Origin of the sequence: Methylobacterium sp. 092160098-2 (assembly GCF_028920805.1) — a bacterium.
GTDB lineage: Bacteria > Pseudomonadota > Alphaproteobacteria > Rhizobiales > Beijerinckiaceae > Methylobacterium > Methylobacterium fujisawaense.
This window is the reverse complement of sequence record NZ_JAQPZJ010000002.1, coordinates 776,253-880,941: the sequence shown is the minus strand read 5'-3', so window position 1 is coordinate 880,941 and position 104,689 is coordinate 776,253. Positions and strand designations below refer to the sequence as shown.

Genomic DNA, 104,689 nt, shown 5'->3' with positions numbered 1-104,689 from the left:
GATCGTTCTGCCCGACGGCAAACCCTGCGCGTGACCGTGCGGGCGGCGTAGGTGGCATCGACATCGCCCGTGATGTCGGATCGAATGGGATGCCTCGAGGCGTACCACCGCCAGGCGCAGGGAGGAACGGCATGGGACATCGATCGAGGACCGGCGCGGTCTGCACGGCGCTGGCCTGCCTTTGCCTTTCCGCTCCGACCGAAGCCTCGGCGCAGGCCGTGGGGACCTACACCTACAAGTCCGGCAAGACGACCGGGACGATGGTCGTGACCGACGTCTCCGCCTGCGAGACGAGCAAGGCCTTGGGCTGCATGTCGGCGGCACGGCCCCTGAAGGTGTCGATACGGACAATCAATGGCGCGAACGACCACGACTGCGATCTCGACGCCGTCGAGGAGACGGCCGGACGCGTGTCGGGCGCGGCAGGCCTCCAGGCGATGCTGGTGATCCAGGACGATCGGAGCGGTGGCAAGCCGAATTTGTCCATCACGTTCGCCAAGGGTGGCGCGCTGGTGAAGCCGGATGACGCCTTCATCGGATGCGGGGCGGGCGTCGGTTACGACGGACGCTGGCAGCGAAAGGGCAAGTGATGCGGGCCGCGGGAGCGAAGGCGGCCTCTACCTTGGCTCCTTCGAGCGCCCGGTGACGGACACGTCGACGACATCGCCGTCCTCGGTCATGACGTTGCAGCGCAGGCTTCCTTCGACGTCCCTCAGGATCCGATAGGTGCAGGCGCCGATCGACTTGGTCCTGACCGGTTTGCGGCTGTCGACGGTGGTCTCGACTTCGTCGATCGACATCTGCGAGACGAAGCCGTCGTCGCCCCTCAGGCCGTATTTCCGGGGAGAGATCAGCCGGAACAGGTAGGTCGACTTGGGAGTGCTGCCGCTCAGCACGATGGTCGATGGACCGTCGTAGAGTTCCGAGGAGATCCTGAAGCCCTTGTTGCAGCGGATCTTCGCGTCCTGGACCTTCATGACGCCGCCGCAGGCGCCGCCGTCATACGACACGGGGGGCTCGGACTGGGTCTGGGCCTTCGACGGCGAGATCCAGGATGCGGCGAGCACGAGCGCCAGTGCGGGAGCAGCGCCCCGACGGATGTAATGCATTCGCATGGTCTCGCCCGCAATCGAGGGACCGTCGTAGACCGGCTCCGGGCTTAGGCCAAGCCGGTCGACCGGAGCGGATGGACCCGAGGCGATCGGTTTCGGGACCACGCCGGCGTTCGCGATGCGCGCCGTCGACGATGGCCACATCGAGGTGTTCGGCGATGGGTCGGATACAGGCGACGGCGCCGGCTTCACCACTTCGAAAGTCGCCGTTGGCGACAATGCAAGGGTTCGGGCATGTCCCGCTCCAGGATCGATCCGATGAAGCTCGTCTCCATGGCCGTCGTCGTGGCGGTTTGCGCCGGCACGACCGGTCCGGTCCTGGCGCAGACCTCGGAACCGTCCGGTCCGATCTGCCCGACGATCGGCCTGGGCATCGATGGCACGGTGGAGGCCGTCGGGCGCGCTCCGAGCTGTGGCCGCGCCTACGAGATCATGAATTTGTGCTCAGGGGGCGGCTTGTCCGACGGGCCGGTCGGTGCAGCGGTACGCGAGAAGTGCGAACGGCATTTCCTCCCGAGGTACGGCGCGTCCCAGCGGAAGGTCTACCAGCGAGAGCTGAAGCATTGTCTCGACATGTATGCCGGGCAAAGGGGTTCGTTGTACGGCTCTCTGATCGCATTCTGCCAAGTGAAGAATGCGGTCCGGCGAGCATCGCAACACGGAACGAAGCGCAAGGGTTGATCGCCGCGGTCATGGTGCGGTCGAGCTCTACTCTGCGGCCGATATCGACTGCATGCTGCGGACGGTCGGTCTTTCGCTGATTTCGAAGCGGTCTCCGTGGTCGAAACGGAACGTCGCGGCCGCCAACGGCAGGTCCGGGATCGTCCTGCCGACGGGAAGCCCAGCTAGGATTGCCGGGACCGAACTTCTGCAAGGCCATGGCCGGCCTGCATCAGGACATCTTCCAAATCGAGCATCTCGGTGTCGGCATAGGCCGCGATCCCTCTGCGGAGCTCGAGGGCGGATTGCGGAATGGCGACCTCGTCCATGCTGAGGACAGACATGGGATCGCCTCCCTCGGCCTCTTCGAGGACGGCCACCGCCACCAGAAGAGCCGAGATCTGGGCGAAGGGCGTGCCGGTCCGAAGAACCTGCCTCGCGGCCTCTCGGACAGCCATCTCCCGGCAACCGTAGGAGCGTCTGATCCGGACGAAGGCGGCCATTGCCGCTCTGCCCACTTCGGCCTCCGGGGGCATGACGGGAACTCGATCGACCTCGACGGATGAGAAGCCCAGAAGCCCTCTCAGGCGGCGAAGAAAGCCGCCTCGTCGTCCATCGGCTGCGACCTCCGCGACGGCCGCGGCCGGCGGATCGGCCGTGTCGAAGCGGCTTTGCCATCTCCGCACGCAATCCGGATCCCAGCCGGGCAGGGCGGCCAGAAGGCCCGGGTCGGCCACGGCCGGTGCCGACTCGGCTCGTAGAGCATGGAGGTCGGCGCGTAGATCATCCGGCAGCCGGCGGACGACGGCTTCGACGAGTGCCGCATCGATGCCGTGGAGAGGCTCGGCTATGGCTCCGGCGATGGCTGCCTCCGTATCCGCGTCGCCGCCGAGCGAGACCGCATTCCGGATCGCGTCCTCGAAGGATGTCGATCCGAGAGCGCACACGATCGCCCGTGGAACCGAGATCCAGGTCTTGCACTCGAACTCCGCCGATGGCCTCAGGTCGTCGACGGATCCGGACAGATCGTATCCCGACATGCGGGTTACGATCTCCCGGATGCGCGAGGCCGGCCACCCGGCGCGGGCGAGATGGATGGCCAGCGCGACCGCCTCCGCACCCCGGATCGCCTCCGGGTGGTCATGGGTCGGCAGCGCGGACCGGCGCGCCAGACGGAGGACCTCCCGCGTATCCGACGCCAGCCATGCGGCGGACGAGACGCGCATCGAGGCGCCGTTCGACCAGGACGAGTACGGACCCATCGACGGATCCCGGACCCAGGCCCAGTAGGCCATGCCGTAGCTGACGACGTGACGCCTGGAATAGTCCCGCAGCGTGGCCGCGAGATCCAGGCCGCCGGTGATCGCCATGCCGACCGCGATGGTGAGCACCGTGTCGTCGGTGAAGTGGCTGTCGTCGACGAGGAGTTCGAACGCCTTCGTCTTAATCGGGTGGAATTCGCGCGTCGAGCCGACGACGTCGCCGACGATGGCCCCCAGCATGGCCCGCCCTACCTGCAGGCCGGGCCGGCGGTTGTCGGCTCGGCGACGGCCGCCCGCTCCATGATGGCCTCGACTTGATCGACGACGAGCTCCGGCCTGAAGTGGCGGACCATGTCGCCGAGGTCCGGGGCATTCGCGTGCCCGTGGACGAGGCAGTCGAAGACCGTCCTGGCCCGGGCGAACGTCTGCAGGAAGCTCTCCCCCTCGCGCGTGCAGGCGATCCTGTCGTCCCAGCTGCTTCCGCGCTCGGACGGATGCGTGTTCCCGTAGCGGATGTCGAAGGCGAAGCCTTCCGGAGCGACGCGGATCCGGACGCCGTGAAGCGTCTGACAATCCTCGTAGACGCCGTTGAGGTTGACCGCCATCGGCGTGCCGGCCGACTCCACGGTCAGACGCTTGATGTCCCCCATGATCTCGGCCTCCGACGACCACCCGAGGTGCGGCAGGCCGGCGAACGGCTTGTAGGTGGGATACGGCACCGTGACGGTGCCCTCGGGCCGGATGCCGAACTCGCTCCGCCACAACTCCTGTCCTCTGCTGGCCGCCCTCGACAGGATGGCGAAGTGAAAGCGCCTGCGGAGATCCTCGATCGAGGAGATGGGTTCGACGTAGCCATGGCCGAGGCCGCTGCCGCCTGTCAGCAGGTCGTTGATGCCCGCGCGACCCCACTGCAGCTGCGAGGTGAATTCCGGCTTGCTCGATCCCGTCGTCGCCATCCAGCGGAGGGTCTCGAACGCCTGTTCGATCGACAGCGGCTGCGGCCAGTAGCCGTCCGGGCGCAGCAGCTCGATCAGAGGCACCTTGAAAGTCTTGCGGAGCAGAATCCCCTTGGCCCGCAGGTCGGGCAGCGGGTTCTCGTGCAGCATGTACTGGAGGGCGTGGGACAAGGGGCGCTCCCGGGCGGAGGTGTCGGGTAGGCGAGGTCAGGAGGTCGGCCGCGGCGCGCCGGCGGGCGCGATGCCGAGCGCCCCGATCTCGCCGGCGAGGTGCGCGAGCGACGCGGGGTCGAGGTCGCCGAGATCGCAACTGTCGCCCATGCCGTGCACGACGGCATCGAAGACGTCCCTGGCGCGGGCCAGGGTCCGGACGAACGTCTCCCCGGGCCGGCTCGCGGCGACGACCAAGTGGGCGTAGTCCTCGGGACCTCGCGACTGCTCGGGCACGGTGGTCGTGCGCAGGGCCATGCGGAAGCCCGCCGACGGATCGACGTCGATGCGCAGGCCCAGAACCCGGTCGTAGCGCCGGGCCGGATCGTACGCGGGATGGTCCTCCGGAACCGGCTTCGGCTCGAAGGCCGTCTGTACGCCCTCCGTCCCGACGCCCATGCGGTCGAGATCGGCCCCGATCTCATACTCGTCGCCCCAGCCCAGATCGCGATGGTCGGCGAAGGGGCCGGATGCCGGCCGGCCCACGAGGAGCGAGCGGTCGACGAGGAGGTCGATGCGACGGCGCCACTCGACGTCCCGCCTTCCGCGCGGGGGGAGCAGGACCACGGATTGTAGGCGCTCCTTGAGATCCGCCATCGACCGGATCGGCCGGACGCCCCAGACGCCGTCCCGGACCGTCTCGTTCCTGTTGAAGAGGTACCCCCAGGCCCGCATCTTGGAGGCCATGTCCCCGTGCTCCTCGTGCGTCTCCACCATCCAGCGGTAGGCTTCGAAGGCTTGGTCCACCGAGAGCGGCCAAGGCCATGACGGCAGCGGGTTGATCAGATCCACGACTGCGGCGCGGAACGGCTTCGGGCGCATGTCCGGATCGAGATTGCGGACGAGCCCGCCGCCCGCCCTGAGACACCGGCCGAGCAGAAGCCGCAGATCCCGGTCCGCCCGCATGCCGGCCAGATCCGAATAGTACACCGCGCCGGCGCAGATCTCCTCTGGCGTGTAGTCGCCCGCCTCGGCCTCGTGTGCCATCCACGCTTCGGGGTTATCGTCGAGCCTCGCCGCCCGTGTCGCGATCATGAAGGAGTGGAAGTCGGGCTGCGCGTGCATCTGAAAGTCCGGCGGGACCGTCCAGGGACGGCGGCGGCGACGATTATTCATTCCTTCACGCAGACGTAAAGCCCATCGCCCTCGATCGGCCGAGGATGAACCCGCGGGGTTGCGGTCTGCGGAGGATCGGTCAATCCTCGAAGGAACGAATGCCGGACCGTCCATGCCGACGGAGAGCCGGCCGGAGATGCCGATCCATGCACGCCATCGTCGTCGTCGAAGCCAAGGACGGGGTCGACCTCCGTTGCCGCATCGTGGACGGAGCGATCCCGGGCGCACTCTCTCCGCCGATCGCGCTCCGCTTCGAGGACGCCGCGCTCGAGGAGGATTCGGCGTTCCTTCTCGGCTGCGCACCGAGGACGCTACCCGGGGTCGGCAGCTACGTCGCCTTCGGCGGCGTGTCCGTCGCGGTCTCGCCGGAGGGGGTGCCGTCGCTCGTGGCCCGCTCGCTCGCGGATCTGGTCGAGGTGACGTCGCCGGGCTTCGCGCAGCTCGCCTGGAGCCACGTCGAGGAGGCGGTCGAGACCGAAGTCGTGCGCAGCCGGCCCGACCACGGCATCCTCTACGTCGACGGAGAGGGCGCGGCCTTCGTGGTCGACTCGATCGGCCCCTACCTGCATTCGCCCGGGCGCGAGGACCTCCGGACCGCCCGGCAGTGCGGTCTCGACGGCGCCGCGCATCCGACCGCGGTCGGCTTCTACCACTTCGCCGGCGAGCCCTGGAGCGTCGTGGAACCCAGCGGGGAGGACGTCGAGAGCGCCTGGGGATTGACCGTCGCCGCCTACGTGCCGCTGACCGACGCCCATCTGGCCGCGTTCGGACGGACATCCCTCGAGGAGCTGTCCGCGACGGTGGCGCGACTGCTGCCGCGGGCGCCGGCGCCGTCGATCTGATCGGACACGTCACCATCCGGGCGGCGGCCGCGTCGCCCATCGCCATCAGGCTGGAGTTTCCATGAAATCGGTGAACCACCGCATCGCCGGCGAGCTCGGCGTGAGGGAGGCCCAGGTTGCGGCCGCCGTCGATCTGCTCGACGGGGGAGCGACCGTCCCCTTCATCGCCCGCTACCGCAAGGAGGCGACCGGGCAGCTCGACGATGCGCAGCTCCGGCTCCTGGAGGAGCGTCTCGGCTACCTGCGCGAACTCGATGACCGCCGGTCGGTCGTCGTCGAGAGCATCCGCAGCCAGGGCCGCATGACCCCGGAACTGACCGTGGCGATCGCCGCCGCCGACACGAAGGCGCGCCTGGAGGACATATACCTTCCCTACAAGCCGAAGCGCCGGACCAAGGCGCAGATCGCCATCGAGGCGGGGCTCGCACCCCTGGCCGACGCCCTGCTCGTCCGTCCCGTGGACGATCCGCGCAAGGCCGCGGAGGCCTTCGTCTCGGAGGCGAAGGGCGTGCCCGGCGTCGACGAGGCGCTGGACGGAGCCAAGGCCATCCTGACCGAGCGCTTCGCCGAGGATGCGGATCTCGTGGGCCGCCTGCGCGAGGACTTCTGGCGCACGGGCACGGCCGCATCCAGGGTCCGCCAGGGCAAGGAGGCGGCGGGCGCCAAGTTCTCCGACTACTTCGACTGGAGCGAGCCGCTGTCCAGTATGCCTTCGCATCGCATCCTGGCCCTTTTCCGGGGCGAGAAGGAGGAGATCCTCGACATCGAGCTCGGCGCGGAAGGCGAGGAGTCCGTCGCCGGCTCCCCGGGACCGTTCGAATTCGCCATCTGCAGCCGGCACGGCATCGCGGCCAAGGGGCGCCCGGGCGACCGCTGGCTGCTGGACGCGGTGCGCTGGGCGTGGCGCACGAAGATCCGCTCCGGCATCAAGCTCGACCTCCGTACCCGGCTGTTCGAGAAGGCCGAGGACGACGCCGTGAAGGTGTTCGCCTCGAACCTCAAGGACCTGCTGCTGGCGGCGCCCGCCGGCGGCCGCGCCACCCTGGGGCTCGATCCCGGCTACCGGAACGGCGTGAAGATCGCCGTCGTCGACCGGACCGGCAAGGTCGTCGCCGTCGACACCACCTACCCGCACGAGCCGCAGCGCCGCTGGCAGGAGACCGTGGCGACGCTCGGCCGCCTGTGCCGTCTCCACAGGGTCGAGCTGATCGCCGTCGGCAACGGCACCGCGTCGCGCGAGACCGACAAGCTGGCGGCCGAGATCGTCGCCGCGAACCCCGAACTCAGGATGGTGAAGGTCTCGGTCTCCGAGGCCGGCGCCTCGGTCTATTCGGCCTCCGAGATCGCCAGCCGCGAACTGCCCGGGCTCGACGTCTCGCACCGGGGTGCCGTCTCGATCGCCCGCAGGCTGCAGGATCCCCTGGCCGAGCTCGTGAAGATCGACCCGAAGTCGATCGGCGTCGGCCAGTACCAGCACGACGTCAGCGAGTACAAGCTCTCCCGCTCCCTTGCGGCCGTGGTCGAGGACGCCGTGAACGCCGTGGGCGTCGACGTGAACACGGCGTCCGCGCCGCTGCTCGCCCGGGTCTCCGGGCTCGGCGAGGCGGTGGCCGCCAGCATCGTGTCCCATCGCGACGTCAACGGGCCGTTCCTCACCCGCGCAGGGCTCCGGGACGTGCCGGGCCTCGGGCCGAAGACGTTCGAGCTGTCCGCGGGCTTCCTGCGGATCCAGGGCGGCGACGACCCCCTGGACCGCTCCGGCGTGCACCCGGAGGCCTATCCGGTCGTGCGCCGCATTCTGGAGGCGACGAAGAGCGACATCCAGGTCCTGATCGGGAACGGCGCGGCACTGAAGAGGCTCTCGCCGCCGGCGTTCGCCGACGAGCGGTTCGGCATTCCCACCGTGCGCGACATCATCGCAGAGCTCGAGAAGCCCGGCCGCGATCCCCGGCCGGCCTTCAAGACCGCGACCTTCCAGGAGGGCGTCGAGAAGATCACGGACCTGAAGCTCGGCATGCAGCTCGAGGGCGTGGTCACGAACGTGGCCGCCTTCGGCGCCTTCGTGGACGTCGGCGTCCATCAGGACGGCCTCGTGCACATCTCGGCGATGTCGAGGAAGCGCGTCTCCTCGCCGGCCGAGGTGGTGAAGGCCGGCGACGTGGTCCGGGTGCTCGTGGTGGCGCTGGACGTCCCCCGCCAGCGGATCGGCCTCTCGATGCGCCTCGACGATCCGATCGATCGTTCGCAGCCGACCGGAGGGCCGCGTCCGGGAGGCGGGCGCGTCGACCCGAGGCGCATGCAGTCGAAGCCGATCGTGGCTCCGGGTGCCGACAGCGGGGGCATGTTGGCGGACGCCTTCCGCCGGGCCGCCGATCGGACGGGGCGTCGCGCGTGAGGAGGACGATGGGTACGACGAGAAGGCTCGCGTTCGGGATCGGCATCGCCCTGGCTGGACTGTCGATTGCTCCCTCCGTCCTGGCGGGCGAGCGGGCCGTCGGGCGGCTGTTGGGCGACACGTGGATCAAGGGCGGCGATCCCGACCCCGCCTGCATCCGCATCCTCGACGCACTCGATCGGGCCGAAGGGGCGGGCGATGCGGCCGGACGGGCCGCAGCCTACCGGCAGCTGAGAACCCGCGGGTGTCAGGTCCAGATCCCGGTCGAGCCGCCGCGCTCGGCTGAATACGGCTCGTACGACGGCGCCACCTTCGGCGTCGTGTGCCCCCGGGAGCGCCTGCCCGACGGCCATTGTCCGACCCTCGGACAGTCGATCGACTACGCCAGCTGCACCGGCTTCGCCGCCGAGATGAGGAAGGCCGTCAAGGCGGGGGACGAGGCGGGGGAAGCGAACGCCTACCGGAAGGCCAAGCGGCTCGGCTGCGCGCTCGTCGCGCGGAAGAGGTGAAAGGCATGAGGCGAGCGTCGAACCGCATGTTCGAATGCAACCGACTATAGTCTCACTCCTTTATCCCGCCATCGGATCTCAGATCAGCTAAAATTCGAACTACCCGCGAAATTCAGATGCAGTGAGTTTCAGGCGAAGGTTCTCCTCTCGTGGGAGAACTGAATAATGCGGCAACTGGCTGCGACTATCATAATCGGCTTGTTCTCCGTCTTTGCCTGCTCGGCTCCTTCGAATGCGGGCCTGCTCGGCAGATTCGGCAAAGTCGCCGCCGGTGCCGCCGCCGCCGACTGGGCGGTCGTTGCGGGGTCCGCATTCGTGGAGACCAATCTGGCACTGCGCAGTGCCCAGCTGGGCGAAGTAGCTGTCTCGGGGCTATCCCGCCTGCTGGCCGCGCACCGGATTCTTGGACCACGTGCCGTCTATATCTCCTTGTCGAGGCGCATCATCGAAGACCCGTCCCTCTTTCCGCGGGCGATCCAGGTCGCCAGCATGCTCGGCCTCGAGCAGAGTCGGATCGAGGCCAAGATCCAGGAATTCGTAGCAGCCGGTACTCCGGATCCAGATCCGAACGATGACGACGACTGCAGACCACGTGACGGCCCCTATAAGGCGCGAGAGATCCTCGACGATCTTGGTCTGCGGTTCCAAGGCCCGGCCGGCCTTCCGGACAGCGCCGGCGGCAGCGGTCCCGTGGTCCAATCCGATACGGTACCTCCGCTGGGCAAGCCGAACGTCACCAAGGCTGCGGCTTCGCCCAGCGGGCTGGTAGTGAATAACGTCCCGTTCGACACTCGCGGCTTGCCCATCTTCGACAAGTACGCGTTGATTGATCTGCGTGTCCCGGATCGGTCAGCCTTTTTCGCGCCGGGGGTGACGTCCAACGAGCAGATGCGACTTGCCACATTGGAACTCAAGAAGATCCTGATCGAGGAGCAGAGCTATACCGGCCTACACGCCCAGCAGGTTGCCGCAGGTAATGCTGGGTATACGGCGAAGTTCAACAAGCAGCAGCTTGCAGCAATCATGGAAGGAGAGATAAGGATCCCGGATCTCACGTGGCATCACCATCAAGACCCGGCCCGAATGCAGCTGGTAAAGACGAAGATCCACCAGGGTGCACGACACGTCGGCGGGTGGTGGCTGAACAGATGTCGCATAAAGTAGGGTAATAACCATGAAAAAGATAAAGTGGAAATACGGTGATCAGATCGATTCTTCCGCAATAGACGAATTCGAGCGGATGAAAGGTGTCGAGCTTCCAGCATCGTTCAAGGCTATTGCGTCCGCAAATGACGGGTCGTTGCCCAGCCCATCGGCAGTAGCCTTCCCTGATGCAAGACGCTCGACCGGTTACGACATCATCGGCATTGGTCAGCTATACCGTTTCGTGGGGCAGGAGGAGTCCGGGTGGTCCATAGCAGAGGCAAACGATGCCTATGCAGAGGAATATCCGGGCCTGATATTCTTCTCGGAAGCTGCGAACGGATGGGGCTTCGCCTTCGATTACAGGTCGTGCACCTCTGATCCGGCGATCGTGCTCGTTCGCTTCGGCGATGGCGGTGGTGATGTGGTGCCAATCGCGGGTTCGTTCGATGCCATGATGGATGCTGTCATGGACGACGGAGAGCGGCCGGCCTCCTTTCCAGCCGCGTGATGATTGTGCCGCCAAGCATGGAACAGCCTGAGCGCCTGGAATCCATCAACACATAACGGTGATTGGTACGATGCGTCTGGAGTCCGTTCGAAAAGGGATGAAGGCGGTCGCGGTCTTCGACAACGGCCTGAAGAACGGCGACGTCAGCATCTACGAGATCCTCAAGCTCGGCCGGGTGAAGGTGAAGGTACGGGACGAGCACGGGAACGAGGGGTGGCTGTATCCGGAATCGATAGAGCGCGAGATCACGGAGGAGCGCTACGTGGAGCTCATGGACGAGGCCCGGCCCGGCTGGCGTGGTGTCGACATTGAGGCTGCCCACGCTCCCACCCTGCGCTGACTGGGGTTTGACCTGGATGTCCCGAGTCGGTGACGAATCGGGACATCCGCGAGGTTCCGACACGTCCAAAGGAGCGGAGGAGCTCAGCATCTCATTCGGGGGCAACGCCGCCGCCCTGATGCTCAGGAGCGGAAGGATTGACACCCTGCAGCCGACGTCCATCTTGACAGGATTCCATGCATGTCCGGGAACAGCGACATGATGCGGACGTCACGCAGACAGCACGCCTTCGATTTGACGGGCGGCTTCTGCACCTATTGCCGGATCCCACTGTGCGACGACGAGAACGTCCTCCCGTCGAGTGGGGGAAGCTACGTCCCGCCTCCGGGGCACCGCTTCCTGTGCGTCACGCTCAAGACGCCGAAGGCGGCCGGCGGGCGCGCAACGATCGACAACGAGGTGCCTACCTGCCACCAATGCAGTGCCAGAAAGGGCCGCCTGGGGCACGATGCCTTCCTGATGAAGCAGCAGAGCACGGTGTCGGAGCGTATCCGGAACGTGCCGGACGAGACCTGGCTGCAGTTGGCGGAAGCCCTGCCGGTTTTGATCGTCCGCACGCCTTCGCTTCCACCATCGCGGTCGCGTCGATGGCTTCGCGGGACGACGGTGCGCCGCTCCTTCTGATCCTTTCGAAGCCGACTTCATTCGGCGGCGCGGCGAGCCTTCGACCGGCGACTTTTGCGATTCGACAAGGCCGGGACCGCCGCTCGTGCGAAGATTCCGGCGAGTCCGCCCGCTACGCGCGCGGTCCCCGAACCGTTTCGGCCGCCCGCGGAATCGGCATGCGCGCCACCGTCTCGGCGAACACGGCCCTGTCGGTGTCCGTCTTCAAGTCGTTGACGAGCCCCTCGCCGGCCGGACCGAAGGCGCACCGAGCGATGTCTACGGTCAGATCGAAGTCGACGCTGTCCGAGGACTTCAGCTCCATCCTGGCGGAAACCAGCGCCATCAGGTTGCGCAATCCATCGGCCTGGAGCATCTCGACCGGCCGCGATCCGAGCTGGCCGAGGACGTTGGCCCCAGCATCGAGCGTGCGAACCATCGTGGTCCACTCCTCCTGGGTCGCCGGGAGCGCGTCTGGTCCAAGAACGCGCAGCGCGTCGATCACCGTCGGGAGCGTCCTGTCGATCGAAGCGTAGGTGATCCAGGTGCGGCCTTCCAACCAATCGAGCACGGCCGGATCGACCGGATGCAGCACGGCGTCGCCGTCGTAAGGTTCGCCGGCCCCGCTGGCTCCATCCCGCAGGAGGATTGCGCGCGCCTCTTCCACGGTCGGTTCCGACTCCATGATCTCGGGCGACGCCCAGATCGCGTAGCCGAGCATCGGCCAGCGCTCGACGATCGCCCGGAACCAGGGTGCCCGCCCCAGGTCCTCGATGAACTCACCCAGATAGGTGTCGTCGCCGTTCGAAGTCGCGCAGGCGACGATCTCGGCGAGATTCTCGTTCTCCAAACTATGGTCTCGGAGGCGGTGCTGGATAAATCTATCGTTTGGCATCCGTTGCTTCCTCGTGATCGCCGCGGCCGACTTCCGATGCCTAGCACCGGACGGCGGCCGGCTCTGAAATTTCGGGACGGAAAATCCGGTGGAACCGGAAGCGCCGCGACCCATCGATCGGCGACTTTTGCCCTTTGGCAAGACCGGGATCGTCGTTCGTGCGGCGGTCCCGGTCCGTTCGGCCTCTACGCGCCCGGTGCCTGAAGCCTTGCGACCTGAGCCGGGATCGGCATGCGCTCGACGGCCTCCGCGTAGACCGCACGGTCGCCGTCCGACTTGAGATCGTCGACAAGGTCGTCGCCGGCGGGACCGAAGGCGAAGCGGGCAATCTCGCCCGCGAGGTCGCCGTCGACTTCGCCCGGCGACGACGGGTCCATTCTGGCTTCCGCAACGGCCATCAGATTGCGCAGGCCTCCGGCACCGAGCATCTGAGCCGGCCGCGAGCCGAGTTGATCGAGGACGGTCGAGGCGGCGTCGAGAGCCCGCACCATCCGATCCCAGTCCTCCTCCGTCGCCGGAAGCGCCTCCGGTCCAAGGACGCGCAGCGCATCGATCGCGATCGGCAGCGTCGTCTCGACGGCGGCCGCCGTGGTCCAGCGCCGGCCCTCCAGCCAATCGAGGACGGCGGAGTCCACCGGATGCAGCATGGAGTTGCTGGAATTCGAATTGGAGCGGCTGGCTCCGTCCCGCAGGAGGATCGTACGCGCCTGCTCCAGGTTCGGCTGCGCCTCCATGATCTCCGGGGAGGACCAGATCTCCGAGCCGAGCATCGGCCAGCGCTCGACGATCGCGCGGAACCAGGGCGCCCGGCCCAGGTCCTCGACGAACTCGCCCAGATAGGTGTCGTCGCCGTTCGACGTCGCGCAGGCAACGATCCCGGCGAGGTTCTCGTTCTCCAGGCTGTGATCCCGGAGATGGTGCTGAATGAGTGCTTCGTTTGGCATCCGTTGCTTCCTCGTGAACTCCGCGGCCGACCACCGATGCCTAGCCCGTCTTATTCATCACGACGGTGGATCTGGGGTGGCGAGCGTAGCGTAAGGCATTGATGTAGCTTAGGGATTGGGTGCTGACGCCAAGCCTTCAACGCGCACCGAGCCTGCCACGCCCGCCATGTCCGATCCTACGTGTCTGCCGTTCGCGTTTCCATCCGTGCGAGGCAAGAAGCTCACAGCTGCCTTCGACGGCGGGCGCCTGACCTCGGACGGCGGCGTCCTGTTGCTCGCCCAGGCCGCCCAGCGATTGGGCATTGCCGAGAAGCTCGCGACCGTGATCACGGATCGACGCGATCCGAGCCGGGTCGTGCACCCGCTGCCCGAGATCCTGCTGGCCCGCATCCTGGCGATTGCCTGCGGGTATGAGGATGCCGACGACCTCGACCATCTGCGCGCCGACCCCGCCTTCAAGCTCGCCTGCGGACGCCTGCCCGAGAGCGGCGCGGACCTGATGAGCCAGCCCACCGTCTCGCGGATGGAGAACACCCCCGGCCTGCGCGACCTGATCCGGCTCGGGCGAGTGCTGGTCGACGTGTACTGCGCCAGCTACGTCGTACCGCCCGCCGCGGTCACCCTGGACATCGACGACACCTGCGACGTGGTGCACGGCCAGCAGCAGCTGTCGCTGTTCAACGCCCACCACGACGCGCGCTGCTTTCTGCCGATCCACGTCTACGATACCGCCACCAGCCGTCCCGTCGCGATGATCCTGCGGTCGGGTAAGACACCCTCGGGTCGCGAGGTCCGGGGCCATCTGCGCCGGCTCGTCCGGGCGATCCGCCGTCACTGGCCGACGACCGCGATTACCATCCGCGGCGACGGCCACTACGGGCGGCCCGAAGCGATGGACTGGTGCGAGGACAACAGCGTCAGCTACGTCTTCGGCTTGACCGGCACAAAGGCGCTCGCGGCCAAGGTCGAGCCGACCGCCGACCACATCCGGGTGGTGCGGGCCCTCGGCGACAAGGATGCGGTGCGCGGCTTTGCCGAGACCACCCACGCCGCCAAGTCCTGGCGGCAGCAGCGCCGCGTCGCCGCCCGCATCGAGGCGACCCGCCTCGGCCTCGACATCCGCTTCGTGGTCACGAACATCGCCACCGGTACGCCGGAATGGCTCTACGCCGAACTCTACTGCGCCCGCGGCCAGGCCGAGAACCTGATCAAGCTGCACAAGGGCCAGCTCGCTTCCGACCGCACCTCCTGCCGGCACCCGGCCGCCAACCAGATGCGACTCGTCCTGCACACCGCGGCCTACTGGCTGATGCTCACCGTGCGAGACGCCATCCCGGCGGCCCATCGCCTCGCCAGGGCCGAGTTCGCGACGATCCGCCTCCGGCTGCTCAAGCTCGGCGCTCGGATCCGCGAGACCGCTGCCCGCGTCCGCCTCGCCTTCGCCGCGGCGTGTCCGGAAGCCGACCTGCTACGCCACCTTGCGACCGCGCTCGTCCCAGCCCCCGCTTGAACGGCGGGGCCGAGACGCCCCGACGAACCCGCTCCTATCCCTCAAGCACCGACGCAACGTTCCGAATCCATACGCGTCACAGTGGACGCGCGATCCCGCGCGCCATCAGCCCAAAACACGGCGTCAGCCAAGCCCCGGTGAATAAGACGGGCTAGCACCGGAGAGCGGCCGGGAATTGCATTGCAGGACAAATTCCGGTGGGGCAGGGCGCTCCCGCCGCGTCAGGGACGCGGTCCGGAGGCTCCCGCATCGACGATCTCGCGCATCGCGGCGAGGGCGTACTTGTTGACCGCCTCGACGACGTCCTCGAACGCCGGCTGCGGCCGCCCCCGGTAGTCGTTCCCCGACGTCCGGATCCGCTTTTCGAACAGAGCCCACTCGCCTTCGTTGTGGGCTCGGATGTGCTCCAGAGCGGCGACATGGTACTCGCTGCCTTCGACCGCCGATCTCGCGACGATGTCGAAGGCATGGCCGTCGTCGGCCAGGATGCCGAGCACGTCGATCTTCTCGATGCGCGCCTCACTGGTGCTGTCGTTGACGAGAGCCCAGCCCTCCCGCGTGCACTGATTGGCGTTGGGGGCCATCTCCTCGTCGTCCGTAAGGTCCCAGTTCCAGTCGTACTTCGGCATCGTGCCCTCCTGTCGGAACGAAGGATTGCCGCAGGCGTCGCAAACGACAATCGGCGGAGGCCGCTTCATCCCGGGGTTCGACCCCGGCCCCACGTTAACCAGGAGCATCGAAGGAATGGTGCCGGCGGTCGGCGGCCGTGGACGCTCCCAGCTGCATCGTGTCCTTATACGGACAGGCCCGCCGGCACACCTCCGATGCCGGTGCGATTTGAATTCGTCGTTCCAGAAAGGAGCTGGTCCAGATGGTGGAGTGTCGGCGGTCACCGAGGGTCCGCACGTACATCGGGGGAAAGATCTCGTTCCACGCCAGCTACTGCATCGTCGATTGTCTCGTCCGCGATCTGTCGACGAACGGTGCCAAGCTGGTCTTCAGCGGCTCGGCCATGATCCCCGGCTGCTTCGATCTGCTGCTGCCCGGCAAGGGACTGAAGCTGCGTTCGGAGGTGGTGTGGCGCGGCCATAATCGGGTCGGTGTCGCATTCCTTGCGAAGGAGGATCTGCGCAGCGCCCGGTGATGCCGTCCACAGGCGATCGGGCCCACCGTCCGGCGATAGGCGGCATTTGCGGCGCCGCGTTGCCTCTTCCTTAGCTCCCGCACCTCACGCTTGCCGTCTCGACCGGAGATCCGGGAACGCCGTGCGCACTTTGATCCTCTTCCTCCTTGGCGCCACCCCGGCGGCGGCCAGCCCGACCGGGTTTACGACCGCCGAATACATGTCCTCGTACGCCCAGGCTCGGACCTATGCCCTGGCGCATCCCGTCACGGACCTTCGGGCTCCATCCTGCCGGAAAGCCGTCGGCGCCCGGGCCGCAGGCGCTCTGCTGGAGCGGTGCGGCGTCGCCGCGGGAGGGACGACGCACATGAAGTGCACGACGAAGATGCCATGCGAAGGCATCCTGGATCGCCTCGCCCAGTACTGCATGTTTTGGAAGGGCGACGTTCCGTGCATCTATCCGGAGGATGGCGGCGAGGAGCGTGCCGATCCTGCTCTTCGAGGCGAATGGCGGCCGTCCACCGCGAGGTGACGGTTCGGGGACCCCGCAGGATCAGGGCCTTGGGCCCACCGGCGCGTCCTCGGCCAACGGCGCGTACTGCGCCGCCAGTCTCGCGCACCTGTTCGCAATCCCGTCCACGAGCTCGCCGATGACCGGAGCGTCCAGTCCCTCCGCCCGGCAGCCGGCAGCCACATCCGAAGCCAGATCGGGCAGCTCGCGCACGTACCGCCCCATGGTCGCCAGGAAGGCCTCGGGATCGTAGGAGGCGCGCTGCGCCAGCCGCTGCCAGTGGCGGGGCTGGATCTCGTCGGGCCGGTAGTAGCGGTCGGCCGACATCGCGAGCTTCAGGTCGCCCGCGTCCCGGATGTGCGGGTACGGAAGGACGCTCGCGATGTCGTAGAGCGGGGCGAGACGCATGGCGCCGCCGGCTGCGAGCAGGACCGAGAAGTTCTTCGCGTGCGCGTCCGTACCCAGGATGACGAAGTTGAGGGCGACCGCGTCCATGAATGTGGTCCGGTCGGCGTCGGGACGGCTCGAGAAGGCCAGGATCTCGTTCGCGATCCGCGCGGCGCCCGGTCCTCCGTCCCGTTCGTATTTCGACCACGGAGGGACCGCCAAGGCCTGGCACATGTCCTCCTGGTGGATCCGCTGGATGCGGCCGTCGGGCAGGCTGCGCCGATCGTAGCGCCTGGAGGCGATCACCACCTCGTCCTCGAAGCGCTCGACCGTCGAGATCGCCGACCGCAGGCCGGCCGCCTGCGCCAGCAGCTGGCAGAAATGCTCGTTCTCGACGTGCCCGGCCAAGCCGAGCGAGGAAGGCTTCAGGATGTGGGTCGTCGGCACGCTGCCGCTCGGAATCCCCCACCGTCCGTCCTGCGAGCGGAGGAGTGCCGTCTTCGGCTGCGCCCCGGCGACCGAGAAGCTGCCCGGATCGTTCGCCATGCGTCCGACCGAGCCGGCATCCTTCCTGAGCAGGCGGATCCGTTCCGCCACCGCGCGCTCGTCGAGCCATTCGACGCCTTCAGCACCGTCGGCGAGGGCCTCGACGCGATCCGGCCGGACGAACTGCACGGCGCCCGCGCAGTCCTCCCCGGTCGCGCGGAGCAGCGCGAAGGGGTTCCGGGCCGAGCACTGGTGACGCTTGGCGATGCCGTCCAGGATCTGCTCGTTGTCCGGCAGAAGGCCCCACATGAAGGCCGAGATCGGGCCGTTGCCGTGGGTCGGCGAGACCAGCGGCATGGACAGCGACAGCGGCAGACCCGTATTCGCCTCCAACCAGGCCGGGGCGTAGGCGAACTGCAGCTTGCCGCTGGCGAGCTGACGGACCGATCCGATCAGCGCGCCGGACAGGAGGACCACCAGCTCGTCGGCTTCGCGTGCCGGACGTCCGCTCATGGCCGATACCCCGGTCCGTCGAGGATGTCGTCGAGGTCTGCCGCCGTCGCGAGATCCGGCGCCGCCGCCTGGGTCTTCGGGCGCGGAGCGTCGGCCGGCGCAGCTTCGAGGCGGATGCCGAGCATCGACAGGGCCTGCAGCACCATGCCGATCTCGGCCGTGGCCTTGCCGTTCTCGATCTCGGAGATCCAGCGCTGGGTCGTGCCCAGGCTCCTGGCAAGATCCGCCTGCGTCCAGTCCTTCTCCGTACGCCTCGCGCGGATCAGGAGGCCTATGTCCTTGGTGCTGCCGACGTGCATGGCGATACCCTCGCCGCACAGCATATTACCGTTCGGGAATTTTTCAAGGATATTACCGAACGAACATATCAGCCGCTTATGTCCGATCGGTAATAAGCTCGTCCTATTACCGATCGGACATAGAGCGGCGCGCTCAGGTCCGTCGACATACGTACCACCGCCCTTCGTGGCGAAGGGTGAAGGCGTTGAAGCCGCGAGAGAACGCCCAGACCGTAGAGCCTTCGCCGGTCGTCCGGAACGGCTTGTCGAAGGTGGTGGAGCTGTCGAACGTGGAGCCGTCGACGGTCCCGCCGGCCATGCGGCTTCCGCCGATCGTCAGGACGAGATCGGAGTAGACGGTCCTGCTGCCGTCGGCCTCGACCCGGGGCGTGCTGCCGCCGGTGAAGTGGACGCGGGCGGAGACGGGATGGGCCGCCGGGCGCGATGTGCCGCGGCCGGCGTCCAGGACCTCGCGGCCGCAGGACAGGCCGTAGTCGGCCTCGACCGCCGAAGCCACGCAGGGAGTCAGCGACGCCAGGAGAGCGAGGATCGGGGAGGCGGTGCGAAGCATGGTCGTGTCGTCAGCAGCCGTTGAGGGGTTTGATGCGGGCGATGAAGGTACCGCCGGCGGTCCGGGAGACGGTGGCGACGGCCGCGCCGTCGCAGACCGCGCCCGACCCCTTGCGGTACCGGTACCGGGCTTCGACCTCCGAGCCGTCCAGAGGGCGGATCGAGACCACTCTCAGGGGTTCGGCGAGGCTCGCGTAGAAGCGCGATATCGCCTCCGGCGAGTAGGGGCCGGAGGCGCGGCGCTCAGGAACGACCAAGCCCGAGGCGGATCTTCCGTCCGCCCGCCCGAGCGCCTCGTAGAAGGACCTGACGATCGCGGCAGGCTCGCCTCCCAAAGCGGCGCCGGCGGGCGGAGCGGCGGGTGCGGGCGGCGGGGCCGACGCTGCGGGCACGTTCAGGCGCGCCAGGAACCCGGTCGTGATCGCGGCCGCGAGACGGTCGTCGCCGTCGCCCATGCGGACGGCGAGCTCGACTAGGGACGGCTCGTCCGCGGACCGGCCGTCGAACATCACGACCCCGGAGGTCGTCTCGGGACCGTAGGGCCCCTTGCCGGGCCGCCCGAGGCCCTGCGCGCCTCCCGGCGTCGAGTAGGCTACGACCGAACCGGCGAGGCGCTGCAGGCGGTCCCGCGGCCATGGAGAGAAGACGTAGTCCCCCGCGTCGTCCATCCCCTCGGCGCGGACGCGCTCGGCGAACCGCCGGGCCTGGGGGAAGAGGCGGCCGGCCACGCGGGCCACCTCGAACCTGCCGGAGGTCCCCCCGTCGGCGAACCGGCGGCTGACCATCGGCCCCGCGTAGCCGCCGTTGACGCGGTCCAGGACGGCGTCGGGCGGCACGACATAGAGCACGTCGCCGTCCGATCCCGACTGTCCGTGGCAGGACCACGCCTTGGGCCCGAGGACGCCCAGCCGTGCATCGGGGGAGGTCGTGAAGAAGGCCAGCGCGCCGGCCGACCCCTGCGGGACGAGGACGCGCACGGTGGCCGGGGTCTTCGGAGGTGGCACGTCGTCGGCCATGCTCTCGAGCGGACAACCGACCACCGGAACCTCGGCGTTGAGGAGCGGCGCCCTATCGCCGGCGGCAGAGCGTTCCGCCCAGTATGCCTGGGCGAGTTCGCCGCCGGTCGGGGATTGCGCGGAGGCGGGGATTGAGGCGCATGCGGCGACGAGCATCGCGCCCGCAAGCCGGGTGGCCGCACGGGACATCGTCGGGGCGCGCACTACTCGGCCTCGTCGTCCAGGCTGCGGCCGCGCCGCACGGGCGGAGCCTCCGGGTACACGAACCGGCGCGAGACCCATCCCTCGACCTTGCGGTAGCGGACGAAGATCCAGTTGCCGTTCCGGTCCCCGAGGGGAACGATGCCGCGGCCGTCCGGCGGAATGACGCCGACGATCCTCGCGTCGGAGGTCGGGTATTCGCGGACGTTGAGTACGTCGTTGGGCGCGGTGTCGATCACCCGAAGCGTGCTCTGCGCCCAGGCCGTGCCCGGAGATGCGATGGCGAGAACGAGGGCGAGCGTTCTGAGCGTGTTCGTCACCGCAGACATCCGGGGCGAGATCCATGGAAAGGCGGATAGTGCGCCCGCACCCTCTCCATCGCAACGTGAAGTGGAAGGAGGACTGGCGGATCCACCGCCGCTTCGTCGATCAAGGTTGCCTCGCCGTGAACGACAGGATCTATCCGCGCGACCGGTGGACGAAGGATCCGCCTAAAGGATCCGAAGCATTCGGATCGGATGCCCGGAGCGGTGCGATGCGGAACGCGACGATTGAGGATCTGACCGGCTGGTCCGCCGAGACGCGTGCGCTCGTCGACGAACGGCTCGAGGCGCTCGCGCGTTGGCGGGAGGCCAACGGCAAGCCGGAACGAGCGGCCGAGATCGTGGCGGCCGAGATCGTGGCGGCCGCCGTCGACGGATGGACCTACGGGCGCGCCAGTAGCGATCTCTGGCTGAAATGCACACGAAGCCTGCTGTCCAGCGAGATTGCCGAGCTCCTTCGTTCCCGGCACCCCGAGATCGAGTCCGAACCGGGCTGCGCGGACGTCGTCGAAGGATTGTCTCGCGGCGGCGTCCTCGATCTGGACGGATTCCTGGTCGAGGGGCTCGAGGCCGTCGATTTCACGCGCCCGGTCGAGGACGTGCTGGAGTCCGTCGTCGAAGTCGTACGGCTCGAAGGAGCTGCGATCGAAGCCGAGCATCCGGCGCCGTAGGGCGAACGGCCGCCATGGGCGGGTCGATCCGCCTGCGCCTTGCGAAGGAGCGGAATATCTAGTTTCCTGACCGGATCCGGGAGACCCGCCATGCCGACGTACAGGACTTCGCCGACGGCGGCCGAGCACGCCAGAGCCCAGCGCATGCGCGCCTTCGGGCAGTTCATGCTGTTCGCCTCCCTGGGGCTGCTCGGCCTGGTCGTCGTGGCGACGGGCGGCAGCTGGTTCTGGCTCGCCTCCAAAGGGAAGATGTCCGATCTCGGCGAGATGGCACGCAAGGGAGCCCTGATGACGCCGGCCACCGCCGGCGGAGACGCCTACGAGCAGTTCTTCGATACGCCGGCGAGGCTCGAGGCCGAAGCCAAGGACGCCAAGGCCGAGAAGGAGGCGCGCGACAAGGCCGAGGCCGTCAGGCGGCTGCGCGAGGAGGTGAAGCGCCGGGATCCGCGCATCACGCACATCCTGGCGCTGCGCGAGCGCATCGAGAAGTGGCGGGCGGAGAAGGCCAGTCAGGCGATCATCGACGAGCCGGTCCAGTACCGCCGCATCGAGGCGGAGGCCCGCTGACGCCGAAATCGTCAACCATTCCTTCGATTTTCATTCCTTCGTTGCGCGATGTTCGTCTAGGGTCCCGTCTCCGCTCGGTTCGAGAGCTGCGGAAGGTGGGTTCATGGGCGAAGGCCTTGGCATAGGCGGTCACCAGAAGGTGCGCGGGACGCGGACGGACACGTGGCTGACCCCGCGTGCGATCATCGACGCCCTCGGCCCGTTCGATCTCGACCCGTGCGCCGCGCCGGACCCGAAGCCCTGGCCGACGGCTGACACCCACTACACTTGGCCCGCCCAGGACGGCCTGATCCTGCCGTGGTTCGGCCGCGTCTGGCTCAACCCGCCCTACGGTCGCGCGCTCGGCACGTGGCTGCAGAGGCTCGCGCGCCACGGCCGGGGTACCGCCTTCACATTCGCGAGGACCGAGACCAAGGCCTTCCACGACCACGTCTGGAACGAGGCCGACGCCGTCCTGATGCTGCGGGGGCGCATCTCCTTCTGCTATCCCGACGGCAGGCCGGGCCGCAACGGCGGGGCGCCGAGCGCACTTATCGCCTGGGGAGCTGAGGACGTCGAACGCCTTATGGCCAGCGGCATCCCCGGGAAGCTGCTCGCGTTGAAGCGCCCGGTGATGATTCACCTCGCCCTCAACGTCGACCCGCCGATGCCGGCATGGCGGCAGGTCGTGACGGACGCGATCCGCTCGCTCGGCGGCCGGGCGAGCCTCTCCGCCCTCTACGAGGCGCTGGAGCACCATCCAAAGGCCAAGGCGAACGGGCGGCACTGGCAGGCGAAGGTCAGGCAGACGGCAGCAGTCGTGGCACGCCGCGTGGACACCGCCCAATACGCCCTGGCGGTCTGAAGCCCTATCGGAGAGCAGTCGCGATGGCCGAGCACGATCAGCGCTTCGACAACTTCGCCCAATGGTTCGACGAGGGTCCGTCCTGGCTCGGTCGCCGTGGGCCGGCTGAAACGGCAGTCTGCCTGGACGCCCGCAATCGGCTCTGCGTTGCCAACGCCGACTTCATGCGGGCCCGGGACCAGAAGACGTTCCCGGTCCGCTGGCTCTGGCCCGAGGACGTCGCCGCGCTGGCGGCTGCCCAGGCGTCCGAATGCTGCGTTCCCCGCCGGGACGAGCCCTCGTTCGTCCTGCTGGGTCGCGATCCTCAGGCTCCCGATCTCGTCGACCAGTGGGCTGCAGACCGGGAGGCGGCGAATCCCGGCGAGGCGAAGCCGACCATGGCCCGGGCCATAGCGGAACGCATGCGCGCGTACCGGGCGCAGCTGCCAGGGTCCTCGTCGGCAGCGGACGATGTCCGCAAGCGGAACGACGCTTCGGCCCGTGCCGAGGAGACGCTGCGCGAAGCCTTCCTGACCGGGGATCCGAACATCCCGCGCGAGATCACGCCCCTATCCTGGCTGCGTTCGATGGTCGATGCATGCGACGGCACCGACGCCGCCACGTCCCTGGGTGGGGACGATCCTGCCGCATGGTTCGAGATGTGCCACGAGGTTCGCAGACTGCTCGACAAGGCGACGGCGGTCCTCGCGCCGTCGACGTGCTCGGTGGAAGGAGAAAAGGAATGACCGAGATCTGGAACCACCATCCTGAATTTCGGGAGGCGCGTCGACGCGTCGAGGCGCAGACGATGGAGCAGGATCTGGACACGATCGACTCGCTCCTGGGCCGGGACGAGCTCGCCTTCGGCGCCACGCCGGCGGAGGTGAAGGCGGAGGCTCTGAGGCAGCTCGAGATCGAGTACCGGACCGACCGCAACGAGACGGCCGAGTTCTGGACGAAGGTCGCGCGGGCCAGCCGGCCTGGAGCGTAGCAGGGGGCACGCGGCACGCCCCGTCGAAGGGAGGGCCGCCATCGGCGAGGATGCGATGGGCGACAGGCTGACGGAAGCGCCGATCGGCGCCAGGGCGCCCGCGATCATGGGCGGCCACTGGTACATGACGGAGAGCGGCTGGAAGTGGAATGGGCCCGACGGAAGCGGCAGCACGTTCCCGAACCCGGGCGGCGACTGGACCAGCGTCCTGATCGAGCCCGGCGCAGTCGATCCCTTCGAATGGAACGGGGCGGCTTCGCCTTCGGATGCGCCCACATCGGATCGGTGACGCCGACCGGGCTCGCCGCGAGACACACGGAGAGGATCATGTCCGAGCAGACGATCGAGGACGCGGTGTTCAGCTATCCCGAAGGAACGCTGGTCGACGTCAAGCTGACGGTCCGGCTGCCGGCCGGCGCCACCGAGAAGCAGGTCAACGAGTGGCTGCACCACACCATCTCGCAACAGGGCGCGATATGCGTCGACAATCCCCTCTACAGGCACGCGCCGGAGGCATGGGGGCCGTTCGGACTGGCCTGGACCGACACGGGCGATACCGGTCGCGAGGAGCGGTACGACCATGAGAAGACCGGCCCGAACAGCTCGACCTTCAAGGTCAGGTACCTGCGCGAACGTCGGGGCTGATCGTGCAACTGAAGACCATCGCTTTCGGATGATGACAACATGACGATCAAGCTGGTCAAGACGTGCACCGCCTACCCCGAACAGTACGATGCCTACGAGAACGGCGAACGGGTCGGGTATCTGCGTCTTCGTCACGGACACTTTCGCGTGGACTGCCCGGTTTCGGGCGGGGAGACGGTGTTTCGCGCAGAACCCCGGGGAGACGGGATGTTCGAAGACGACGAGCGCGACTTCCACCTGACCTGTGCGGTCCTGGCGATACGGTATTGGGTCGTCCGCCGTGCCGGGGGAGGGGAGCCTCTCTACGAGATCGACGATCGGGATGCGGTCTGAAGAGAGTAGCGGGGCAGCACATGACGACGACCGACATCACGCCGGCCCCGATCCACGTCCTTCACCTATGGGGCGAACCAAGCAGCGAATGCGGGATCTGCGAACAGTATGGGCCCCACCGCCATGCGGTCGGCTGGTACTGCGGCCCCGTCAAGGAGGACATCGGCCAACCCGTCCCCGAGTGGGGCCCGGACGCCATCGCTGCAGGCCGGACCGTCTGCAGGACGTGCCACGATCGGTTCTACGGCATCGAGCCGAGCGCGGAGAGACAGGAGACGGGGTCGATGAGGCCGTCAAGAAATTCGACATCGAGGAGTGAGCGATGAATGACGCCCTCAGGACGGCGAAAGCACTGACCCGGGTAGGGGACCACCTCCGATCCGCCGGCCAGAAGATCACGAAAAGCGCCGACGAAAGAAGGGAGAGCCACCCTCCGGACGATCCGGGAACGGCTTCCATGCGTGCCGCCGGACTCGTGCTGAGCGTGCTCGCCGACGCTGCGGCGATAGCCGCGGACGAGTTCTCGACGCCGTCGAGCGCGTCATAGCGGCAGACTGACGAGAGGAGGGATCGATGAGACTGGACCGATACATCGGCGAGGAGCCGAAGTTCCGCGTACAACGGAGGCAGCCGGACGGCACGTACGAGGAAGTGCCCGCGTTCGACTACTTCGTGCTCGCCTTGAAGGACACGATCACCCCTGCCGCCCTTTCAGCCTATGCGGACCGGGCGCGGGCGCTCGGCGACCACGAACTGTCGCAGGACATGGATCGCCTGGCGGAGGAGGCCCGCCAGCGCGCAGACGCGAAGATGCCCGACTAGACGACGCGCGGGATCGGTCGACGGTGCGGCCGGTCGGGGTCGTGGGCCACGACCGGGTTCGGCGAGATTATGCGTGGCGGCGGGCCACCATCGGAGGGCACGGCCTTGGCGTTCTGGATCGAGATGCGGTGCGAGGGGCGGATGCGGAACAGCGCCTGCCCATCCAGTCGGGATGCGGGGCCGATCATGGATCTGTTCGATGACAGCCTCCGGAGCGCGCAGGCCGGGCTCCGGGAGCTCGCGGCCGAGGCCAGAGGGCTGGGCTGGCGTCGGACCCGCGAAGGATGGACGTGCCCGGCATGTCGGGCGCTGATGGCGACCGGGACGAAGGACGAAGCCGCTTGACGACCAAGGGTACGGATCCGGCCGCCAAAGCCGCGCTGATCGACGAGATCGCGCAGCTGCTGGAGGACCTGCGCGCCAATAGGCGCGACCACATCGATGCGGGGGACTGGATCGAAGATCACGGCGAGCGCGTGCTCGCGGCGCTGCGCGACGAACCCATGCCCGGAGGACCGAAGTGAAGAACACCTTGAGCGAGGTCGACCGTCAGGCCCTCGCGTTCCTGACCCAAGGGCCCGATGCCCCCGGCGAGGTTGTCGACGAGGCCACGATGTGCGCGCATCTGGTCTACATCGATCTCGTCGACAGAGGGCTCGCGGCGAAGGAGATGGGCGAGGACGGGCCGGTGTACTCGATCACGGACGCCGGCGCCGCCGCCCTGGCTGCGCCCGTTCTGAACTAGGATCGGCTCCGGGCATGGACGACCACATCACGGACGCCGATCTCAAGCGTGGGATCCGGGCCTGGTCCGATCGGCTCCACATCCCGGTGACGCGGATGATGTCGCGGGTGCTCCGCGAGGAGATCGAGACCGCGCGACAGCTCCGCCTCGCCGGAATTGAACCCCCGCCGAGGGACGTGCCGGAGGTGAAGAAGCTGGCGCGTGCGATCTTGCAGGGAGAGACGGCCGCACCCGGTATGGATCCGAGCACGCCTTCGGGGGCGGGAGGAGCCGAATGACGAAGCGCGAACGGTTGGCGAAGGCTCTGATCGCGCTGGCGTCCGAGCACGGTGTTCCGAACAGCGTGACGCCGGGAGAGCTCTCGCTCCATACGGACCTGCGCCCCTCGGACATCGGGCGCCTCGTCGCCGGCGAGCGGATCGCCCTGAACGGGCTGCTTTCCGAAAAGGGCATCCGCATCAAAGGCTACGACCGCGACGCCTCCGGTCGCTCCTGGATACGCCTCGCGGCCGTCGAGTAGACGCCACTCCCTCAAGCCGGCCGCACCGCGCGCCGCCCAGGCGAAGACGCTCCGCCACCAACCGAACCCGACACCAGGACTCCTCTCCATGATCCTCGGCCTCGCAGGCACCCATCGGTCCGGAAAGTCCACCCTCGCGCGGGACGTCGCGGAGAGGGCCGGCATCGGCTACTACGACGGCTCCTTCGGTCGATTGGCGAAGACGCTGGGCTACGAGTCCGTCGCGAAGATGGACATCGCCGAGCGGCTGTCGATGCAGCACCGTGTGCTCGACCTCTACGACCGCGAGATCCGCCAGGACGGAGGAGGGCGGATCACCGACCGCACGCCGTTCGACATGTGCGCCTACCTCATCGCGGAGGTGGGCATGCACGCGGGCCTCGAGGAGGCGGCATCCCGGTCGGTCGTCGCCTACCGCGACCGGTGCATCGCGCTCACACGGGAGCTGTTCGACGCCGTGTTCCTGCTCCAACCGCTGCCGGTCTACGTCGTGGCCGACGGCAAGCCGTCCGGCGACCCGGCCTACCAGCAGCACATCCAGATGCTGATCGAAGGTGGGATCCATGCCGCGCGCGGCTCCGTGCGCGCGATCCCGGTCGACGCGCACGATCACACCACGCGGATCCGCATGGTGCTCGACGCGATGCCGACGGTCGCCGGACATTCGCTCCGGGCGATCCGCAAGGAATGCGGCCGCGGCTAGAGGTGCTGCGCGGGACAGCCTTAACGGCGTGGAAACCCGGTTTCGGGTCGGCGGTCGGAATGCGCTGGATGTGCGGAGCATTCGAAGGCATGATGCTTCGAAATCTGCGGTTTATTCCTTCGTTCGGGGCCCGTCGGCCCTTCGGGATGAGCCGAACGGCCTGAAGGAATCTCGATGCCGACGCCGGAAGAGGTCGGCCGCCTCGCCGAAGCGATGTGGCAGGTGCTCGACGACATGGGTGCCGACGGGCGATCCGTCTGCCTCGCCACGAAGGCGTCGGCCCGCGTGGCGTTCGAGCCGTTCCTGCAAGCGGAATTCGCGGCGGACCCGTCCCTGGCCCCCGACTACGCGCCCGACATGAGCCTCTCCGAGGCTCGGGCAGTCCTGGCGGCATCGAACTAGGCGCACGACGGAAGGCCCGGAGACACGTCATGGTCGGTGGCATCAGGCACCACAGCATCGGACTGTACGGCCTCGTCGGGCTGGCCGCGCTCGCAGCCGAGGCGGCGGCCGTGCGGCCGGAGGCGCGCCCGAGCGTCGAACCGAGACCGGAGCCGGTCCGGGCGCCGGATCCGGTGGAGCCTCCGTCGGCCGCACGGGAACTGACGGCGGCCGACGTGGCCGCTCTCGCCGCGGCCGACGAGAGACGTGCCCGCAGGAAGGCGCGGCGGATCGGCGGGCGGGTCTGAGATGGACCTGCCCTACCTCTATCGCTCGACGATGGCCGAGAGCGGCGACGGTTCGGGCTTCGTCGCGACGGTGCCGGACCTGCCGGGATGCTCCTCCTTCGGCCGCACCGAACAGGAGGCGAAGGAGCATCTGATCCCTGCGATCCGCTCCTGGATCGCCGTGCGCGAGGCCGCAGGCGATCCGGTGCCCGCCCCGGGATCGGCGCGCGCGACGACCGAGGAGGGAGGGTCCGTCCTTCCGTCCGTACTCAACAGACACTGCTACGACCCGGCCACCGAAGCCGTCTTCATCGGTCGCGGCGGCAAGTGGGGGAATCCCTTCCGAATCGGCCGCGACGGCGACCGGCGGACGGTGATCGCGAAGCACGAGGCGTGGCTGCGCGGCCAGCCCCATCTGCTGCGCGACCTCGGCGAGCTCCGCGGCCGACACCTCGTTTGCTTCTGCGCCCCGGCCGCCTGCCACGGTGACACCCTCCTGCGGCTCGCGAACGGCAACCGGGAGGATCTTGTGGCGTGGTGGCGGGATCGGCCCGCCGAGATCCGAAACGAGACCCCAGGGGGGACGGGATGATCTTGAACGAAGACGAGTGTGCGGCGGCCGGGGTCGACCCGAAGAAGGTCGCGTCCATCGCGCGTCGGATCGAGCGCGCCGCCCTCGAAGCACGAGCCCTGGGCGTCCAGATCTTCGGCGGATCCGGGAGCGGCAGCCTGCGCTTCGACGACGGCCAGCGACACATGCTGGTTCTGGCCAACGTAAACGGCAACTGGAGCGGCGGCTGCGGTGCCGAGATGGCGGACGGCGAAGGCCTGATACGAGGCGAATAGGAGGATTCGGCCATGGTTGGAAGGATCACGGTGGCCGAAGCCGCCTTCGCCCGCTGCATGGCCGTTCTGGGCCACCATTTCACGCTCCGCGACGTGGAGCGCAACGGGATGCAGGCGGACTACGAGGCCGCCCGCCGCGCCGGTTTCTATCAGTGTGCCGGGATCGAGAGCACGGTCAAAGGCGAGGACTGGGCGAATTCGGCCCCGGGTCGCGCAGCGATCGCCGCGGCACGCGACGCACGTTGCTAGGGAGGCGGACATGCCGTTGGACACGAACCGTCCGAAGGACTTTCGGCGCACCCTGCTTCCGCCCGGCGAAGCGCAGGACCGCGTCCGCCGGGCGGCCCTGCATCTCGTCGGCAGCCGGCCGGAACGGCTCTCCTTCGCGGAGGCGCACGTCTCTACGGAGAAGCCGGGCACGATCGAGGTCACGTTCTCCCGCGCGCTTACGGACGCGGAGGTGCGGTTCTTTCGGGAGGTCTGCGGCCGCACCGCTCCGCTGATGGACGGCGTGACCGACTGAGGGGCCGATCATGGCGTGCAATTACGAGGTGGAGGACGACCGCTTGGCCCGGCAGATCGTCGACGAGTGGCGCGCCTGGGTGAAGTCGCCGGAGTACGGGCCGACGGAGCCCATGAGCGAACTGAGCCTGCGGGAACTCGCGAGGATCATCGCCGAGCGTCTGGGGCAGCGACGGCAGCCGCTCGCGAATGCGGCAGGGTAGCAGGGCCAGGGCTTCGAGGAGGATGGGATGCGGGACCGCAGGGTAGCCATCATAGCCGGGCTCGGCGCCGGACTGGCCGCCGCCGTCGAGCGGGCTTTGTCGGGCGCGGACGCGAAGGATCGGCACGTCGTGCGGATCGAGGAGCCGACCCCGGTCTGGCCCGAGGAGGACATGCGGGTGCGCGTTGGACCGCCGGCGAAGGACTGGAAGCAACGCGAGAAGCGCCGACCGCGTCGGTAGGGGGAGCGACCATGGGTCAGCCGACGGGGCCGCGGAACCATCACGGAGTCAAGAACTCCGCCGAATGCTGGCGCACGGTCGAGGGCGTGCGCTGGCCGCAATGGCGATGCGAGCCCTCCGCCACGATCATCGCCGCCTATCGCGCAAAGGGCATCCGCTTCCGCAAGGTCAGACACAAGGACGGCGCGACGGACCTGTTCGTCCACCCGGAGGACCACGCCGTCGCGACGATCGTCGACGCCGAGGTGGAGCCCATGCTCGGCTGAGGCGGGAAGTACAGCGATCGGTCGATATGAATCAGCAAGCCGTGGCAATGCCTTGGGCGTCGGGCGGACGCAGTCCCGATAGAAGGGGGATAGAAAGCTCGAGGGCGAGGGAACGCGGATCGGACTGGACCAATGCGGCAACTCGAGCACGGGGCAGGAACCCGGAAACACTCCCTGACCACATCGGCGGTGCGGCTTCGGCTGCCAGCGGCATAGCGGTTCGCGCGACATTGGTCATAGCATAGATGCCGGCAGGTTGGAGGTCCGCCTCCCCGCATTGGTCCAGTCCGATACCCGCCGGAGGAGCCGAGGCTTCCACGGTCTGATCCGTCACAGAGAAGGAACGGCGTTGAACGACGAGCTTCGGATCTTCGGTTGTTTGTCATTCGGAAAGGATGGCGGTTCAAGCGGATTGACGCGTTCGTATTACGTTCCTAGCTTGGCTGTATGATACTAGCCTTTCGGCAAAAACTGCGGCCTACAGCTGCCCAGCATCGGCTCTTAGCCGAGCGTCTGGAGCGGCAGCGCGAACTCTACAACGCCAGCCTGCAGGAGCGACGCGATGCGTGGCGGCTCAGCCGCAAGGCCGTCACACGGCTCGACCAGCAGAAGAGCCTCACCGTAATTCGGGCCGATGATCCGGACGGTCACGGTGCCGATCCGGTCAACATGGGACGCTGGACGCTCAAGCGCGTCGAGGACGCATTCACCGGCTTCTTCTCGCGCGTGCGCCGAGGCCGCAAGGCCGGGTTTCCCCGATTCCGTTCCGCCGCACGCTGGCGCAGCTTCGGCCTGCTAGAGGCGTGCGGCATCCGATTGGAAGGCGGACGTCTGCACCTCAAGGGCATGGACCGCGGCATCCGACTCAACCACGATCGGACGCTCCCGCAGGATGCCCGCCTCCTAAGCGTTGTCTTCACTCGTCGCGAGCGCCACTGGTTCGTCAACTTCCTCGTCGAAACCACCGAGGTCGTTGCGGTGAGCCATGAGTCAGCTGACGATGCTGTCGGCATCGACCTGGGCGTGGAGGCCCTTGCCACCCTCTCGACCGGCGATCGGATCAGGAACGTCCGCCCGGCGAGCCGACGGGCGCGGGAGATCCGCAGATCGCGGCGTGCGCTGGCGCGTTGCAGGAAGGGATCGAACCGACGTCGGAAGGTACGGGCCAAGCTCGGCCGACAGCTGGCCAAAATCGCCAACGCTCGCAATAACCACCTCAATCAGGTCTCCGCGACTCTGACGAAGGCTCACAGCCTCATCGCCATGGAGCGTCTGTCCGTGGCGAACATGACCCGCTCGGCGGCCGGGAGCGTGGAGAAGACTGGCACGAACGTCGCGCAGAAACGGGGATTGAACCGCGCGATCCTGGATGCGGGCTGGAGCGAACTCGCGAGGATGATCCGCTACAAGGCCGAACGCGCCGGTGGCGAGCTCATTCTCGTCGAGGCGAGAGGCACGAGCGTGGCGTGCAGTGAGTGCGGAGCGGCCGTGCCGAAGCTTCTGTCGGAGCGACGGCACCGCTGCGGCTGCGGCCTGGACCTGCACCGTGACGTGAATGCGGCCAGGGTGATCCTGGCCCGAGGTCTTGCGGCGCAAGCCGCGAGCGAGGGGGGTCTGCCCCTTGGGGACGCGAACGTGGGCCGTCGGGCCATGCGTCGTCCCGGGACGCTCCTCGTAGCCTGAGGGCGACGCTGGAGACCGTCGGCTGGGGCCCACCAACCCCAGATGACGAAAGACCGAAAGCAGTCACTGGCGTAAGGCGCCGCCCTGGCTCCGGCTGGAATTGAGCGGAGGCAATACGGCCATACGGTGCGCCGGCAGGTTGGAGGTCCGCCTCCCCGCATTGGTCCAGTCCGATACCGATCGGAGGCGCGATCGCCTCCTCGGCTCCGGCTCTCGCAGGCAAGGAACGACGATGAAGGACAAACTCGGAATCTTCGGCCACCATCCGGACCCGTCGACGGACTTCACCATCGAGGTCGAGGCCCTGGAGGGCCTGATGGTCGAGGTGCGGGCGAGACTGCGCTCGCAGTGGCCGTTCTGGGGCAGGCTGTCCCGGTTGCTGCGGTTCGTGCGTTCGCCCGCATTCGCCGCTCTCGATTCCATCGCCCAGCGCGCCCGGCCGGCGGTGCTGACGATGGAAAGCCGCTTCCAGGCTGCGTGAACACGATGGGGATGGACCCGATGCGGGATCTCGACAAGTTCGTGCTCGAAGAGAGCGGCCTGCGGTGTGGGGCCATCGTCGACGATCCCGACGAGATGATCGCCGAGATCGGCGTCCTGGTCCCTAACGGCGAGGATGGCTCGAGCTACGCACTGACGAACCTATCCGGCCCGGAAACCGAGCAGCTGCGGGATTGGCTGTCCGCCCGCATCGAAGCTGCCGGCGGAGCGCGTCGGTCGGCAGCTTCGCACCCGACGTCCGGAGGTGCGGCGGCCCAGGCGGCCGAAGCTCTCGAGGTGCTGTTGTCGGAGCTCTCGGAGCCTGGGGTGCCGATGCCCGATCGCGAGCGCCTCGCCGGCGTGCTGGCGACCGTCCTGTCCATCTTGAAGCATTCGCCTCCCGTGAAGGATCCCGGCAGGGTTCTGCTCCACGCCCTCGCCACCATGGTCGAGAACCCGAGGATCGTCAGCACGGGCGACCTCGGCCGCGCGCTCGATCCGTCCCTGAAGACCGAGCGGGCCTGTGCGCTGGGCGGCAACCGCATGCGCCAGATGCTGGCGCGCGGCTGGGTTGTGCGGGAGCGGTTCGCACGATGGGCGGTGACGGAGGAGGGGCGGGCCGAGCACGAGCGTAGGCAGGACAATCCTACGATGGGTGCAGCCGGCTAGAGGCGGCTGCATGCCATGTCGAGTGATCACGGACAGCGGCGGTTCGGCAAGTCGCTCATGCGGGGACGGATACGAAGCGTCCGTCCCTGAATTCCTCGACGAAGCGCCCCCAAGCCTTGCCGCAGGCTGCGTGGTACACCTGCACGAGCTTGCCCTCGGCACCCTTGTAGGGACCGGACGAGATCTGCATCTCGATCGTGCTTCCGACCACGTAGGTGTGCTGCCTTTTGGGGTGGTAGACCCGCTTGGCAGAGGCCGACAGCGGCTGCAGGGCCGCCTCCAGGCTCTTCAGCGCCGGATCGGCCGCATCCAGTGAGCCGTTGCCCCTGGCGGCTGCCAGAGCGGTCTCCGCGGCGGCGACCAGCCGCGCGACGCGGTCGTCCAGTTCGGCCGCGGCCTCCAACAGCCGCATGCTGGTTTCCGTCGTCATACCCTGCGTGTTCCCTTCCGACCGCGAAATTCCCAATCCTTGATCCTGGGCTTCTTGCCGAGCTCCCGGTGGATCCTGCCCGGCCAGCGCAGCTCGTCGGTGCCCTTTAGATGCCTTTCGCCGGCGGCGGCGATCGCGGCCGCCGCGGCGGCGAGGCAGCTCGAGGCCGTCGCCAGAACACGGATTCCATCCGTCACGACGTGGTCCCCCGATCGGTGTCGGACGCCGTCGGCGCCCAGCTAGGTTGCGGTGCCGGGCACGCGGCTGCCGCGGCCAGATCGGCGGCCTCGAACAGGTCCCGGGCGCGATGCGCAGGAACGGGCTCATGAGGGGCCAGGGCGTGGGCGCAGACGCGCACGCACCCGCCGTAGAGCGGGCAGTCGCCGCAGTCGAAATACCTGATGTCGTCATTCATGGCCGTGGCCCGGGCGCGGCGATCGCGCGGGCGACGAACGCGTTCTCGATCTCCTCGCGGAGGTCGTGGATGCTGCGACGTCCATAGCCTCCGTCGGCGGAGCGGAAGTCCTCCTCCCAGATCGGCTCCGGCCTTGCGCTCAGGTCGTAGGCCTCGGGATCCTCCGCGGGCGTCGGAACATGGGTGGAGACGGCGATGGTGCCGAGCGACGTATTCACGTCGAGATCGTACAGCGTGGTCGGATCGGTCGACGACGCGTCGTGGAAGGTCGTGACCACGAGACTGCCCTGGACACCGACCTGACCGTGGGTCGGCAGGTCCAGACGGATGGAAGCCTGGACGCCGGCCTCGACGAGGTCGGCGACGAGCTCCGTCAGCGGCGCCACGGCCAACAGGGCGCGGTCGAATCTCGCGACGAGATCGGCCTGGGCGGCTTCGAGACGTTGTTTCAGACGGGCCATGGAATCCTCGCCCGCCGAAGGTGTCGGCACGCGTCGAAAACGGCAAATGCAGCCGCGCTCATCAGGTCGCTCCTTCGCCGGACTCGTCCTGCGCAGGGCCGGTCCGGCCGAACATGCGGTCCAGGAAGCCGACTGGGTAAGCCCAAGCCAGCATGACGAGTGCGGCGATGCCGTTCGAGAACGCCATGATCCGGATCGACGACCCGGTCGGCATGATCGCGGCGGTCGCAGCAGTCGCGACGAGGATCAGCGCCACGCCTAGGGTCGTGCGTCGTCCGTCTCCGCGGAAGCCGAGGCGCAGGCAGAGCACGGTCCAGGAGCCGATGAAGGCGAGGCTGCCGATCGACGTGGCCAGGAAGGCGATCTCCTGCAGGTGCGCGAGGCAGATCCGGACACGCATCATGGGGGCGATGTCGATCGCATGACCGAGCGCGGCCGCCGCGAGCCACGTCGTCGCGAATGGGCCGTCGTCCAGCACACGGACTTCGTCGGATCCAGCGGGCATCGGCGTCACGTTCGGCTGGAACTGGGCCTCCCGGCCTCCGGATGCTGGCAGGGTCAGGTCCGCGGCCTGGAGACTACCCGCACCGGGACCGGTCGGATCCGCGGCTGCGTGTGAAAACAAAGGAACGACAGCGCTGCTGCGGACAGAAAGACGAGGAGATCGGTCGCATGCTCTGCCATTTGGCTCTCCCCTCAGGTGAAGTGCTTGCTAAGGGCCAAGCCCTGTCGCTGGTAGTTGGACGCCACCTCGGTGCCGTAAAGGCGCTCCGGCCGGGCAGCCATCCGTTCGTAGACGAGCCGGCCGACCACCTGTCCGTGGGTTACGGCGAAAGGCACGTCTCGGCAGCGAATTTCGAGGACGCCGCGCGATCCCGATCCGCCGGAGCAATGATGTCCGAACGAGCAGTCGAAAAAACCGGCTTGGTGAATTCGGAGCTCGCCGAGTAATGGATCGAACGGTATCATCTCAGCAGCGTATTCAGGAGGAACGACGATGGCCTCCTTCGACGCGAATATGTAGAAGGCTCCCGGGTCGAGAACGAGAAGACCATCGCTCGGGGCCGGTATGGGCTCCCAGAATACTCCCCTCGGGTGGGCCCGGACCTTGTCGAGGTCCACGATGCCCGCGTAGGGCCGGGCCTTGTAGCCGGCGATCCGCTCCGGGCCGAACCCCTGCAGATCCATCGAGAACGCCACCCCGTTCTGGAAGCAGGGTGCCGGAGCGTCCGTCAGAGGGTCGGCCGCATGGAGGGTGGCGGTCTCGGCGTCGCTCAGGCGCGAACGACCCTGGCGGAAGCGGATCTGGGAGAGACGCGACCCCTTCCGGACCACGACGGGGAATACGCCGGGTGCGATCTCCGCGTAGAGCGGGCCGACGTATCCGGGAGCGACGGTATCGAACGCGGCGGCGTGGTCGGCCAGCACGCGGGTGAAGACGTCCAGGCGTCCGGTCGAGCTCTTCGGGTTGACGGCCCCGTGCATGGAGGAGGCGAGGGCGATGCGCTCCTGGATCTCGGCGACGTAGACGCAGCCCGTCTCCAGCACCGCGCCTTCGGTCAGATCGATCTCGAACAGGCCGAGGCGGTCGATGCGCTGCCGGACCGTAGCCTCGCTCCCGGGAAGGAAGCTCGCCCGGACGCGCCACGCCTTCGCACCCAGGCGCAGGTCGAGGCTTGCCGGTTGGATCTGCCCGTCCACGAACGGGATGTCGGAAGCGATCATGCCTGCATCGGCCATGAGCCGGATCGCGCTGTCGGGCTGGGTGCCGGATTCGAACGCCGGCTGGGCGCGCAGGTCCGCAGGTTTGGGAACGTGGGTCATCCGCCGCTACGATGTGAGTTCGTTCCTTCCTACCCTGTCGTCGGATTGGGCCGATGTCAAAGGAAGCGGTGCTTCGCCGGTACGATACCGTAAACCCTTCGCGAAAGACTGGCTTGCGCACGCGGGCCTGTGCGTTGAAGGATCGACATCCATAAGGCACGGGAGGCAGCGTCGCACCTCGTGCGCGTAGACACGGCGGACCCGCGGATCCGAAGTCCGGTCGCGGGCGAACCCTTCCTCAGGGGCGAAGACCATGGACGGCAAGGATCAGCGCATCGCGGAGCTCGAGGCCGCACTGGCCGACAAGACGCGGCAGTGGGAAGGCACGAAGAAGATCGCGGTCGAACAGGGATACCACAAAGCCGCGCGGGAACGGGCGGAGGCCGAGAACGCCCTTCTGCGCCGTGCACTCGCGGCGCTCGGCGGAGACCACGCCGTCGTTCAGGCCTTGCGCGGCGAGGAGGCCCGCGCGCAGGACGAGGCGATCGAAGGAACCGAGTCGATGGCGGCTGCAGCCGAGGACGGGTACGGCAGCTCCGATCGCTCGCCGGAGCGCGACCCCGCGGCGGACGCCGGCGAGCCGGCGATGCGGTTCGGATAGACCCCGTGCCGAAGATCGCGGACGAGGGGCGTGGGACGCCCCGGACCGTTCGCGAAGGACGAACTTGTCTGGCCGCCTTCGTGTAGCGAAGCATCGGTGCCCAACAGGAGTTTCGGATGCCGTCCTACGGATTCTCGCCCGCCCGGGCCCGGTCGCCCCGAACGTCCTGGGCCGCCGACTGCCTGCGCTGCGATCTCGCCCGACCTGCAGACGAGCTTCTCGTCCTTGCGGCGATCGTCTCGCACGCAGCGATCTTCGAGGCTTGGGTCGACGACGCTGTGCTGATGCTGCGGCCCCACCATTCCGAATGCGACTACCCCGAGGTGATCGAGAGGCTGGCGCGATGGCACGTCGACGCGGCCCGCACGGCTCTGCGAGAGGTGCTCGAAGCACCCGACGTCTTCGTCGCCGATCTGTTGGCCGCGCCGGATCGACCGCTTCCGATCGAGATCCGCGAGGTCGGCTTCTACGATTTCGCGGACGTCTATTCCAAAGGGGCCACGCAGCCCCGCAAGGCGCTTCCTGAGGCCTTCCTGGGCCAGGGCTGCCTCGTGCACCTGCGCAAGGAGGGCGAGCACGACCACCCGGTGACGTTCGCGATCTCCGACTGGTCCACGCCGACGGGGCTGGAGGAGGCCGTGTGCGGCCTGTTCGGCATGGTCTCCGGTGTATCGGCGACGCCGGGCCGCTGGCCGGTCCGGATGCTGGTCGACGGTCGCCGCCTGGACGAAAGGCGGGTCTTCAGCTTCGCGAACGCCGCACTCCGACTGGCACGGAGCGTACTGGCCGTCGGCAAGCGGCGGATCGAGGATCTGCCGGTCAAGGGGCAGCCGTCGATCTTCACGCCCGAGGACGACGACGCCCGCGACGTCCTGCTCGCCCAGGTCGTGGCAGGTGCCACGATCGATGCCATGATCGAATGCGACGGAGACGAATGGGCCTATAGCGTCGGAGGCGAACCGGTCGCACGCCATATCTTCGACCGCGTCGCCAAGGCGAGGTGGCTCGAGTGCACCGACCGCGGCGGGGGCGAGCGGACGAGCTTCAGGCTCTGGAAGTATGCCAAGCCGACACCGAGGAAGCTCGCGCCGCGTGATTATGCCGTCAGCTTCGACGCTTTCCAGTCCTGGTGTCGCTTCCGCCGTCACACCGACGACGGGAGCCGGGAATGCGCCCACCCCGCGAAGAACGACGAGAGCAGGTGCGACTGCCACGGATGCCCGCTGGCCAGCCCGGTCCACAAGGACGAGATCGATTGGTTCGCGGACGATCCCGTGTTCGCATGGTGTGACTCGTCCGAGATCGACGTGCAGGTCACGGCGGACGACGTCCGGACCGAGCGCTCGCAGGCGTGGCAGGCGGCCGGCAAGCGTCGGATCGAGGCCGTGGTGCATCTGGTCGCCGGCGCGTACGTCAACTACTCGGCCCCCTACCTCTGCGACTCCGCGACGACGAAGGCCGCGCGCGAGGCCGTCGGTGCGGGCTATCTCGAAGTGGTCGAGGAGACGCCGCTCGGGCCCGTCGTAGGCCTCGGGGCGATGCTGAAGTCGCGCTACGACGAGGCGTTGGCCGCGCGCGCGGCGAGGGGAGCCTGATCATGGGCGACGAGCATGTGTCCATCGCGGAGGTGCGCTGGGACGACGCCCCCCTTCGCGTGTTCGGGATCGCGATCTGGAGCACCGGCTTCTCCTGGCCGGCCTGCCGGATCGAGAGCCCGCTCCCATTCATCGAGGCCATCGTGCCGCGCTCGCCCGAGAACCGGATGATCCCTGCCGTCGTGTCGGAGGAGCGCATCCGCCGGTGGCGGCCGTTCCGCGACCTCGCGGAACGGGAGCACTGGCAGCGGCGCGTGGGCGACGCGGCCGACCTCATGTCGGAGGGGGCCCTGGCGCCGCCTTGAGCAATGTCCCCGACAGGCTGCGGGATGAGACGGCCGTGATCTCTCACTTGCAGAGCGAGCGGGCGGGATAAGTGCGGACTGTATCCCGAATGAAACGGCTCGGATGCACGGTACGTTCTAAGAACAGCGCCGATCCAAGGCCGCCAGAGCCGATGCCGTGAGCTTCGTACCCAGGTCACTATTCACGACGGATGCTCTGCCCGAGCGAGATCGGTTCGAAGCGTGGCGCGCCCTGTTCTCCGCCCACGACCTCGACGCCGACCCGCAGGACTTTTCGGGGAGCATCGAAACCACCCAGATGGGTCCGATGGCCCTGCGCATCATGAACGCCGCGCCGCAGGGGCCGGGCCGAACGAAGGCGCAGATCCGACGCGACGGCATGGACGGCTTCGTCCTGCACCTGAGCCAGCACGCCTACACCGTCGAGACCGAACGCGGCGTGCTCGACGTGCCGGCGGGTGCGGTCAGCCTCAACGACCTGTCGCAGCCCTATCGGCGCAGCCGCGTGGCGGAGACGGACTCGTTGATCGTCGCGCTTCCTCGTTCGGCCGTGGCCGCCCTGCTGCCGGACGAGGACGCGCTCCACGGATTGATACTGCGAGGCGGGGCGGGTCGGCTGTTCGCCGATCACATCCGGAGCCTTGCCGCGAACAGACATGTGATCCCGACGCTGGACGCGGCCCACCTCGCCCAGGCGACGTTCCATATGTTCGCGGCCTGCGCCCGCCCGAGCATGGAAGGAGCTGCGCGCGCCGGCGTGCCGCTCGACGCTGCGCGCCTCAGGATCGCAAAGCAGTTTCTCCGCTCCCAACTCGCGACGCCGCTTCGCATTGACGCGATGGCGAAGGCGCTCGGCATGTCCCGCACACAACTCTATCGCCTGTTCGAACCGGAGGGCGGGGTGGCGCACTACCTCGCGCGCCAGCGCCTCGCCGCCGCCAGGGCGGCTCTCGACGATCCGCTCGAGCGGCGGTCCATCGGCCAGATCGGAGAGACCTACGGCTTCGGCGACGGCACTCATCTCAGCCGTGCCTTTCGCAAGGCATATGGCTCCAGCCCGCGCGATTACAGGGCGTCCATCCTCAGGATCCGCCGGGGCGTGACGTAGTTCTCGTCGGTGGACGACCGATCCCGCCCTGAGTCCGGGATCCGGTGTGGCATCGTGCGATCTTCGACGGCCAGGTGCAGGGTCGCCACCGCCGGACCGCGTGGTCAGCCCTTCGGCACGGACGGAGCTGCCTCCTCCACGTCCGCCGCCATGCGAGCGATATCCCTGTCCAGGCAGTCGTTCAGCACCTTCACGGTCTGCGGCTCGCCGTTGGTCATCCAGCTGGAGAAGCCCGCCCTGACCCCCTCGCTCTGCGGAAGCCGCCGGAACTCGTCCCAGGCCGTTTCCCGGTAGTGATGCTTCGCCCAGTACGCCCGTTCGGCGTCGGCGTCGGCCATGTCGTGAGCGGGATCGGGCAGGAGGAACACGTCGACCGCCTCACGGAGCACGGGCTTGGTGCCGAAGCAGATGCGCTCGAACTCGACCTTCACGAGGTGGCGGGGCTCCTGGCGCACCCAGCCCGCGACGTCGTCCCAGCGCAGATCGAAACGGCCTGCCAGATCCTTGTCCGCGCCGGCGTTCCAGGCGGCCGGAACGTCGAGGCGGTCGAGGAGATCGTGGACGACCTCCGACGGAACGGTCGCATCCTTGGCCGCGAAGACGAAGGAGACGGCCATGCCGTCGTCGTCGATGACGTTGAGGACGAGCTGCGGCTTCCCGGCTTCGTCCAGGATGCCGAAGAAGGCAGCCATGTCCGGATAGTCCGACGTCGAGAAACCGGCGCCGCCGACCGCATCCAGATCGCGCGTCAGTTCGTCCGAGCCCAGCCGGTAGCGAACGAAGGCGTAGCCGTCGCGGTCGCCGACCTCGCGGGACTGGCGCTCGACGGTGAAGCGCTCGCCTGCCGTCTCCGATCGGGCCATGGCGATGAATTCCGCCATCGAGCGCCGGCGGGGCGCGAAATCGGCATAGTCGCCGACGAGTCCGTTGCGGTTCGTTGCGCGGGCGTGTTGGGTCATCGGAGTGCGGTCCAGTCCATCGACGCCCGACCATAGAACGTGTACGTGAAAAACGCCTTCCATTCCTATGCCGCCGGTCGCGACCGACATGCGGCAAGGTCTTGGAAACCCTCGACGAAGGCATCGCTTGGACGCGTCATGAAGGAATGGCATGCTCCTGCCATGTCTTTCGATCTCGATGCCGTCGCAGCGGCGGACACGACTGCGGACCTGATGCTGACGGGCACGCTGCGCAAGCTGCTGCGGAGAGGCTACGGCATCTCCGGCGTGGAGCAGGGGCGCTCCGCATCCGAACCCTTCGATGCCGGCCACGGCACTACGGGAGAACGGTCCACCCGCCGCTGGGAGATCCGGATCGCGGGAGCGCCCGGCCGGCCGGACTTCGCCGGCGTGCTCGCGGTCCGGGAGACCGGGATCGTCTACGGCGCCGACGATCCGGGTGGTCGTCCGAGCCGTCGATGGTACGAGCTCCTGCCCGATTGCGTCGAGACCGTGAAGGTCCTCAAGGCTCATGACGGATACTAGCAGGCTGCCCGGACGGTCCGACCCCGGCGTCGACGAGGCCGCCTCAAAGGTGCGGTTCGTCGCCCGCGAGACGCTGCCGCGGCACGATCGCGGCATCGACTGGGGCGAACGCCGACGCCTGATCGCCCGGAAGGGGGACGCGGTCCGCCTCTTCGTGGTGGAGGGCCATTGGCATGCGGCCTGCGGCGTACGGGGGTTCGGACGCGTCTACGCGCCGGCCGTCCTCGTCCTCTATCGCGCCCGGCATGAACGGTTCGCCGGCCACGCGAGCGATCAGATCGCCAAGGGCCGCATCTCCCGCGCGACCCTGGCCAGCCTCGCCACCTGCATCGATGCGGCGTTCGGTGTGACCGGTCTCGCGTCCCGACTGGATCCCGCCAGGACGGCGATCGTCGAGGAGCAGGCGCGCGCTTCGACCGGCGAGGCGTGAACGGAGTGCGCCAGCCCAAGGCCCTCAACGCTTCGCAGCTCGCCGCCCTCGAGGTCCTGGTCGAGTACTCGGACGGTTGGCGCCGGCAAGGCAGGACCGAGGAGCAGCGGCAGATCTACGCCGCCCTCTACTGGCATACGCTCCAGCCCTCCTATCACTGGCCCGGATGCGGGTGGCCCTTCAGTCCGGCGACGCTTCGGTCCCTGGTCGGGCGCGGGCTGGCCGAGTTCAAGCCTGGGCTCGAAGGCGCCTATTGGACCAGGGTGACGGACGCCGGGCGCCGCGCGCATGCCGATGCCACGTCGCCGAGCCTCACCACCGGGCCCGAAGCCGAACCTGGGACCGACCTTAACCTGACGCGAACCATGCCCGCAAAGTCGGGTGCAACTTAGGGGAACCGCTGCGCGACTTCGCTAAAATGCCCATCCAAAGCGGTACGAGCCATGCAGATCGATCTTCAAACCCTGTGGTACCTGACGGTCGGAACACTCGTGGTCTCGGCGGCGCTCCTGCTCTGGGAGCGGCAGGCCCATCCGGGCCGCGCCGGCGTCCTGGGGACCCTGATCGGAGGCCTCGTCGCGTTCGTCGCCGGCTGCTTGGTCGCGATGAACCGCAGCCATCTCCCGGTCGCGCTCGGCATGGGGGCGACCAACCTCCTCATGATGACCGGCTACCTGCTGGTCCTGAACGCGGCCGCCGGCCTGGACGGGAAGCGGCATGCGCGATCGTCCGTCTGCGCGCTCGGCGCCCTCGGTGTCGTCTGGGCGGTCGTCGGGAGTTCGTTTCCCGCAGCCCTCTGGAACCACGTCTCGGCCCTGCCGATAGCATTGGCCTGCGCCCTGACGGCTTGGACGCTCCTGCGCAGCCGCACCGTCCAGGGGCTGCGGTCACGGCCTGTCGCGGTGTCGGTGCTAGCCGCACATGCCCTTTTCTACCTTGGCCGCGCGTTCGTCGCGCCCGTCCTCGTCCAGCACTACGGGCCCGATGTGCTGCCCATGGTCGCCAAGGCCACGATGTTCGAGGCCGTCCTGTTCGCGGTGGCGATGCCGATGTCCTTCCTTGCGCTGATCCGGGAGGAGGACAGACGGCATCTCCTGCGCATGTCGCACACCGACCAGCTGACCGGCTTGGCGAACCGGCATGCCTTCTTCGAACAGGGCGCACGCGTCCTCGCTGCGCGACGCGGCGGCGAACCCATCGCGCTCCTCGCCTTCGACCTCGACCACTTCAAGGCGATCAACGACCGCCACGGCCATGCGGTAGGGGACGAGGTGCTGAGGCTCTTCGCAGAAGTGGCACGCGAGACGGCGGGCCCGAGCGCGCTTCTCGTCCGCTTGGGAGGCGAGGAATTCGCGGCGCTTCTGCCGGGCCTGGGACCCCGTCAGGCACGCCGGGTCGGTCTCGCCATCGCACGCAGGTTCACAGCTGCTGCGGCGCGCGAGGACGGTCCTGGGATCCATGCCACCGTCAGCATCGGCCTCGCCTCGCAGGAGGCGGGACCCCGGGGGCTTGCGGAGATGCTCGTCTCCGCCGACCGCGCGCTGTATCAGGCCAAGGCCCTCGGCCGAAACCGCCTCGAGAGCGCAGAACCGCAGGAGCTCCAGGCAGCCTAGGGCGGCAGTTCATGAGTTTAGATGCGGGGAAAGACTAGGCGATCGATCCTGACGCTCGCATTTCATGTGTTGGCATCATGACATTCGTCCTTCGACGGCATCAGGCATAAGACAGATATAAGGCCAATTTTCCGTAAAGCGGTACATTGGAAGACGGGCTATCCATGCCGATCTGAATTTACTTCTGCTCACTATATTCTGTCATGATCCGCCTGCATCTGATTGGCCCACCTGAATCATGATCCGATTTCCCGTCGCGCTGCTTGGAACGGCCATGGCTCTCGCGGCGTCCGGCGTCGAGGCCCAGTCCCCCGCGGACGTCTCGGCGGGGGACTGGGCGCGCGCCCAACTCGGTCAGTACCTGCGGCCGGGCCTGACGTGGTCGCTCTTCCAGCAGGCCATGCGCGACAGATTCCGCGAGATCGACCGCGACGGCGACGGCATCTCGCCGAAAGACTACGAGCGCAACCTGCAGGCTGCCGAGGCGCAACGCCGCGCGCAGATCATCCAGCAGCATCTTGCCAGGGATCTCGACAACGACGGCGCCGTGAGCCGCGACGAGCTCGTGGCATTCTTCCATCGCCAAGCAGATCAGCCGCTGCGCTCGGCGAGCGGATCCATCGAGCCGACGGCCGAGCAGCGCAAGGTTGTGCTCGACAAGCTCGTCGCCGATGCCCTCAAGGACGACCTCGACCACGACGGGACGATCAGCTTCGAGGAGATGCGCCGTGCCGCGGCGGTGCAGGTGGAGGGTCGGCGCGGCCCGGACGACGGGGGCCCTCGCGCACCCGCGAGCCTCGACGCGGACGGCGACGGCGTGATCAGTGCGGCGGAGTGGGACGCGGCGCTTCAATCGGCCTTCCGGAGTGCGGACGGCGATGGCGACGGGCAACTGTCGAAAGACGAGGTCGAGCGGGCCGCTCAGGCCATCGCCACGGCGCGGGACGCGGTTCTGCGGGCTGACAGCGCGCGACGACGCGCGGCCGAGGGACGGAAACGCGCCGCGGCCTGCCGGGTCCCCGTGGCGCCGGCAGGGGCGAGGCTCGTTGTGGTAGGCGCCTACGAAGGCGCGGCGCTCTCGACCGCGAGCATCGGAGGCGACGACCGCGAGGTCACCGTCTCCCGGCTGGTGATCGAGCCCGGTCCCGAACCGCTCCATCTCGTCCTGTCGAGCTACGACGCGAACGTCTGGCTCGTGACTGGAGCAGTGGAACGCGTCGCGCAGGTCTTTGCCTCCTCACAACAGGCAGGTGCGGAGAAACGGCCCCGCGTCGGCGTGGTAGGGGTGCCGCCGGAACGGGTCCGGTTCGCGGCGGAAGCTGCCTGTCTGCCCTACTTCTACCAGCCGCAGTCCCGCGAATGGACGACGGCGCTCACGACTATCGAGGCCCTCTTCGGACGCGCGCCCGACGCGGCCGTCGGCGCCTACAGCATCGCGACGATGGGCGTGCCGTCCGGTAGACCAGACGCGCAGGCCGCGCTGCCGGGCGCCGTCGCGCTGCCGGCCGGCGGGCCGGCCAGGGCGACGTGGGCGGAGATGCTTCGGTTCAACCCGGCGGGCCTCGTGTCGGTCGCCCCGGAGCAGGTCGCCGCGCCGCTGCCGGTGAAGCGCTACGGAGTCCTGCCTCAGGAGGCCGGGCTCGCCCAACTGATCGAGGAGGGCGCGCTCAAAGCCGTCGGCGTCGGCAGGCGATCGATGTTCGAAGCCGACAATCGGCCAGTCGTCGCGGCGACGGCGAGCGGGCTTCTGATTCTGCGCAGGGTCAGGCTGCCGGCCGGCCTGAACGGGGCGCACTCGGTGCGGTTCGTCCTGGGCCGCGGGGTGCCGATGCCGGAGGGCTCGCCTGGCCATTCCTGCATCGTCTCCGAGGAGACCGGGGAGCCGGTCGCGGCAGGCGCACGCTGCTGAGCGCCGGACCGAACTTGGGCCGTGCGCGTACCCGCTTCCCCCGCGCTCCTCGGCCGATTGCGAGACGCTGATAGGCCATGCCAACGCCGAGCAGGACTGGCGATCGACCGCTTGGTCTCTGCATCGGACGGATCGGCGGCCGCGACCTTGGCGGCGGCTGCGATACACAACACCATTCGAAGATGAAGCCGATGCGCCCAGTGTCCGCGACCACCACGACGACCGCCTACGGCGGCTCGTCCCGAGGTCGCGCGATCTGAGGATCCGCACGCTTCCAGGGGCCCCGCCGGACACGGACGGGGCCTTTCTCATTCCGAGCATCGCTTTCCGTCCGCGCCTCCGCCGGCAGCGAGGAGAAACGCGATGGACGACTACGATCACAGGGTTCTGGGACCGAGGCTCGGTCTCTTCCACATGCAGGAGGACGCTCCTGGACAGGTGTTCTGGCACCCGCGGGGGCACGCCCTCTACCGGGCGCTGGAGGACCTCGTGCGGAAGCGGATGCAGGCTCTCGGTTTCGAGGAGATACGCACACCTCAGCTGATGCCGCGCTCCCTATGGCAGCGTAGCGGGCACTGGGAGAAGTTCGGAGGGGCCATGTTCGCGGTCGCCGACGAGGATCGTCCGATGGCCCTGAAGCCGATGAGCTGCCCCTGCCACGTCCAGGTGTTCAATCAGGGCGTCCGGTCCTGGCGTTCGCTGCCGCTACGCTACGCCGAGTTCGGGGCCTGCCACAGGAACGAGGCGTCCGGCGCCATGCATGGCCTGATGCGAGCTCGTGCCTTCACCCAGGACGACGCCCACATCTTCTGCAGGCCGTCGGACGTACCTGCCGAGGTCGTGCGGTTCATTGGGCTGCTGCGCGACGTCTACGCCGAGTTGGGCTTCGACGAGATCGAGGTCGCCCTCTCCACACGCCCGGCGGAGCGGTTCGGCAGCGACGAGGATTGGGAGGCCGCCGAGGCGGCGCTCGACGAGGCGGCGCGGTCGTGCGGTTTCGAGCCGAAGGTGCAACCCGGCGAAGGAGCCTTCTACGGTCCGAAGCTCGAGTTCGCGTTGCGGGACCGGTTGGGCCGCTCGTGGCAGTGCGGAACCGTACAGCTCGACTACGTGCTGCCGGGCAGGCTCGGCGCCACCTACATCGCCGCGGACGGCGGCCGTGCGGTTCCGGTGATGATCCACCACGCCGTCCTCGGCAGCATGGAGCGGATGATCGCGGTCCTCCTCGAGCACCACGCCGGCAGACTGCCGATCCCGTTGGCTCCCGAGCAGGTCGCGATCCTTCCGCTGTCGGACGAGCAGAGCGCCTATGCCCACGACCTCGCTTCCATGCTGCGTTCCGTGGGATGGCGCGCGCGGCTCTTCCCGCCGAACGGGACTCTCGCGCGCCGCATCGTGGAGGCGCGAGAGCTACGCATCCCCGTCCTGGCAGTCGTCGGCAGACGGGAGACGAAGGACGGTAGCGTCGCGCTCCGCATCGGGGATGGGGCTCAGATGGTGATCGCCGCCCACGAACTCGCATCGCGGATCGCGGCCGCAGCGTCGGCCGATGTCGGCGGCATGTCGGTCAGGGAGGTCGCCTAGACCGACCGCGCCTCGCCCGCCGGCGCTGCCGGAACCGCCCCGTGTCGCAACGAGGCGGTTCCGGCTTCAGCCGGCCGTGACCTTGACGTAGCGGGAATGGATCCACCCCGCCTTGCAGGGTCCGGTGTAGGGCATCCGCGTCGGCCAAGGCGTGCCGGTGTTGCAGTCCATCGAGCGCGGGCCGTAGACCACGCCCAGCCATGGGCCCTTCTCGTCACAAATGGCGACCTCGTTGCCATTGAACAGCCGATCGAGCTCGGCATAGGGCTTCCCGCCCGGGCCGCTGCGCACGGACAGGAAGCCGTCGCCCTGCGGGTCCAGGCCGACGACATGGCCAGCACCCAAGCAGGCATCGAACTTCTCGCTGCCGCCGATCACGATGGGGACGTCGATCTTCCTGCTTCCGCCCGCCGTCCAGGCCGTCGGCGGACGCGAAGGAGCGGGAGCCTCGGACCTGGGACGGGTGCCGGGACGCCATGCGCAGACCCGCGCGTCGGCGTTCACCCAACAGCCGCCCTGCCGGACGACGGTGCCGAGCCGGTCGTGCGCGTGGCTCTCGGCATCGACGCCGTTCCAGAATGCCTGGGCGCCGCCGGAGTCGGAATCGATGTCCAGGGTCGCGAAGTAGGGGTGCCGACCACGCCCGGACGCCTGGAAACCGCCGCCCGGATAGAGCGTGATGCTGCAGGGACCGTCCAGATAGGCCCGGCCTCCGACGGAGATCAGACACTCGCCCGACACCCTCTCGTCTGCCCGGGCCAGTGTCGGCCCGAGTAAGACCGCGCCGGCGATCGCCAGCATTGCAAGACCACGCATCCATGCCTCCGAGAACCGAGGTCGCCACGATGCCACCGTCGGGCATCGGACACGAGAGGCTCGCGGATAAAGGAGTGCGATTTGGTTTCCCGTTCCTTGTGCAGTAGGAAGGCGCCGGTCCCGTAGCTCAGCGGGAGAGCAGCGTCATGACATGGCGACGGTCGCAGGTTCAATCCCTGCCGGGACCACCAGAACGAACGACGTTCGAGGTCAAGCCTCGCTCGATGTACGAAGCAATACTCGCGACCGGCGGACCCATGACGCAGAGGCGCGGTCAATCCGGGTTCGAGTTCGGGCTTCAATCGGCTCCGTCCCGCCGCAGGTCTCGGTCCGCGACGGAACGTGACGCGGGATCAACCCTTCAGGCAGGTGCTCATGAATGAGCGGCGGTCCGCGCCCTTGAGCCCTTTCGCCGACGCGTCCTTGTTGCACGAGCCCATCTTCGCCTGCTGAGGCGTCAGAGCCTTCGGTGGCTTGCCCGACAGACAGTCCGACATGAAGTTCTTCCGGGCGCTGCCGCTGAGGTTCTTCGAACCCGCATCGGCGTTGCAGCTGGTCATCCGGTCGCGCTGTGCGGCCTGCGCGGCGCTGGGCTCCTTCGCCGGCGTGGCGGCCGGCGTCTGGGCGAGCGCGGGCGCGGCCAGAGCGACGGCGATCAGTGTTGCTGCGATCCTTTTCATGGAGTTCCTCCTTCGACCTGTTCGGTATGGGCCTCGTCCGACCATGGACAAGGAGGTTCTGGCGACCTTCAACAAACGAAATTGCGACCAACCGACGGGAAGGAAGCCGATCCACTGAATTCAGGGGTCGAGGGGCTGCGCAGGAAAACTTCGGCGCAACCACGGTTTCGATAAATTTGATCGAACGATTTGAACCGGGCCTACATGTGTCCCCGCCAGCATGTCGAAGGGAGACTTCGCATGCGCAAGATGATGATTTCGATGACCGTCGCGGTCGGGATCGTGGCGGCACCCGCCGTCGCCCACGCCACGGACGTGTTCAAGCCGCTGAAGCAGACGGGGGCGGTCCTGGGAGCACTCGCGCTGTCCGGCATCGCGCTGCAGTGCGCCGCGAACAAGGAGTGCAAGGAAGGCGTCCGCCGCTCGATCGTCGGCACCGGCGCCGCCGTGCTCGGGCTCCACAAGCAGATGCAGCACGAGGCGAACGAGAACGAGCGGGACGACCGGCGCCGGCGCGATGCCGAGGCGTTCGGCCACCCGGCCCCGCAGTCTGAGCCGCCGCCGCCGCTCCCCGCCGCACCTCAGGCCGCTCCCGCCCGCTGAGATCCCGGACGCGGCTGCCGATCGCCTACGACCGCCGCAACGCTGCGGCTGTTCCTTCCGTGCCCATGGCGACGCGCAACCCGTTCCGCTACCGTCCGGCACGGACCGGAGATCAGCTTGAACCCTACGCACCGTCCCTTCGTCGCCACCGCCCTGTTCTCCGGGCTGATGTCCATCGCGACCGTCGCGGGCGCGGCCGCGAGGGGCGACGACGCCTTCGCGAGGGTCGGGGGCGTGCTGCTCTGCCAAGCCGCCGTACTGCTCGCCTGCGGCTTCGGCGCGAGGCGTGGAGCCGCCCTCGGCACGCAGTTCCGCATCGCAGCCGCCTGCCTTCCCTCGTACGCGGCCGCCGCGCTCGCCGCCGGATCGGCCCTGGATCGCGGCCTGTCGGCCGGATACGCGACGGATCTGCTCGTGCTCTCCGCCATCCTGGCCTTTCAGGGCCGCGCGTTCACGGCGCACATCTGGTCCTCCACGCAGCCGGCTCTCGCGCCCGCGCTGCGATCCCGGATCGTCGTCCGCCTTCGCGGCGACGCGCTCCCTCCGGCCGAATGAGCCGCACCCGCGGCCGGCAGGACGCCGCTGGTAGCGTTTCGTCAACGATGGTCGAAGGACACGCTCGCCTGCAGCTCGCGACGAAGGCATGATCCGCCTCCGATTCCGGCCAGCAGGACAGACCATGGACGCCGCAGCTCCCGTCCACTCCTTCGCGCAGCGTTGGCGCGACCGTCGCGAGTACCGCCGTCCGGCGGCCGAGCGGATCGATCCTTCCGAGTTCGGGGTCGAGATCCTGCGCGACCGCGACGCGAAGGCCTTCGTGACCGGTCACCACTACTCCGGATCCTACCCCGCCGCGCGGCTGGCCGTCGGCCTGATGCGAAGGAACGGCGTCGGTGCATCCAGGCTCGTGGGGGTCTGCGTCTTCGGCGTGCCGATGAACGAGCGCTCCGTGCCCCGCTACATCGGCGTCGAGCCGAACAACGGAGTCGAGCTCAGCCGGCTGGTCCTGCTCGACGAGGTCCTGGCCGACGGCGAGAGCTGGTTCGTGGCGCGCGCCCTCTCGGCCCTGCGGGCGGAGAAGCCGGAGATCGCCGGCGTCGTGAGCTATGCCGACCCCACCGAGCGGCGGGACGCGCGCGGCAACGTGTTCAAGGCGGGGCACATCGGGACCATCTATCAGGCTCTCAACTTTGGCTACTTCGGCAAGGGCTCGCCGAGGACGCTGCTGCTGTCGAAGGACGGCCGCGTGGTCTCCCAGCGCGCCTTGTCGAAGATCCGCAACGAGGAGCGGGGTGCCGATCACGCCGCCCGGCAGCTCGTCGAGATGGGTGCGCCCGAGCGCGGCCACGGCGAGGATCCCCGGTCCTGGGTCGGGCGCGCGCTCGCCTCGGGGGCGTTCGATCGGCTCAAGCACCCCGGCAACCACGTCTACCTGCTCGGCCTGGATCGCCGCAGTCGGCGGCACGTCGGATCGATCACGCGGACCGGACGCGAGGGCTACCCGAAGGAGTGGAAGCTCGCGGCCTGATGCCGGCCGCAAGGGCGCGCAGCCCGTGGTCCGGGGCCGGTTCGAGGACCGGCGGCGGGATTGCGCGCCTGTCGTATCCCGGTCATTCCTTCGGAAGGAACGCGAGCCGACCGTGCCTGACCGGAGATCCGACATGACCACCTTCGCGGCCAGCTGCATCCAGGCCGGCGTCTTCACCCTCGGCTGCACCGCCATCCATTCCCAGCGCAGGCACGCCGACGCCGTGACCGCCGTTCTGGTCCTGGTCGGGGCGATCCTTCTCGCGCTCGTGATCGCCTTCGCCGCCGCCGCGACGCCCGTCGACGTCTTGGCGGCCCGCCTCGCCTCGGCGACCGATCCCGCATTCCTACTCCTTGAGGAGTAGGGAGGGAGCGTTTTTCGGCTGCCCGCTGCATCATGGAACCGGCCTGCAGGAAGCCGCCTACCATGGGACATGCCCTCGAATGCTTCGTCGTCTGCGACGTCATGAGGACCGACGGTTCGCCGGCGCGTTTGACCCTGGCCGTGCCGTGCGAGCTCGAGGAGGTCGGACCGCTTCCGCCCGCCGGCGAATTCGTCCTCTCCGACGGCCGTAGGGTCCGCTATGCCGGACATGATGCGGGCGCATTCCTCGATCTCGCCGCGGGCGGCGATGGGGCGACATCCGTCCAGTCGCGGCTCAACGAGTTCCTGCGGCGGACCAAGGCGACGCCGGTGCCTCTTCCGGTCGACGGGTCGCTGCATCGCGTGACCCGCAGGCCGGTCACGGACAGGATGTTGGACGGATACGTCCGCTCGACCGATCCGGCGGCGAGGGCCCCGTACATTGAAGATGGCGCGATCGACGCGACGGCCGCCGCCATGCGCGCGGTCGTCGCTCGGCATGCCGTCGTCTCCGAAGGACAGGTGATGGTCCGGACGCCGGCGCCGGTCTGGCAGGCCGTGCCGGGCCGCCCGGGGATCCTCCTGCGGATGCCGCACGACTGCAGGTCGGAGATGAACGGCATGGACGAGTTCGCCGCCGATCGCGTCGGCGCGGCCCAGGCCTACTGCTCGGCGATGGGGGCCGAACCGCAGCATGGGAGATTGCAGCTCGGCGGCGTGGAGCACCTGGACCCGGCTTTCATGGGGGCCGACGATCTGGTGACCGTCGCCTCGCGGGCCGGCCCGTTCGTCGCATCGCGGCTCGCGGACGATCTGCAGAACCTGCCGCCAGGGATGGTGGCCCGCTGGCACGATGCCGCCCAGGCCTCCTCGCTGCAGCCGGGCGAAACCTGGCGCGCCGGCGAGGTCCTGCGTAGCGTGGCAGACCTGATCCGGTACGGCGAGGATCCGGGAAACGACTGCGGCCTGCAACGCGACTTCGACCGCTACGCCGGCCGCCGCCGATGGGAAGCGCATCGAAGGCGCATCTTCGAGATTGAGGGCATCGAGCCTTCCCCGGCGGTCGCCGGACGTCTGCAGGGCCCGGCCAACGCCTGAGGGCGTCCGACGGATGAGGCGGCCTCAGTGACGAGGCGGCCTCCCGATCATCGTGGCGGGGATGAAGATCAGGACGCCGACATCTCCCCGCCCGACCATGGGCGCGGCCATGCTGGCGATCCCGTTCCTGAAGCCGGTGTCGACATGGAACAGCAGAGCCTGAAGGGCATCCGCCACCGCGACGCCGCCCACATCGAGCACGCCCAGAACGATCGCCCTGATGGCGGGTTCCAGGCGCTTCAGGATGCCGGCCTCGAGCAGGTAGTCGGTATCCGGCGGTCCGAGATACCGCCACTCGCGATCGCCCAGGAACGGTTCGAGGGGTTCGACGCCGCCCATCATGCGGATCGCCGTCGTCATCAGCCCGGGATTGCCGACGCCCTGGGGAGTGGCGAGACGACAGAGACTGCCCAGGGCGCTTGAGGCGAGGGTGACCCTGATCTCCAGGGGTTCGTGCCGGAACGGCTCGAGGGCACGCCCGACGACCTCGGCCGCCTTCGTCGCGGCCGGCGACCACTCCGCGCCGAGACGCTGCGCATCCGAAGCCGAACGGGCCACGGGGCCGAAGCCGTCGGCCGGCTTGCGCCTGTCGGGATCCGAAAGGTTCGCCCGGACCCATCGCGCGGCATGCTCGGGGCCATAGTCGCGCTCGATCTGCCGGGCGCGGGCAGCGAGCTTGTTGCGGCAGGGGCAGCCGTTCGCGCTCTCGTGGCAGAAGTCCTCTCCCGTGGCGGCCGCGACCTCCCAGGCGGCGATGCCGTCGAGGGGAGCGACACCGGTCCGGTCGGAGAACCAGACGCCCATGTTCCCGAGGCAGACCTGAGCGTTCGCGTTACCGGGGAAGAGGTGCGTCGCGCGCCGGAAGTGCTCGGTCGCGCGATCGGGATGGCCGGAGTTCGAAAGGTGGGCGCCGATGTTCGTCAGCGCGCGGCTGACGATGTCGCGGACGTCCCGTTCCGCGCGCGGGGCCCGGCCAAAGGGCTCGCGGGGGTCGCGCAGCCGTTCCAATCCCAGGACGATCGTGCGCTCGAAAAGCGCGAGGCGCGTTGAGGTTCGCCTGCGTCGCCTCCCGGGGCCGGGCAGGTCTTCGGCCTCTGAGAAGAGATTGCCAAGGTTGTATGAGGCGTGCGGATCGAGGCGCGACGCGACGCGCAGACGGTGCATCGCGCGGAGCCGCTCCAGGCTCGGCTGCACCTCGATGGCATGCTCCATCGCCATGTGTCCCTCGATGGCCGCCAGAGCCTCCTTCAGGTCGTCGGGAATATGCACACCGGCAACCTCCGTCCCGAGCAGGGATGACGACTTCCTCGGTCGTTTCGACATGGCGATCTCCTGATCTGCTCATGATCGAGCCTAATCTCTTAAGAAGTCAATGAGGGACTACAAATATATTCCGCTTCGCACGCTACTTCGTCTTCAAGATATAAGCAGCGGCAATGTACTTCGTGTTCAAGAAATGAAATCGCTCGATTTTTTCCTGGATATCACTTGCCGCACATACTCGGTTCGGGCTGCCCGAGGATCATGCCCATGGTGCGCTCCGGGATGGCAGCATGCCCGAAACGCCTTGCGCGATCCCGCGCTATGCTGATCCGACACGGACCGATCGGCAGACCGGTACAACCGTCCTCGAAGCTCGGCAGCGACGATGAACCCGCCCACCGCACAGGCAGACCGATCGCCGGCGCAGGCCTCCGACCCGAGCGGCGCGTTCGCCGGAACGGTCTTCGCCGACATCGTGGTCGACGTCTTCGACCGCCGTGGCACGGACCGGCGGATCGTCGTCAGGGTCGGCGCTTCGGCTCCCGCGGTTGCGGACCCTCTCCCGGTCGTGGCGAGGTTCCGTCTGGCCGGTCAGCTGTTGATGGTCGGAGGGGATTTCCCCCGCGCGCCCGGCGAGACCGCGGAATATCTCGGTCTCGAGGGCAGGACCTATCGTGCGCTGCGGCCGCGTTCGCCGTCGCCGTCGGCGACGGCCGGGCGGGACGGGGCGGAGCCGATCGTCCTGTCCGCCGACGAGATCCGGATGCTGGGCGTCCGCGACATCTCGCGCCTGGACCACGCCGCGACCGGCCGGCCGTTCAACCTATGGCGACCGAACGAGGTCGAGCCATGGTGCCGCGAGCTCGCCGACCGCTACGACCTGACCTGGGCCACGCCGGTCGTCGCCGGCTTCGAGGCGGCGGTGGCGGGCAGGCTGCTGGTCGCCGGCGGCGATCTTCTGGAGGTGGCACCCTTCCCGATGTGGTGGTCCAATCAGGACACCAACGAGATCTCTCTGGACGCAGTCCGGTTTGCGGTGAACTACCTGAGGAACGCCGATCGGTTCTCCTGGTCCGGCCTGGACGCGGCGCGCCGGTATCTCGGCGCTCTGAACTTCCGTCGGGGAGAGCCGCAGATCCTGGGCGGAGTGGAATTCATGGACCCGGCATACGGGCACACGGACGATCTGCGCTCCCTGTGCTCGGTGATCGCCCCCTGGATCGCCCACCGGTGGGCGCGCCATCTCGCGGATGTCCCGGCCGACCTCGTGCGCCATTGCCATGACGCTGCGAACTGGACCGGGGAGGCCTATCCCGAAAGGACGGACCTGATGCGCCTCGCGTCTGCGCTCGCGGAACTCCTGGCGAAGTCGGGGCCGCTGCCGGACGTGCGACGCGGAGAATGGCCCCAGCAGGCCGTCGACGCGCTGCTGGTCCGTCTCCACGCCGTGGAGGGCGTCCCGCAGTACGGCGATGCCCCGTCCCTGGAGGCCCCGAACGGCCCGGCCCCCTGACGTCCCGACCTGACCTATCTTCGCCCTGGGACGGCCTTCCGAGACGCTGCAGGTTGGCGAACGCATCGTGGGCGCATACGCAATGCGGGTACGGTACCGCAGGCTCGCCGGATCACGCGTCGGGTGGGAGGGGCCGCGCCGGATCCGATGTCATCCCGGAGCGGAACGAAGGCGACGGCAGGGAGGCCCGCAGAATGAATCGGCTCATCGTCGTGGCGCTTGCGACATTGTCCGTTTGGCCCGCCCAGGCCGCCACGTTCAGCTATACGTGCCGCGTCGACGGCAAGTCGCTTAAGGTCAAGGTCGACGATACGAGGAACACCCTCTCGTGGAGGGGGAATGTCTACAGGATCAAGGTCCAGGAGGATTGCGCGAAGTTCGGCTGGCATGCGGAGCGCAAGGGTGAAGCCTTCGACTTCTGCACCGCCACGCAGGGTTACGCCGACTTCCATGAGGGGGACAGACTCGTCCAGTGCGATCAGGACCGTTGAGCGACCCCGCCCACGCCTTTGCCGGTGCCGGTCGATAGGGCATCGTCCGCGCTCAATCGGCAGGAGCGCATCGATGACAGCATCGAACGATGAGGCAGCCGTTCGGGAAAGTCGGATCCGACTGATCGATCTCAGGCGGAGCCTGGGGCTATCCCGGCGTCGCTTCTCCCGAAGGTTGAATTGCTCAAGGCGCGACATCGAGAGGTGGGAAAGGGCCGACGCACCGGAACGGCGGAAGCTCGATCGGGATCTGAAGACGTTCGTCGGTCCGTCGGTCCTGCCGTCGGGCGTTCGTGCGGCCATCGACGCCTATCTCGACGAGCGGGACCGCCTGACACCGGTAGCGTTCGGGCAGGAGGGCCTGCGCGGCATCGACGAGAAGGCGCCGGTGCCGCTGAACAAGCGCGGCCTGAAAGCCTGCGAGCGCCGTGGGCGCGGATCCGTGCAAGCCGTGCTTGAGGATGTGCTCGCCGGGATCGCCGCAGGTCACACGCCGCCCGCACTGGATGCGATCTACAGGATGCGCCTGGGCCAGACTTTGACGTACGAGCTGCGCGACGACCAGGAGGAACGCATCAAGGCGGCGGCCGCCGCCGGGGTCGATCTCGCCACCTTGGCTTCGTGGGAGGCTGGTCGCACGGTTCCCGATCCGGAGCAGCGCAAGGCCATACGCGAGGTGCTCCCGTTCGAGTTGCTGCCGAAGACGAGCCTGGATCCGCTTGCGATCCTATCGGAGGGGACGACCTGGGAGAGGAGGGACCCGTTCACTGGGCCTGTGGACACTCTGAGCGAGGGGGAGGAGGTGGTCCGGGCGGAGAGATCGGCACGTCTCCGTATCCTCAGATCCCTGCTGCTGATGACGAGTCCCGAAGAGGCGGTCGAACGCCTCGGTTTCGACTACCACCGATATCTCATGCACGAGGAGGGGCGCGCCACGGTCGGGGAGGCCGATGCCGCCATCTACGCCGCGGGCTTCGGGGTCTCAGTCGAGTGGCTGCTGCAAGGTGGGGCATTGGAAACCTGCGCCGGGATGAGCCGGGAAGAGACCTACCAGCGCCTGTTCGACGACGAGGGCGAAGCTTCATCCGATATCGGCCGGCTGATGCGTGCGATCAGACTGCTGAGGACGCAGGAGCGCGTCCACCGGGAGGCGGTCGCGGCAACCCGCATCGCCCTCCTCGCAAACACGGCTGTCACGAAGGATCGGATCGATGACCTGCGCACGTTCCTCGGCGGCATGGCCCTAGAGGACTTGCTGCACGCAGTCTCAAGGGGAGGGTGACGCCGGCAGATCCTCGTCCTCGCCATCGTCGGCCATGAATGCCGCGTAGGACGCGTCCCGGGCGGCCTGGTCGCGCCGCTCGAAGTCGAGATTAGAGCGGATCGCTGCGACGATCTCCGGGCCTCCGGCCGCTCGGGCGCTCTCGTCGGAACGGATCAGCGTCACCGGTCGCTCGCGATTGCGCCAAGCTTCGAGGGCCTCGTGCGGCGACTCGTCGGTGCCGGCGTAGTTGGCCATGATCGCGGCCACGCCGACGTCGTCCACCTCGGGGTCGACGTCGGGCACGACCAGCACCTCGCCGTCGTCCAGCACGTAATAGGAGACGAAGCGGGCCAGCTCCTCCAGACCGTTGATCGTGGTGGGCCCGGACAGATCCGAAACGACGTGGCGCAGCAGGGTGTGGCGGCCTTGGTCGTCCAGACCCATCAGGGCCGCAAGGACGTCCCGGCTCGACCCGTGCGACAAGAGATCGGCCAGCTTGGCGCGCACGGCGTGCAGGCGCTTCTCGAAGTCGGAACGCAGGGCGTGCTCGATGTCGCCGAAGTCGAGCGCATCGGCCGACTGCACCTGCACGTCTTCAGATTCGGCCATCGAACTGTTCCTTAACCGTGATCCCCCACGAGGTAGACGAGGCCTTCGCAAGAGGCCAATCCGCCGCCGCGGTTGCGATTTTCAAAGGTCGTCGCCAGCCTGTCCCGTCCGCTCGCGAGAGCCGAACCCGAAGGTGGCAGATGCTCGCCGGAACCCGCATCCTCGTGGTCGAGGACGAATTTAGCGAATTTGCTCGATAACCCCTATGTGGATAAGCCGGGTGTCGGTCGTAAGTTTGATTTTTCCGTCAATGCGTTACACCTGTGTCTGCTCATGATGGGTCGCCTGATGGCTGTGGAAAGATAGACCACCGAGGCTTTGGAGAGGGCGGTCTTTTGCTTCGCATGCAGATCCCAGCCGTTCTGAGGCGGCACTGGATCGATAGGAGAATAAACCGATAAACCCCGCTCGAGGGAAAGCTCTCTACGGTCAATTCTCAGATCGCCGGGCGTTTTCTGTTCGAGAAAATCGTGTTCTGGTTGTTTTGTGATGCTGCATCGGTTTCTGCGTCTATCAGCTTGGCATCGGCGATCGCCTTGGTGAGACCGCCAGCATACGCGGCTCCGGCGGTATAAGCTTGTCCCGTGGCGCCAGCGGGGAGGGGCGCTTTGGGGGCCTGTCATCGACGAACTGAAGGCTTACCGCGACGCCGATCCGAGAGGCCTCGAGTGCTGGTCGTCTTCCGCCCCACATTACGTGCTGCATTGGCTCGACCGGATCCCGATCGCCTGCGGCGTGGTTTTGCGAATGGTTTGCGCTCTCCCAGGCGGAGAGGTTTTTCTTAGCTGGCATTTGAGGTGCTCAGTTCACGAGTTGGAGCACATTGCGGCTCGCAAACCGCGCATCTTCGATCGCCGCGTCGAGCTGATCGTATCGGACTGACGGAGCGTGATCGTGGTTGATGCGGGGCGCCCCGGGCATGCGAGCCGGGTGCCGGCATCGAACGGGCGACTGCAACCGAGCAGCCGTACCCGGCGGTGGCGGCCGCTACGGGGATCGGCGGATGACGGTATCGGCGGAGGGCGACCATGATGATCGCCGCAGGCACGGAAGAGCTTGTGGTGGCGGTATCGACGGGCGTCGCGGCACGCCCCCCGGCGGCGTTCTCGTCCGACGCGCCGAACTGGTCGAGCATGCGCCCGGCGAACTCCGGCCCATTGTCAACCCGTAGGCTCTTTGGACGACCGCGGAGCTTCACCAGTGCGTCCAGGGCCTCGGTCACCTGGTAGGCGCGGAAGTTGGCTCTCGGTGTGAGCGAGAGCGCCTCTCGCGTATGGCAATCGACGACCGTCAGGATCCGGAACGGACGTCCGTCGAAGATGCGATCAGACATAAAGTCCATGGCCCAGACCTCGTTTGGACCGCCGATCGCGGGCCGCCCGTGTCGGTAGCGCCAGGCCCGTTTGCGCTTGGGCAGCTTGGGCCGAATCGACAGCCCTTCGTCCCGGTAGATCCGGTAGGTGCGCTTGTGGTTCACCTCCCAGCCCTCCCGTCGCAACAGGAAGTGCAGCCGCCGGTAGCCATAGCGCACCCGTGCAGCAGCGAGCTCCTTCAGCCGCATGCGCAGAGCGACCTGCGGATCGGCGCGCTTGCGGTAGCGCTGAGACGAGCGGCCGAAGCCTGTGGCCTGACAGGCCCGACGCTCGCTGATGTCGTAGGCCACCTGCAGGTGACCGGCGACCTCACGGCGAGCGGCGGGCCTCACCACGTTCGCTTGAGCACGTCTCGGCACGCATGGAGCGGACCAGTGTCAGGTCGACGACCAGCCGCTTGAGCTTGCTGTTCTCATCCTCCAGCTGCTTGAGCCGCCGGATCTCCGGCACGCCCATGCCGACGAACTGCTTCTTCCAGCGGTAGAACGTTGGCTCGGATACGCCCATCTTCCGGCAGACCTCGTCCACCGTCGCACCGTTCTCCGCCTGCCGCAGGGCAAAGGCGATCTGCTCGTTCGTGAAGCGTTTGCGAGGCATGGCATCCACCCTCCTTCAGGGTTCAGGATGCCCGAAAAACTTGCGCTCGACGCGGACCAGTTTGCTGGGTCAGGGTCACTATATCGGATTCTGACCCACTACCTGCCGCTGTCCTCGCCCAGTTCGGCGGCGCCGACGCGGGGGTGCTGTTCGTGTCGGATCAAGACGGGTTCCGCTTCGTCGCCTCACCGAACTTCATCGACAGTGTCATCGACTACATCGAAGCCGGCTGGCTAACGCGCACGGATCGAACGACCCGCCTGTTGGCCAAGCGCCACGCGGGCTTCGTCACCGATCTCGACGTGTACACGCCCAAGGAATTCGCGCGCGAGCCCGTGTTCCGCGAGTTCTTCCACCCACGCGGCTTCGGCATGGGCGCAGCGAGCGTGATCAGGGTGCCGACCGGCGACCAGCTTGTGTTCGACGTCGAGCGCTGGATCGAGCGCGGCCCGATCCGTCAGGACGCCGTCGCCCGTCTCGACAGCCTGCGACCGCACCTCGCGGGTGCCGCGACGATGTCGGCGCGCCTGCGCCTCCACACCGTCCGGGCGGCCGCCCAAGCCCTCGAGACGGTCGGGCTGCCCGCGGCCATTCTCGGTCGACGCGGTCGCGTCTTGGCGATGAACTCAGGGTGGGAGCAGCTCCTGAACGACCGGATCCACGACGGCCCCCGCCTCGCCCTCTCCGATCCGGCAGCCGACCGGCTGCTGGCGCGCGCGTTGGCCGAAATCGCCGTGACGGCGAGTGGCACGCCACGATCCATCCCGCTCGCCGCGCGCGACGGTCAACCGCCGACGATCCTGCACCTGCTGCCGATCCGGCGCGCGGCCGCCGAGGCCATCGCCGTGTTCACGTCGCTGACAGCCAAGCACGTCCCGGGCCTGTCCGTCCTCGAGGGATTGTTCGACCTCACCGCCGCCGAGGCCCGTGTCGCCCGTGGGATCGCAGGCGGCAGCACGGTCGCGAACCTGTCGGCCACCTTCGGCACGACGCCCGCCACGGTCCGCTCGCAGCTCAAGGCTGTGATGGCGAAGACCGGCACGGCGCGGCAGGCGGAACTGGTGCAGCTTCTGGCCGGCGGTGCCTTGCCCACCTCGTGACGCAAGGCACGCATCGCGCCGAAGAACAGCAATATATTCCTCTGCTGCTGCACGTTAGCGCTACGACATTATGGTCCTCGATCCGTGGGTGCGACATCGGCGAACGCGAATGTTGTTCTTTGCGTGTCGTCGCTCGTGTACACGGTCGAGACCGATTCCCGCATTACACCCGCGCATCGCTGATCCGCGTACGAATGCCGGATCTTGAATACTCGCCGCGCATCGCAATCTCGGGCGTGGGGGTATAGCTTTGGATCACTTGACATGACCACTTCCACCGCGAGCGGTTCGCTCGATGCGATCGATCTCACCACCGGGATCGTCGCCGCGTACGTCTCGAACAACGCCGTACAGACGGCCGACCTGCCGGACCTGATCAGCAGCGTGCATGCTGCGCTCATCGGTCTCAGCGGCGGCACCGTCGCTGCGGCTTCGCCGGTGGCTGACGCTGAACGCCCAAGTGCGGCGCAGATCCGCAAGTCGATCCGAGACGACGGGATCGTCAGCTTCATCGACGGCAAGGCGTACAAGACGCTCAAGCGCCACCTGACCGGTCACGGTCTTGACCCGAAGAGCTATCGCGAGCGCTACGGCCTGCCGGCCGACTACCCGATGGTTGCCCCGAACTACGCCGCCCAGCGCTCGGCACTCGCCAAGGCGATCGGTCTCGGTCGTCCCGGTGCGCAGGCGGAGCGTCGAGCCGCCTGACAGGCCTCCGAGCTTCGGCGTGGTAAGCCGCGCCGAAGCTCGGGCGTCGCACGTGGTTCAACCAATGGCCAGTTGCGCGTCGGTCACGTTCTTCAAAAAGGATAGGATGAGAGCAGTGGTCGCCCCTGGCTGATCGAGGCTCGGTAGATGGGCAGCACCAGTCATCATGTGTGCCCGCCCGTTCGGAAGCGCTTTTGCGACCAGCCGACACCGTTCCTGGATGTGCGGAAAATCGAGGTCGCCCCACAGCACGAGCGTCGGTACGCCGATCTCGCCGAGGCGGCCAAAGGTCGGTGCGGTATCAAGCGTGGACTTCATCGGCGGAGCGCGCAGCACGGCACCGTTCATGTCGAGGAACAGCTGCCTGGCCGGACCTGCGACGCGTCCGTCTTCGGTCAGGGGGCCGTCGAGCCACAGCCGAGCCTGGATCACGTTCACCCGGTCCAGATCGCCGGCGTCCTCGGCGCTCGTCTGCTCCTCAAGCATCTTTCGAATGTCCGGCGGGTAGACCGGAGAGGGCGCGCCATCGACGTTGGGGGCGATGAGGACCAGCCCGGCGATGCGTGCGGGGTGCCGGAGCGCGGCGTCGATGGCGATTTTCCCCCGAACGAGCAGCCGACCAGGATCGCCATCTGACCCTCCGCGACGCTATCGATCACCGCGATCAGGTCGGCGACAGCCGAGAAATCCTCAAGCTCGGACTGCGTGGTCCTGTAGCCTCGGCGGTCGTAGGAGACCGCCATATGGTCGGCACCGACCGCGTCCATCTGCGCTCGCCACATGCGTTGGTCGCAGACATGGGCGTGGAGGAAAACGACCGGGCGGCGAACACCGACGACCTCAGCGGCCAGCACGGCGCGGCCGGACGTGATGTGCCTCTCGCTACGCATCCTACGATCCCTCGCCGTCCACCGCCAATCGACATCTTGCCGTCTTATAGCGTGCGAGACGTCGCAAGCCGTGGTCACAGTGCCCCCAAGCGGCAATCCTCAGGTCAATTGTGTTCAGCCGCTGACGACTACTTCGTCACCTAAGCTGTTATGGCGCTTTTGCTCAAGGTGCCGCAGCTTCACAGCGAAAACGTGAGACCGGATCAGCCAGCGCCCCTTCTAATGCTTCTCGGAATTCGTCTGCAGCAGTCTGCCAACGCACCGGCTGAACCTCGTACAAGTCCATCACTTCGTGGAAGCGCTTATGTGCCTGCCCGAAAGCGGTGTCGTGCACGCCCTGTCGGTCGAAGAAGACGCCGATGCTGCAGGCATGCGGATCTTTCGCTGCATCCTTCCAAGCCAATGGCAGAGGTTGGCCCATCAGTGTGCGGCAGGCTTCTACGACACGGAGGTGGCCCGCATAGGCGCCGAGCAGCGTGCGAGGTCCCTGTTCTACCCTTTCGGGTAGGCGCGCGCTCAGCCAGCCAGGCACGGCTTCGGCCGGCATAGGCCGGGCGATGCCATAGCCCTGGGCGAGATCGACACCCAACACACGCAGGGCATCGCGGATTTCGGGCGTCTCCACGCCCTCGACCACCAACCGCTTGCCGATGCTGCGAGCCAAACCTTGCAGGCTGAACACGAAGTGCAGGTCTCTTGGACGTCCGACCAAGCCGCGGGCAAAGGATTGGTCGAGTTTCATGATGTCGACCGGGAGATCTCGCAGGTTGATCAGCGAGGAATAGGCGCTACCAATATCGTCGAGGGCGACACGGATGCCGAGCGCGCGGATGGCGTTCAGACGCTCGGACATCTGGGCGAGATTAGGAGCGGCGTGGCCTTCCAACAGCTCGAGCACCACCGCGCCCTCTGGGATGAAGGCGTACTGGTCCAGCACGTCCTGCAGCAGTTCGACGAATCCGTCCGAGAGTACAAGTGGCACCTCAACGTTAACGCTGACGAAGAAGTCTAGGCCGTCACCGACCAAACTCTTCCTCAGCGACATCGCCTGCCCGAGCATCGTCCGGAACAGTTCGGTAAGAGCATCCTGCGACAGGCCGGACAAGAAGTCCGCCGGGCTCAGAAGCTGATCGCCGTGCTTGAGCCGAGCAAGCGCCTCGTAGCCGACGACCTCGCCAGTGCACAGATCCTCGATCGGCTGAAAGACTGCTCGGATGTGCGACGCTATCTGGCGCAATGCGCAAGTTTTGCGAGAACCGACCGTGCGATGTTTGCGAGCCTGGACCCGCTGCATGGTCATCGATGTTCCCAAGAGGATCTAGAGCGGCGTGAGGTTGCGACGTAGAGTTGAAACTGCTCCCGATCACATTGCCCAGAAGTTAATGGCGACGGCGAAAGTGGCGACGCAACGGTTATGCCGTTCGGCACTCAGCTTACGAGGCGCAGGGTGCCTTCGCACTTTCCGGCAGCACGGACTTGGTTCCGGCCAGTTCCCTTGGCCACGTACAAGGCGGCGTCGGCCGCAGCGACGAGCGCTGCAGCGTTGCGGGCCAGGATTTCAGGGGCGCTAGCCACGCCGCAGCTCACCGTGAGCACCGCGCGCGGCCCTGCTGCATGAGGCATGGCCCAGCCCATAACCGCCGCCCGGATACGCTCGGCCACGACTTCAGTGCCCACCAAGTCAATCTCGGGCAGGATGACAGCGAACTCCTCGCCGCCGATGCGACAGGCCGTGTCGCTGGCGCGGTTTGCGGCGGCCCGGATCGAGCCGGCAATCAGGCGGAGTGCCTCGTCGCCGCGCTGATGGCCATAGGTGTCGTTGAAGCCCTTGAAGCAATCTGCGTCGATCAGGATCAGCGACAGCGGCCGGCGGCCTCGCACCGCGCGTTCCCATTCCTGCGCAAGCGTCTCGTCGAAGCACCGCCGGTTGCCGAGACCGGTCAGGGCGTCGGTGGTGGCCTGTGCTGCAAGGCGGGCATTAGCGGCCAGCAGCTTGGTCTCGGCCTGCTCGCGTCGACCTAGCTCCCGGCGCAGCCACCAAGTCAGTCCAGCCGTGACGCCGCAGAGGCTGAGCAGCACCATCCCGAGGCCGATGGCTCGATGCCACCACTCGGCGTAGATCGTAGATGGCGTCAAGGCGATGCTGAGGGTGAGGGGCTCTGTGCCGATCCGCGCGAAGGTGAACCGGCGCTGGCCTTCTCCGACCATTGCGGGTCCGACGAAGCTACCGTCGCGCATCACGATCATGCGGCGGTAGCTCGGGGTGTCGGCCACGCTCACGCCGATCGCGCTCTGATCGAACGGCTCGCGCATCAGGACGATGCCTTTCGGTCCATAGAGCGTCACGGTTCCCGCATGCTCGGCATCGACGGAGGCGAACAGGCTGCGCAGGTAGTCGATCTTAATGCCGCCGACCACGACGCCGGCGAAGGAACCGTCCGGGTTCGTCAAGCGGCGGGAGAGCATGATCATCCGCTGTCCGCTCACCCGCGAGATAGCCGGCGGGCTGATATGCAGGCCGTCATCGTTTGGATGGGCGGCGAAGTGACGGAAGTACTCCGTATCGGACCGGTCGAGCCCCTTCGGCACCAGATGATCCGAGCCGGAGGCAATGACACCGTTTGTGTCGAGGAGCAGCAGGAAGGCGAAGCCTGGCGCGGAGGCAGCACGATCAAACAGGATCATCCGGCGCAGCTCGGGTGACGCCTGCGCGACGTCGGTCCGGCCGAAGCCTTCGACGACCGCCAGCAGGGAAAGGTCATAGAGTTCGACGTTGCGAGCGATATCGCGACCGAGCACCTGCACGAGGCTGTTGGCGGTCAGCTGGCTGCGATGCTCTGCGTCCGTGCGCATTTGCCAGAGCAGGAGCGCGGCCACGCTGATCAGACCGGTGACGGTGAGGAAATTAGCAAGGACCAGCCACCGGCCTAGGGATCGACCGAGCCACGAGCGGTAAAGGCGCCCTGCCGGGCTGGTCTCAACGTGCTCCACCTCAGTCCCGCGCAGCAAAAAGCTCCCCGCCACATAAGGCCATGGGCCGCTTGCCAATTCCTTAGCGCGAAAACACCAGTTTGAACGTCATTTCCTCGGCCGGCCGACTGCGGCAGCGGCAGAGGAACAGCGAGAGAGGCCCCGAACGCTGAGTTAGATAGGTCCAGGAGCCATTGTCGGTTCAACTGCTACGCCTTCTTCACGCCCGGTGGCAGAGTGCGCCGCCATGCCGATCCGGCCCGAGCACCGCTTCTTCTATTCCATCGACTGGCCGCAGCTCTCGGCCGTGATCCGGTTCGAGCGGGCTAAAGGCTGCTGCAAGGGCTGCGGACGGCCGCACGGGCGGATGGTCTACCACCTCGGCAATGGCCGCTGGTGGGACTCAAATGCCGGCCGGCGGCGTGACGGCTGGGGCAGGCGGATCCGGATCGCGACAGAGGCCGACATCCTCAGGCAAGCGGGCTGGACGCGGGTCGTCTTAGCGGCGGCCCACCGGGACCATGACACCTCGAACAACGCGGACGTCAAACTCGCGGCCTTCTGTCAGCGGTGCCACATGATCCACGACCGGCCGGAGCATCAGAGGCGGCGCTAGCGCACGCTTTTCGTAGGAAGACGCTCGGCGACCTGTTCAGTGGCCCCTACGCCTAACCGCCAGCCCTAACGGTGCGAAACTTTCACTTCAAGAACTGCGGGCTCCGCTTTGAGGGTTGGGACCGTCATAGCCGCTTCGCTCAGCAGCGAAGGTTCTAACGAAGCCAAGCGGAGCGTCATGACGGGGTTTTCTGCGTCAGCCAATTCGACCGTATTGTTCGGGCGAACGAGGATTTCATACTGAGCCAACAGCATACCTGCTGAGAGCACGAGGCCGATGGCGACAAATGCTACGGGAGGACCATCTTTGCGCATCCGATTTACTCACATCCTGAGATAAGTCGTGATCTTACTGCATGACAGTTTATCCACATCCTTCAATCGAGGTATGCAGTCCATACATACTGTATGCCACGGTAACATATTCGTTATCGTCGGCCTAATATGGATTGCGATATGAGAGGAATAACGGCCTTCTGAGATGAATTGCATGCATAATGTAGGAAACCATCACAAATAGATGATACTATAGAGTGTCAGACCCAGATCTTCCTTCATCCCCCCTAACCGTCCCAAGCGGCAGCGCTCAGCCATGCCAGGGCGTATCGGCGCGCGGCACTCCCTCGTGTAGTCGCTTCATCTTAAGCCACGGACGCATTATATCAGCCTTGCGTCCAATTCTCTATCATAGAAGTAACACATCTTACCTGTTTTTCAGTCGAGGAGCGGCCGCATCCCGTCCAAGTCGATGGCGTAGGGATCGAGCGCATTTTCTGGCTGCGCGAGGATCAGTAGCGCGATGACGAGAACCGCCACGGTAAGGAGCATCAGCCTTCCGGCTCGTTCTGAAGCAAAGCAGTCCCCACGAAGCACGAAGCAACCGCAAGTGAATGCAGCAGCTTCGGCGAACGGGACAATTCCGGGCAGAATCAAATCGGATCTCTGCTCGTCGGCGGCTGAAGGAACCCCATGGAGAGCACGATTAAACTTGCGCCACCACCATTTTGTAATACGCACACGCATTCGTTACTCCGATCAACCGCAGCCATTATGCCCACGACTCTTCACGCCTAGCCGCCCGCGCGGCTTGACGGTAATGCCTCCCGATCAAAATGTTGCGGCATAGGTCAGTGACTTCAGCCCTGGTAGAAGTCGATACGCCAATCGATGACGATGTTGCCCTTGTCGTTGTGCACGACGTTGTAGCCCTGCAGGCTGTCACCGTTCTTATCGAAGTTGTAGGGGCCTGTCGCAAATTCGGGACTGGGCTGCAGAAGGACCTGCTCGGCCTCGCTTTCACGCTTTGTCCGCGTCGAGGGGCCGAAGCAGATGGGGTGGATGGCTCCCGCTCCAACTGACGGCATCTCGGTGCCAAGATGTGGTCGCTGTCAAAGCAGCAGCCACGCAGATGCAGGAGCCATTCCCATTGAGATCACTACCGTCGGCATCGATCTGGCCAAGAGCATCTTCCAGGTTCACGCCTTCGATGCAGCTGGGCACGTCGTCGTTCGCAAGCCCTTGAGGCGGGCGCAGGTGGTGCCGTTCTTCGCCAAGCTGCCGCGATGCTTGGTCGGCATGGAGGCGTGCGGGACGGCGCACCACTCGGCCCGGGAGCTCATGAGGCTCGGCCATGACGTGCGGCTGATGCCGCCGGCTTACGTGAAGTCATATGTGAAGCGCGGTAAGACCGATGCGAACGATGCCGCTGCCATCTGCGAGGCGGTGACGCGCCCGAGCATGCGGTTCGTGCCGGTGAAGGCGACCGAGCAGCAGGCGGCGCTGGCGCTGCACCGGACGCGTGACCTGCTGGTCAAGCAACGCACCCGGTTGGTGAACATGATCCGCGGCCTGCTCGCCGAGTTCGGGATCGAGATGGTGCGGGGCCTGCGGCACGCGCTCGAACTGGCGGGCCGGCTCTCGGCCGGAGATGCGGCCGAGGTACCACCCCTGGCCCAGCGCGTGGTGACCGGGCTGGCCGATCAGATCGGAGCCTTGCAGATCCAGCTCACCCGGCTGGAGAAGGAGTTGCTGGCCTGGCATCGAGACAGCGACCTGTTGTCAACGGGCACCGAAGTCTGGTTCTCCCGCACTTCGTGTGGCGCGAGTAGGCCCTGATCGGCGTTGCCCCTGCCGGGGGATTCGCTCTGGAGTGCGCCATGCCGCGTCGCCTTCTACCCCTTGTGTCGGCTCCCGTCAGCGTCGTCCGGATCGAGATGATCGCGGAGCAACTCGTCATCCGCGTTGCGCCCCGAGGCTCGCGACAAGGTCGCGCTTGACGCGCGGGTCCTTCAGCACGTCGGGCACGAGCAGCGGCTCGCCCGCGAGCAGGCACGCACCCGCGAGGCTGCCCCGCAGCAGCACCCGCAAGCCGGCATGCGGGACGAGCACGCCCTTGGTGGCACGGTAGACGTGTTCCTCGCCGTCCCGCGTCTCGATGACGGCGCCCTCGGCGTGGGGCACGGCTTCCATCGCACCGGTCACCAGGGCGTCGAGCATAACGCCGAGGTCCCCCGTGCGACGGACATAGCCGCCTGGGCTCGGATGAGCTCGTCGCCCTGGTCGAGCATGCGCCGCTGGTCGGCGAGTACCCGGCGCAGCTCCATCTGCGCCATGACCTGGCCAGCGAGGGCCCGCAGGGACTCGGCCTGACGGTGGGTCAATCCGGCCGGGCGCGGCTCGACGTCGATGACGCACAGGCTGCCCAGCACCTTGCCATCCTGCGTGCGCAGCGGCGCGCCAGCGTAGAAGCGGATGCGGGGACCGCCGGTGACGAGCGGGTTGGCTTTGGTGCGCAGGTCCGCGCTCAAGTCTGGGATGACGAGCAGGTCCAGTTGGGCAAGGACATGGGCGCAGACCGAAGCGTTGAGGTCGGTCTCGCAGGCGCGGAAGTCGACGCGCGCCTTGAACCATTGCCGGTTCTCGGCGACGAGGCTGATCAGGGCGACAGGAGCCTCGCAGATGTTGCGGGCAAGCAGGACGACATCATCGAAGCCCTTCTCGGGGGCGATGTCGAGGATGCCGTAGGCGTCGAGGGCCGCGAGCCGGCTCGGGTCGAGGACTTCGGCCGAGAGAGCTTCGAGGACGGTCATCGGGCTATCGGCGGTCTATGGCGCGGCGTCGCGCGATGATGGGACGGTCGGCCCATATCCCATCCGTACTGGGCAGGTCGTGACCGTGTCGCCCTGCACAGCGCGAAAGGGTCGCCCGGTGCAGCTGCCGTTGCCCACGAGGTCACCACACGCGTCTATGCGTGCGGCGGTCGGGCATCAGCTCGTGTAACTCGGCGCGCCGCCGATTTGGCGTGCCGCCTCACGTGCCTTGGCGTCCGCTTCAGCCTCCGCCTGATCGGCCGCCTCCGTGACGTCGTCTGCTCGCTCGCCGTTGTGGAGCGCGAGCCGGGCGCGCAGCTCGTCGAGCTCCTCCTCGTCCAGCCCCTCGATGCCGATGAAGCGGTTCTGCGCCGCGCTCGCCCGGATCAGCTCGTCGAGCTTGGCCTGGATGGCCGCCCCGTCTCGGTTCTGGGTGTTCTGGATGAGGAACACCATCAGGAAGGTCACGATGGTCGTGCCGGTGTTGATCACCAACTGCCACGTGTCGGAGAAGCCGAATAGCGGCCCCGTGACCGCCCAGACCACGATGAGGATCAGGCTGAGCGCGAAGGTCGTCGGCCGCCCGGCGGCGCGCGCCACCCGCGAAGCGAACTCGGCGAAGCCCCTCGGCGCCCTCATCTTGACTTTTGCCTACTCGGAACAGCCACCTCTCACACCTCCATTTCGGCGCCGACCTCCATCACCTGCAGGGCCGGCACGCACAGGTAGCTTGCCGTCCCCTCGGCGTTGCGCTGCATCAGCGCGAAGATCTCCTCGCGCCAACCCGCCATGCCGGGCTTCTTCTCCGAGGCGATGACGGTCTCATGACTGATGAAGTAGCTCACGTGGTCGCAATCGACGCCGGCGAGCCTGCCGTCCTCGACCGCGCTTCGGAGAGCGCGGGGCACGTGGATGGTGTCCGCGAAGCCGAACCGCAGCAGCACCCGAGTTACGTCCGGCGTGACCGGCACCAACTCGACTCGCTCCGTCTCGGAGGCGTGCGGCACGTCCAGGCTCTGGAGTGTCACCAAGAGCACTCGCTCGTGCAGCACTTGCAGGTGGCGCACGAAGTTCATAAGAGGCAATGGTATGCCGTCCTCGGCCGAGGTCAGGAACGCGCCGGTGCCCGGGATGCGCGACAGGTGCTTGGCCTCGACGCGGGCCAGGAACTCCTCCTCGGGCATGCGGATGTCGACCCGGGCCGCCTCCAGGAGCTGCGTGCCGCGCCGCTCCGAGCGTTGCGAAGGCCAGCAGCCAGTTCACGATGGGCACGTAGATCTGGCCGGCCTCGTGCGCGGAGGTGTGAACGATGCGCATGCGCGGGAACAGGCCGAGCTTGATCGCCTGCTCGGTCAGCGAGAACGCGCCCGAGATAATGGCCTGCGAGGCGATGACAGTCGCCAACGTCGCGAACAGGACGAGCGGGACATGCGCCCAAGCCGGGGCGAGTTGGAAGAACGGGTTGTCGATGGCGGCGGGGTCGGCCAGCAGCAGGCCACCCTGGCCGAGATAGTTCAGGACGAGGGCCGGCAGCACCACAGTGAAGCACGCGAGCCGGATCGGCAGGCGACCGAAATGGCCCATGTCGGCATACATCGCCTCGCCACCGGTGACGGCCGAGAGGACCGACACGGCCGGCGTAATCGCCCCGTCGCCGTAAAGCAGGGCGGCGCCGACGAGACCGACGATGAGGAGGACGGCACGCCAGGAGCGGGGCGGTGCATGCCGGGCGCACAGGAGTGCCAGCATGGCCATGACGCCGCCCTCGCCGTCTTTGCCCGCGCGCATCATGAGCACGGCATACTTGGCCGCCACGATGAGGACCAACGCCCACAGCATGAGGGAGACCGCGCCCATCACGGCGTCGGACCTCAGCTCCCCGCCCGCGGCAGCCGCCTTGGCAGCTTCCTTGAGGGCGTAGAGCGGGCTGGTGCCGATATCGCCGTAGACGATGCCGAGTGCGCCGAGCGCCATGGTCGCGGATGCGGCGCGCACCTTCGTGCGGGCTTGGCCCTGTACTATCGTCGCTTCCATGATGGCCCGACCTGAAGCGCGGCGGCTGCGGCGTTCCGGTGGTTACTGCGAACACGCCTCGACCGTTCCGCGTCGCGGGGGCGTGTTGACCCGGAGCCAGGTAAACAGCGCGCGAGTGGATGGGGGCTGCCGCACCCCTGCGGCCGCTCGGTAGGCATTAGGACCTGGCGGCGTCGTGAGGGGTGCGCCCTGGGAAACGGGATTTGCACGGTGAGGGTGCGCCGGAGGCGAACCGAACGACCCTGGGCGTGTTGGTCAGGCCCGAACCGCCTTGGAGACCGGCTTCCTATGTCCAAGAATCGACCGTCGCTCGAACGACTTGAGACCTACGACAAGAAGGGCGACCTGACCGTCATCACCGAGACGCCGAAGGGGAGCCGCAGCAAGTACGCCTACGACCCTGGGACCGGGACCTTCGAGCTGAAGTTCGTGCTGCCGGAGGGCATGAGCTTCCCGGTGGATTTCGGCTTCGTGCCCTCGAACCTGGGTGAGGATGGCGACCCGCTCGACGCCATCGTGCTCTTGGACGAGACGCTGTCGGCGGGCACGAAGGTGACCGCGCGCCTCGTTGGCGCCATCGAGGCCGAGGAGCGCGAGAAGGACGGCAAGTGGGAGCGCAACGACCGGCTTCTCGTCGTCCCCGTGAAGGGGCAGTCGTTCGAGAAGGTGCAGGACCTGCGCGACGTCGATCCGCACCTGCTCGACGAGATCGAGGGCTTCTTCGAGCGCTACAACAAGCTCCACGGCAAGGCGTTTCGCGTGAGGGCACGTGTCGATGCCAAAGCGGCGGCCAAACTCGTGAAGAAGGGCATCGAAGCGTACGAGGACGATTGAGGCGTGCCCGCACCTCGGCCCGCCGGTTTACTTCGGCCAGGTCGTAAAACGGGCGTTGCCGAGGCCGGTGTCGATGGTCAACACCCCCCACGTCGCCGCGGCCCGCAGGTGCCGGGCCTCGCTGAGCCCTTGCAGCACCGCGTCGTCATTGAAGATAACGCGCCCGAAATCGCGCTCGGCTCCGGCTGGCACCTTGGATGTGGAGGACGAACGCGGGCGCCGGTGACGCGCCTGGACTTCGTCATTGCCCCGTCGGCGGAAGCCGCATAGCGCCGGCATCGGCCGCGCGATCAGGCGTCCGGTGCCGGCAGCGGCATCCGCACGGAGACCCCGGAGCCCGTCCGGCGCGAAGGCGACGTCGACCTCCGCGCCCGTCTGAGTGGCCAGGACCTTGTTGAGCAGGCGGTGGCCGAAGCTCTTGCGCGTTGGGTGCGCGGCCGGGGGGCCGTCGTGCTCGGCCCAGTCCCAGCGCAGGGCATTGCCGGCAGGACCGTCCTCGACCCGCCAAGTGACCTGGAGCCGCCCGTTCGGGTCGGCGAGCGAACCGTGTCTGAGGGCGTTCGTGTTCAGCTCGTGCAGGGCCGTGCCGACCGGCACGGCGAGCTCGGACGGCAGCACCACGGCAGGCCCCTACAAGCTCAGGCGCCCGCGCTCGTCGTAGGGGTCGAGCTCCGCCCTCAGCAGCCCCTCGAACGAGGCGGCCTGGACAAAGTCCTTGGTGATCAGCGCGTGCGTCCGGGCGAGCGAGCCGATCCGGCCCGAGAAGGCGTGGGTGAACTCTTTGACCGAGAGCGACGAGCGTGCTGTCGCGTTCACCACCGCCTGGACTGTGGCGAGGGTGTTCTTCACGCGGTGGTGCAGCTCGCGCACCATCAGCGCCTGCCGGTCCTCGCCGCCGCGCCGCTCAGTTATGTCCCGCTGCGCGGAGACCCAGTGAGAGATGCATCCGTCCCCGTTGCGCACTGGCGTGATCAGCCACTCGACGACGTAGGCGGGCCCGTCCTTGCGGTAGTTCACCGCCTCGCCCTGGAACGGCTTCCCCGCGAACAGGGCAGCGCGCATGCGGTCAAGCACGGCCCGCTCGGTTTCAGGCCCCTGCAGGATGCGCGGCGTCAGGCCGAGGACCTCGTCGGCCTCGTATCCTGTCATGTGGGTGAAGGCCGGGTTCACGTACCCGATGCGCGGCCCCGGGTCGTCGAGAGCGGCGGAGGTGATGACGATGGCCTCGCCCGAGGCTTCGACGGCGGCCTGCAGGAGCCTGGGGTCCGGCTTCCTCGTGCTAGCGATGTCCTGGACCCCCACCGCCCCCTCCCGACCCGGCCCCGATCCAAGGAGCTGCGGGTAAAACCGTATCCGGCCCCTGAGGTTGCCGCCCTGCGTCGCCGACGCAGCGAACGCCCTGGGCGCGGCCCGCGGCGACCGGTCGGTCAGGCGTGGATGAGAGCCTCGAACCGGTGCCGGGGCGAGCCGCCCGGGCGGGAGGAGCTCCTCGGTTGTGCGTAAGTCGCTGTCGGTTGGAACGCGCAGAGGGCGTCGCCGTTGCCTGAAGCCGCGGCGCCCCGTGAGGGTTTCGTGTGCACCTTCGTGATATGCGTGCCGACTTCCGATGCAACTGCCCAGAGACGACACAAACCATCCCAAGGCTGGGGCCTTCCGGGCCTTCATCCGCGATGCGGGATTCCCGTGCGTCGGGGCTGACCTGACCGGCTGGCTTTGGGCCGGGCTGATTGAGAGGATCAGCCTGGATCAGAGGAGTTGGGAATGAAGCGAGGACAGAGGCCGAGCGCGGAGCAAGTCGTGCTGATGCTGCGCCAGATCGAGGTACAGACGGCGCAAGGCAAGAGCATCGCCGTCGCCTGCAAGGAGGCGGATGTCTCCGAGCAAAGCTACTACCGCTGGCGCAAGGAGTATGGAGGTCTGAAGGTCGACCAAGCTAAGAAGATGAAGGACCTGGAGCGCGAGAACACCCGGCTTCGTCGCCTAGTGGCCGATCTATCTTTAGAGAAGCAGGTGCTGGCGGACGTCGCCTCGGGAAACTTATTCTCTATTCGGGGTTCATCGGTCAACGCCCTTTCGTGCGCATCCTGGTTCGACGCGTGATCGGCCCTGTGGAGCTCTTGCTTCTCTCCGAGGTCGGCGAGCGCCGCCTCATGATGGGGTTAGAGGGAGTGGGCGGATCCATCTAAGCCGCGCGCCCGGCAGAACCGACGCTCGAGTTTCCTCGGTCTCACCCGCTCCCATCGTCCCCACAGGGACCTCCTCCACGCCGGAGGAGCTCGGTGTTACGTGATGCTGATCCGTAAGCTTCAGGCCGCCGTCGCGGCTTCGGTCGACCAGCGGAAATCCTTCTCGTCGCGCCACATCCGATGCAGCACGATCGCCAGCTTGCGGGCGACGGCCACGAGGGCCTTCTGCATGCCTCTGCGCTTGGCCACAGCCAGCCCCCAGACCTTCAGCGAGGACCATCGAACCCGAGGGCCAGTCAGCAGCACGAGCGCGGCCTCATACAGTGCGGCGCGCATCATCGTGTCGCCGCACTTCGAGACTCGGCCGACCCGCTTCGTCTCGCCGGACTGGTAGAGCCGCGGCGTCAGACCATAATGCGCCCCGACGCATTGCGATCGTCCGAAGCGGGCTGGGTTGTCGACGCAGGTACGGTAGGTCAACGCCACGACCGGCCCGACGCCGGGCGCGGTCATCAAGCGCCGGCAGACCGGGTCGGTGCGGACCTGGTCCAGCAGCATTTTGTGCAGCTTGGCCAGTTGGGTCCGCAGCGCCGAGCGCGCCTCCAGCAGCGGCAGGACCACGGCCGCGACGAAGGGCAGATCGAGCACGAGGTCGCGTACGCGCTGCTCGAAACCGGCAGCCCCCACGACACCGACTTTGAGGCCGAAGTTGCGCAGTTGGCCGCGCAGGTCGCTCTCGATGTCGTAAGCCTTGCGCTGAAGCAGCTTGCGCGAGGTCAGGAGCAGGCGGCGTTGCTGGCTGGCCGGCGTTTTGACGTGGACCGGCTTGAACAGGCCGACCCGCATCATCTGGGCTATGCCCATCGCGTCGTTGCGGTCGGTCTTGTTGATGCGGGCCGAGAGGGCCGCATGCATGTGGCGGGTCTCGACGCAGATCGCCGGCAGTCCGGCTTCGACCAGGCCGGCGTAGAGCCACGGTGAGAGCGGTCCCGCCTCCAGGCCGACACGCGCGTAGCTGTGGCCGAGGTCGATCAGGTGCCGGCCGATCACCTCGGGATGGCTCTCGACGGTGGCCCGGTGCACGACCTTACCATGGGGATCGACGATGCAGATTGCGGTCTCCTTCACGGAGACATCGAGGCCGACGTGGTGCTGCTCGCTCATGGTGGGGCTCCGGGATTGGATCGAAGCGCCATCATGCCGCCGCTTCCGCCGCGCGAGGCACCCCGAATACCCCATCTAGCCCCCGAGCGTCGCAGGCAGGCGGTGGACGGGATCCGGGAGAAGTACGGTCTCTCAGAACGTCACGCCTGCCGGATCGTCGGCCAGCATCGGGGTACGCAGCGCTACGTGCCCGCCGTGCCGGCCGACGAGGATGAGCTGACCCGCGCCATCGTCGCCTTGGCGTCCCAGTATGGGCGCTACGGCTACCGCCGCGTCACGGCTCTGCTGCAAGCAGACGGGTGGCAGGTGGGCAAGGATCGGGTTCAGCGCATCTGGCGTCGCGAGGGGCTGAAGGTCCCCAGCCGACATAGACCCTGTACCGCCCGCGGATTGTGAGACACCGATCTGAAGCCTACGCGGCCAAGGCCGCGGGTGGAAGCTGCGCGGTGCGAATGGCGGCTGGTGGTCGGAAGCCGTGCCGCTCGATCAGCCACGTCTCATTGTAGAGGTCGCGAAAGGCCAGCAAAGCGCGACGCAGGTCCTCGACCGTGTCGAAGTGCTTCACCCACAGCAGGTTCTCCTTGAGCGTGCGGATGAAGCGCTCGGCGCAGCCGTTTCCTTCCGGTGCGCGCACGAAGGCGGGCGAAGTTGCGATGCCCAGGAACGCCAGTTCCGCCTGGAAATCGTCCGACATGTACTGGCTGCCGTGGTCGTGCCGGACACTCAGGCCGGAGGCGATCTCGGCCGTAAAGCCGCCGAAGCGCTGCCGCACACCCTGGCGGATCGGCTCCAGCGCCTCGAACCGTGTGGCCCGACGCGCCGCATGGATGCCCACGCACTCGGCCGAGCAGTGGTCGACGGCCACGAACACCGCAACCTGGCCCTCAGCCGTCCAGGTGGTGGTCAGATCGGTGCCCCACATCGTGTCCACCCTCTCCGGGATGATGGTGCCGTCGTGATTGCGCGGGCCGCGCGGCGCGCCGACACGTGCGGGGGCGAGCAGATCATGGGCGCGCATCAGGCGCAGCACGCGGCGTTTGGAGGTGCGTACGCCCTTGAGGCGCAGCCGCGCCCAGACCTTGCGGTGACCCTCGCCGTGAAAGGGGCTGTCCGTGAGGATGGCGCGGATCTGCGTAAGCAGCGCCGCATCCGGCATCGGCCCGACCGGGCCGGGACGCCGCGACGGCACGGGCCGGGAAGGTGAGAGGTGCCGGTGGACGGTGGCGCGCGACACGCGCCAGATCCGACACACCCGGGCCAGTCCGTAAACTTTGCCGCTGGCAGGCGAGACGGCCCGGCTCATGGCCGCGACCGCCTGCGGGCCAAAGGGCCGGGGCCGCGCGCCTCCAGGGCGGCGATCTTGGCCTCCAGCAACTCGCGCTCGATCAGCATCTCACCGAGCTTGGCCTTCAGCCGCCCACTCTCCAGCGCGTCCGCATCAAGGGGCCGGGTCGCCAAGCTCGCTTCGCCCGCCATCAGGAAGGCGTCGCGCCAGCCCGACAAGGTCGCGGCGGTCACGCCCAGACTGCGTGAGACGCTCTCCAGGTCCTCGCCGCGCAGCAGCCGCAGCACCGCATCCCGCTTGCGCTGCCGGGACATGCGCCCGCCGCGACCAGGACCAACTGCACCTGCATCTGCCTTCGTATCCGTGCTCATCGTCCTCACCCCTGTCGCGGAGACCGTCCGCTAACGGGGTGTCTCAAGCAACCGGGAGGCGGAGGAACCCCGCAGCCGCCTGTGGCTGAACGACGGCTCGTGCGTGCGGCTGCGGCCGCTTCACCGCAACCATGTCTGGAGCTTCGACTTCGTGCAGGCCCAGACCCACGACGGGCGAAGTCTGCGCATCCTGACGCTGATCGACGAGCATAGCCGAGCGTGCCTGGTGTTGAAGGTGGCGCGGCGCATCAATAGCGTCGGCGTGATCGAGGCGCTGGCAGAGGCGATGTGCCTGCATGGCATTCCGGAGCACATCCGCTGCGACAATGGGCCGGAGATGATCTCGAAGGCGCTGCGCAAGTGGGTCGCCAAGACTGGCCCGCAGATCCAGTATATCGCCCCGGGCTCGCCGTGGGAGAACGGGTATTGCGAGAGCTTCGACGGCAAGCTGCGCGACGAGTGCCTACGCCAGGAGATCTTATACTCGCTGCAGGAGGCGCAGATCGTGATTGGCCTATGGCAGAACACCTACAACCGTGTCCGGCCGCATTCGTCGTTGGGCTACCGGCCGCCCGCGCCTGCCAGCTTCCCGGATCTGGCCTACCGGCTACCCATGGCCACTACCATGCAGTAGCCTCGCAACTGGCCCGGTCCAAAATACCGGTCAGGTCAGCGACCCAACACGGCCGCTCAGATCGATGTCAGACCTTCCCGAAAGCCGCCAATCGTCGGCTGTGCCGTAGCGTCAGCTCGTGGGCAGGAACCAGCCATTAAGAAGCCAGGGCGCTCACTATCCAAGCCGATCGATATTCGAAATCAGATCGGACTGGATGCCCGCTCTTTGACAGTGCCGATCAGGGAGTTTGTCTCCTGGTATCAATGACGAGAGGTAATGCTGTGTAGGAGCCGCTTTCGAACAGTGCAAAGACGCCGCATTGTGACCCGAACATACCCCAAGAGCCTGTCGACCCAGGTCACCAAGGCGACGAGCCGGATCGCCGAAGACATTCAGTCGATGCAGGGCATCGCCGGTGACGTAGTGGGCTCGCTAGGCGGCATCGCGCGCTCGATCACCTCGGTGCGCGAAGCAGTCTCGGGCGTTACGCTCGCCGTGGAACGGCAGGCTGCGGCCACGCGCGAGATCTCAGCGAGCATGCAGGTCGCCTCGCAAGGCGTGTCGAAGATCGATCAGAACCTGCATGCGCTGGTCGGCTGAGGTTTCTTAGCAACTGCCGGTAAGGCGCTGACTGCCCTGCTGAGCAGGAGCAGCCGAGAAGGTCCAGGCCGCTGCTAGCTTCGCGGTGAAGCTGTCCGTGCGCGGCTATGGGTGGAAGGTTCAAGCCGCCTCCCGGATGGTCTTAGCCGCGCAGTCGATCGCGGCGATAACCTCCTTGGGCGCGAGATGCTGGATCATGTGGCCCATGCCCGGCACGACCACGAGTTCACTAGCCGGCAATTCGCTGTGCAGGCGCTTCGACTGCCGATCAACATCGGCGATCTGATCGTCTCCGCCGACGATGATCACCACCGGGAGTGTCAAGTCGCGGTAGTGCTTCTTGAGCTCGACGGTCACCGGTGTCATCAGGGCGGCGTCCTCGGCAGAGGCGCGCAGCTGGATCGGGCGCAGCATCATGGCCTTCGGGAATTCCTGATCAAAGCGCTCCGTGACCTCGGCCGGCGCGAACATGGCCTTGATCATCGCGGGCTGGAGCACCCGGCCGAGTACGGGCGACACGGTGTGTCGCATCACGTCGCCAATGCCCGGGATCGCCACCGGGGACGAGAGCAGTACGTCGGCACGCACGGTCGGGTAATAATACCCGGACGCTAGGACGAGGCTGCGCACGAGCTGCGGGGCTTGAAGCGCGAGAGCGACAGCGACCAGCGAACCCCACGAGTGGCCGAGTACGACCGCCTGCGTGACGCCGAGCTGCTGCAGGGCTTTCTGGAACAGCGTTGCGTGCGCGCGCGGCGTCCAGAGGGCTCGCGGGCGTTCGCTGTAGCCGTAGCCGGGCCGGTCGATGATGATGACGCGATAGCGCGTGGCGAGATCGTCGACGATGCCGCTGACGAGGAAGTCCTGGATCATCATGCCATTGCCGTGGATCAGCACGAGAGCTGGCCCGCGTCCGCGCTCGACGTAGTGCAGGCGCACGCCGTCGACGGTCAGGAACTGGCCGATCGGCGGGGTCTCCTGCTCGGTAGCGCGCGTCTTCGCGGCCGTGTACAGCGCCGATGCGGCGAGCGCAGCGGCTGAACCGAGCGTGGTGGGAAGGAGCCATCTCTGACTGTTGGAGCGACGCGTCATGTGGGGCTCCTGTGAATGAGCAAGACGCGTCGTGATCAGCGGATCACTCTGGCGCGACAGAGCTTATGCGGGAGGATGTTCAAGCCGCGACATCGGCTCGGGTCGGTCCTGCCCATTCGGCTAGAGACCGCGTCCTGCCGCATCCGCGGCGGATGCTGCGGTGCAATAGGTCAAACGTCCGTCGCCTTCGAACGATCCGCTTCGGACGTGGAATGTCGGGCCAGGCAGCATCCATCGTGTGCGTCGCCTGGGCCTGGATGCGCGCGAGGGCGGCCGAGGCTTGAGCGACGAGCGCCCCGATGCGCGCGAGCGTCGCGTCATCGGGGAGGATAATCGCGCTCCAGTATGCCCCGAGCGCGGCGACCGGCTCCGGCGAGCCGATCGGGGTCATCACCAGGCTGCGGATGTCCTTGGTCCGGTACGGCGCGACCGGGACACGCGGATCGAGGTTGACGTCCGGCACGATCACGGTCTCGTCGTTCAGCATCGCCCAGCCAGAGACACAGGTCTCGAGCGGAAAGCGCTGGCCCTTCTAAAGGATCTCGATCGCGTCCTCGTCGACGTAGTGGCATCGTCCACCGTCGCGCAGGACGACCGCGATGCCGTCGCTGCCGGCGATCTCGCGCGCGGTCAGACGGAGGGCTGCGACGTCGTCGAGGCACGCGGCATCGGACAGGAGTGCGCCGGACCGCAATAGCCGTTGATCCTCGTGGCCTCGTGCGTCCGGCATCGTGCTCACCTAGGGCGCGCCGGCCCTGTAAGCCAACGTGGGCACGGTCCGCGAGCGCTTTTCGGGCGCGGTGTGCTTAATGCATCGCAGACGCCGATGGGCGAGATCATTGGAAAGCTACGCGATCAATCAAAGTGGGAAACACTCGCCGCATCCGCGAGGTTTGCTAAGCAACAGCGAAAGGAGATGCCGATGGCGCGATACTTCTTCGACATCGTTGATGGCGGTCTCACCCTCGACGACGAGGGTGTGGAGTTCGCCGATGTGAGGACGGCGAGCCGAGAGGCGCTCCAGTCTCTGCCTGATCTCGCCAAGAGCCACATCACCGATCACCAAATCGGAGAGGTGACCGTGACGGTGCGCGACGACCGCGGCATACCGGTCTACCGGGCGACGCTCACGATCGATACGGAGTGGCTTGTCGAAGCGCCGGTCGGGTGGAGCGCATTGCCGTCTATGACTTGAGCGGCACCGGAAGCTGCTCGTCGGACATCACCTTGCAAACGTGCTGCCGCCCGATCTCGGCACTGAAGGGCTTGCCGATGAATGTCGCCCCTTCGGGCAGATCGCCCGGTCCAGGCCTAACCTGACCGGAAGCGACGACGATGGCGATGTGCGGCCACCGCTCTGCCGTCTGGCGCGCGAGCTCGAAGCCGTCAGCGCCGCCAGGCATCTGAACGTCCGTGAACAGTAGTTGGACGGCCTCGTGATATGTTGCGAGCACGTCGAGCGCTTGTGCGACGCTCGAGGCTTCCAGCACGTGAAAGCCAGCCTCTTCAAGGATGCTGGCGGCGTCCATCAGGATCATAAGGTCGTCGTCGACGACGAGGGCGTGGGGCAGTGTGCCCAAAGAGGAGTGCGTCACACCTGTACAAATCGACGGTGGCGCGAGAAGTTGCGGGGTGCGACGCCGACTTCCCGTGGGTTGCTATCTCCGGCGCAGGCTTACTCAGGTTTCGTCGTACGCATCTGGCAGCTCAAAGAGCTCTTAAGAACACACGTAGGTTCAGGACCGCGGCCCAAGAGCGTGTTCTGGCGGGCTCTCGCGAGGGATGCTCGAATGCCGCATTTTTTCATCGACACCGACGACGGCCCCCTGTTTTGCCGGGACGAGGAATGCCCGCTCTACAGCGGGTTGTCTGCGGCCGAGGCTATCGCCGTCCGGTCCCTGCGGGAGATCGCGCGGGATGCCCGGGCTCCGCTCGGCGGCGAGATCCGCGCGCATGTGCGCGACGAGACCGGCGCGATCCGTGTGACGGCAATACTCTGGGAGACAGTCGAGCGTGCGGAGCGCTGGCGCATCTCGTAAGGCTGGCGGATCACGGAAGCGGCGCTTCGAGCGTGAAAACCACGCCCTCCGGGCGGTAGGCGATCTCGGCTTGACCGTCGAATTCGGCCGCGAGCGCGCGCTCGGTCAGGCGGCGGCTACGCCGATCTGCTCCTGCATCGAAGCGAGCGGTGCCTCGATCCGACAAACCAAGCCCGTCGGCGGGTAGGTCAGCGTTACCGCGCCACCGCTCTCGGCGGCGAAACTGCGCTCGATCAGGCGCGAGCCAAAGCCGCGTTGGACAGGCGGGCTGATGATCGGAGGCCCTGCTTGCTCGGACCAAGTCAGGCAGAACCGCGGCTCCTCCGCCTCGTGCACCACGTGCCAGCGTAGATCGATGGTCCCGCTCTCGTTCGAGAGCGCCCCGTACTTGGCGGCATTCGTTGCGAGCTCGTGCAGGGCTAGCGCCAGGGACAGGGCGGGCTTGGCCGCTAGCAGCACGTTTGGGCCGCTGATCCGGATGCGCGGAACGCTGTTCTGACGGTGGACGCAGAGCGCGCCCTCGATAACTTCGCCGATCGGCGCGGCCGTCCAACTGACCTGGGTCAGGATGTCGTGCGCCCGGCCGAGCGAGATCAGCCGCCCGGCGAAGGCCTCGCGCGCCTCGTCGAGATCGGTGGCACTGCGCAGCGTTTGGTTGGCGATCGCCTGGACCATCGCCAGCGTGTTCTTGATCCGATGCTGCAACTCACCGGTCAGCAGGCGCTGGTGCTCTTCGGCGCGTTTGACGTCGCTGATGTCGCGCGCGGTGCCGATGAAGCGCGTCGCACGTCCATCCGCGAAGAACGCCTGCCCCCTGGCGGCGATCCAGCGCTCCACGCCGTCGGTCAAGCCGATCGCGCGATAGGCGACATCGTAGGTCCCGTCGCCCGTGGGATCGAGAGCGGCTTTGACGGCCTGATCGACGAACGTGCGGTCGTCGGGATGCAGACGGGTCAGAAAGGTCTCGTAGGTGACCGGTGCCTCAGGCGGTAGGCCGAAGAGGGCGTGAACCCGCGCGTCCCAGACGAGGTCGTCGGCGACCAGATCATAGTCGAAGATGCCGAGATCGGTCGCGGCGACGGCCAAGTGCAGCTGGTCTTGAAGCTTGTGCAGGGCGGCCTCGTCGGCGCTCTGCTGGCTGCGATGCTCCTGCGCGGTGTGCCGGATCTCGAGCAGCGTCACCACCTGTCGGGCAAGGCTGGCGAGACAGGCCTGTTGTGCCTGGGATAGGCCGTCCGAGCGCGGCTCCAGATCGAGCACGCACAGCGAGCCCAAGACCACGCCCACAGCGCTCCGCAGGGGTACGGCGGCGTAGAAGCGGGTCGGCACGTCTCCGGCAGTGATCAGCTTCCGGGACACTTGCGGATCCTGCTGCAGATCGAGCACCATGAACACGCCGTCGTAATCGATGGGTCCGGCGCAGGCTGTGTCGTCCAGATGCAACCGGTCGGTCGCGCGGCTGTAGCAGGCGTGCAGATGCATCGCGCTATCCCGGGCCAAGCAGATGACCGCGTGCGTCGTCCCACAGAGTTCCGCAGCGAGACGCGCGACGTCCTCGAAGCTCTGCGTCGGGACGCCGTCAATGAGAGCGGGTGAGCCGGAGATCATCACATCGGGCCAAAGCGGCGGTGGAACTGGCGCGTGGTCGCTGTGCTCAGACGGCTTGACAGACCTGACCGTCGTTCGGAGTTCGGGCGTGCAGTGAAACCAGGGTGCCGCTCGCGTTGTAGACCGCGCCCAGCACGGTCTCGTAGTGCCGCTTGACCGCGCCGTGGCACTCGCATGATGCAGCCTCCACGGCCGGACGGCTCACGATGATGATGCGTCCACGACGGACCTGGATCAGGCCCTGCTGCTGCAGGGTACGAAGTGCGCGCGACAGGTAGGAGCGTTGCACACCCAAGAGCTCGGCCAGCACCTCGTGGGTGATCGGCAGGACGTCTGTGCCGAGCCGATCTTGAAGGCTCAAGAGCCAGCGGGCGCAGCGCGCCTCGATGGTGTGGCTGGCATTGCAGGCCACGGATTGCAGCACCTGCGCGAGCAGGCAGTCGGAGTAGCGCGTCAGGAGATTGCGCAGGCCCGGCGAGGTCTGCTTGATCTTCTGCAGCGTCGCGGCCTCGATGCGGAGCACGGATCCAGGGACCTGCACGACGGCGCGGCTGAAGGCTGGCAGCGAGCCTTGGCTGACCACGCCGCCAATCGCGCCCTCATGGCCGACCGCGGCGGTCTCGACCGCACGTCCGTCCTGCAACCCGATCACCAGGGCAGCCACGCACTGGCCGAGCGGGAACGAGATGTAGCTCACGTCCTCGCCGACTTCGAACAGCGCGTCGTTGCGTTGGTACGCCTTCAGCTCCAGGTGGGGCTTGATCAGCGCCTGATCGGGTACGCGCAGGGCGCTGAGGAGAAGGTTGCCGCTGAGCGGTGCATCGACGTCGGAGGGCATGAGGTCAGCGGCAGGTCGTTCTAGATCGATAGGACGCAACTTTCCTACCGCGACGCTTGGCGCTCTGTCTGGTCACAAGTGCCCAGACGACGGAAAGACTGGCGACTTTCATCGACTTGACCGATGTCGCTCAGGAAGACGGATAACCGATGCAACCTTTTGCGCCGGAACGCTTTCTCAGTTCGCACTCGTCTGTGTTCATCAACCCCCGCGTTGCGATGCCTCGCTATTTCATCGACTACGAGGACGGCTCGGAGAGCCTACGAGACGAGGAGGGCACGTGCTATCCGAATCTGCACGAGGCCCGAGATGCGGCGATCGCGGCACTCCCCGACATTGGTCGTGAGCCGCCGCCCTCGGACGGCCGACGTGCTTTCACGGCGTACATACGGGATGAGGTCGGGACGGTGCTTTGCACAGTGACGCTCAACCTCGCTGCGGAGTGTTATCCTGAGCGCCAAATCAGGAGCGCCTGAACATGCGCGCCAGAGCTATTGTCAGAACTGTCGCTTCTGTCGGGCCGGGGCGGTCGGGTGCGACAGAGCGGGCTGAGTAGGGCAGCCCGTCCTTGGGAGGCTCTGATAATAGGGCCAGTAGAGACGAAAGGGCTATCTCAGGCTGTCTGTCGTACCCTTTGATGGGTCTTCAGGATCCGCAGGATCCGCGGCCGGCTTGGCCCCGAAGATGATCGGGTTGATGCGATACTCTTCGCGCTCACGGTCTCTGGTTGTGCCCTCGCGTTCTGGTTTCCAGAACAGAAGGCCAGCGTCGACGAGGATCTCGCAGGCGGCTTTGCGGTTGCGCGTGTCGGCGAGCCGGCCGCTGGCAACCCGTTGGAGCTGCCGGCCGGTGAAGCAATCGCGCCAATCGCGCTCGCGCAGGATTGCCAGGACAGCCTTGGCATCGGCCTCACCGTCGCCGATGGCCGCCGTCTGGCGCACGCGTTTGGCTTGCTCCAGGAAGTAGATCTCCATCAGGTCGATGGCGTCCTGCATCCGGTCGACCTCGATCGAGGTCGGCACGTCCGCGTCGGCTTCGGCGCTCCATCTCAGGAAGGCCAGGACGGCGCTGAGGCGCAGCGCCTGGCCTGGCGCTTTGTTGAGCGTCGAGGCGTACCACGCGCTCTTACCGCGACCGTCATCCAGCATTTTCTGACCGAAGGGCTGTAAGAGATCGATCGCTTCGGCTGTCACGGGTAGACCGCAGCAGTCGCGTCGAGCAGGGCCTTGAACCGGTCGTGCTCGAGCTCGATCGAGCAGCGCGCCTCATGGCGTCCGGTTACGTCCGTGATGATGCCGAGCGCGTGGCTCGGCCGACCGTCGGCATCGATGATGACCTCGGCCCGGCTATGGATCCAGCGCTGGGTCCGGTCGGGGCGGATGATGCGGAACTCGCGCTCCGCCGTCAGGCCCGAGGACGGGAACGACCGACACGTCCCACCACTTGGGCGTCCCCTTCATGGTGGGGCAGTGGGCGACGAGGCGGCCGGCGCGCCCCCCTGCGGCGGCCGTCACGACGCGGGCGATCTCGGGGCGCATATCCTCCGGCCAGAACTCCACTGATGCAGTCGGGGCTGCTCTCGACGACGCTGCGCGCGAACGCCTCGCTCTCGCGCAGGCGCAGTTCGGCGCGAGCCCGTTCGACCGCGCTCCACAGGCGCTCGCAGGCGTCTTCGACGAGTTGCACGACATCGCCGGTCCAGGCGCGCGGCTCTGGCTCGTGGATGAACAAGATCGCCCTCAGGCGTCCGTCCTTGACGAGCGGCACGGCCAGGAGGCTGCGGGTGCCATTAGCCCCGTAGACTGTCAGGACTTCGGCCGTCGCGGTTCGAGGATCCTCCTGCACGTCAGCGAGGGCGACGGCCTTGCCCTGCTTCAGTCCAGCGACGATCGCCGGCCCGAAATCGGCCATGGGCCAAATCTCGACGGCGGACGGGATGCGGCCGTCGTTCCAGTGACGGCGTACGGTGGCGCATGCCGGGTCGTCGTCGACCTCACCGTAGCCGACCTGAGCGACCCCGAGCATCTCGCCGATGACCTGGATCGCGCGATCCATCATCGCTCCCGGGTCGGCAAGGTCGCGCAGCGCCTCATTCAAGGCGAGCAGGAAGTCCTGACGGCGCGCGGCGGCCTTGTCCGCGTCGATATCCTTGACGCTGGACAGGAAGTGAACCGGCCGGCCCGCCTCGTCGCGCACGAGCCCGACCGTGAGATGGGCCCAGAGCGCCGCGCCGTCCTTGCGGATGTAGCGCTTCTCCATGCGGTAGTGCGGGATCCGTCCCCGCAGCAAGGCCCGGACCCGGGCCTCGTCGGCCTCGACGTCGTCCGGGTGCGTGATCTCCTGGAACGTCTTGCCGATGAGATCCTCACGGGCATAGCCCAGGATCTCACAGAGTCTATCGTTAGCCCCAGTGATGCGGCAGTCTAGGGACACGTCGGCGATGCCGATCGGCGCGCGCTCGAACAGCGTCCGGAAGCGGGCCTCGCTGGCGCGCAGCGCCGCCTCAGCTTCCTTGCGGCGGGTGATGTCGGTGTGCGTACCGACGGCGCGGTTTGGGCGTCCACCAGCGTCCCGTCTCATGACCTTCCCGCGGGTCAGGATCCAGACCCACCGCCCGTCTTTGTGCCACAGGCGGTGCTCGGCTTCGTAGGTGTCGGATCCTCCGGTGCGGTGTCGCTCCAGCGCGTCGAGCACGCCCTGCTTGTCCTCGGGATGCACGAGCGTCTCCCAGGCCGAGAACAGCTGGGGCAGCTCGCCGGGCCGGTAGCCGATCATGGTCTGCCAGCGCTCGCTATACCAGACCTCGCCGGTAACCATGTTCCAGTCCCAGAGACCGTCGTTGGCTCCATCGAGAGCGAAGGCGTAGCGCTCGCGCTCACCCTTGAGGAGCGCCTCGCGCGCCCGCAGGCCGATGGAGGCGGCGGCGAGAGCCTCCCCGACCCGGTGCAACTCGCGGAACGGCGTGGTTTGCCACTGCACGGGGTCGCCGCGTCCGAGCGATGCGGCCGTCTCGGCCAACTCCACGTCGTGAGGAAATGTCCGCAGCTAATGTGTGTCCCGATACAGCACCGAAATTAATATTCTGGTGCCGTGTTCAGACAAGAATCGGTCGATCAGTTCTATCGATGAATGGAAACAGCGCATGATATGGCCGTTTGGCGCGATACCAGCTCGGCGTCCAAGCGTGGGAAAAGCGCACGATACGGCCACGGCAGGGACCGGATGGCTGAGTGCAAGCCCGAACGCCAGCTCGGATGGCGTTGCCATGCCTCAGTGAGCGCCTGGGTGAGCCCGTGCTCGCGACCGGCCATGTCGAGGGCTTCGATCAGGTCGGCGGCGCGGCCAGGGTCGCGCTCGGCCAAGCCGCGCCCGACCGGTCCAACGCCCTGTGCGATCAGAGCGTGGACGGCGCGGCGCTCCGCAGCGGGAACGCTGACGGGGATCCCGGGTCCGTGCAGGAGGATGGCCTGACCCGGTCGATCGATCAGCAAGCCGATTGGGTCGCCGTTCTCCCGAGTGTCGCCATCCGCCACAAGGACATCGACGCGGGCCCGGCTCGCGGTCTCGAAGCGCCTCGCCGCCGGGACATTCGGATCCTCGGCCATTGCGGAGAAGCTCGGATCGACGGTGCGAAGCCCATCGAGCAGATGCGCGATCTTGGCCGGGTCTCGAAGGGCGACCGTGACCTCCGGGCGCATTCCATCCGCGCTGCCGCTCGCCCTCCTGGGCAGGCGCACGCCGAGGACGCCGTCGTAGGTCTGATCGGCAGCCTCGCCCAAGAGGACGGCGTGGTCGGGAAACAGGCCGGCTCTGGCCAGGGCCTCGACGATGCGCCCCGTGAGCGGGTCCGGTCGCGGCAGGCCAGCTCCGACCAGTGCCCTGACGGTCGTGGCGCGCTCCGCGCGCGTGGCCTTGATCGCGTGAAACCGGGCGATCCGAGCCGCGATCCCCGGGTCGCTGGCCTTCCCAACATAGTGGCAATACCGCTGCGGGCGGTCGGCGGAGCCGGCCGGCGAGCGATAGCCGTGGTAGTACGCGTAGCCCTCGGAGGCGGCTGTCCCAGGACGGCCGGGGCGGATCGTGACGCTGCCGTTCTCCGGAAATTCCGGATCGAACAGGCCCGCAGCTCCCAGTTCGAGGAGATCGGCGTAGAGCGTGTGCTGGGCGAGTGAGAGCGGTCGGACCATCGCGAGCTATGATGTATGCAAAATTGTGAAATGCATACACTCCGGGGTGTATGCGGTCGTTCCGGCTTCGACCTATCGTCAGAATTGTCGCTTTCGTCGGCGGTTTTCGATCACCCGCGAGGTCGTGGACTGACCGTGCAGGTCGGCGAGCGCATCGATGCTCGCCAGGAAGTCCGCGCGTTTCACGCCGAGGTAGAGGATGCCGATCACGCCGCCCGTCACGTCGCGGATCGGCTCGTAACGCGCGAGGTAGGGCGTGCCGAGGACGTCGACCGCGCCCTGGTACGACACGCCCTGGCGAAGCACGGCGTCGTAGGCCGGCCCCGGTTTGAGCTTCGTGCCGACTGCGCGCGAGCCATAGGGTTTCGTCACATTCGTGGCGACGCGGGCATCGCCGAGGAAGACGGTCGCGCTTCCGCCGATGATTGTGCGGACCCGATCGACGGCGGCATCGGCGCTGTCGATCGCGTGGGTCCCGACGTACAAGCGCTCACCTTGAACGCTGAAGGTCGCGCTTCCACCTTCGTCGGCGAGGCTCTGCTGGAGCAGGCGCAGGTTGCTCGCGAGGTTGTTGTTGGCTCGTAATTCGAGCACGACCCGCATCTGCACGAGCAGCAGGCCGGCGAGGATCGTCGTCGCGAGGACGAGCAGCACCGTGCTGAGCAGGCTGACGCGCGGGCAACGACAGCGCCGGAATGCGTAGCGTGCGTGCCGGCGCGTCAGAATGATCGAAGAGCATGGCACCAATCCCTAGAGCGGGCGCGTACACTGCGCGCCCATGGCGTTCGGACAAACGCCGAAATTTGATTGCCCACTAAGCTTTCAAGGATGTGCCTTCATTAAAGACAGGCCCGAAAGCTATGGGGGCACCCAAGGCTCTTGGTCGAGGTGCGAAAATATTAATCTAGACTACTTCGATCGTCGGTTGTTTTGGTGTGGCGTCGCGACCGTGTGAACACGAACCTTGCGCGATACTGCCCGCTGTCAGCCCCGTCGCACCTTGTCCACGCGGCGGGCTGCGCAGCGGCGACGCGGGTGATTGACACCGCCAGAGCGCGGCGGCACTCCGCGTGCGCATGTTCCAGTCCATCCTTAATGCCCGAAGCGACGTCTGAGGTCATCCGCGTGCCTCACACCTTCTTCGCTGGCGGCGGACAATGTGGTGATTTCGTCCGGTCGTACGACTGGGCGACGACCACGACTGGTCCAGCCGAGACTTGGCCTCAGAGCCTGAGAACCACGGTCGGTCTCGTGCTGCTCTCGCCCGTGCCGATGGTGCTGCTCTGGGGCGAGGACGGCATCATGATCTACAATGACGCATACTCGGTCTTCGCTGGCGGAAGGCACCCGAAACTGCTGGGTCCTCCGCCTCCCGGTTGCTTGAGACACCCCGTTAGCGGACGGTCTCCGCGACAGGGGTGAGGACGATGAGCACGGATACGAAGGCAGATGCAGGTGCAGTTGGTCCTGGTCGCGGCGGGCGCATGTCCCGGCAGCGCAAGCGGGATGCGGTGCTGCGGCTGCTGCGCGGCGAGGACCTGGAGAGCGTCTCACGCAGTCTGGGCGTGACCGCCGCGACCTTGTCGGGCTGGCGCGACGCCTTCCTGATGGCGGGCGAAGCGAGCTTGGCGACCCGGCCCCTTGATGCGGACGCGCTGGAGAGTGGGCGGCTGAAGGCCAAGCTCGGTGAGATGCTGATCGAGCGCGAGTTGCTGGAGGCCAAGATCGCCGCCCTGGAGGCGCGCGGCCCCGGCCCTTTGGCCCGCAGGCGGTCGCGGCCATGAGCCGGGCCGTCTCGCCTGCCAGCGGCAAAGTTTACGGACTGGCCCGGGTGTGTCGGATCTGGCGCGTGTCGCGCGCCACCGTCCACCGGCACCTCTCACCTTCCCGGCCCGTGCCGTCGCGGCGTCCCGGCCCGGTCGGGCCGATGCCGGATGCGGCGCTGCTTACGCAGATCCGCGCCATCCTCACGGACAGCCCCTTTCACGGCGAGGGTCACCGCAAGGTCTGGGCGCGGCTGCGCCTCAAGGGCGTACGCACCTCCAAACGCCGCGTGCTGCGCCTGATGCGCGCCCATGATCTGCTCGCCCCCGCACGTGTCGGCGCGCCGCGCGGCCCGCGCAATCACGACGGCACCATCATCCCGGAGAGGGTGGACACGATGTGGGGCACCGATCTGACCACCACCTGGACGGCTGAGGGCCAGGTTGCGGTGTTCGTGGCCGTCGACCACTGCTCGGCCGAGTGCGTGGGCATCCATGCGGCGCGTCGGGCCACACGGTTCGAGGCGCTGGAGCCGATCCGCCAGGGTGTGCGGCAGCGCTTCGGCGGCTTTACGGCCGAGATCGCCTCCGGCCTGAGTGTCCGGCACGACCACGGCAGCCAGTACATGTCGGACGATTTCCAGGCGGAACTGGCGTTCCTGGGCATCGCAACTTCGCCCGCCTTCGTGCGCGCACCGGAAGGAAACGGCTGCGCCGAGCGCTTCATCCGCACGCTCAAGGAGAACCTGCTGTGGGTGAAGCACTTCGACACGGTCGAGGACCTGCGTCGCGCTTTGCTGGCCTTTCGCGACCTCTACAATGAGACGTGGCTGATCGAGCGGCACGGCTTCCGACCACCAGCCGCCATTCGCACCGCGCAGCTTCCACCCGCGGCCTTGGCCGCGTAGGCTTCAGATCGGTGTCTCACAATCCGCGGGCGGTACATGGGCAGCAAGGTGCGGGAGGGCTGACCCGAGGTCGCTGATTTCAACGACACGACCATGCGTGTCGGGCTTGCCGGCGAGACGCTTTCCTTCAAGGATCAGGAGCTGACCCTGTACCGGCAAGACCGACCTGAGCAGGTCTGGATGAACCTGGACTACTCGCCGGTTCTCGATGAGAGCGGCCGCCCGGCGGGCGTGCTCTGCATTCTCGCCGAGATCACCGAGCGCGTCGCCGCCGATCGGCGGCAGGTGCAGGCGGAAGCCGCGGTCCGCGAGAGTGAGGCGCGGTTCCGCGCGCTGGTCAACGCCAGTTCCGACGTCGTCTACCGGATGAACCCGGATTGGACGGAGCTGCGCCATCTCGACGGCCGCGGATTCCTTGCCGACACCGACGCACCGGCCGGCAGCTGGCCCGAGACGTACCTGTTCGATGAGGATCGCCCGCGCGTCTTGGCCGCAATTGATGAGGCGGTGCGCACGCACAGCGCGTTCGAGCTCGAGCATCGAGTCCGCCGCGCCGACGGCTCGCCGGGTCGGATCTTTTCGTGTGCGGTGCCCGTGCTCGATGCGGCCGGCCGGCTGGTCGAGTGGTTCGGGTGAACCGGCCCGGCCTCAAGGTGCTGTTCAACACCGGCTATGCCGAGAATGCCGTCGTGGGCAACGGTCACCTGGAGCCGGGCATGGGCGTGCTGACCAAGGCGTTCGTGATGGAGACGCTGGCGAGCCGGATCCGCGAGATGATCGTAGCTTGAGCGCGGCGGGCTATTGTCAGAACTGTCGGTACTGTCGGCACCCGAGCCGAGGCGTGGGTACGACAGAACAAGGTTAGGTGTGTCTGTCACGAACGATGCCAGACAGAAGAGACAGTTGCGACGGAAGGGGCCGAGATGTTTGTCCCGGTGCCGTCAAGCGCCGACTTGAGCGTCTGCCAGCATGGTGTCGCGGTGCTTCCGTAGCAGGACGAGGCTCGTCATGTAGGACGAGAGCAGCATCTCGTCCCGTGCCGCAACCTCCATGTGCTTGGCCAAATCGGCGACCCTGATGCACTGGCGGTGAAAGCGGCGCTCACAGGCGGCGATGTCTTCGTTCACGGCGATCAGCGCCTCGATCCGCCTCTGCGTCACCGAACCAGCTCTCCTGCTCTATCGCCCGCAGTCTAGTTCGAAGCCGGCTATCGGCAGGGGGCTGAGACGATCTACCCCGTGTGATCATCCACCTCCGTTGCCGGCTCGGGCGTGGCCCTTCCGGCAGTTTTATTAAGGCCGCCCTGGATCACGCGCAGCACCACTTGAGGCGGGATCTCTGCGGGCGCGCCGCCGAAAATGCTCGTGATCAGCTTGGCGACTTCACCGTTCGATCCCGGCAGTTCGAGCTTGTCGGCGGCCGCGAGCGCCTCCTCCTTGAGCGCCTCGGGTTCGATCAGGCCGGCTTTGGTCATCTCGCGCAGCAGCAGGGCGCAAACGAGACTGTTGGCGCGTATCTGGTGGAACAGGGCCTGGAAGGCGGCTCCAGTCCCTTCGAAGCAGCGGCTGAACGCCTCGAGCAAAGGCTCCAGTTCGCCCGCAGAGATCGGCCGGTCCGGGTCTGACATGGGTTGTTCCTCGCGCCTACGCAGGCCTCAAGCAGTCAGAGCCGGTAGCGGTTAGCGAGCGCCATGAGGGCCTGGGCGAGTTCGGTGAGATTGGCGGAGGCGGCCTCGACCTGGCGTGTGCCGGCCGCGGTCTGCTGGCTGGCCTGCCGGATGTTCTGCAGCGCGCCCATCACCTGCTCGATGCCGAGCTGCTGCTGGTTGGTCGAGGCCACGATCTGCTGGAAGGTCTGCACGTTCTCCTCCACCCGCGCGGTGATCTCCTCGATGGTCCGCTGCGTCGTGTCCGAGCGCGTCTTGCCCGCGGCCGCGCGCTTGACCGCCTCCTCGGTGAGCATCACCGACGTGTTGATGCCCCGCTGGATCTCGCCCAGGATGCCGCGCACCTGACCGGTGGCCGCCTTGGCCTGGTCGGCCAGGAGCTTCATCTCCGAGGCCACCACCGCGAAGCTGCGCCCGCTCTCGCCGGCCGCGGCCGCCTCGATGGCGGCGTTGAGCGCCAGGAGATGCGTGCGTTCCGAGATGTCGTTGACCGTCTCGATGATGTCGCCGATCGTCTGGGTCTTCTCCGACAGGCTGACGATGTTGCCGGCCACGGCCTCCGCCTGCTCGCGGATCGCGTCCATGGCCTTGGCGGTGTCGGAGACCGCGCGCAGGCCCTGCCGCGAGGTCTGGGCCGTGGCCTGGGCGGTGGCGATCACCTCGGTGGCGCGCTTCGAGATCTGCGCGCCCGAATGGGTGATCTCGTCGACCGTGGCGGCGGTCTCCTGCACGGCGGCGAATTGCTGCTCGACCGAGGCCGCCTGCTCCTGCGCCGAGGCGCGGATCTCGGCCGCCGCCGCGTTCAGGTCCGCCGTGGCCGCACGGTTGGTCCGCGCCAGATCCGACAATCCGGTGACCATAGTATTCAGGGTCGCGGCCAGCCGACCGACTTCGCCACCTGCGCCTGCTTCCACGTGCCCCGACAGGTCACCCCCTCCAACCCGCTCGACGAAGGTCATCACCCGAACCAGCGGGCGCACGATCAGGCGGTTGATCGAGATCCATATTCCAGTGCAGATCAGGAGGGTGAGTAGGGTACCGCCCCACAGGGCGAGGCTCTCGTCACGCTCGGCCTGCGTGACACGCGCATTCTGCATCGCCTGCGTCCGCTCCTCCAGGGCCTCGATGGGCGGAGAGCTTCCCGCGCAGGGTGTCGAACATCGCCTTGCCCTTGCCGTCGGCCTCGATGCCGACCGCCTCTGTTCGTGTGGCCGGATCGGCCGCGCGGCGAATGGCGACCTCGCCGACGTCGCTCTGCCAGGCCCTGGCGGCCGTGACCGCATCCGCGAGCAGGCTCATGCGCTCGGGATCGACACCGATGAGAGATCTCAGGCGATTGATCGTCTCGTCTAGAGCCGGCCGTCCAGCCCGATAGGGTTCGAGGCTGCTCTCACGCCCGGTGATCAGGTAGCCGCGCAAACCCGTCTCCTGGTTAAGCATGGCCGTGCGAAAACCGTCGAGGTTGCGGATGACCAAGGTCGAGTGATCGAGCGCCTCCGTCGCGGTGTGCAGCGCGTTGCGGGTGGCCACGACCGCGCCGCTGCTGAGGAGCGAAACGAGCGCGATGACGCCGATGGCTCCGCCGAGCGACCGGTTGAGACCGAACGTGTTTGGCATTCCCGCTCTTCCTGGCCGGAGTGAGGCGCGACCTGAACACCTCTCAGCCGAGCTGTACCGGTTGGCCCCGGGACAAGGCAATCGCGTCGATGGTCTCTCGAAAGGCAAACAAGGTTCGACCGACGGCCAGCTTGAGAAGCATGCCGAACAAAGGATGCGCCGATGATTCCGAACGGTATGCGGCGCTGGCGAACTCAGTCGAAGCCGAGCATCGCGGATCGAAGCACCCGCATCATGTCCTCGACCGCTTGCGCGTTATCGATACCAGAGGCCGCGATCTTCAGGCCTTCAGAGACGTGTTGGTCGATGATCAGCAAGGCGACTTCGCGCAGGGCGGCTCGGGCGGCGTGGATCTGCTGGATCTCGTCGAGGCAGTAGCGGTCTTCCCCGATCATCGCGCAGGCCTCGGACCTGTCCCTCAATCCGGTTGAGGCGCTGCACGAGGGGCGTCCGCCCGTCGCCAGTTCGATGCAGGATGATGCGTCCGTCGATGAACTCGCTCTCGGCCATTCCACCTCGTGCCCAGGTCGGATGGCCAGTTCTCGGCAAGTGACGGTTGTGGGCGACAGGACAGAGCAGTGCCGACAAACGTGCCAGAAGCGACGATCGCCTGCGCTTCTGGCTGTGAGGTGCTCTGACCTTGATTCCTGCGCCTGCAGCGGTCATCGTCCGCGAAAAGACGCTTGCGACAATGACTGATCACGCTCAGGCAATCGGCTCGATCCGCGTTGATCTGGCCGGGCCCCGCCCCGATTGATGATAGATCGATCTCTCGTACCACTGGCTATCGCTGCGCGCGGGGGCTGAAAGCGCTTCGTGCATCTGCAAGTACGTTGGATCGAAGTCAGCGGCCTGGGCCAAAGCGCCGTGATCGAGGATCGTCGCAACCTTGCCGCGCACCCGCACCAGGCCGCGGGTCCTGAGCTCCCGAAGGGTGCGGTTAACGTGAACCGAGGTCATGCCGAGCACGTCGGCGAGATCGACCTGGGTCAAGTCGAATGGAAAGCTCGTCTCATCCGCCAAACCGACGGCGTTCATGCGTGCCCAGAGTTCGCAGAACAGGTGGGCGGCGGCCTCGTACGCCGAGCGCCGGCCCAAGCTGACGATCCGCTCGGTGGCGATTGCGCCCTCACGCGCGACGGCGCGAAAGAGGAACTCCGCCCAGTCCGGACTGAGTGCGCTGTCAGTGAACAGGATCTTGCGCGGGATCTCGCCGAGGATGCATGCCGAGAGCGCCACGACGTCATCGCCGGCTCGGCCGTTGAGATTATAGCCGAGGTCGCACAGGTCACCGGGCAGGTAGAGTTCCGTGATCTGTCGTGATCCGTTGCCGAGCACGCGGTAGCGCGCCGCCAACCCCGAGATAACAAGGTGGAGATGGGCGACGCGTGCATCGGAGCTGATGGCCCGTCGTGGAGCCACGCTGCGTCGGCGGACGACGCTGGCTTGCAGGCGCTTAAGGATGTCTGCGCGGCTACGATCCAGTGGAGCGTCCGTGAGCATCGCATCCTCCAGCCGGGTGATCGGGCAGTGCGTGGATTATGTATTCGCGGTCTGCGACTTCCGGCTACATAGCGATGCGCGCAGTGAAGTCGAGCCTGCGCTGCCTCAAAGCCAAAAGATGCCGAAGAGCAGGGCCGCTTCGGCGGCGATGAGGCCGAGGATCAGGCCCAGCGAGAGCCGGTCGATGCGGAGCGATGGATCGGTAACGGTGTGTTCGGCCACGGCTGATCTCCTGATTCGAGAGACGCACGCAACGCGCATTCCGGTCGACACCGGCCTGCTCCGCAAGAACCGGATCGCAGACGGAACGAGTACTGTAAACCCGTATCGAAAGGTCTGATTTCGACGATGTGATTGCGCCGATGTTTCTCGATAATGTCCCAAATGCGGCGAATCTGTGGCACGCACCCGCAGCCCTTTCAGCGTGTTCAATGGCTGGATGCAGGCCGGGCAGTCGTTCAGGCCGGGAAGGAACCGCGCGAGCGGCCAGCGTTGCCTAACATCGACGTCTGTCCAATCTTGACGTCGATCCAGGTGCGGCTTTGACAGACGTGGCACGGGAGAACTTCAGCAATGTCCACGCAGGAATACTTTCTTGAGGACGGACGTTAAGTGCAGGTGCATTCCAGGGTTTTTTCAAAGCTTGTGAGCGCTGCCGTCGAGGCGGATCAGCTCAATCAAGGTTGTATCTTCGCTCAATCGCCGAGGTTTCGAGACAGATCGGCTGGGGCAAGAATTGCATCGAGCCCTTGGCTTTTCGATTGAGGGAACCAAACCGATAATGACCGGTTTTCTAAAGGCACATGACGCACGGTGTGCAATCCCAAGTCGACCCTGGCGCGAGCTGCTCTTCCCTCAAAGAGCAGCTCGTTCCATGTCAGGACAGCGCCGGGCCGCCATGAGGCACGAGGTGTCACTTGTGGGCTGAGAAGGCCGTTCGCAGGTCCCGCAAAGCGGCGTCGGCCTCGGTCAGTGACGCGAAACCCTCGCGCTGCACGGTGAAGCCGGTGACACTCTTGATTTTGAGGTCGACTCGGCTGTCTGCCCGCTCAACGATCCGGTAGGTGACGCAACGCGACGGAAGCGGGCCTGAACGGATCCTCCTGGTCTCCACTGGCGCAACCCCAAAAAGACCGCGGCTCGGCGGGTTCCCACACTGGGACTGCGCAGCGACCAGGCCGCGAAGGTCGCGAGCCTCGCAGAAGCATCGAGGCAGCGCGTGACGACGTTGCGCACCTGAGCGCGGTTGAACGGCCTGCCGATAAGGTCGTTCGCGCCGGCAGCGAGCAGGCGCTCCGCCTGCTCGGAAAGCACATGCGCGTCATCGCGACGATCGGCACGTCGTGGTGCGGGCAGGATAAGACACGGATCCGGCTCATGGCCGTCACGCCGTCCATCACCGGCATCTCCACGTCCATGAGCACGAGGTCAAGGCTTGAGCTTGAACGAAGCTCACGACCTCCTGGTCGTCGCAAGCCGTGTCGACCCGGTAGCCCAACGCTTCGAGCACCACCTGGACGAGCTCGCGGTTGATCTCACCGTCCTCTACCAGGAGCAGGTGCACGCGGGTTGCGTCCGCTGAGACCGGGGCCGCTGCCGCCAACCGATCGCTCGCGCCTCGACTTCCGAAGCGCGTGGGAGTGTAAGGCTGAACCAGAAGGTCGAGCCCTCGCGACTGTCGACGCCGATCTCGCCGCCCATCGCCGCGATCAGGCCTTTGGCGATCGCGGGCCCCAGCCCGGTGCCGCCGAACCGGCGCGTCGTGCTGCTGTCGGCCTGCACGAACCGGTTGAACAGGCGTGTATGTGTCTCGGCCGAGATGCCGATGCTGGGGTCGCGGATCTTGACGTGCGCGGCCACGCCGTCCGGCGTCTCCGACTGGCTGAGCGCGACGGTGACGGAGCCGTGGGCTGTGAACTTCACCGCGTTGTTGACGAGGTTGAGCAGCACCTGCCGCAGGCGCGTGACGTCACCGAGCACGCGAGGGTCGTGACCGTCGGCTTCGATGTGCAGACCGAGCCCTTTGCGTTCGGCGGTCCCGCGCACGTGCGCCGCCCACCATCCGAGCAGCGCGAAGAACAGCGCGAAGGTCGCGCCGCCGAGCACGAGCCTGTCGAGGATCGGAGCGGCGAGCGCGTGTGCGATTTCGATCGGCTGCCGGACGACGACGGTCCACGGCAGGGTCGGTCGCTCGCGCGAGCCCTGTGCCCGGCTCGCGCCGGTGAAGTATTGATCACACTTAGGCCATGCGCCTCGCCCGCTCGGCACCTGCGGCTACAGCGGCCATCGCCGGCAGGTCGGCCTGCAGACGTTGACCCTCCTGATCGCCCGGCCCGAGGTCGACGCTCGGGTCGCGCGCCAGCGCTGACGCGATCGCCGCGCGGCACATCTCGCGCATCCACCGGACGCTCAAGTGCCCCCCGACGACGCCGATCGTGGCTCCTGACGCGTCATGCAGGGGCACGGCGACGTCGACGAAGTGCTTCGGCTCGCCGTAGGGCAGGGGCGGCAGCTTCTTGGCGAGAAGCGCCGCCTCGTGCGCGTCGAGCACTGTCGGGCGCTCGAGGCCGGCCTGGAACCAGGGTCTGGCGGCGACGCTCTCGCCCTCTAGCATCCCGCCGGTGCTGGCGACGATGCGTCCCGACCGGTCGGCAAAGCCGATCCAGGCGTAGGCTGGGTAGGTCTGGCGCATCGCCTCGACCCAGGTCCGCCGCGCCTCCGGCGTCGTCGCCGTCGTCTGCGCGACCGAGGACAGGACCGCCATGTCGCCGAGACGCTCCGCGATGTTGGCATCGATGGTTTGGCGCAGCTGCTCGGCGAGGTCGGCCATGCGCGCCTCGGCGGCGGACCTGCACGCGGTCGGCGACGAAGCGCGAGACCACGACCGTCCCTGCGAAGGTCAGGATTAGTGCGCTGGCGGCGAACACCAGGGCGAGGAGCGTGTGCAGCCGCATGGCGACATCCGAACGAGAGGCTGCGCGGTCATCGCAGGCTGCGGTCAATCCGGCGCTGTCGGGTTTCCCAGGAATCCGTGAGCGGAGCTATTGCCAGAACTGTCGGTTCGTGTCACTTGGCACTTAATTATGAGAATTACATATAAACAATTCCAAATGCTTAGGCTGGCACTTAAATTGAGAATTAGCAGTTAATTTGATAATGACCCTTGGCGTTTGCCACTTAATGTGAGAATCTGGTTTACAGAGTTTTTTCACTCGCGAGCCTCTATGAGCGACCCATTTCCCGACGAAATTGATGAGGCGCTTTGGGATGAAGCGTGCCGGCGTGCGGATGCGATTCGTGGCTTTCTAAGGCGCCACCCCGGTCGCACTACGGCCGGAAATGTTGCGGGACTCGCGGCCGAACTCGGCCTTAGCCAAGCTACAGCTTACCGCATGGTCAAGCTGTTCCGCGCCGGCGGAACCGTCCTGTCGCTTGTGGACCGCAAACGCGGGCGGCCGGAGGGCCATCGCACCCTGGATGAGAAGCGTGAGCAAATCGTTCGGAGGACCATCAATGCGTTCTACCTGAAGCGGACACGACCGACGGTCTCGCAGCTGGTCCGGGACGTGCAGACGAACTGCATGTCGGCGGGGCTGAAGCCGCCGCATCGCAGAACGATCGTCGCTCGCCTTGAGCACATAGACCTCCAGAAGCGTGCCAGGCGACGCGGTGAACAGAAGATCGTCAAGGCGACAACGGCCGTTCCCGGAGCGTTCGGTGCCTCCCGCCCCCTCGAGGTGGTCCAGATCGACCATACCAAGGCCGATGTATTCGTTGTTGATGAGGAGACCCGGCAGCCGATCGGCCGGCCGTGGCTGACCTTGGCGATGGACATCTGCAGTCGGATGGTAACCGGGTTCCATCTCACCATGGACGCACCGTCGCGGCTGTCGACCAGCCTGTGCCTCTTGCATTCCGTCTTCGACAAGTCGGCATGGTTGAGAGAACGCGAGATCAGGGAGCCGTGGCCCGTGGCCGGCCTGCCGAACACGGTACATGTCGACAACGGATCCGACTTCCGAAGTCGAGCATTCAAGAGAGGTTGTGAGGATGCCGGGATGGCAATCGAATGGCGGCCGCCGGGCGAGCCGCGCTTCGGTGGTCACATCGAGCGTCTGATCGGCACTCAGATGGGAAAGCTGCACCTGCTGCCCGGGACAACATTCAGCAACGAACAGGAGCTCGGCGAATACAACTCCAAGCGGCACGCAGCGCTGACTTTGAGGGAACTCGAGCGCTACATCGCCCTCGATATCGTCGGCTCCTACCATCAGTCGATCCACAGCTCCCTGGGCCGCCCGCCGATTGCGGTCTGGCGGGAGCACGAAGGCGAGATCCCGCTTCGACTGCCACAGGATCGGCTCCGCTTCTGGCTGACCTTCCTGCCTGAGCAGGAGCGCACCTTGCGGCCGACCGGGATTCATCTGTTCGGCCTGCGCTACTGGTCGGCAGCGCTCACCGCCGACGTCGGGCATTCTGAGCGCCGCCTGCTTGTGAAGTACGATCCGCGCGACCTCGCGCGCATCTTCGTTCGACGGCCATCAGGAAACTTTGTGGAAGCCCGTTATGCCGACATCACCCTGCCCTCGATAACGCTGCACGAGGCGCTGACCGCCCGACGCACCCTGCTGGCGAAAGGCCGTCGTGAAGTCGACACCCGCGCCATCGTCCGCGCCGCGTTGGTGCAGCGAGAACTGGTCGATGCCGCAACCAGAAAGACGGCGGCGGCGCGCCGCGGCAAGGCTTCGTCAAAATCGAAGGTGGACGATCAGGGATGGGGCTCGCTCCGCGGTGTCGACTCCAGCAAACCTGTACCCTTTGTTGAGGATACGGATTGAGCTGGAGTGAATATGAACGATGAAGTCTCCCACCTGACTGCGAGCGCAGCCGCACTGCTCGCCGAAACTGACGAGCGACGCATTCGAGCGATACGATCACGCCGCTGGATTCTCTACCCGCGCGCCAAGCAGGCGCTCGACCGGCTAAGTGGCCTCCTCGACCATCCGCGAGGCACGCGCATGCCCTCGGTCGCGATCTATGGCGACAGCGGCATGGGAAAGACCATGATTATGAAGCGGTTCCGGGACGAGCACCCGCCGAGCTTCAATCCGCTGACGGGCACGCTAAAGACACCGGTCCTGGCCATGGAAATGACCAGCCGTCCCGGCGAGCGACGGTTCTACTCCGAACTACTTACTCTTCTCGGCGCGCCGCAGCGGCCTCGCGCCGACATCGCCCAGATGGAACAGGCGGCGTTGCGGATCATGGAAGCGATCGGCGTGCAGGTGCTGGTCATCGACGAGGTTCACAACATCCTCGCCGGGTCCTACCGCGAGCAACGCATCGTCCTGAATACGCTCCGCTTCCTCAGCAATCGTCTGCAGATCTCCCTGGTCTGCTTCGGTGTCAACGATGCGCGGGAGGCCATCAGTGGTGACGTCCAGCTTGCGCGCCGGTTCGAGCAGTTCACCTTGAGCCGGTGGGCTGCAAACGAACAGTTCGAGACCCTGGTGGCCTCGATCCTGCGCAACACGCCGCTGCGTCGACCCTCGATGCTTACGCCGAAATCGCTGCGACGGATCCTGCAGATCACAGAGGGTATCACCGCCAACATCTTCCACGTGATCAACAGCCTGGCCGTCGAAGCCATCGAGAGCGGCCGCGAGCACATCAACGACGAAGCCGTCGAGAACTGGGAGCCAGAGTTCGATGCCGAGGCGGCATTCGCATGATTGAGAACCCACCGCCGGCAGTTGCCGGTGTGCTTGCCGCCCCATTCTGATGAACTCCTGTCCTCCTGGATCAGTCGCCATGCCGCCTTCTACGCGGTCCCTCCGCTTGTCATGCTTCGCCATTGCCTGCCGGAGACCTCCGCGTTGCGCGCGGCCGATCTCCATCTGAGCAGTGATCAGGAAATCCGCCTCGCCAACATATTCGGCACCGAACCGGCCGTGGTGCGTCGAATGATCTTCACAAATGTCGCGCAATCATCGCGTCGGCTCATCGCCACGCGGCCAACGCAGGTCTGCACGAGCTGCAGCCCGGGACATGCGGAACCGGCGCCGATCCTGCGAAGCCAGCTTCTGGGGTGGCGTATTACGTGCGCTTTGTGTGGAAACCAACTTCGGGATGCCGGCAGTCGCGAACTCGCCTCCCCTTTCCGGCAACATCGCCTTGCGGCCGTTCATGGCGAAAGGCTGCTCGACGATGAAGCCGAACGGGGTATCGGAACCTGGACCTCACCAGCCGACATTGCTCGGCTTCTCCTGATGCGACGCGTTCCAACGCCTGTACCCCGCGAGCACGACCTCTGGCGCTTCCGGCTGCTCGGCGCAATTATCCCCGATCTCGACCATGTCATCGCCGAGCGACAGGAGAACCTGCCTACACCTGCAAAGCCGATCCTGCCGCTCCACCTGCGGCCGGCTCTGCTCGCCGGCGTTGCCATCGTCGAGCGTGCCGGACCGGAGATGCTCCGGATGCTACGGGGGTACATGATGGGCGACAACAGGGTCCGGTTCACTGACGCCACCGAGAACATGATAGCCCGAGCTCGCAGGTCGAGTGCCTCTTCGCAGATGCACTTAATTTGCGAATCTTGCAGCAATGATTCTTACAATTAGGTGCCACGCTTGAGCCTAACCGACGCATTCTTACAATTAAGTGCCAAGCGACATCAAGCAGCTCGAACGCAAACTCGGCGTCGCCTGACGCGTGTCATCCCGGGGCGTTCGCCACCCCCGCGGCAACGTCCCGGAGCGACGGAGAGGGGCACGCGGCAGACCACTGCGTGCTCCGGGCTCCGGCGAAGCCGCCTTCATGCGCGATCGCCTACCTTACGGTGCGCGACTCCTCCGACTTGCGGAGTCGAAATGTCCTGGCCACGCCTCGGCGACTACGTCGACGCTCCCGACAGGAAATCGGAGATGGCATCGAGCGTCAGGACCGCGATCCGCTCGCCCTGGTGCTCGACGAGGGCCGCCTGCACGTGACCATGCAGTATGGCATCTGCGACGTCCGAGAGCAGATCCATCGGCTCGCAGCGCAGCACGGCAGGCTCGGCCGAATTATCCGCCCCCGCCGCTAGCCGGCGCAGCACGCAGCATTCCGTCATGAGCCGCACCGGCCGGCCGCAGGGGGCGATCTGCAGCACCGCCGTCAGGCCGGCGAACGTCATGAGCCGGGCGATGGAAGGCAGCGGCTCGTCGGCCGCGACCTCCACCAGAGGGCAGCTCGCGGTGCGCAGCACATCCCCGACGCGGATCGTCATCCCGGGAGACGAGCCGGGCATCGCATCGCGCTCCTGCTAGAGGATGCCGGTCGCGATAAGCAGCCCGGCGACGCAGATCAGCCCGCCTGCGCCCCGCACGCAACTCTGGCCCTGGCTTTCCGCGAAGCGGCCGATCAGGAAGCCCAGGCCGATGCCGGCGAGGTGCAGCAGCGCCGTTCCCAGCATGAAGCCGATCCCATAGGCGAGGACACCGGCGTCGTCGAGCATTTCCGTGCCGTGGGCATGGCCGTGGAAGATCGCGAAGAAGCCGACGAGCCCGATGGCGAAGGCGAGCGGCGCCCCGACGCCGAGCGCAACCGCGGCGCCCAGCACCACCACCGACAGGGCGATGCCGAGTTCCACGAACGGCACGTCCACGCCCGCCACGCCGAGCGCGCCGCCGACCATCATCGCGGCGACGAAGGCTGTGGGCAAGGCCCACAGCGCCCTGCCGCCGAGCTGCCATGCGAGGATGCCGACCGTCACCATTGCGAGGATGTGGTCCAGCCCGGTCACCGGGTGCATGAAGCCATGCACGACGCCGTGGGTATCGCCGACGCCGGTATGCGCGAAGGCGAGCGTCGGCGTCAGCATGGCCGCCAAGGTGAGCGGCACGGCGCGAACGCGGCGGACATTCATGGCGTAGTCTCCCTGGAGGTTCTTGTTGGTCGATCTTCAGCAGATGCGCGGCAACTGGTCGCCGACCAGCATGTCGACGATGCGCTGGCCGCCGAAGCGTGTTTCCATGACGACGCGGCCGGCGCGCCCCTCGGTCACGGTGCCGATGGCCGTCGTGGCGCGGCCGAGCGGATGGCCGCTCAGTGCCTTAACGGCGGCGTCGGCCTGATCGGGCGGGACGACGGCGACGAGCTTGCCTTCATTGGCGAGGTAGAGCGGGTCGAGCCCGAGAATCTCGCAGAAGCCCTGAACGTCACTGCGCACCGGTGTATCGAGTTCGCGGATGCGCACGCCGACCGCGCTCGCCTCGGCCAGCTCGTTGAGCACGGCGGCGACGCCGCCGCGCGTGGCGTCGCGCATCGCCCGGACGCCCGGCGCCGCTCCGATCAGCACGTCCACCAGTTCGTGCAGCGCCGCGCAGTCGCTCTCGATCGCCGCTTCGAGCGCGAGGTCGCCGCGCGCGTTTAATATGGCCGCGCCATGGTCGCCGAGCTGGCCATTGACCAGGATCACGTCGCCGGGGCGGGCTCGCCCGATGCCGACATCGACACCGGTGCGCACGACGCCGATCCCGGTGGTGGTGACGAAGAGCTTGTCGCAGGCGCCCCGCGCCACTACCTTGGTGTCGCCGGTGACGATCGGCACGCTGGCGGCGCGCGCGGTCTCTGCCATGGACTGCGCTACCGCGCGCAGCGTCTCGACCGGCAGCCCTTCCTCGATGATCACCGCGCAGGACAGCGCGACCGGCCGCGCCGCGCCGACCGCGAGATCGTTGATGGTGCCGCACACCGCGAGCTTGCCGATGTCGCCGCCGGGAAAGAACAGCGGATCGACGACGAAGCTATCGGTAGTGAAGGCGAGCCGGTCGCCCTGCGCCGCGAGCGCCGCGAGATCAAAGCGGGCCTGGTCCTCCAGCGCGCCCGGAGCTTCGGCGAACGCCGCGATGAATATCTCGTCGATCAGGTCGCGCATCGCGCTGCCGCCGCCGCCATGCGCCAGCGTGACCGATTTCGGCAGAGCGCGATGAATGGCGCGCCCGGTGGATTGGACGAGCGAGTTCATGCGGCCCCCTCCATGGCAGGCTGGCGCACGCCGCCATACTGGTAATAGGCCGCGCACGAGCCCTCCGACGACACCATGAGCGCGCCGAGCGGCGCCTCCGGCGTGCAGGCGGTGCCGAACATCGGGCAGGCCCAGGGCTTCATCTGGCCGGTCAGCACCTCGCCGCAGCGGCAGGCGTCGGGGTCGGCGACCTGCACCTCCGGCACGGCGAAGCGCCGCTCCGCATCGAACTCGGCGTAGGGCGCGCGCAGCGTCACGCCCGACTGGGCGATGGAGCCGAGGCCGCGCCATTCGAAGGTCGGCCGCACTTCGTAGACCTCGTCGACCGCGCCCATCGCCCGCGCATTGCCGGCGTCGGGCACGACGCGGGCATATTGGTTTTCGATCGCCGCGCGCCCGTCCGATAGCTGACGCAGCACCATGAGCAGCGATTGCAGGAGGTCGATCGGCTCGAAGCCTGAGACCACCATCGGCTTGTGGAACTCCTCTGCGATGAAGCGGTAGGGCGTCGTGCCGATCACCATCGAGACATGCCCCGGCCCGATGAAGCCGTCGATGCCGAGGTCCGGCTTCTCCAGCAGCGCGCGCAGGGTCGGGATGATGGTGATGTGGTTGCAGAACACCGAGAAATTGGTGATCCCTTCGCGCGCCGCCCTCAGCACGGTCAGCGCCGTCGAGGGCATCGTCGTCTCGAAGCCGAGGCCGAAGAACACCACCTCGCGGTCCGGATTGCGGCGGGCGAGAGCGAGGGCGTCGAGCGGAGAATAGACCATGCGCACATCCGCGCCATCGGCCTTGGCAGTGAGTAGGCTCTTGCGCGAGCCCGGCACCCGCATGGCGTCACCGAAGGTGGCGAAGATCACTTCCGGCCGCTCGGCAATGGAGACGCAGTCGTCCACGCGTCCCATGGGCAGCACGCAGACCGGGCAGCCCGGCCCGTGCACGAACTCGATGATGTCCGGCAGCAGCCCTTCGAGCCCATAACGGAAAATGGCGTGGGTATGCCCACCGCACACTTCCATGATGGCAAACGGCCGGTCGCGGCCGCGCTCCATGTGGGCGGCGAGCGCGCCGATCTCGCGCACGAGGCCCTTGGCAAGGGCGGGGTCGCGGAATTCGTCGACATAGCGCATGACGATGCTCCATCTGTTCAGTGCGCGGGCGGCGTGGACGCCGGGTGGAAGGGCTCGACGCTCCCGGAGCGCATCGCCTCGATCTCGCTTTGG

At 67.1% G+C, this 104,689-nt stretch carries 126 protein-coding genes, 1 tRNA gene and 14 pseudogenes (2 of these 141 only partly in view); 77 read left to right on the top strand and 64 right to left on the bottom strand.

The annotated features are described in order from the left end of the window. Together PQI07_RS29865 and PQI07_RS29860 are read left to right on the top strand one after the other, a co-directional pair. Positions 1 to 34: the final stretch of a TadE/TadG family type IV pilus assembly protein gene (locus PQI07_RS29865; protein WP_274928524.1), read on the top strand. The gene continues 536 nt to the left of window position 1, outside the view; the window shows 34 of its 570 coding nt (coding positions 537-570); its start codon lies off the left edge, out of view; its stop codon occupies positions 32 to 34. Positions 35 to 260: 226 nt separating this feature from the next. Further along, on the top strand, positions 261 to 590 hold the full coding sequence (locus PQI07_RS29860; protein ID WP_274928523.1) for a hypothetical protein: 330 nt from the start codon (positions 261 to 263) through the stop codon (positions 588 to 590). A gap of 27 nt (positions 591 to 617) precedes the next feature. On the opposite strand, the gene PQI07_RS29855 is transcribed toward PQI07_RS29860, so the two are convergent. Further along, positions 618 to 1,109, bottom strand: a complete 492-nt coding sequence (locus PQI07_RS29855; RefSeq protein WP_274928522.1) for a hypothetical protein — start codon at positions 1,107 to 1,109, stop codon at positions 618 to 620. Positions 1,110 to 1,370: 261 nt separating this feature from the next. On the opposite strand from PQI07_RS29855, the gene PQI07_RS29850 reads away from it, so the two are divergent. Continuing rightward, the gene (locus PQI07_RS29850; RefSeq protein WP_274928521.1) at positions 1,371 to 1,793 is read left to right on the top strand and encodes a hypothetical protein; all 423 of its coding nucleotides are present in this window, start codon (positions 1,371 to 1,373) and stop codon (positions 1,791 to 1,793) included. A 164-nt stretch (positions 1,794 to 1,957) separates the two neighbouring features. Here PQI07_RS29850 and PQI07_RS29845 read toward each other — a convergent pair whose 3' ends face one another. The 3 genes from PQI07_RS29845 to PQI07_RS29835 are packed head-to-tail and all read right to left on the bottom strand — an operon-like array spanning position 1,958 to position 5,265. Continuing rightward, positions 1,958 to 3,274 (bottom strand): ADP-ribosylglycohydrolase family protein, encoded by a 1,317-nt coding sequence (locus tag PQI07_RS29845; protein WP_274928520.1) that lies wholly within the window; start codon positions 3,272 to 3,274, stop codon positions 1,958 to 1,960. An 8-nt stretch (positions 3,275 to 3,282) separates the two neighbouring features. Then, positions 3,283 to 4,161 carry a hypothetical protein gene (locus tag PQI07_RS29840; RefSeq protein ID WP_274928519.1) on the bottom strand — a complete coding sequence of 293 codons (879 nt, stop codon included), beginning with the start codon at positions 4,159 to 4,161 and terminating at the stop codon, positions 3,283 to 3,285. 36 nt (positions 4,162 to 4,197) lie between these two features. Further along, complete coding sequence (locus tag PQI07_RS29835; protein WP_274928518.1) at positions 4,198 to 5,265, bottom strand: hypothetical protein; 1,068 nt, start codon at positions 5,263 to 5,265, stop codon at positions 4,198 to 4,200. A gap of 197 nt (positions 5,266 to 5,462) precedes the next feature. Between PQI07_RS29835 and PQI07_RS29830 the strand changes: the two genes are divergently transcribed. The 7 genes from PQI07_RS29830 to PQI07_RS29800 all read left to right on the top strand — a co-directional run bounded on the left by PQI07_RS29830 (position 5,463) and on the right by PQI07_RS29800 (position 11,680). Next, positions 5,463 to 6,158: a hypothetical protein gene (locus PQI07_RS29830; protein ID WP_274928517.1), complete on the top strand. Its 696-nt coding sequence runs from the start codon at positions 5,463 to 5,465 to the stop codon at positions 6,156 to 6,158. 61 nt (positions 6,159 to 6,219) lie between these two features. Next, positions 6,220 to 8,553 carry a Tex family protein gene (locus PQI07_RS29825; RefSeq protein ID WP_274928516.1) on the top strand — a complete coding sequence of 778 codons (2,334 nt, stop codon included), beginning with the start codon at positions 6,220 to 6,222 and terminating at the stop codon, positions 8,551 to 8,553. Between the two features lie 8 nt (positions 8,554 to 8,561). Then, positions 8,562 to 9,062, top strand: a complete 501-nt coding sequence (locus PQI07_RS29820; RefSeq protein WP_274928515.1) for a hypothetical protein — start codon at positions 8,562 to 8,564, stop codon at positions 9,060 to 9,062. A 165-nt stretch (positions 9,063 to 9,227) separates the two neighbouring features. Next, a complete protein-coding gene (locus PQI07_RS29815; RefSeq protein ID WP_274928514.1) occupies positions 9,228 to 10,226 on the top strand; it encodes an HNH endonuclease in 999 nt (332 codons plus the stop codon). A 10-nt stretch (positions 10,227 to 10,236) separates the two neighbouring features. Next, positions 10,237 to 10,716 (top strand): SMI1/KNR4 family protein, encoded by a 480-nt coding sequence (locus PQI07_RS29810; protein WP_274928513.1) that lies wholly within the window; start codon positions 10,237 to 10,239, stop codon positions 10,714 to 10,716. Positions 10,717 to 10,813: 97 nt separating this feature from the next. Continuing rightward, entirely contained in the window at positions 10,814 to 11,056 is a 243-nt protein-coding gene (locus tag PQI07_RS29805) for a hypothetical protein (protein ID WP_274928512.1), read from the top strand. A gap of 180 nt (positions 11,057 to 11,236) precedes the next feature. Continuing rightward, complete coding sequence (locus tag PQI07_RS29800) at positions 11,237 to 11,680, top strand: hypothetical protein (protein ID WP_274928511.1); 444 nt, start codon at positions 11,237 to 11,239, stop codon at positions 11,678 to 11,680. A gap of 112 nt (positions 11,681 to 11,792) precedes the next feature. Here the strand turns inward: PQI07_RS29800 and PQI07_RS29795 are convergent, their stop codons facing one another. Both PQI07_RS29795 and PQI07_RS29790 read right to left on the bottom strand, forming a co-directional pair. Beyond that, positions 11,793 to 12,554: a hypothetical protein gene (locus tag PQI07_RS29795; RefSeq protein WP_274928510.1), complete on the bottom strand. Its 762-nt coding sequence runs from the start codon at positions 12,552 to 12,554 to the stop codon at positions 11,793 to 11,795. Between the two features lie 185 nt (positions 12,555 to 12,739). Continuing rightward, positions 12,740 to 13,498: a hypothetical protein gene (locus PQI07_RS29790; protein WP_274928509.1), complete on the bottom strand. Its 759-nt coding sequence runs from the start codon at positions 13,496 to 13,498 to the stop codon at positions 12,740 to 12,742. A gap of 166 nt (positions 13,499 to 13,664) precedes the next feature. Between PQI07_RS29790 and PQI07_RS29785 the strand changes: the two genes are divergently transcribed. Next, on the top strand, positions 13,665 to 15,008 hold the full coding sequence (locus PQI07_RS29785) for an IS1380 family transposase (RefSeq protein WP_274926133.1): 1,344 nt from the start codon (positions 13,665 to 13,667) through the stop codon (positions 15,006 to 15,008). Between the two features lie 221 nt (positions 15,009 to 15,229). Here PQI07_RS29785 and PQI07_RS29780 read toward each other — a convergent pair whose 3' ends face one another. Then, complete coding sequence (locus PQI07_RS29780; protein ID WP_274928508.1) at positions 15,230 to 15,637, bottom strand: hypothetical protein; 408 nt, start codon at positions 15,635 to 15,637, stop codon at positions 15,230 to 15,232. A 242-nt stretch (positions 15,638 to 15,879) separates the two neighbouring features. Here PQI07_RS29780 and PQI07_RS29775 point away from each other — a divergent pair, with 242 nt between their 5' ends. Further along, positions 15,880 to 16,152: a PilZ domain-containing protein gene (locus tag PQI07_RS29775; protein ID WP_274928507.1), complete on the top strand. Its 273-nt coding sequence runs from the start codon at positions 15,880 to 15,882 to the stop codon at positions 16,150 to 16,152. A 532-nt stretch (positions 16,153 to 16,684) separates the two neighbouring features. On the opposite strand, the gene PQI07_RS29770 is transcribed toward PQI07_RS29775, so the two are convergent. The 5 genes from PQI07_RS29770 to PQI07_RS29750 form a co-directional block, all read right to left on the bottom strand. Beyond that, entirely contained in the window at positions 16,685 to 18,028 is a 1,344-nt protein-coding gene (locus PQI07_RS29770; protein WP_274928506.1) for a type II toxin-antitoxin system HipA family toxin, read from the bottom strand. After that, positions 18,025 to 18,327, bottom strand: a complete 303-nt coding sequence (locus PQI07_RS29765; RefSeq protein WP_274928505.1) for a helix-turn-helix transcriptional regulator — start codon at positions 18,325 to 18,327, stop codon at positions 18,025 to 18,027. The genes PQI07_RS29770 and PQI07_RS29765 overlap by 4 nt, the downstream gene beginning before the upstream one ends. Positions 18,328 to 18,460: 133 nt before the next feature. After that, the gene (locus tag PQI07_RS29760; RefSeq protein WP_274928504.1) at positions 18,461 to 18,877 is read right to left on the bottom strand and encodes a hypothetical protein; all 417 of its coding nucleotides are present in this window, start codon (positions 18,875 to 18,877) and stop codon (positions 18,461 to 18,463) included. Positions 18,878 to 18,887: 10 nt separating this feature from the next. Continuing rightward, complete coding sequence (locus PQI07_RS29755; protein ID WP_274928503.1) at positions 18,888 to 20,096, bottom strand: hypothetical protein; 1,209 nt, start codon at positions 20,094 to 20,096, stop codon at positions 18,888 to 18,890. Beyond that, positions 20,096 to 20,413: an SH3 domain-containing protein gene (locus PQI07_RS29750; RefSeq protein ID WP_274928502.1), complete on the bottom strand. Its 318-nt coding sequence runs from the start codon at positions 20,411 to 20,413 to the stop codon at positions 20,096 to 20,098. Before PQI07_RS29750 ends, PQI07_RS29755 begins: the two co-directional genes overlap by 1 nt. Positions 20,414 to 20,628: 215 nt before the next feature. On the opposite strand from PQI07_RS29750, the gene PQI07_RS29745 reads away from it, so the two are divergent. The 10 genes from PQI07_RS29745 to PQI07_RS29700 all read left to right on the top strand — a co-directional run bounded on the left by PQI07_RS29745 (position 20,629) and on the right by PQI07_RS29700 (position 25,268). Beyond that, positions 20,629 to 21,087 (top strand): hypothetical protein, encoded by a 459-nt coding sequence (locus PQI07_RS29745; RefSeq protein WP_274928501.1) that lies wholly within the window; start codon positions 20,629 to 20,631, stop codon positions 21,085 to 21,087. Positions 21,088 to 21,177: 90 nt separating this feature from the next. Next, a complete protein-coding gene (locus PQI07_RS29740) occupies positions 21,178 to 21,654 on the top strand; it encodes a hypothetical protein (RefSeq protein ID WP_274928500.1) in 477 nt (158 codons plus the stop codon). Between the two features lie 103 nt (positions 21,655 to 21,757). Next, entirely contained in the window at positions 21,758 to 22,498 is a 741-nt protein-coding gene (locus PQI07_RS29735; RefSeq protein WP_274928499.1) for a DNA N-6-adenine-methyltransferase, read from the top strand. Between the two features lie 23 nt (positions 22,499 to 22,521). Continuing rightward, on the top strand, positions 22,522 to 23,223 hold the full coding sequence (locus PQI07_RS29730; protein ID WP_274928498.1) for a hypothetical protein: 702 nt from the start codon (positions 22,522 to 22,524) through the stop codon (positions 23,221 to 23,223). After that, positions 23,220 to 23,468: a hypothetical protein gene (locus PQI07_RS29725; protein ID WP_274928497.1), complete on the top strand. Its 249-nt coding sequence runs from the start codon at positions 23,220 to 23,222 to the stop codon at positions 23,466 to 23,468. The genes PQI07_RS29730 and PQI07_RS29725 overlap by 4 nt, the downstream gene beginning before the upstream one ends. A 55-nt stretch (positions 23,469 to 23,523) precedes the next feature. Then, entirely contained in the window at positions 23,524 to 23,757 is a 234-nt protein-coding gene (locus PQI07_RS29720; RefSeq protein ID WP_274928496.1) for a hypothetical protein, read from the top strand. A 38-nt stretch (positions 23,758 to 23,795) separates the two neighbouring features. Further along, complete coding sequence (locus tag PQI07_RS29715; RefSeq protein ID WP_274928495.1) at positions 23,796 to 24,113, top strand: hypothetical protein; 318 nt, start codon at positions 23,796 to 23,798, stop codon at positions 24,111 to 24,113. 39 nt (positions 24,114 to 24,152) lie between these two features. Then, a complete protein-coding gene (locus PQI07_RS29710) occupies positions 24,153 to 24,446 on the top strand; it encodes a hypothetical protein (protein ID WP_274928494.1) in 294 nt (97 codons plus the stop codon). A 322-nt stretch (positions 24,447 to 24,768) separates the two neighbouring features. Next, positions 24,769 to 24,993 (top strand): hypothetical protein, encoded by a 225-nt coding sequence (locus PQI07_RS29705; protein WP_274928493.1) that lies wholly within the window; start codon positions 24,769 to 24,771, stop codon positions 24,991 to 24,993. A gap of 26 nt (positions 24,994 to 25,019) precedes the next feature. Next, entirely contained in the window at positions 25,020 to 25,268 is a 249-nt protein-coding gene (locus PQI07_RS29700; RefSeq protein ID WP_274928492.1) for a hypothetical protein, read from the top strand. On the opposite strand, the gene PQI07_RS29695 is transcribed toward PQI07_RS29700, so the two are convergent. After that, positions 25,265 to 25,456 carry a hypothetical protein gene (locus PQI07_RS29695; RefSeq protein ID WP_274928491.1) on the bottom strand — a complete coding sequence of 64 codons (192 nt, stop codon included), beginning with the start codon at positions 25,454 to 25,456 and terminating at the stop codon, positions 25,265 to 25,267. The genes PQI07_RS29700 and PQI07_RS29695 overlap by 4 nt on opposite strands. Positions 25,457 to 25,552: 96 nt before the next feature. Between PQI07_RS29695 and PQI07_RS29690 the strand changes: the two genes are divergently transcribed. The 17 genes from PQI07_RS29690 (at position 25,553) to PQI07_RS29605 (ending at position 32,813) form a co-directional block, all read left to right on the top strand. Then, entirely contained in the window at positions 25,553 to 25,792 is a 240-nt protein-coding gene (locus PQI07_RS29690) for a hypothetical protein (protein ID WP_274928490.1), read from the top strand. Then, on the top strand, positions 25,789 to 26,013 hold the full coding sequence (locus PQI07_RS29685) for a hypothetical protein (protein WP_274928489.1): 225 nt from the start codon (positions 25,789 to 25,791) through the stop codon (positions 26,011 to 26,013). Before PQI07_RS29690 ends, PQI07_RS29685 begins: the two co-directional genes overlap by 4 nt. 14 nt (positions 26,014 to 26,027) lie before the next feature. After that, entirely contained in the window at positions 26,028 to 26,291 is a 264-nt protein-coding gene (locus tag PQI07_RS29680; RefSeq protein ID WP_274928488.1) for a hypothetical protein, read from the top strand. Further along, positions 26,288 to 26,533, top strand: coding sequence for a hypothetical protein (locus tag PQI07_RS29675; RefSeq protein WP_274928487.1), 246 nt, complete (start codon positions 26,288 to 26,290; stop codon positions 26,531 to 26,533). Before PQI07_RS29680 ends, PQI07_RS29675 begins: the two co-directional genes overlap by 4 nt. Before the next feature lie 88 nt (positions 26,534 to 26,621). Beyond that, positions 26,622 to 27,236 carry an AAA family ATPase gene (locus tag PQI07_RS29670; protein ID WP_274928486.1) on the top strand — a complete coding sequence of 205 codons (615 nt, stop codon included), beginning with the start codon at positions 26,622 to 26,624 and terminating at the stop codon, positions 27,234 to 27,236. Between the two features lie 174 nt (positions 27,237 to 27,410). Then, entirely contained in the window at positions 27,411 to 27,638 is a 228-nt protein-coding gene (locus PQI07_RS29665; RefSeq protein WP_274928485.1) for a hypothetical protein, read from the top strand. A gap of 29 nt (positions 27,639 to 27,667) precedes the next feature. Continuing rightward, positions 27,668 to 27,925, top strand: a complete 258-nt coding sequence (locus PQI07_RS29660) for a hypothetical protein (RefSeq protein ID WP_274928484.1) — start codon at positions 27,668 to 27,670, stop codon at positions 27,923 to 27,925. A gap of 1 nt (position 27,926) precedes the next feature. Next, positions 27,927 to 28,496: a DUF4326 domain-containing protein gene (locus PQI07_RS29650; protein ID WP_342462667.1), complete on the top strand. Its 570-nt coding sequence runs from the start codon at positions 27,927 to 27,929 to the stop codon at positions 28,494 to 28,496. Further along, the gene (locus PQI07_RS29645) at positions 28,493 to 28,750 is read left to right on the top strand and encodes a hypothetical protein (RefSeq protein WP_274928483.1); all 258 of its coding nucleotides are present in this window, start codon (positions 28,493 to 28,495) and stop codon (positions 28,748 to 28,750) included. Before PQI07_RS29650 ends, PQI07_RS29645 begins: the two co-directional genes overlap by 4 nt. Before the next feature lie 12 nt (positions 28,751 to 28,762). Next, positions 28,763 to 28,999 carry a hypothetical protein gene (locus PQI07_RS29640; protein ID WP_274928482.1) on the top strand — a complete coding sequence of 79 codons (237 nt, stop codon included), beginning with the start codon at positions 28,763 to 28,765 and terminating at the stop codon, positions 28,997 to 28,999. Between the two features lie 10 nt (positions 29,000 to 29,009). Further along, positions 29,010 to 29,273 (top strand): hypothetical protein, encoded by a 264-nt coding sequence (locus tag PQI07_RS29635; protein ID WP_274928481.1) that lies wholly within the window; start codon positions 29,010 to 29,012, stop codon positions 29,271 to 29,273. A 10-nt stretch (positions 29,274 to 29,283) separates the two neighbouring features. After that, on the top strand, positions 29,284 to 29,475 hold the full coding sequence (locus PQI07_RS29630) for a hypothetical protein (protein WP_274928480.1): 192 nt from the start codon (positions 29,284 to 29,286) through the stop codon (positions 29,473 to 29,475). Positions 29,476 to 29,502: 27 nt separating this feature from the next. Next, positions 29,503 to 29,715 carry a hypothetical protein gene (locus PQI07_RS29625; protein WP_274928479.1) on the top strand — a complete coding sequence of 71 codons (213 nt, stop codon included), beginning with the start codon at positions 29,503 to 29,505 and terminating at the stop codon, positions 29,713 to 29,715. A gap of 11 nt (positions 29,716 to 29,726) precedes the next feature. Next, a complete protein-coding gene (locus PQI07_RS29620) occupies positions 29,727 to 29,981 on the top strand; it encodes a hypothetical protein (RefSeq protein ID WP_274928478.1) in 255 nt (84 codons plus the stop codon). A 447-nt stretch (positions 29,982 to 30,428) separates the two neighbouring features. Beyond that, positions 30,429 to 31,664, top strand: a complete 1,236-nt coding sequence (locus PQI07_RS29615) for an RNA-guided endonuclease InsQ/TnpB family protein (RefSeq protein WP_274928477.1) — start codon at positions 30,429 to 30,431, stop codon at positions 31,662 to 31,664. Positions 31,665 to 31,896: 232 nt separating this feature from the next. After that, entirely contained in the window at positions 31,897 to 32,145 is a 249-nt protein-coding gene (locus PQI07_RS29610) for a hypothetical protein (RefSeq protein ID WP_274928476.1), read from the top strand. A gap of 20 nt (positions 32,146 to 32,165) precedes the next feature. After that, the gene (locus tag PQI07_RS29605) at positions 32,166 to 32,813 is read left to right on the top strand and encodes a hypothetical protein (RefSeq protein WP_274928475.1); all 648 of its coding nucleotides are present in this window, start codon (positions 32,166 to 32,168) and stop codon (positions 32,811 to 32,813) included. A gap of 55 nt (positions 32,814 to 32,868) precedes the next feature. Here the strand turns inward: PQI07_RS29605 and PQI07_RS29600 are convergent, their stop codons facing one another. The 4 genes from PQI07_RS29600 to PQI07_RS29585 form a co-directional block, all read right to left on the bottom strand. Next, positions 32,869 to 33,225: a hypothetical protein gene (locus PQI07_RS29600; RefSeq protein WP_274928474.1), complete on the bottom strand. Its 357-nt coding sequence runs from the start codon at positions 33,223 to 33,225 to the stop codon at positions 32,869 to 32,871. A gap of 429 nt (positions 33,226 to 33,654) precedes the next feature. Next, positions 33,655 to 34,119 (bottom strand): hypothetical protein, encoded by a 465-nt coding sequence (locus tag PQI07_RS29595; RefSeq protein WP_274928473.1) that lies wholly within the window; start codon positions 34,117 to 34,119, stop codon positions 33,655 to 33,657. A gap of 61 nt (positions 34,120 to 34,180) precedes the next feature. Beyond that, positions 34,181 to 34,624: a hypothetical protein gene (locus PQI07_RS29590; RefSeq protein WP_274928472.1), complete on the bottom strand. Its 444-nt coding sequence runs from the start codon at positions 34,622 to 34,624 to the stop codon at positions 34,181 to 34,183. 191 nt (positions 34,625 to 34,815) lie between these two features. Continuing rightward, positions 34,816 to 35,943 carry a 2'-deoxycytidine 5'-triphosphate deaminase gene (locus PQI07_RS29585; protein WP_274928471.1) on the bottom strand — a complete coding sequence of 376 codons (1,128 nt, stop codon included), beginning with the start codon at positions 35,941 to 35,943 and terminating at the stop codon, positions 34,816 to 34,818. Between the two features lie 253 nt (positions 35,944 to 36,196). On the opposite strand from PQI07_RS29585, the gene PQI07_RS29580 reads away from it, so the two are divergent. The 4 genes from PQI07_RS29580 (at position 36,197) to PQI07_RS29565 (ending at position 39,552) form a co-directional block, all read left to right on the top strand. Then, positions 36,197 to 36,544 (top strand): hypothetical protein, encoded by a 348-nt coding sequence (locus PQI07_RS29580; RefSeq protein WP_274928470.1) that lies wholly within the window; start codon positions 36,197 to 36,199, stop codon positions 36,542 to 36,544. 116 nt (positions 36,545 to 36,660) lie between these two features. After that, positions 36,661 to 38,139, top strand: a complete 1,479-nt coding sequence (locus PQI07_RS29575; protein ID WP_274928469.1) for a hypothetical protein — start codon at positions 36,661 to 36,663, stop codon at positions 38,137 to 38,139. Between the two features lie 2 nt (positions 38,140 to 38,141). Then, a complete protein-coding gene (locus tag PQI07_RS29570) occupies positions 38,142 to 38,444 on the top strand; it encodes a hypothetical protein (RefSeq protein ID WP_274928468.1) in 303 nt (100 codons plus the stop codon). A gap of 157 nt (positions 38,445 to 38,601) precedes the next feature. Next, on the top strand, positions 38,602 to 39,552 hold the full coding sequence (locus PQI07_RS29565; RefSeq protein WP_274928467.1) for a helix-turn-helix domain-containing protein: 951 nt from the start codon (positions 38,602 to 38,604) through the stop codon (positions 39,550 to 39,552). Positions 39,553 to 39,656: 104 nt separating this feature from the next. Here PQI07_RS29565 and PQI07_RS29560 read toward each other — a convergent pair whose 3' ends face one another. Further along, positions 39,657 to 40,511: a hypothetical protein gene (locus PQI07_RS29560; RefSeq protein WP_274928466.1), complete on the bottom strand. Its 855-nt coding sequence runs from the start codon at positions 40,509 to 40,511 to the stop codon at positions 39,657 to 39,659. Positions 40,512 to 40,673: 162 nt separating this feature from the next. Between PQI07_RS29560 and PQI07_RS29555 the strand changes: the two genes are divergently transcribed. From PQI07_RS29555 to thrS, 6 genes are all read left to right on the top strand, one after another. Further along, positions 40,674 to 41,036, top strand: coding sequence for a hypothetical protein (locus tag PQI07_RS29555; protein ID WP_274928465.1), 363 nt, complete (start codon positions 40,674 to 40,676; stop codon positions 41,034 to 41,036). Beyond that, entirely contained in the window at positions 41,023 to 41,466 is a 444-nt protein-coding gene (locus PQI07_RS29550) for a hypothetical protein (RefSeq protein WP_274928464.1), read from the top strand. Before PQI07_RS29555 ends, PQI07_RS29550 begins: the two co-directional genes overlap by 14 nt. Positions 41,467 to 41,471: 5 nt before the next feature. Next, a complete protein-coding gene (locus tag PQI07_RS29545; protein ID WP_274928463.1) occupies positions 41,472 to 41,858 on the top strand; it encodes a hypothetical protein in 387 nt (128 codons plus the stop codon). Positions 41,859 to 41,909: 51 nt separating this feature from the next. After that, positions 41,910 to 43,079 carry a GGDEF domain-containing protein gene (locus PQI07_RS29540; protein ID WP_274928462.1) on the top strand — a complete coding sequence of 390 codons (1,170 nt, stop codon included), beginning with the start codon at positions 41,910 to 41,912 and terminating at the stop codon, positions 43,077 to 43,079. Positions 43,080 to 43,353: 274 nt separating this feature from the next. Continuing rightward, complete coding sequence (locus PQI07_RS29535; protein WP_274928461.1) at positions 43,354 to 44,988, top strand: CREC-EF hand family protein; 1,635 nt, start codon at positions 43,354 to 43,356, stop codon at positions 44,986 to 44,988. Between the two features lie 363 nt (positions 44,989 to 45,351). Next, a complete protein-coding gene (gene thrS / locus PQI07_RS29530) occupies positions 45,352 to 46,572 on the top strand; it encodes a threonine--tRNA ligase (protein WP_274928460.1) in 1,221 nt (406 codons plus the stop codon). 66 nt (positions 46,573 to 46,638) lie between these two features. On the opposite strand, the gene PQI07_RS29525 is transcribed toward thrS, so the two are convergent. Beyond that, a complete protein-coding gene (locus PQI07_RS29525) occupies positions 46,639 to 47,388 on the bottom strand; it encodes a hypothetical protein (protein WP_274928459.1) in 750 nt (249 codons plus the stop codon). Between the two features lie 116 nt (positions 47,389 to 47,504). Here PQI07_RS29525 and PQI07_RS29520 point away from each other — a divergent pair. Next, a tRNA-Val gene (locus PQI07_RS29520) sits at positions 47,505 to 47,579 on the top strand. A gap of 162 nt (positions 47,580 to 47,741) precedes the next feature. Here the strand turns inward: PQI07_RS29520 and PQI07_RS29515 are convergent. Beyond that, positions 47,742 to 48,068 (bottom strand): PsiF family protein, encoded by a 327-nt coding sequence (locus tag PQI07_RS29515; RefSeq protein ID WP_274928458.1) that lies wholly within the window; start codon positions 48,066 to 48,068, stop codon positions 47,742 to 47,744. Positions 48,069 to 48,308: 240 nt separating this feature from the next. On the opposite strand from PQI07_RS29515, the gene PQI07_RS29510 reads away from it, so the two are divergent. From PQI07_RS29510 to PQI07_RS29490, 5 genes are all read left to right on the top strand, one after another. Next, entirely contained in the window at positions 48,309 to 48,671 is a 363-nt protein-coding gene (locus PQI07_RS29510) for a hypothetical protein (protein ID WP_274928457.1), read from the top strand. 117 nt (positions 48,672 to 48,788) lie between these two features. Then, on the top strand, positions 48,789 to 49,226 hold the full coding sequence (locus tag PQI07_RS29505) for a hypothetical protein (protein ID WP_274928456.1): 438 nt from the start codon (positions 48,789 to 48,791) through the stop codon (positions 49,224 to 49,226). Between the two features lie 124 nt (positions 49,227 to 49,350). Beyond that, positions 49,351 to 50,199: a Mom family adenine methylcarbamoylation protein gene (locus tag PQI07_RS29500; RefSeq protein WP_274928455.1), complete on the top strand. Its 849-nt coding sequence runs from the start codon at positions 49,351 to 49,353 to the stop codon at positions 50,197 to 50,199. 133 nt (positions 50,200 to 50,332) lie between these two features. Then, on the top strand, positions 50,333 to 50,563 hold the full coding sequence (locus PQI07_RS29495) for a hypothetical protein (protein WP_274928454.1): 231 nt from the start codon (positions 50,333 to 50,335) through the stop codon (positions 50,561 to 50,563). A gap of 62 nt (positions 50,564 to 50,625) precedes the next feature. After that, positions 50,626 to 51,660 carry a hypothetical protein gene (locus tag PQI07_RS29490; RefSeq protein ID WP_274928453.1) on the top strand — a complete coding sequence of 345 codons (1,035 nt, stop codon included), beginning with the start codon at positions 50,626 to 50,628 and terminating at the stop codon, positions 51,658 to 51,660. A 24-nt stretch (positions 51,661 to 51,684) separates the two neighbouring features. Here PQI07_RS29490 and PQI07_RS29485 read toward each other — a convergent pair whose 3' ends face one another. Then, positions 51,685 to 52,983, bottom strand: coding sequence for a tetratricopeptide repeat protein (locus PQI07_RS29485; protein WP_274928452.1), 1,299 nt, complete (start codon positions 52,981 to 52,983; stop codon positions 51,685 to 51,687). Positions 52,984 to 53,308: 325 nt separating this feature from the next. Between PQI07_RS29485 and PQI07_RS29480 the strand changes: the two genes are divergently transcribed. The 3 genes from PQI07_RS29480 to PQI07_RS29470 all read left to right on the top strand — a co-directional run bounded on the left by PQI07_RS29480 (position 53,309) and on the right by PQI07_RS29470 (position 56,209). Continuing rightward, positions 53,309 to 54,436, top strand: a complete 1,128-nt coding sequence (locus PQI07_RS29480; RefSeq protein WP_274928451.1) for a hypothetical protein — start codon at positions 53,309 to 53,311, stop codon at positions 54,434 to 54,436. A 194-nt stretch (positions 54,437 to 54,630) separates the two neighbouring features. Continuing rightward, a complete protein-coding gene (locus tag PQI07_RS29475) occupies positions 54,631 to 54,927 on the top strand; it encodes a hypothetical protein (protein ID WP_274928450.1) in 297 nt (98 codons plus the stop codon). A gap of 388 nt (positions 54,928 to 55,315) precedes the next feature. Then, on the top strand, positions 55,316 to 56,209 hold the full coding sequence (locus PQI07_RS29470) for a hypothetical protein (RefSeq protein WP_274928449.1): 894 nt from the start codon (positions 55,316 to 55,318) through the stop codon (positions 56,207 to 56,209). Here the strand turns inward: PQI07_RS29470 and PQI07_RS29465 are convergent. Then, positions 56,195 to 56,800: a hypothetical protein gene (locus tag PQI07_RS29465; RefSeq protein WP_274928448.1), complete on the bottom strand. Its 606-nt coding sequence runs from the start codon at positions 56,798 to 56,800 to the stop codon at positions 56,195 to 56,197. The two genes, PQI07_RS29470 and PQI07_RS29465, sit on opposite strands and share 15 nt — an antisense overlap. 1,120 nt (positions 56,801 to 57,920) lie before the next feature. Next, a pseudogene (locus PQI07_RS29460) lies at positions 57,921 to 58,770 on the bottom strand (IS3 family transposase); the annotation flags it as partial. 152 nt (positions 58,771 to 58,922) lie between these two features. On the opposite strand from PQI07_RS29460, the gene PQI07_RS29455 reads away from it, so the two are divergent. Next, on the top strand, positions 58,923 to 59,870 hold the full coding sequence (locus tag PQI07_RS29455; RefSeq protein ID WP_274928447.1) for a helix-turn-helix transcriptional regulator: 948 nt from the start codon (positions 58,923 to 58,925) through the stop codon (positions 59,868 to 59,870). A 264-nt stretch (positions 59,871 to 60,134) separates the two neighbouring features. Beyond that, on the top strand, positions 60,135 to 60,578 hold the full coding sequence (locus PQI07_RS29450) for a Ros/MucR family transcriptional regulator (RefSeq protein ID WP_274928446.1): 444 nt from the start codon (positions 60,135 to 60,137) through the stop codon (positions 60,576 to 60,578). 57 nt (positions 60,579 to 60,635) lie between these two features. Here the strand turns inward: PQI07_RS29450 and PQI07_RS29445 are convergent, their stop codons facing one another. The 4 genes from PQI07_RS29445 to PQI07_RS29430 all read right to left on the bottom strand — a co-directional run bounded on the left by PQI07_RS29445 (position 60,636) and on the right by PQI07_RS29430 (position 64,459). Further along, entirely contained in the window at positions 60,636 to 61,064 is a 429-nt protein-coding gene (locus PQI07_RS29445) for an alpha/beta fold hydrolase (RefSeq protein ID WP_274928445.1), read from the bottom strand. Next, positions 61,013 to 61,345, bottom strand: coding sequence for an alpha/beta hydrolase (locus PQI07_RS29440; protein WP_274928925.1), 333 nt, complete (start codon positions 61,343 to 61,345; stop codon positions 61,013 to 61,015). Before PQI07_RS29440 ends, PQI07_RS29445 begins: the two co-directional genes overlap by 52 nt. Before the next feature lie 286 nt (positions 61,346 to 61,631). After that, the gene (locus PQI07_RS29435; protein WP_274928444.1) at positions 61,632 to 62,768 is read right to left on the bottom strand and encodes an EAL domain-containing protein; all 1,137 of its coding nucleotides are present in this window, start codon (positions 62,766 to 62,768) and stop codon (positions 61,632 to 61,634) included. A 128-nt stretch (positions 62,769 to 62,896) separates the two neighbouring features. After that, the gene (locus PQI07_RS29430; RefSeq protein WP_274928443.1) at positions 62,897 to 64,459 is read right to left on the bottom strand and encodes a GGDEF domain-containing protein; all 1,563 of its coding nucleotides are present in this window, start codon (positions 64,457 to 64,459) and stop codon (positions 62,897 to 62,899) included. 226 nt (positions 64,460 to 64,685) lie between these two features. On the opposite strand from PQI07_RS29430, the pseudogene PQI07_RS29425 reads away from it, so the two are divergent. Next, a pseudogene (locus tag PQI07_RS29425) lies at positions 64,686 to 65,110 on the top strand (hypothetical protein). Positions 65,111 to 65,119: 9 nt separating this feature from the next. On the opposite strand, the gene PQI07_RS29420 reads toward PQI07_RS29425, so the two are convergent. The 3 genes and pseudogenes from PQI07_RS29420 to PQI07_RS29410 form a co-directional block, all read right to left on the bottom strand. Continuing rightward, complete coding sequence (locus PQI07_RS29420) at positions 65,120 to 65,368, bottom strand: hypothetical protein (RefSeq protein WP_274928441.1); 249 nt, start codon at positions 65,366 to 65,368, stop codon at positions 65,120 to 65,122. Between the two features lie 399 nt (positions 65,369 to 65,767). Continuing rightward, positions 65,768 to 66,076 (bottom strand): hypothetical protein, encoded by a 309-nt coding sequence (locus PQI07_RS29415; protein ID WP_274928440.1) that lies wholly within the window; start codon positions 66,074 to 66,076, stop codon positions 65,768 to 65,770. Between the two features lie 113 nt (positions 66,077 to 66,189). Then, positions 66,190 to 66,312, bottom strand: a pseudogene (locus PQI07_RS29410) (ABC transporter substrate-binding protein); the annotation flags it as partial. 166 nt (positions 66,313 to 66,478) lie between these two features. Between PQI07_RS29410 and PQI07_RS29405 the strand changes: the two are divergent. Then, positions 66,479 to 67,108: pseudogene (locus PQI07_RS29405) on the top strand (IS110 family RNA-guided transposase); the annotation flags it as partial. 177 nt (positions 67,109 to 67,285) lie between these two features. Here PQI07_RS29405 and PQI07_RS29400 read toward each other — a convergent pair. The 4 genes and pseudogenes from PQI07_RS29400 to PQI07_RS29385 form a co-directional block, all read right to left on the bottom strand. Further along, the gene (locus tag PQI07_RS29400) at positions 67,286 to 67,549 is read right to left on the bottom strand and encodes a hypothetical protein (RefSeq protein WP_274928439.1); all 264 of its coding nucleotides are present in this window, start codon (positions 67,547 to 67,549) and stop codon (positions 67,286 to 67,288) included. Beyond that, positions 67,531 to 68,142 carry a GAF domain-containing protein gene (locus PQI07_RS29395; RefSeq protein WP_274928438.1) on the bottom strand — a complete coding sequence of 204 codons (612 nt, stop codon included), beginning with the start codon at positions 68,140 to 68,142 and terminating at the stop codon, positions 67,531 to 67,533. Before PQI07_RS29395 ends, PQI07_RS29400 begins: the two co-directional genes overlap by 19 nt. A gap of 177 nt (positions 68,143 to 68,319) precedes the next feature. Beyond that, complete coding sequence (locus PQI07_RS29390) at positions 68,320 to 68,781, bottom strand: low affinity iron permease family protein (RefSeq protein ID WP_274928437.1); 462 nt, start codon at positions 68,779 to 68,781, stop codon at positions 68,320 to 68,322. 32 nt (positions 68,782 to 68,813) lie between these two features. Beyond that, positions 68,814 to 70,116: pseudogene (locus tag PQI07_RS29385) on the bottom strand (KUP/HAK/KT family potassium transporter). Positions 70,117 to 70,464: 348 nt separating this feature from the next. Here PQI07_RS29385 and PQI07_RS29380 point away from each other — a divergent pair. Further along, positions 70,465 to 71,010 (top strand): inorganic diphosphatase, encoded by a 546-nt coding sequence (locus PQI07_RS29380; RefSeq protein ID WP_274928436.1) that lies wholly within the window; start codon positions 70,465 to 70,467, stop codon positions 71,008 to 71,010. Between the two features lie 27 nt (positions 71,011 to 71,037). Here PQI07_RS29380 and PQI07_RS29375 read toward each other — a convergent pair whose 3' ends face one another. Next, entirely contained in the window at positions 71,038 to 71,631 is a 594-nt protein-coding gene (locus PQI07_RS29375) for a sensor histidine kinase (RefSeq protein ID WP_274928435.1), read from the bottom strand. Between the two features lie 9 nt (positions 71,632 to 71,640). Beyond that, the gene (locus PQI07_RS29370) at positions 71,641 to 72,312 is read right to left on the bottom strand and encodes an HWE histidine kinase domain-containing protein (RefSeq protein ID WP_274928434.1); all 672 of its coding nucleotides are present in this window, start codon (positions 72,310 to 72,312) and stop codon (positions 71,641 to 71,643) included. 459 nt (positions 72,313 to 72,771) lie between these two features. Between PQI07_RS29370 and PQI07_RS29365 the strand changes: the two are divergent. Then, a pseudogene (locus PQI07_RS29365) lies at positions 72,772 to 73,050 on the top strand (transposase); the annotation flags it as partial. Positions 73,051 to 73,316: 266 nt separating this feature from the next. Here PQI07_RS29365 and PQI07_RS29360 read toward each other — a convergent pair. Then, the gene (locus PQI07_RS29360; RefSeq protein WP_274926645.1) at positions 73,317 to 74,360 is read right to left on the bottom strand and encodes an IS110 family RNA-guided transposase; all 1,044 of its coding nucleotides are present in this window, start codon (positions 74,358 to 74,360) and stop codon (positions 73,317 to 73,319) included. Between the two features lie 75 nt (positions 74,361 to 74,435). Here PQI07_RS29360 and PQI07_RS29355 point away from each other — a divergent pair. After that, positions 74,436 to 74,735 (top strand): annotated as a pseudogene (locus PQI07_RS29355) (IS3 family transposase); the annotation flags it as partial. A gap of 37 nt (positions 74,736 to 74,772) precedes the next feature. Here the strand turns inward: PQI07_RS29355 and PQI07_RS29350 are convergent. Next, a protein-coding gene (locus PQI07_RS29350; protein ID WP_274928424.1) for an IS3 family transposase occupies positions 74,773 to 76,016 on the bottom strand; the annotation gives its coding sequence in 2 pieces (ribosomal slippage) (positions 74,773 to 75,692 and positions 75,692 to 76,016; 1,245 coding nt in all). 67 nt (positions 76,017 to 76,083) lie between these two features. Between PQI07_RS29350 and PQI07_RS29345 the strand changes: the two are divergent. Together PQI07_RS29345 and PQI07_RS29340 are read left to right on the top strand one after the other, a co-directional pair. Next, positions 76,084 to 76,650 (top strand): annotated as a pseudogene (locus tag PQI07_RS29345) (integrase core domain-containing protein); the annotation flags it as partial. Positions 76,651 to 76,953: 303 nt separating this feature from the next. Beyond that, the gene (locus PQI07_RS29340; RefSeq protein WP_274928433.1) at positions 76,954 to 77,232 is read left to right on the top strand and encodes a hypothetical protein; all 279 of its coding nucleotides are present in this window, start codon (positions 76,954 to 76,956) and stop codon (positions 77,230 to 77,232) included. 120 nt (positions 77,233 to 77,352) lie between these two features. On the opposite strand, the gene PQI07_RS29335 is transcribed toward PQI07_RS29340, so the two are convergent. The 3 genes from PQI07_RS29335 to PQI07_RS37785 form a co-directional block, all read right to left on the bottom strand. Continuing rightward, positions 77,353 to 78,324, bottom strand: a complete 972-nt coding sequence (locus tag PQI07_RS29335) for an alpha/beta fold hydrolase (RefSeq protein ID WP_274928432.1) — start codon at positions 78,322 to 78,324, stop codon at positions 77,353 to 77,355. Positions 78,325 to 78,403: 79 nt separating this feature from the next. After that, positions 78,404 to 78,811: a hypothetical protein gene (locus PQI07_RS37790; RefSeq protein ID WP_342462666.1), complete on the bottom strand. Its 408-nt coding sequence runs from the start codon at positions 78,809 to 78,811 to the stop codon at positions 78,404 to 78,406. Between the two features lie 45 nt (positions 78,812 to 78,856). Further along, positions 78,857 to 79,054 carry a ubiquitin family protein gene (locus tag PQI07_RS37785; RefSeq protein ID WP_342462665.1) on the bottom strand — a complete coding sequence of 66 codons (198 nt, stop codon included), beginning with the start codon at positions 79,052 to 79,054 and terminating at the stop codon, positions 78,857 to 78,859. 96 nt (positions 79,055 to 79,150) lie between these two features. Between PQI07_RS37785 and PQI07_RS29325 the strand changes: the two genes are divergently transcribed. After that, positions 79,151 to 79,519, top strand: a complete 369-nt coding sequence (locus tag PQI07_RS29325) for a DUF6894 family protein (protein WP_274928431.1) — start codon at positions 79,151 to 79,153, stop codon at positions 79,517 to 79,519. Here PQI07_RS29325 and PQI07_RS29320 read toward each other — a convergent pair. Next, positions 79,509 to 79,919 (bottom strand): response regulator, encoded by a 411-nt coding sequence (locus tag PQI07_RS29320; protein WP_342462664.1) that lies wholly within the window; start codon positions 79,917 to 79,919, stop codon positions 79,509 to 79,511. The genes PQI07_RS29325 and PQI07_RS29320 overlap by 11 nt on opposite strands. 195 nt (positions 79,920 to 80,114) lie before the next feature. Here PQI07_RS29320 and PQI07_RS29315 point away from each other — a divergent pair, with 195 nt between their 5' ends. Continuing rightward, on the top strand, positions 80,115 to 80,363 hold the full coding sequence (locus tag PQI07_RS29315) for a DUF6894 family protein (protein ID WP_274928430.1): 249 nt from the start codon (positions 80,115 to 80,117) through the stop codon (positions 80,361 to 80,363). 105 nt (positions 80,364 to 80,468) lie between these two features. Here the strand turns inward: PQI07_RS29315 and PQI07_RS29310 are convergent. The 3 genes and pseudogenes from PQI07_RS29310 to PQI07_RS29305 form a co-directional block, all read right to left on the bottom strand. Then, positions 80,469 to 81,500 (bottom strand): annotated as a pseudogene (locus PQI07_RS29310) (sensor histidine kinase); the annotation flags it as partial. Positions 81,501 to 81,554: 54 nt separating this feature from the next. Beyond that, positions 81,555 to 81,971 (bottom strand): annotated as a pseudogene (locus PQI07_RS37960) (GAF domain-containing protein); the annotation flags it as partial. A 46-nt stretch (positions 81,972 to 82,017) separates the two neighbouring features. Next, entirely contained in the window at positions 82,018 to 82,809 is a 792-nt protein-coding gene (locus tag PQI07_RS29305) for a Crp/Fnr family transcriptional regulator (protein WP_274928429.1), read from the bottom strand. A gap of 149 nt (positions 82,810 to 82,958) precedes the next feature. Between PQI07_RS29305 and PQI07_RS37955 the strand changes: the two genes are divergently transcribed. Next, entirely contained in the window at positions 82,959 to 83,285 is a 327-nt protein-coding gene (locus PQI07_RS37955) for a DUF6894 family protein (RefSeq protein WP_446720992.1), read from the top strand. A 132-nt stretch (positions 83,286 to 83,417) separates the two neighbouring features. Here the strand turns inward: PQI07_RS37955 and PQI07_RS29300 are convergent, their stop codons facing one another. The 6 genes and pseudogenes from PQI07_RS29300 to PQI07_RS29280 form a co-directional block, all read right to left on the bottom strand. Next, positions 83,418 to 84,002 (bottom strand): DUF3987 domain-containing protein, encoded by a 585-nt coding sequence (locus tag PQI07_RS29300; protein ID WP_274928428.1) that lies wholly within the window; start codon positions 84,000 to 84,002, stop codon positions 83,418 to 83,420. Beyond that, positions 83,999 to 84,217, bottom strand: coding sequence for a PAS domain-containing protein (locus PQI07_RS29295; RefSeq protein WP_274928923.1), 219 nt, complete (start codon positions 84,215 to 84,217; stop codon positions 83,999 to 84,001). The genes PQI07_RS29300 and PQI07_RS29295 overlap by 4 nt, the downstream gene beginning before the upstream one ends. Then, positions 84,156 to 84,500 carry a PAS domain-containing protein gene (locus PQI07_RS37950; RefSeq protein ID WP_446721001.1) on the bottom strand — a complete coding sequence of 115 codons (345 nt, stop codon included), beginning with the start codon at positions 84,498 to 84,500 and terminating at the stop codon, positions 84,156 to 84,158. The genes PQI07_RS29295 and PQI07_RS37950 overlap by 62 nt, the downstream gene beginning before the upstream one ends. Then, a pseudogene (locus tag PQI07_RS29290) lies at positions 84,460 to 85,626 on the bottom strand (PAS domain S-box protein); the annotation flags it as partial. The gene PQI07_RS37950 and the pseudogene PQI07_RS29290, both read right to left, overlap by 41 nt. A gap of 302 nt (positions 85,627 to 85,928) precedes the next feature. Continuing rightward, a complete protein-coding gene (locus tag PQI07_RS29285; protein WP_274928426.1) occupies positions 85,929 to 86,996 on the bottom strand; it encodes a GSU2403 family nucleotidyltransferase fold protein in 1,068 nt (355 codons plus the stop codon). A gap of 78 nt (positions 86,997 to 87,074) precedes the next feature. Next, on the bottom strand, positions 87,075 to 87,650 hold the full coding sequence (locus tag PQI07_RS29280) for a cache domain-containing protein (protein WP_274928425.1): 576 nt from the start codon (positions 87,648 to 87,650) through the stop codon (positions 87,075 to 87,077). Between the two features lie 773 nt (positions 87,651 to 88,423). Here PQI07_RS29280 and PQI07_RS29270 point away from each other — a divergent pair. From PQI07_RS29270 to PQI07_RS29255, 4 genes and pseudogenes are all read left to right on the top strand, one after another. Then, positions 88,424 to 89,667, top strand: a protein-coding gene (locus tag PQI07_RS29270) for an IS3 family transposase (RefSeq protein WP_274928424.1) whose coding sequence is annotated in 2 segments (ribosomal slippage) — positions 88,424 to 88,748 and positions 88,748 to 89,667 — 1,245 coding nt in all. Because the reading frame shifts where the segments join, the coding sequence is not laid out codon by codon here. A gap of 36 nt (positions 89,668 to 89,703) precedes the next feature. Further along, positions 89,704 to 89,952, top strand: a pseudogene (locus PQI07_RS29265) (PAS domain-containing protein); the annotation flags it as partial. Positions 89,953 to 90,033: 81 nt separating this feature from the next. After that, positions 90,034 to 90,303, top strand: a complete 270-nt coding sequence (locus PQI07_RS29260; protein ID WP_274928922.1) for a PAS domain-containing protein — start codon at positions 90,034 to 90,036, stop codon at positions 90,301 to 90,303. Next, positions 90,297 to 90,455 (top strand): annotated as a pseudogene (locus tag PQI07_RS29255) (response regulator); the annotation flags it as partial. The gene PQI07_RS29260 and the pseudogene PQI07_RS29255, both read left to right, overlap by 7 nt. 153 nt (positions 90,456 to 90,608) lie before the next feature. On the opposite strand, the gene PQI07_RS29250 reads toward PQI07_RS29255, so the two are convergent. The 8 genes and pseudogenes from PQI07_RS29250 to PQI07_RS29210 all read right to left on the bottom strand — a co-directional run bounded on the left by PQI07_RS29250 (position 90,609) and on the right by PQI07_RS29210 (position 97,283). Further along, entirely contained in the window at positions 90,609 to 90,827 is a 219-nt protein-coding gene (locus PQI07_RS29250; RefSeq protein WP_274928423.1) for a hypothetical protein, read from the bottom strand. A 71-nt stretch (positions 90,828 to 90,898) separates the two neighbouring features. Next, positions 90,899 to 91,294: a hypothetical protein gene (locus PQI07_RS29245; protein WP_274928422.1), complete on the bottom strand. Its 396-nt coding sequence runs from the start codon at positions 91,292 to 91,294 to the stop codon at positions 90,899 to 90,901. Positions 91,295 to 91,329: 35 nt separating this feature from the next. After that, positions 91,330 to 92,950, bottom strand: a pseudogene (locus tag PQI07_RS37780) (methyl-accepting chemotaxis protein). 194 nt (positions 92,951 to 93,144) lie between these two features. Then, positions 93,145 to 93,345: a metal-sensing transcriptional repressor gene (locus tag PQI07_RS29230; protein ID WP_274928420.1), complete on the bottom strand. Its 201-nt coding sequence runs from the start codon at positions 93,343 to 93,345 to the stop codon at positions 93,145 to 93,147. A gap of 310 nt (positions 93,346 to 93,655) precedes the next feature. Then, the gene (locus PQI07_RS29225) at positions 93,656 to 94,453 is read right to left on the bottom strand and encodes a Crp/Fnr family transcriptional regulator (protein ID WP_274928419.1); all 798 of its coding nucleotides are present in this window, start codon (positions 94,451 to 94,453) and stop codon (positions 93,656 to 93,658) included. 1,049 nt (positions 94,454 to 95,502) lie between these two features. Further along, positions 95,503 to 95,850, bottom strand: coding sequence for a response regulator (locus PQI07_RS29220; protein ID WP_274928921.1), 348 nt, complete (start codon positions 95,848 to 95,850; stop codon positions 95,503 to 95,505). A gap of 148 nt (positions 95,851 to 95,998) precedes the next feature. Further along, positions 95,999 to 96,559, bottom strand: a complete 561-nt coding sequence (locus tag PQI07_RS29215) for an ATP-binding protein (protein WP_274928418.1) — start codon at positions 96,557 to 96,559, stop codon at positions 95,999 to 96,001. 133 nt (positions 96,560 to 96,692) lie between these two features. Continuing rightward, positions 96,693 to 97,283 carry a cache domain-containing protein gene (locus tag PQI07_RS29210; protein WP_274928417.1) on the bottom strand — a complete coding sequence of 197 codons (591 nt, stop codon included), beginning with the start codon at positions 97,281 to 97,283 and terminating at the stop codon, positions 96,693 to 96,695. Between the two features lie 394 nt (positions 97,284 to 97,677). Here PQI07_RS29210 and PQI07_RS29205 point away from each other — a divergent pair, with 394 nt between their 5' ends. From PQI07_RS29205 to PQI07_RS29195, 3 genes are read left to right on the top strand one after another with little or no spacing between them, the layout of a single operon-like run. Beyond that, positions 97,678 to 99,291, top strand: coding sequence for a TnsB C-terminal domain-containing protein (locus PQI07_RS29205; protein WP_274928416.1), 1,614 nt, complete (start codon positions 97,678 to 97,680; stop codon positions 99,289 to 99,291). A gap of 12 nt (positions 99,292 to 99,303) precedes the next feature. After that, complete coding sequence (locus PQI07_RS29200) at positions 99,304 to 100,185, top strand: TniB family NTP-binding protein (protein ID WP_274928415.1); 882 nt, start codon at positions 99,304 to 99,306, stop codon at positions 100,183 to 100,185. A 27-nt stretch (positions 100,186 to 100,212) separates the two neighbouring features. Continuing rightward, positions 100,213 to 101,076, top strand: a complete 864-nt coding sequence (locus PQI07_RS29195) for a TniQ family protein (protein ID WP_274928920.1) — start codon at positions 100,213 to 100,215, stop codon at positions 101,074 to 101,076. A gap of 272 nt (positions 101,077 to 101,348) precedes the next feature. Here the strand turns inward: PQI07_RS29195 and PQI07_RS29190 are convergent, their stop codons facing one another. The 5 genes from PQI07_RS29190 to PQI07_RS29170 form a co-directional block, all read right to left on the bottom strand. After that, complete coding sequence (locus PQI07_RS29190; RefSeq protein ID WP_274928414.1) at positions 101,349 to 101,723, bottom strand: DUF294 nucleotidyltransferase-like/CBS domain-containing protein; 375 nt, start codon at positions 101,721 to 101,723, stop codon at positions 101,349 to 101,351. 36 nt (positions 101,724 to 101,759) lie between these two features. Continuing rightward, on the bottom strand, positions 101,760 to 102,317 hold the full coding sequence (locus PQI07_RS29185; protein WP_274928919.1) for a HupE/UreJ family protein: 558 nt from the start codon (positions 102,315 to 102,317) through the stop codon (positions 101,760 to 101,762). Positions 102,318 to 102,398: 81 nt separating this feature from the next. After that, positions 102,399 to 103,463 carry a hydrogenase expression/formation protein HypE gene (gene hypE, locus PQI07_RS29180; RefSeq protein WP_274928413.1) on the bottom strand — a complete coding sequence of 355 codons (1,065 nt, stop codon included), beginning with the start codon at positions 103,461 to 103,463 and terminating at the stop codon, positions 102,399 to 102,401. Continuing rightward, on the bottom strand, positions 103,460 to 104,596 hold the full coding sequence (gene hypD, locus PQI07_RS29175; protein WP_274928412.1) for a hydrogenase formation protein HypD: 1,137 nt from the start codon (positions 104,594 to 104,596) through the stop codon (positions 103,460 to 103,462). The genes hypE and hypD overlap by 4 nt, the downstream gene beginning before the upstream one ends. A 17-nt stretch (positions 104,597 to 104,613) precedes the next feature. Then, on the bottom strand, positions 104,614 to 104,689 hold the final stretch of the coding sequence (locus tag PQI07_RS29170) for a HypC/HybG/HupF family hydrogenase formation chaperone (RefSeq protein WP_274928411.1). Its footprint extends 239 nt past the window's final position; 76 of the gene's 315 nt are visible here — the last part of the coding sequence; its start codon lies off the right edge, out of view; the stop codon is at positions 104,614 to 104,616.

What these genes read in the sequence shown, in the direction of transcription:
- PQI07_RS29860 (WP_274928523.1), top strand. Translation starts at nt 261, where the DNA reads ATGGTCGTGACCGACGTCTCCGCCTGCGAGACGAGCAAGGCCTTGGGC.
- PQI07_RS29855 (WP_274928522.1), bottom strand. Translation starts at nt 1,109, where the DNA reads ATGCATTACATCCGTCGGGGCGCTGCTCCCGCACTGGCGCTCGTGCTC.
- PQI07_RS29850 (WP_274928521.1), top strand. Translation starts at nt 1,371, where the DNA reads ATGAAGCTCGTCTCCATGGCCGTCGTCGTGGCGGTTTGCGCCGGCACG.
- PQI07_RS29845 (WP_274928520.1), bottom strand. Translation starts at nt 3,274, where the DNA reads ATGCTGGGGGCCATCGTCGGCGACGTCGTCGGCTCGACGCGCGAATTC.
- PQI07_RS29835 (WP_274928518.1), bottom strand. Translation starts at nt 5,265, where the DNA reads ATGCACGCGCAGCCCGACTTCCACTCCTTCATGATCGCGACACGGGCG.
- PQI07_RS29830 (WP_274928517.1), top strand. Translation starts at nt 5,463, where the DNA reads ATGCACGCCATCGTCGTCGTCGAAGCCAAGGACGGGGTCGACCTCCGT.
- PQI07_RS29825 (WP_274928516.1), top strand. Translation starts at nt 6,220, where the DNA reads ATGAAATCGGTGAACCACCGCATCGCCGGCGAGCTCGGCGTGAGGGAG.
- PQI07_RS29820 (WP_274928515.1), top strand. Translation starts at nt 8,562, where the DNA reads ATGGGTACGACGAGAAGGCTCGCGTTCGGGATCGGCATCGCCCTGGCT.
- PQI07_RS29815 (WP_274928514.1), top strand. Translation starts at nt 9,228, where the DNA reads ATGCGGCAACTGGCTGCGACTATCATAATCGGCTTGTTCTCCGTCTTT.
- PQI07_RS29810 (WP_274928513.1), top strand. Translation starts at nt 10,237, where the DNA reads ATGAAAAAGATAAAGTGGAAATACGGTGATCAGATCGATTCTTCCGCA.
- PQI07_RS29805 (WP_274928512.1), top strand. Translation starts at nt 10,814, where the DNA reads ATGAAGGCGGTCGCGGTCTTCGACAACGGCCTGAAGAACGGCGACGTC.
- PQI07_RS29800 (WP_274928511.1), top strand. Translation starts at nt 11,237, where the DNA reads ATGTCCGGGAACAGCGACATGATGCGGACGTCACGCAGACAGCACGCC.
- PQI07_RS29795 (WP_274928510.1), bottom strand. Translation starts at nt 12,554, where the DNA reads ATGCCAAACGATAGATTTATCCAGCACCGCCTCCGAGACCATAGTTTG.
- PQI07_RS29790 (WP_274928509.1), bottom strand. Translation starts at nt 13,498, where the DNA reads ATGCCAAACGAAGCACTCATTCAGCACCATCTCCGGGATCACAGCCTG.
- PQI07_RS29785 (WP_274926133.1), top strand. Translation starts at nt 13,665, where the DNA reads ATGTCCGATCCTACGTGTCTGCCGTTCGCGTTTCCATCCGTGCGAGGC.
- PQI07_RS29780 (WP_274928508.1), bottom strand. Translation starts at nt 15,637, where the DNA reads ATGCCGAAGTACGACTGGAACTGGGACCTTACGGACGACGAGGAGATG.
- PQI07_RS29775 (WP_274928507.1), top strand. Translation starts at nt 15,880, where the DNA reads ATGGTGGAGTGTCGGCGGTCACCGAGGGTCCGCACGTACATCGGGGGA.
- PQI07_RS29770 (WP_274928506.1), bottom strand. Translation starts at nt 18,028, where the DNA reads ATGAGCGGACGTCCGGCACGCGAAGCCGACGAGCTGGTGGTCCTCCTG.
- PQI07_RS29765 (WP_274928505.1), bottom strand. Translation starts at nt 18,327, where the DNA reads ATGCACGTCGGCAGCACCAAGGACATAGGCCTCCTGATCCGCGCGAGG.
- PQI07_RS29760 (WP_274928504.1), bottom strand. Translation starts at nt 18,877, where the DNA reads ATGCTTCGCACCGCCTCCCCGATCCTCGCTCTCCTGGCGTCGCTGACT.
- PQI07_RS29745 (WP_274928501.1), top strand. Translation starts at nt 20,629, where the DNA reads ATGCGGAACGCGACGATTGAGGATCTGACCGGCTGGTCCGCCGAGACG.
- PQI07_RS29740 (WP_274928500.1), top strand. Translation starts at nt 21,178, where the DNA reads ATGCCGACGTACAGGACTTCGCCGACGGCGGCCGAGCACGCCAGAGCC.
- PQI07_RS29735 (WP_274928499.1), top strand. Translation starts at nt 21,758, where the DNA reads ATGGGCGAAGGCCTTGGCATAGGCGGTCACCAGAAGGTGCGCGGGACG.
- PQI07_RS29730 (WP_274928498.1), top strand. Translation starts at nt 22,522, where the DNA reads ATGGCCGAGCACGATCAGCGCTTCGACAACTTCGCCCAATGGTTCGAC.
- PQI07_RS29725 (WP_274928497.1), top strand. Translation starts at nt 23,220, where the DNA reads ATGACCGAGATCTGGAACCACCATCCTGAATTTCGGGAGGCGCGTCGA.
- PQI07_RS29720 (WP_274928496.1), top strand. Translation starts at nt 23,524, where the DNA reads ATGGGCGACAGGCTGACGGAAGCGCCGATCGGCGCCAGGGCGCCCGCG.
- PQI07_RS29715 (WP_274928495.1), top strand. Translation starts at nt 23,796, where the DNA reads ATGTCCGAGCAGACGATCGAGGACGCGGTGTTCAGCTATCCCGAAGGA.
- PQI07_RS29710 (WP_274928494.1), top strand. Translation starts at nt 24,153, where the DNA reads ATGACGATCAAGCTGGTCAAGACGTGCACCGCCTACCCCGAACAGTAC.
- PQI07_RS29705 (WP_274928493.1), top strand. Translation starts at nt 24,769, where the DNA reads ATGAATGACGCCCTCAGGACGGCGAAAGCACTGACCCGGGTAGGGGAC.
- PQI07_RS29700 (WP_274928492.1), top strand. Translation starts at nt 25,020, where the DNA reads ATGAGACTGGACCGATACATCGGCGAGGAGCCGAAGTTCCGCGTACAA.
- PQI07_RS29695 (WP_274928491.1), bottom strand. Translation starts at nt 25,456, where the DNA reads ATGATCGGCCCCGCATCCCGACTGGATGGGCAGGCGCTGTTCCGCATC.
- PQI07_RS29690 (WP_274928490.1), top strand. Translation starts at nt 25,553, where the DNA reads ATGGACGTGCCCGGCATGTCGGGCGCTGATGGCGACCGGGACGAAGGA.
- PQI07_RS29680 (WP_274928488.1), top strand. Translation starts at nt 26,028, where the DNA reads ATGGACGACCACATCACGGACGCCGATCTCAAGCGTGGGATCCGGGCC.
- PQI07_RS29675 (WP_274928487.1), top strand. Translation starts at nt 26,288, where the DNA reads ATGACGAAGCGCGAACGGTTGGCGAAGGCTCTGATCGCGCTGGCGTCC.
- PQI07_RS29670 (WP_274928486.1), top strand. Translation starts at nt 26,622, where the DNA reads ATGATCCTCGGCCTCGCAGGCACCCATCGGTCCGGAAAGTCCACCCTC.
- PQI07_RS29665 (WP_274928485.1), top strand. Translation starts at nt 27,411, where the DNA reads ATGCCGACGCCGGAAGAGGTCGGCCGCCTCGCCGAAGCGATGTGGCAG.
- PQI07_RS29660 (WP_274928484.1), top strand. Translation starts at nt 27,668, where the DNA reads ATGGTCGGTGGCATCAGGCACCACAGCATCGGACTGTACGGCCTCGTC.
- PQI07_RS29650 (WP_342462667.1), top strand. Translation starts at nt 27,927, where the DNA reads ATGGACCTGCCCTACCTCTATCGCTCGACGATGGCCGAGAGCGGCGAC.
- PQI07_RS29645 (WP_274928483.1), top strand. Translation starts at nt 28,493, where the DNA reads ATGATCTTGAACGAAGACGAGTGTGCGGCGGCCGGGGTCGACCCGAAG.
- PQI07_RS29640 (WP_274928482.1), top strand. Translation starts at nt 28,763, where the DNA reads ATGGTTGGAAGGATCACGGTGGCCGAAGCCGCCTTCGCCCGCTGCATG.
- PQI07_RS29635 (WP_274928481.1), top strand. Translation starts at nt 29,010, where the DNA reads ATGCCGTTGGACACGAACCGTCCGAAGGACTTTCGGCGCACCCTGCTT.
- PQI07_RS29630 (WP_274928480.1), top strand. Translation starts at nt 29,284, where the DNA reads ATGGCGTGCAATTACGAGGTGGAGGACGACCGCTTGGCCCGGCAGATC.
- PQI07_RS29625 (WP_274928479.1), top strand. Translation starts at nt 29,503, where the DNA reads ATGCGGGACCGCAGGGTAGCCATCATAGCCGGGCTCGGCGCCGGACTG.
- PQI07_RS29620 (WP_274928478.1), top strand. Translation starts at nt 29,727, where the DNA reads ATGGGTCAGCCGACGGGGCCGCGGAACCATCACGGAGTCAAGAACTCC.
- PQI07_RS29615 (WP_274928477.1), top strand. Translation starts at nt 30,429, where the DNA reads ATGATACTAGCCTTTCGGCAAAAACTGCGGCCTACAGCTGCCCAGCAT.
- PQI07_RS29610 (WP_274928476.1), top strand. Translation starts at nt 31,897, where the DNA reads ATGAAGGACAAACTCGGAATCTTCGGCCACCATCCGGACCCGTCGACG.
- PQI07_RS29605 (WP_274928475.1), top strand. Translation starts at nt 32,166, where the DNA reads ATGCGGGATCTCGACAAGTTCGTGCTCGAAGAGAGCGGCCTGCGGTGT.
- PQI07_RS29600 (WP_274928474.1), bottom strand. Translation starts at nt 33,225, where the DNA reads ATGCGGCTGTTGGAGGCCGCGGCCGAACTGGACGACCGCGTCGCGCGG.
- PQI07_RS29595 (WP_274928473.1), bottom strand. Translation starts at nt 34,119, where the DNA reads ATGGCCCGTCTGAAACAACGTCTCGAAGCCGCCCAGGCCGATCTCGTC.
- PQI07_RS29590 (WP_274928472.1), bottom strand. Translation starts at nt 34,624, where the DNA reads ATGCCCGCTGGATCCGACGAAGTCCGTGTGCTGGACGACGGCCCATTC.
- PQI07_RS29585 (WP_274928471.1), bottom strand. Translation starts at nt 35,943, where the DNA reads ATGACCCACGTTCCCAAACCTGCGGACCTGCGCGCCCAGCCGGCGTTC.
- PQI07_RS29580 (WP_274928470.1), top strand. Translation starts at nt 36,197, where the DNA reads ATGGACGGCAAGGATCAGCGCATCGCGGAGCTCGAGGCCGCACTGGCC.
- PQI07_RS29575 (WP_274928469.1), top strand. Translation starts at nt 36,661, where the DNA reads ATGCCGTCCTACGGATTCTCGCCCGCCCGGGCCCGGTCGCCCCGAACG.
- PQI07_RS29570 (WP_274928468.1), top strand. Translation starts at nt 38,142, where the DNA reads ATGGGCGACGAGCATGTGTCCATCGCGGAGGTGCGCTGGGACGACGCC.
- PQI07_RS29560 (WP_274928466.1), bottom strand. Translation starts at nt 40,511, where the DNA reads ATGACCCAACACGCCCGCGCAACGAACCGCAACGGACTCGTCGGCGAC.
- PQI07_RS29555 (WP_274928465.1), top strand. Translation starts at nt 40,674, where the DNA reads ATGTCTTTCGATCTCGATGCCGTCGCAGCGGCGGACACGACTGCGGAC.
- PQI07_RS29550 (WP_274928464.1), top strand. Translation starts at nt 41,023, where the DNA reads ATGACGGATACTAGCAGGCTGCCCGGACGGTCCGACCCCGGCGTCGAC.
- PQI07_RS29540 (WP_274928462.1), top strand. Translation starts at nt 41,910, where the DNA reads ATGCAGATCGATCTTCAAACCCTGTGGTACCTGACGGTCGGAACACTC.
- PQI07_RS29535 (WP_274928461.1), top strand. Translation starts at nt 43,354, where the DNA reads ATGGCTCTCGCGGCGTCCGGCGTCGAGGCCCAGTCCCCCGCGGACGTC.
- thrS (WP_274928460.1), top strand. Translation starts at nt 45,352, where the DNA reads ATGGACGACTACGATCACAGGGTTCTGGGACCGAGGCTCGGTCTCTTC.
- PQI07_RS29525 (WP_274928459.1), bottom strand. Translation starts at nt 47,388, where the DNA reads ATGCGTGGTCTTGCAATGCTGGCGATCGCCGGCGCGGTCTTACTCGGG.
- PQI07_RS29515 (WP_274928458.1), bottom strand. Translation starts at nt 48,068, where the DNA reads ATGAAAAGGATCGCAGCAACACTGATCGCCGTCGCTCTGGCCGCGCCC.
- PQI07_RS29510 (WP_274928457.1), top strand. Translation starts at nt 48,309, where the DNA reads ATGCGCAAGATGATGATTTCGATGACCGTCGCGGTCGGGATCGTGGCG.
- PQI07_RS29500 (WP_274928455.1), top strand. Translation starts at nt 49,351, where the DNA reads ATGGACGCCGCAGCTCCCGTCCACTCCTTCGCGCAGCGTTGGCGCGAC.
- PQI07_RS29495 (WP_274928454.1), top strand. Translation starts at nt 50,333, where the DNA reads ATGACCACCTTCGCGGCCAGCTGCATCCAGGCCGGCGTCTTCACCCTC.
- PQI07_RS29490 (WP_274928453.1), top strand. Translation starts at nt 50,626, where the DNA reads ATGGGACATGCCCTCGAATGCTTCGTCGTCTGCGACGTCATGAGGACC.
- PQI07_RS29485 (WP_274928452.1), bottom strand. Translation starts at nt 52,983, where the DNA reads ATGTCGAAACGACCGAGGAAGTCGTCATCCCTGCTCGGGACGGAGGTT.
- PQI07_RS29480 (WP_274928451.1), top strand. Translation starts at nt 53,309, where the DNA reads ATGAACCCGCCCACCGCACAGGCAGACCGATCGCCGGCGCAGGCCTCC.
- PQI07_RS29475 (WP_274928450.1), top strand. Translation starts at nt 54,631, where the DNA reads ATGAATCGGCTCATCGTCGTGGCGCTTGCGACATTGTCCGTTTGGCCC.
- PQI07_RS29465 (WP_274928448.1), bottom strand. Translation starts at nt 56,800, where the DNA reads ATGGCCGAATCTGAAGACGTGCAGGTGCAGTCGGCCGATGCGCTCGAC.
- PQI07_RS29450 (WP_274928446.1), top strand. Translation starts at nt 60,135, where the DNA reads ATGACCACTTCCACCGCGAGCGGTTCGCTCGATGCGATCGATCTCACC.
- PQI07_RS29445 (WP_274928445.1), bottom strand. Translation starts at nt 61,064, where the DNA reads ATGCTTGAGGAGCAGACGAGCGCCGAGGACGCCGGCGATCTGGACCGG.
- PQI07_RS29440 (WP_274928925.1), bottom strand. Translation starts at nt 61,345, where the DNA reads ATGGACGCGGTCGGTGCCGACCATATGGCGGTCTCCTACGACCGCCGA.
- PQI07_RS29435 (WP_274928444.1), bottom strand. Translation starts at nt 62,768, where the DNA reads ATGACCATGCAGCGGGTCCAGGCTCGCAAACATCGCACGGTCGGTTCT.
- PQI07_RS29420 (WP_274928441.1), bottom strand. Translation starts at nt 65,368, where the DNA reads ATGCGCAAAGATGGTCCTCCCGTAGCATTTGTCGCCATCGGCCTCGTG.
- PQI07_RS29415 (WP_274928440.1), bottom strand. Translation starts at nt 66,076, where the DNA reads ATGCGTGTGCGTATTACAAAATGGTGGTGGCGCAAGTTTAATCGTGCT.
- PQI07_RS29400 (WP_274928439.1), bottom strand. Translation starts at nt 67,549, where the DNA reads ATGCTCGACGCCCTGGTGACCGGTGCGATGGAAGCCGTGCCCCACGCC.
- PQI07_RS29395 (WP_274928438.1), bottom strand. Translation starts at nt 68,142, where the DNA reads ATGACCGTCCTCGAAGCTCTCTCGGCCGAAGTCCTCGACCCGAGCCGG.
- PQI07_RS29390 (WP_274928437.1), bottom strand. Translation starts at nt 68,781, where the DNA reads ATGAGGGCGCCGAGGGGCTTCGCCGAGTTCGCTTCGCGGGTGGCGCGC.
- PQI07_RS29380 (WP_274928436.1), top strand. Translation starts at nt 70,465, where the DNA reads ATGTCCAAGAATCGACCGTCGCTCGAACGACTTGAGACCTACGACAAG.
- PQI07_RS29360 (WP_274926645.1), bottom strand. Translation starts at nt 74,360, where the DNA reads ATGAGCGAGCAGCACCACGTCGGCCTCGATGTCTCCGTGAAGGAGACC.
- PQI07_RS29335 (WP_274928432.1), bottom strand. Translation starts at nt 78,324, where the DNA reads ATGACGCGTCGCTCCAACAGTCAGAGATGGCTCCTTCCCACCACGCTC.
- PQI07_RS37790 (WP_342462666.1), bottom strand. Translation starts at nt 78,811, where the DNA reads ATGCTGAACGACGAGACCGTGATCGTGCCGGACGTCAACCTCGATCCG.
- PQI07_RS37785 (WP_342462665.1), bottom strand. Translation starts at nt 79,054, where the DNA reads ATGCCGGACGCACGAGGCCACGAGGATCAACGGCTATTGCGGTCCGGC.
- PQI07_RS29325 (WP_274928431.1), top strand. Translation starts at nt 79,151, where the DNA reads ATGGGCGAGATCATTGGAAAGCTACGCGATCAATCAAAGTGGGAAACA.
- PQI07_RS29315 (WP_274928430.1), top strand. Translation starts at nt 80,115, where the DNA reads ATGCCGCATTTTTTCATCGACACCGACGACGGCCCCCTGTTTTGCCGG.
- PQI07_RS29305 (WP_274928429.1), bottom strand. Translation starts at nt 82,809, where the DNA reads ATGCCCTCCGACGTCGATGCACCGCTCAGCGGCAACCTTCTCCTCAGC.
- PQI07_RS37955 (WP_446720992.1), top strand. Translation starts at nt 82,959, where the DNA reads ATGCAACCTTTTGCGCCGGAACGCTTTCTCAGTTCGCACTCGTCTGTG.
- PQI07_RS37950 (WP_446721001.1), bottom strand. Translation starts at nt 84,500, where the DNA reads ATGTCGTGCAACTCGTCGAAGACGCCTGCGAGCGCCTGTGGAGCGCGG.
- PQI07_RS29285 (WP_274928426.1), bottom strand. Translation starts at nt 86,996, where the DNA reads ATGGTCCGACCGCTCTCACTCGCCCAGCACACGCTCTACGCCGATCTC.
- PQI07_RS29260 (WP_274928922.1), top strand. Translation starts at nt 90,034, where the DNA reads ATGAACCCGGATTGGACGGAGCTGCGCCATCTCGACGGCCGCGGATTC.
- PQI07_RS29245 (WP_274928422.1), bottom strand. Translation starts at nt 91,294, where the DNA reads ATGTCAGACCCGGACCGGCCGATCTCTGCGGGCGAACTGGAGCCTTTG.
- PQI07_RS29230 (WP_274928420.1), bottom strand. Translation starts at nt 93,345, where the DNA reads ATGATCGGGGAAGACCGCTACTGCCTCGACGAGATCCAGCAGATCCAC.
- PQI07_RS29225 (WP_274928419.1), bottom strand. Translation starts at nt 94,453, where the DNA reads ATGCTCACGGACGCTCCACTGGATCGTAGCCGCGCAGACATCCTTAAG.
- PQI07_RS29220 (WP_274928921.1), bottom strand. Translation starts at nt 95,850, where the DNA reads ATGGACGGCGTGACGGCCATGAGCCGGATCCGTGTCTTATCCTGCCCG.
- PQI07_RS29210 (WP_274928417.1), bottom strand. Translation starts at nt 97,283, where the DNA reads ATGGCCGACCTCGCCGAGCAGCTGCGCCAAACCATCGATGCCAACATC.
- PQI07_RS29205 (WP_274928416.1), top strand. Translation starts at nt 97,678, where the DNA reads ATGAGCGACCCATTTCCCGACGAAATTGATGAGGCGCTTTGGGATGAA.
- PQI07_RS29200 (WP_274928415.1), top strand. Translation starts at nt 99,304, where the DNA reads ATGAACGATGAAGTCTCCCACCTGACTGCGAGCGCAGCCGCACTGCTC.
- PQI07_RS29190 (WP_274928414.1), bottom strand. Translation starts at nt 101,723, where the DNA reads ATGACGATCCGCGTCGGGGATGTGCTGCGCACCGCGAGCTGCCCTCTG.
- PQI07_RS29185 (WP_274928919.1), bottom strand. Translation starts at nt 102,317, where the DNA reads ATGCTGACGCCGACGCTCGCCTTCGCGCATACCGGCGTCGGCGATACC.
- hypE (WP_274928413.1), bottom strand. Translation starts at nt 103,463, where the DNA reads ATGAACTCGCTCGTCCAATCCACCGGGCGCGCCATTCATCGCGCTCTG.
- hypD (WP_274928412.1), bottom strand. Translation starts at nt 104,596, where the DNA reads ATGCGCTATGTCGACGAATTCCGCGACCCCGCCCTTGCCAAGGGCCTC.